The 113828-nt window shown below is 60.3% G+C and carries 105 protein-coding genes and 1 riboswitch (2 of these 106 running past the window's edge); of the genes, 45 read left to right on the forward strand and 60 right to left on the reverse strand.

The genetic code is table 11. The features are described from left to right. A protein-coding gene (locus ASF13_RS14580) for an aspartate/glutamate racemase family protein (protein WP_056237554.1) crosses the window boundary here: on the reverse strand, positions 1-368 show its 5' portion. Its footprint begins 304 nt before the window's first position; the window shows 368 of its 672 coding nt (coding positions 1-368); its start codon is at positions 366-368; the stop codon falls past the left edge of the window. A gap of 225 nt (positions 369-593) precedes the next feature. On the opposite strand from ASF13_RS14580, the gene ASF13_RS14585 reads away from it, so the two are divergent. Both ASF13_RS14585 and ASF13_RS14590 read left to right on the forward strand, forming a co-directional pair. Continuing rightward, entirely contained in the window at positions 594-1823 is a 1230-nt protein-coding gene (locus tag ASF13_RS14585) for an alpha-hydroxy acid oxidase (protein ID WP_056237555.1), read from the forward strand. 10 nt (positions 1824-1833) lie between these two features. Further along, the gene (locus ASF13_RS14590) at positions 1834-2535 is read left to right on the forward strand and encodes a substrate-binding domain-containing protein (RefSeq protein WP_056237558.1); all 702 of its coding nucleotides are present in this window, start codon (positions 1834-1836) and stop codon (positions 2533-2535) included. A 35-nt stretch (positions 2536-2570) separates the two neighbouring features. Here ASF13_RS14590 and ASF13_RS14595 read toward each other — a convergent pair whose 3' ends face one another. After that, positions 2571-3605 carry a LacI family DNA-binding transcriptional regulator gene (locus ASF13_RS14595; protein ID WP_056237560.1) on the reverse strand — a complete coding sequence of 345 codons (1035 nt, stop codon included), beginning with the start codon at positions 3603-3605 and terminating at the stop codon, positions 2571-2573. 237 nt (positions 3606-3842) lie between these two features. On the opposite strand from ASF13_RS14595, the gene ASF13_RS14600 reads away from it, so the two are divergent. The 7 genes from ASF13_RS14600 to ASF13_RS14630 all read left to right on the forward strand — a co-directional run bounded on the left by ASF13_RS14600 (position 3843) and on the right by ASF13_RS14630 (position 11446). Continuing rightward, the gene (locus tag ASF13_RS14600; protein ID WP_056237563.1) at positions 3843-5150 is read left to right on the forward strand and encodes an MFS transporter; all 1308 of its coding nucleotides are present in this window, start codon (positions 3843-3845) and stop codon (positions 5148-5150) included. Between the two features lie 20 nt (positions 5151-5170). Further along, positions 5171-5809, forward strand: coding sequence for an aldolase (locus ASF13_RS14605; RefSeq protein WP_056237565.1), 639 nt, complete (start codon positions 5171-5173; stop codon positions 5807-5809). A gap of 34 nt (positions 5810-5843) precedes the next feature. Further along, positions 5844-6986, forward strand: coding sequence for a beta-propeller fold lactonase family protein (locus tag ASF13_RS14610; protein ID WP_056237567.1), 1143 nt, complete (start codon positions 5844-5846; stop codon positions 6984-6986). A 57-nt stretch (positions 6987-7043) separates the two neighbouring features. Next, positions 7044-7778, forward strand: a complete 735-nt coding sequence (locus tag ASF13_RS14615; protein WP_072166384.1) for a hypothetical protein — start codon at positions 7044-7046, stop codon at positions 7776-7778. A 155-nt stretch (positions 7779-7933) separates the two neighbouring features. Beyond that, positions 7934-9289 (forward strand): cytochrome c, encoded by a 1356-nt coding sequence (locus ASF13_RS14620; protein ID WP_369814387.1) that lies wholly within the window; start codon positions 7934-7936, stop codon positions 9287-9289. Beyond that, positions 9273-9815 carry a sugar dehydrogenase complex small subunit gene (locus tag ASF13_RS14625; RefSeq protein ID WP_056237571.1) on the forward strand — a complete coding sequence of 181 codons (543 nt, stop codon included), beginning with the start codon at positions 9273-9275 and terminating at the stop codon, positions 9813-9815. Before ASF13_RS14620 ends, ASF13_RS14625 begins: the two co-directional genes overlap by 17 nt. Next, positions 9812-11446 (forward strand): GMC family oxidoreductase, encoded by a 1635-nt coding sequence (locus ASF13_RS14630; RefSeq protein WP_056237575.1) that lies wholly within the window; start codon positions 9812-9814, stop codon positions 11444-11446. Before ASF13_RS14625 ends, ASF13_RS14630 begins: the two co-directional genes overlap by 4 nt. Before the next feature lie 73 nt (positions 11447-11519). On the opposite strand, the gene ASF13_RS14635 is transcribed toward ASF13_RS14630, so the two are convergent. From ASF13_RS14635 to ASF13_RS14660, 6 genes are all read right to left on the reverse strand, one after another. Beyond that, positions 11520-12656: a porin gene (locus tag ASF13_RS14635; protein ID WP_056237578.1), complete on the reverse strand. Its 1137-nt coding sequence runs from the start codon at positions 12654-12656 to the stop codon at positions 11520-11522. A gap of 496 nt (positions 12657-13152) precedes the next feature. Further along, positions 13153-13914 carry an amino acid ABC transporter ATP-binding protein gene (locus ASF13_RS14640; protein WP_056237581.1) on the reverse strand — a complete coding sequence of 254 codons (762 nt, stop codon included), beginning with the start codon at positions 13912-13914 and terminating at the stop codon, positions 13153-13155. Next, entirely contained in the window at positions 13911-14816 is a 906-nt protein-coding gene (locus ASF13_RS14645; RefSeq protein WP_056237588.1) for an amino acid ABC transporter permease, read from the reverse strand. The genes ASF13_RS14640 and ASF13_RS14645 overlap by 4 nt, the downstream gene beginning before the upstream one ends. Further along, positions 14813-15709, reverse strand: coding sequence for an ABC transporter substrate-binding protein (locus tag ASF13_RS14650; protein ID WP_056237589.1), 897 nt, complete (start codon positions 15707-15709; stop codon positions 14813-14815). The genes ASF13_RS14645 and ASF13_RS14650 overlap by 4 nt, the downstream gene beginning before the upstream one ends. A gap of 3 nt (positions 15710-15712) precedes the next feature. Further along, on the reverse strand, positions 15713-17062 hold the full coding sequence (locus ASF13_RS14655) for an LLM class flavin-dependent oxidoreductase (protein ID WP_056237594.1): 1350 nt from the start codon (positions 17060-17062) through the stop codon (positions 15713-15715). A gap of 15 nt (positions 17063-17077) precedes the next feature. After that, positions 17078-18391 (reverse strand): MmgE/PrpD family protein, encoded by a 1314-nt coding sequence (locus ASF13_RS14660; RefSeq protein ID WP_056237596.1) that lies wholly within the window; start codon positions 18389-18391, stop codon positions 17078-17080. A gap of 242 nt (positions 18392-18633) precedes the next feature. On the opposite strand from ASF13_RS14660, the gene msrA reads away from it, so the two are divergent. After that, a complete protein-coding gene (gene msrA / locus ASF13_RS14665; RefSeq protein ID WP_056237599.1) occupies positions 18634-19170 on the forward strand; it encodes a peptide-methionine (S)-S-oxide reductase MsrA in 537 nt (178 codons plus the stop codon). Here msrA and ASF13_RS14670 read toward each other — a convergent pair. Next, a complete protein-coding gene (locus ASF13_RS14670) occupies positions 19167-20567 on the reverse strand; it encodes an MFS transporter (RefSeq protein ID WP_056237603.1) in 1401 nt (466 codons plus the stop codon). The genes msrA and ASF13_RS14670 overlap by 4 nt on opposite strands. A 197-nt stretch (positions 20568-20764) precedes the next feature. On the opposite strand from ASF13_RS14670, the gene ASF13_RS14675 reads away from it, so the two are divergent. Next, complete coding sequence (locus ASF13_RS14675; RefSeq protein ID WP_072166385.1) at positions 20765-21733, forward strand: LysR family transcriptional regulator; 969 nt, start codon at positions 20765-20767, stop codon at positions 21731-21733. Between the two features lie 33 nt (positions 21734-21766). Next, complete coding sequence (locus ASF13_RS14680; RefSeq protein WP_056237605.1) at positions 21767-22480, forward strand: SDR family oxidoreductase; 714 nt, start codon at positions 21767-21769, stop codon at positions 22478-22480. 559 nt (positions 22481-23039) lie between these two features. Here the strand turns inward: ASF13_RS14680 and ASF13_RS14685 are convergent. The 3 genes from ASF13_RS14685 to ASF13_RS14695 form a co-directional block, all read right to left on the reverse strand. After that, the gene (locus tag ASF13_RS14685; RefSeq protein WP_056237609.1) at positions 23040-23816 is read right to left on the reverse strand and encodes a GNAT family N-acetyltransferase; all 777 of its coding nucleotides are present in this window, start codon (positions 23814-23816) and stop codon (positions 23040-23042) included. A 267-nt stretch (positions 23817-24083) separates the two neighbouring features. Next, entirely contained in the window at positions 24084-25049 is a 966-nt protein-coding gene (locus tag ASF13_RS14690) for a ParB family protein (RefSeq protein ID WP_056237610.1), read from the reverse strand. 13 nt (positions 25050-25062) lie between these two features. Then, on the reverse strand, positions 25063-26262 hold the full coding sequence (locus tag ASF13_RS14695) for an AAA family ATPase (protein WP_056237615.1): 1200 nt from the start codon (positions 26260-26262) through the stop codon (positions 25063-25065). Positions 26263-27060: 798 nt separating this feature from the next. On the opposite strand from ASF13_RS14695, the gene ASF13_RS14700 reads away from it, so the two are divergent. From ASF13_RS14700 to ASF13_RS23625, 5 genes are all read left to right on the forward strand, one after another. Then, positions 27061-28092, forward strand: a complete 1032-nt coding sequence (locus tag ASF13_RS14700) for a replication initiation protein (RefSeq protein ID WP_056237616.1) — start codon at positions 27061-27063, stop codon at positions 28090-28092. 1553 nt (positions 28093-29645) lie between these two features. Then, positions 29646-30629, forward strand: coding sequence for an MDR family oxidoreductase (locus ASF13_RS14705; protein ID WP_056237618.1), 984 nt, complete (start codon positions 29646-29648; stop codon positions 30627-30629). Positions 30630-31133: 504 nt separating this feature from the next. Then, positions 31134-32198 carry a sugar ABC transporter substrate-binding protein gene (locus tag ASF13_RS14710; protein WP_056237624.1) on the forward strand — a complete coding sequence of 355 codons (1065 nt, stop codon included), beginning with the start codon at positions 31134-31136 and terminating at the stop codon, positions 32196-32198. Positions 32199-32207: 9 nt separating this feature from the next. After that, a complete protein-coding gene (locus tag ASF13_RS14715; RefSeq protein WP_056237629.1) occupies positions 32208-33452 on the forward strand; it encodes an LVIVD repeat-containing protein in 1245 nt (414 codons plus the stop codon). Between the two features lie 140 nt (positions 33453-33592). Continuing rightward, on the forward strand, positions 33593-33841 hold the full coding sequence (locus tag ASF13_RS23625; RefSeq protein ID WP_072166386.1) for a DUF1272 domain-containing protein: 249 nt from the start codon (positions 33593-33595) through the stop codon (positions 33839-33841). Between the two features lie 64 nt (positions 33842-33905). Here the strand turns inward: ASF13_RS23625 and ASF13_RS14720 are convergent, their stop codons facing one another. From ASF13_RS14720 to ASF13_RS14760, 9 genes are all read right to left on the reverse strand, one after another. Then, positions 33906-34751, reverse strand: a complete 846-nt coding sequence (locus tag ASF13_RS14720) for a VOC family protein (RefSeq protein WP_056237630.1) — start codon at positions 34749-34751, stop codon at positions 33906-33908. Between the two features lie 54 nt (positions 34752-34805). Further along, positions 34806-35909 (reverse strand): alkylhydroperoxidase domain protein, encoded by a 1104-nt coding sequence (locus tag ASF13_RS14725; RefSeq protein WP_056237633.1) that lies wholly within the window; start codon positions 35907-35909, stop codon positions 34806-34808. Further along, positions 35906-36937 carry a putative FMN-dependent luciferase-like monooxygenase gene (locus ASF13_RS14730; protein WP_056237634.1) on the reverse strand — a complete coding sequence of 344 codons (1032 nt, stop codon included), beginning with the start codon at positions 36935-36937 and terminating at the stop codon, positions 35906-35908. Before ASF13_RS14730 ends, ASF13_RS14725 begins: the two co-directional genes overlap by 4 nt. Then, positions 36934-38553, reverse strand: a complete 1620-nt coding sequence (locus ASF13_RS14735; protein WP_082502358.1) for an ABC transporter ATP-binding protein — start codon at positions 38551-38553, stop codon at positions 36934-36936. The genes ASF13_RS14730 and ASF13_RS14735 overlap by 4 nt, the downstream gene beginning before the upstream one ends. Further along, on the reverse strand, positions 38550-39404 hold the full coding sequence (locus tag ASF13_RS14740; protein ID WP_056237636.1) for an ABC transporter permease: 855 nt from the start codon (positions 39402-39404) through the stop codon (positions 38550-38552). The genes ASF13_RS14735 and ASF13_RS14740 overlap by 4 nt, the downstream gene beginning before the upstream one ends. Then, positions 39401-40345 carry an ABC transporter permease gene (locus ASF13_RS14745; protein WP_056237639.1) on the reverse strand — a complete coding sequence of 315 codons (945 nt, stop codon included), beginning with the start codon at positions 40343-40345 and terminating at the stop codon, positions 39401-39403. The genes ASF13_RS14740 and ASF13_RS14745 overlap by 4 nt, the downstream gene beginning before the upstream one ends. An 11-nt stretch (positions 40346-40356) precedes the next feature. Then, positions 40357-41985, reverse strand: coding sequence for a TIGR04028 family ABC transporter substrate-binding protein (locus tag ASF13_RS14750; protein WP_056237641.1), 1629 nt, complete (start codon positions 41983-41985; stop codon positions 40357-40359). 303 nt (positions 41986-42288) lie between these two features. After that, positions 42289-42693 (reverse strand): H-NS family nucleoid-associated regulatory protein, encoded by a 405-nt coding sequence (locus ASF13_RS14755; protein WP_056237642.1) that lies wholly within the window; start codon positions 42691-42693, stop codon positions 42289-42291. An 852-nt stretch (positions 42694-43545) separates the two neighbouring features. Then, positions 43546-44424: a DMT family transporter gene (locus tag ASF13_RS14760; protein ID WP_056237644.1), complete on the reverse strand. Its 879-nt coding sequence runs from the start codon at positions 44422-44424 to the stop codon at positions 43546-43548. A 132-nt stretch (positions 44425-44556) separates the two neighbouring features. Between ASF13_RS14760 and ASF13_RS14765 the strand changes: the two genes are divergently transcribed. From ASF13_RS14765 to ASF13_RS14780, 4 genes are all read left to right on the forward strand, one after another. Next, complete coding sequence (locus ASF13_RS14765) at positions 44557-45135, forward strand: helix-turn-helix domain-containing protein (protein ID WP_056237647.1); 579 nt, start codon at positions 44557-44559, stop codon at positions 45133-45135. A gap of 164 nt (positions 45136-45299) precedes the next feature. Continuing rightward, entirely contained in the window at positions 45300-46100 is an 801-nt protein-coding gene (locus ASF13_RS14770; protein WP_056237651.1) for a DUF1460 domain-containing protein, read from the forward strand. 239 nt (positions 46101-46339) lie between these two features. Beyond that, positions 46340-46918 carry a TetR/AcrR family transcriptional regulator gene (locus ASF13_RS14775; protein WP_056237654.1) on the forward strand — a complete coding sequence of 193 codons (579 nt, stop codon included), beginning with the start codon at positions 46340-46342 and terminating at the stop codon, positions 46916-46918. Continuing rightward, entirely contained in the window at positions 46915-47892 is a 978-nt protein-coding gene (locus ASF13_RS14780; protein ID WP_072166387.1) for a DMT family transporter, read from the forward strand. Before ASF13_RS14775 ends, ASF13_RS14780 begins: the two co-directional genes overlap by 4 nt. A 51-nt stretch (positions 47893-47943) precedes the next feature. On the opposite strand, the gene ASF13_RS14785 is transcribed toward ASF13_RS14780, so the two are convergent. The 7 genes from ASF13_RS14785 to ASF13_RS14815 all read right to left on the reverse strand — a co-directional run bounded on the left by ASF13_RS14785 (position 47944) and on the right by ASF13_RS14815 (position 56582). Continuing rightward, a complete protein-coding gene (locus ASF13_RS14785) occupies positions 47944-49284 on the reverse strand; it encodes an LLM class flavin-dependent oxidoreductase (protein WP_056237655.1) in 1341 nt (446 codons plus the stop codon). A 22-nt stretch (positions 49285-49306) separates the two neighbouring features. Further along, the gene (locus tag ASF13_RS14790; protein WP_056237656.1) at positions 49307-50902 is read right to left on the reverse strand and encodes an ABC transporter ATP-binding protein; all 1596 of its coding nucleotides are present in this window, start codon (positions 50900-50902) and stop codon (positions 49307-49309) included. Next, on the reverse strand, positions 50899-51735 hold the full coding sequence (locus tag ASF13_RS14795) for an ABC transporter permease (RefSeq protein WP_056237658.1): 837 nt from the start codon (positions 51733-51735) through the stop codon (positions 50899-50901). The genes ASF13_RS14790 and ASF13_RS14795 overlap by 4 nt, the downstream gene beginning before the upstream one ends. Positions 51736-51738: 3 nt before the next feature. Continuing rightward, on the reverse strand, positions 51739-52734 hold the full coding sequence (locus tag ASF13_RS14800) for an ABC transporter permease (protein ID WP_056237661.1): 996 nt from the start codon (positions 52732-52734) through the stop codon (positions 51739-51741). Positions 52735-52747: 13 nt separating this feature from the next. After that, on the reverse strand, positions 52748-54367 hold the full coding sequence (locus ASF13_RS14805; protein WP_156365599.1) for an ABC transporter substrate-binding protein: 1620 nt from the start codon (positions 54365-54367) through the stop codon (positions 52748-52750). Between the two features lie 31 nt (positions 54368-54398). Beyond that, positions 54399-54959 (reverse strand): GNAT family N-acetyltransferase, encoded by a 561-nt coding sequence (locus ASF13_RS14810; protein WP_056237663.1) that lies wholly within the window; start codon positions 54957-54959, stop codon positions 54399-54401. A gap of 225 nt (positions 54960-55184) precedes the next feature. Next, positions 55185-56582, reverse strand: coding sequence for a PLP-dependent aminotransferase family protein (locus ASF13_RS14815; protein WP_056237665.1), 1398 nt, complete (start codon positions 56580-56582; stop codon positions 55185-55187). A 162-nt stretch (positions 56583-56744) separates the two neighbouring features. Here ASF13_RS14815 and ASF13_RS14820 point away from each other — a divergent pair, with 162 nt between their 5' ends. Continuing rightward, the gene (locus tag ASF13_RS14820) at positions 56745-57629 is read left to right on the forward strand and encodes a DMT family transporter (protein WP_056237668.1); all 885 of its coding nucleotides are present in this window, start codon (positions 56745-56747) and stop codon (positions 57627-57629) included. Between the two features lie 54 nt (positions 57630-57683). Here ASF13_RS14820 and ASF13_RS14825 read toward each other — a convergent pair whose 3' ends face one another. Beyond that, the gene (locus tag ASF13_RS14825) at positions 57684-59708 is read right to left on the reverse strand and encodes a choline transporter (RefSeq protein ID WP_369814388.1); all 2025 of its coding nucleotides are present in this window, start codon (positions 59706-59708) and stop codon (positions 57684-57686) included. Between the two features lie 409 nt (positions 59709-60117). Here ASF13_RS14825 and zigA point away from each other — a divergent pair, with 409 nt between their 5' ends. The 6 genes from zigA to ASF13_RS14855 all read left to right on the forward strand — a co-directional run bounded on the left by zigA (position 60118) and on the right by ASF13_RS14855 (position 65642). Then, positions 60118-61335, forward strand: a complete 1218-nt coding sequence (gene zigA / locus ASF13_RS14830) for a zinc metallochaperone GTPase ZigA (protein WP_056237673.1) — start codon at positions 60118-60120, stop codon at positions 61333-61335. A 145-nt stretch (positions 61336-61480) separates the two neighbouring features. Beyond that, positions 61481-62218, forward strand: coding sequence for an HPP family protein (locus ASF13_RS14835; protein WP_056237678.1), 738 nt, complete (start codon positions 61481-61483; stop codon positions 62216-62218). A 145-nt stretch (positions 62219-62363) separates the two neighbouring features. After that, positions 62364-62483: riboswitch (TPP riboswitch) on the forward strand. A 142-nt stretch (positions 62484-62625) separates the two neighbouring features. Then, the gene (locus tag ASF13_RS14840; protein ID WP_056237679.1) at positions 62626-63558 is read left to right on the forward strand and encodes an FAD-dependent oxidoreductase; all 933 of its coding nucleotides are present in this window, start codon (positions 62626-62628) and stop codon (positions 63556-63558) included. Then, positions 63555-63752, forward strand: a complete 198-nt coding sequence (gene thiS, locus ASF13_RS14845) for a sulfur carrier protein ThiS (protein WP_056237681.1) — start codon at positions 63555-63557, stop codon at positions 63750-63752. Before ASF13_RS14840 ends, thiS begins: the two co-directional genes overlap by 4 nt. 3 nt (positions 63753-63755) lie before the next feature. Then, the gene (locus ASF13_RS14850) at positions 63756-64514 is read left to right on the forward strand and encodes a thiazole synthase (protein WP_056237684.1); all 759 of its coding nucleotides are present in this window, start codon (positions 63756-63758) and stop codon (positions 64512-64514) included. A gap of 156 nt (positions 64515-64670) precedes the next feature. Continuing rightward, positions 64671-65642: a HesA/MoeB/ThiF family protein gene (locus ASF13_RS14855; RefSeq protein ID WP_056237687.1), complete on the forward strand. Its 972-nt coding sequence runs from the start codon at positions 64671-64673 to the stop codon at positions 65640-65642. Between the two features lie 244 nt (positions 65643-65886). On the opposite strand, the gene fhuE is transcribed toward ASF13_RS14855, so the two are convergent. From fhuE to ASF13_RS14870, 3 genes are all read right to left on the reverse strand, one after another. Further along, entirely contained in the window at positions 65887-68067 is a 2181-nt protein-coding gene (gene fhuE, locus ASF13_RS14860) for a ferric-rhodotorulic acid/ferric-coprogen receptor FhuE (RefSeq protein ID WP_056237689.1), read from the reverse strand. 409 nt (positions 68068-68476) lie between these two features. Beyond that, complete coding sequence (locus ASF13_RS14865) at positions 68477-69226, reverse strand: SDR family oxidoreductase (protein WP_056238417.1); 750 nt, start codon at positions 69224-69226, stop codon at positions 68477-68479. Positions 69227-69251: 25 nt separating this feature from the next. Further along, entirely contained in the window at positions 69252-70214 is a 963-nt protein-coding gene (locus ASF13_RS14870; RefSeq protein WP_056237692.1) for an Rpn family recombination-promoting nuclease/putative transposase, read from the reverse strand. A gap of 348 nt (positions 70215-70562) precedes the next feature. Here ASF13_RS14870 and rbsK point away from each other — a divergent pair, with 348 nt between their 5' ends. Genes rbsK through ASF13_RS14885 form a run of 3 tightly spaced genes read left to right on the forward strand, consistent with a single transcriptional unit; the run spans position 70563 to position 73827 of the window. Further along, on the forward strand, positions 70563-71477 hold the full coding sequence (gene rbsK / locus ASF13_RS14875) for a ribokinase (RefSeq protein WP_056237694.1): 915 nt from the start codon (positions 70563-70565) through the stop codon (positions 71475-71477). 8 nt (positions 71478-71485) lie between these two features. Then, the gene (gene fucP / locus ASF13_RS14880; protein ID WP_056237695.1) at positions 71486-72811 is read left to right on the forward strand and encodes an L-fucose:H+ symporter permease; all 1326 of its coding nucleotides are present in this window, start codon (positions 71486-71488) and stop codon (positions 72809-72811) included. Continuing rightward, a complete protein-coding gene (locus ASF13_RS14885; protein ID WP_056237697.1) occupies positions 72808-73827 on the forward strand; it encodes an aldose 1-epimerase family protein in 1020 nt (339 codons plus the stop codon). Before fucP ends, ASF13_RS14885 begins: the two co-directional genes overlap by 4 nt. A 125-nt stretch (positions 73828-73952) precedes the next feature. Here ASF13_RS14885 and ASF13_RS14890 read toward each other — a convergent pair whose 3' ends face one another. After that, complete coding sequence (locus ASF13_RS14890) at positions 73953-74285, reverse strand: hypothetical protein (RefSeq protein ID WP_056237699.1); 333 nt, start codon at positions 74283-74285, stop codon at positions 73953-73955. Positions 74286-74545: 260 nt separating this feature from the next. Between ASF13_RS14890 and ASF13_RS14895 the strand changes: the two genes are divergently transcribed. The 4 genes from ASF13_RS14895 (at position 74546) to ASF13_RS14910 (ending at position 77184) form a co-directional block, all read left to right on the forward strand. Next, positions 74546-75160 (forward strand): TetR/AcrR family transcriptional regulator, encoded by a 615-nt coding sequence (locus ASF13_RS14895; protein WP_056238420.1) that lies wholly within the window; start codon positions 74546-74548, stop codon positions 75158-75160. A 113-nt stretch (positions 75161-75273) separates the two neighbouring features. Further along, entirely contained in the window at positions 75274-76479 is a 1206-nt protein-coding gene (locus ASF13_RS14900) for a diguanylate phosphodiesterase (RefSeq protein ID WP_056237701.1), read from the forward strand. A gap of 227 nt (positions 76480-76706) precedes the next feature. Beyond that, entirely contained in the window at positions 76707-76940 is a 234-nt protein-coding gene (locus tag ASF13_RS14905) for a YgdI/YgdR family lipoprotein (RefSeq protein ID WP_056237702.1), read from the forward strand. Positions 76941-76956: 16 nt separating this feature from the next. Beyond that, positions 76957-77184 (forward strand): YgdI/YgdR family lipoprotein, encoded by a 228-nt coding sequence (locus tag ASF13_RS14910; protein ID WP_056237705.1) that lies wholly within the window; start codon positions 76957-76959, stop codon positions 77182-77184. A 240-nt stretch (positions 77185-77424) separates the two neighbouring features. On the opposite strand, the gene ASF13_RS14915 is transcribed toward ASF13_RS14910, so the two are convergent. Beyond that, on the reverse strand, positions 77425-78837 hold the full coding sequence (locus tag ASF13_RS14915) for a porin family protein (protein WP_162237198.1): 1413 nt from the start codon (positions 78835-78837) through the stop codon (positions 77425-77427). Positions 78838-78891: 54 nt separating this feature from the next. After that, the gene (locus tag ASF13_RS14920; protein WP_056237709.1) at positions 78892-79632 is read right to left on the reverse strand and encodes a Slam-dependent surface lipoprotein; all 741 of its coding nucleotides are present in this window, start codon (positions 79630-79632) and stop codon (positions 78892-78894) included. 310 nt (positions 79633-79942) lie between these two features. Here ASF13_RS14920 and ASF13_RS14925 point away from each other — a divergent pair, with 310 nt between their 5' ends. Continuing rightward, positions 79943-80539: a cytochrome b gene (locus ASF13_RS14925; protein ID WP_072166388.1), complete on the forward strand. Its 597-nt coding sequence runs from the start codon at positions 79943-79945 to the stop codon at positions 80537-80539. Between the two features lie 14 nt (positions 80540-80553). On the opposite strand, the gene ASF13_RS14930 is transcribed toward ASF13_RS14925, so the two are convergent. Further along, a complete protein-coding gene (locus ASF13_RS14930; protein ID WP_056237712.1) occupies positions 80554-81354 on the reverse strand; it encodes a glucose 1-dehydrogenase in 801 nt (266 codons plus the stop codon). 472 nt (positions 81355-81826) lie between these two features. On the opposite strand from ASF13_RS14930, the gene ASF13_RS14935 reads away from it, so the two are divergent. Further along, entirely contained in the window at positions 81827-82441 is a 615-nt protein-coding gene (locus ASF13_RS14935; RefSeq protein WP_056237714.1) for a hypothetical protein, read from the forward strand. A gap of 246 nt (positions 82442-82687) precedes the next feature. Next, on the forward strand, positions 82688-83245 hold the full coding sequence (locus ASF13_RS14940) for a hypothetical protein (protein ID WP_233208890.1): 558 nt from the start codon (positions 82688-82690) through the stop codon (positions 83243-83245). Between the two features lie 192 nt (positions 83246-83437). Here the strand turns inward: ASF13_RS14940 and ASF13_RS14945 are convergent, their stop codons facing one another. Continuing rightward, positions 83438-84211, reverse strand: coding sequence for a 2OG-Fe(II) oxygenase family protein (locus ASF13_RS14945; protein WP_056237716.1), 774 nt, complete (start codon positions 84209-84211; stop codon positions 83438-83440). Positions 84212-84310: 99 nt separating this feature from the next. On the opposite strand from ASF13_RS14945, the gene ASF13_RS14950 reads away from it, so the two are divergent. Next, positions 84311-85219 carry a LysR substrate-binding domain-containing protein gene (locus tag ASF13_RS14950; protein ID WP_056237718.1) on the forward strand — a complete coding sequence of 303 codons (909 nt, stop codon included), beginning with the start codon at positions 84311-84313 and terminating at the stop codon, positions 85217-85219. 4 nt (positions 85220-85223) lie between these two features. Here the strand turns inward: ASF13_RS14950 and ASF13_RS14955 are convergent, their stop codons facing one another. Next, complete coding sequence (locus tag ASF13_RS14955) at positions 85224-85784, reverse strand: DMT family transporter (protein WP_056237722.1); 561 nt, start codon at positions 85782-85784, stop codon at positions 85224-85226. 93 nt (positions 85785-85877) lie between these two features. On the opposite strand from ASF13_RS14955, the gene ASF13_RS14960 reads away from it, so the two are divergent. Next, the gene (locus ASF13_RS14960) at positions 85878-86786 is read left to right on the forward strand and encodes a LysR family transcriptional regulator (protein WP_056238426.1); all 909 of its coding nucleotides are present in this window, start codon (positions 85878-85880) and stop codon (positions 86784-86786) included. Positions 86787-87006: 220 nt separating this feature from the next. On the opposite strand, the gene hpaC is transcribed toward ASF13_RS14960, so the two are convergent. From hpaC to ASF13_RS15010, 10 genes are all read right to left on the reverse strand, one after another. Beyond that, positions 87007-87525 carry a 4-hydroxyphenylacetate 3-monooxygenase, reductase component gene (gene hpaC, locus ASF13_RS14965; protein WP_056237724.1) on the reverse strand — a complete coding sequence of 173 codons (519 nt, stop codon included), beginning with the start codon at positions 87523-87525 and terminating at the stop codon, positions 87007-87009. A gap of 11 nt (positions 87526-87536) precedes the next feature. Continuing rightward, complete coding sequence (gene hpaB / locus ASF13_RS14970; RefSeq protein ID WP_056237726.1) at positions 87537-89099, reverse strand: 4-hydroxyphenylacetate 3-monooxygenase, oxygenase component; 1563 nt, start codon at positions 89097-89099, stop codon at positions 87537-87539. A gap of 152 nt (positions 89100-89251) precedes the next feature. Further along, positions 89252-90124 (reverse strand): 4-hydroxyphenylacetate catabolism regulatory protein HpaA, encoded by an 873-nt coding sequence (gene hpaA / locus ASF13_RS14975; RefSeq protein ID WP_056237729.1) that lies wholly within the window; start codon positions 90122-90124, stop codon positions 89252-89254. A 9-nt stretch (positions 90125-90133) separates the two neighbouring features. After that, a complete protein-coding gene (gene hpaX, locus ASF13_RS14980; protein WP_056237734.1) occupies positions 90134-91492 on the reverse strand; it encodes a 4-hydroxyphenylacetate permease in 1359 nt (452 codons plus the stop codon). Between the two features lie 17 nt (positions 91493-91509). Next, the gene (hpaI, locus tag ASF13_RS14985) at positions 91510-92310 is read right to left on the reverse strand and encodes a 4-hydroxy-2-oxoheptanedioate aldolase (RefSeq protein ID WP_056237736.1); all 801 of its coding nucleotides are present in this window, start codon (positions 92308-92310) and stop codon (positions 91510-91512) included. Between the two features lie 9 nt (positions 92311-92319). After that, the gene (gene hpaH / locus ASF13_RS14990) at positions 92320-93138 is read right to left on the reverse strand and encodes a 2-oxo-hept-4-ene-1,7-dioate hydratase (RefSeq protein WP_369814389.1); all 819 of its coding nucleotides are present in this window, start codon (positions 93136-93138) and stop codon (positions 92320-92322) included. Continuing rightward, positions 93134-93520 carry a 5-carboxymethyl-2-hydroxymuconate Delta-isomerase gene (locus ASF13_RS14995; protein ID WP_056237742.1) on the reverse strand — a complete coding sequence of 129 codons (387 nt, stop codon included), beginning with the start codon at positions 93518-93520 and terminating at the stop codon, positions 93134-93136. Before ASF13_RS14995 ends, hpaH begins: the two co-directional genes overlap by 5 nt. A 44-nt stretch (positions 93521-93564) precedes the next feature. Further along, positions 93565-94638: a 3,4-dihydroxyphenylacetate 2,3-dioxygenase gene (hpaD, locus tag ASF13_RS15000; protein ID WP_056237744.1), complete on the reverse strand. Its 1074-nt coding sequence runs from the start codon at positions 94636-94638 to the stop codon at positions 93565-93567. 117 nt (positions 94639-94755) lie between these two features. Further along, positions 94756-96210 carry a 5-carboxymethyl-2-hydroxymuconate semialdehyde dehydrogenase gene (gene hpaE / locus ASF13_RS15005; protein WP_056237748.1) on the reverse strand — a complete coding sequence of 485 codons (1455 nt, stop codon included), beginning with the start codon at positions 96208-96210 and terminating at the stop codon, positions 94756-94758. Further along, entirely contained in the window at positions 96207-97487 is a 1281-nt protein-coding gene (locus tag ASF13_RS15010; RefSeq protein ID WP_056237751.1) for a fumarylacetoacetate hydrolase family protein, read from the reverse strand. Before ASF13_RS15010 ends, hpaE begins: the two co-directional genes overlap by 4 nt. A 346-nt stretch (positions 97488-97833) precedes the next feature. Here ASF13_RS15010 and hpaR point away from each other — a divergent pair, with 346 nt between their 5' ends. Then, complete coding sequence (gene hpaR, locus ASF13_RS15015; RefSeq protein ID WP_056237753.1) at positions 97834-98286, forward strand: homoprotocatechuate degradation operon regulator HpaR; 453 nt, start codon at positions 97834-97836, stop codon at positions 98284-98286. 215 nt (positions 98287-98501) lie between these two features. Here hpaR and ASF13_RS24390 read toward each other — a convergent pair whose 3' ends face one another. Beyond that, positions 98502-98675: a hypothetical protein gene (locus ASF13_RS24390; protein ID WP_156365601.1), complete on the reverse strand. Its 174-nt coding sequence runs from the start codon at positions 98673-98675 to the stop codon at positions 98502-98504. Positions 98676-98804: 129 nt separating this feature from the next. On the opposite strand from ASF13_RS24390, the gene ASF13_RS15025 reads away from it, so the two are divergent. Both ASF13_RS15025 and ASF13_RS15030 read left to right on the forward strand, forming a co-directional pair. After that, positions 98805-99503 carry an alpha/beta fold hydrolase gene (locus tag ASF13_RS15025; protein WP_056237759.1) on the forward strand — a complete coding sequence of 233 codons (699 nt, stop codon included), beginning with the start codon at positions 98805-98807 and terminating at the stop codon, positions 99501-99503. An 89-nt stretch (positions 99504-99592) separates the two neighbouring features. Beyond that, the gene (locus ASF13_RS15030) at positions 99593-100015 is read left to right on the forward strand and encodes a hypothetical protein (RefSeq protein WP_056237763.1); all 423 of its coding nucleotides are present in this window, start codon (positions 99593-99595) and stop codon (positions 100013-100015) included. Positions 100016-100095: 80 nt separating this feature from the next. On the opposite strand, the gene ASF13_RS15035 is transcribed toward ASF13_RS15030, so the two are convergent. From ASF13_RS15035 to ASF13_RS15055, 5 genes are all read right to left on the reverse strand, one after another. Beyond that, on the reverse strand, positions 100096-100599 hold the full coding sequence (locus tag ASF13_RS15035; protein ID WP_056237766.1) for a thioredoxin family protein: 504 nt from the start codon (positions 100597-100599) through the stop codon (positions 100096-100098). Positions 100600-100921: 322 nt separating this feature from the next. Further along, positions 100922-102088, reverse strand: coding sequence for a dihydrodipicolinate synthase family protein (locus tag ASF13_RS15040; protein ID WP_056237767.1), 1167 nt, complete (start codon positions 102086-102088; stop codon positions 100922-100924). Positions 102089-102104: 16 nt separating this feature from the next. Then, on the reverse strand, positions 102105-103346 hold the full coding sequence (locus tag ASF13_RS15045; protein ID WP_056237771.1) for an MFS transporter: 1242 nt from the start codon (positions 103344-103346) through the stop codon (positions 102105-102107). 93 nt (positions 103347-103439) lie between these two features. Further along, on the reverse strand, positions 103440-104273 hold the full coding sequence (locus ASF13_RS15050) for a sugar phosphate isomerase/epimerase (protein WP_056237777.1): 834 nt from the start codon (positions 104271-104273) through the stop codon (positions 103440-103442). Between the two features lie 10 nt (positions 104274-104283). Continuing rightward, positions 104284-105435 carry a Gfo/Idh/MocA family protein gene (locus ASF13_RS15055; protein ID WP_056237779.1) on the reverse strand — a complete coding sequence of 384 codons (1152 nt, stop codon included), beginning with the start codon at positions 105433-105435 and terminating at the stop codon, positions 104284-104286. A gap of 270 nt (positions 105436-105705) precedes the next feature. On the opposite strand from ASF13_RS15055, the gene ASF13_RS15060 reads away from it, so the two are divergent. Together ASF13_RS15060 and ASF13_RS15065 are read left to right on the forward strand one after the other, a co-directional pair. Continuing rightward, the gene (locus tag ASF13_RS15060; RefSeq protein WP_072166389.1) at positions 105706-106341 is read left to right on the forward strand and encodes a TetR/AcrR family transcriptional regulator; all 636 of its coding nucleotides are present in this window, start codon (positions 105706-105708) and stop codon (positions 106339-106341) included. Between the two features lie 230 nt (positions 106342-106571). Then, a complete protein-coding gene (locus tag ASF13_RS15065) occupies positions 106572-107840 on the forward strand; it encodes a glycerate kinase (RefSeq protein WP_056237783.1) in 1269 nt (422 codons plus the stop codon). 235 nt (positions 107841-108075) lie between these two features. Here the strand turns inward: ASF13_RS15065 and ASF13_RS15070 are convergent, their stop codons facing one another. From ASF13_RS15070 to ASF13_RS15095, 6 genes are all read right to left on the reverse strand, one after another. Then, positions 108076-108927: an aldo/keto reductase gene (locus tag ASF13_RS15070; protein WP_056237786.1), complete on the reverse strand. Its 852-nt coding sequence runs from the start codon at positions 108925-108927 to the stop codon at positions 108076-108078. Between the two features lie 245 nt (positions 108928-109172). Continuing rightward, positions 109173-110237, reverse strand: a complete 1065-nt coding sequence (locus ASF13_RS15075) for an alpha/beta fold hydrolase (RefSeq protein WP_056237789.1) — start codon at positions 110235-110237, stop codon at positions 109173-109175. 245 nt (positions 110238-110482) lie between these two features. Then, on the reverse strand, positions 110483-111256 hold the full coding sequence (locus tag ASF13_RS15080; RefSeq protein ID WP_056237793.1) for a carboxymuconolactone decarboxylase family protein: 774 nt from the start codon (positions 111254-111256) through the stop codon (positions 110483-110485). Next, a complete protein-coding gene (locus tag ASF13_RS15085) occupies positions 111234-111713 on the reverse strand; it encodes a cupin domain-containing protein (protein WP_056237795.1) in 480 nt (159 codons plus the stop codon). Before ASF13_RS15085 ends, ASF13_RS15080 begins: the two co-directional genes overlap by 23 nt. Before the next feature lie 65 nt (positions 111714-111778). After that, positions 111779-113236 (reverse strand): heavy metal sensor histidine kinase, encoded by a 1458-nt coding sequence (locus tag ASF13_RS15090; RefSeq protein ID WP_056238430.1) that lies wholly within the window; start codon positions 113234-113236, stop codon positions 111779-111781. A gap of 15 nt (positions 113237-113251) precedes the next feature. Then, positions 113252-113828 carry the 3' portion of a heavy metal response regulator transcription factor gene (locus ASF13_RS15095; protein ID WP_056237798.1) on the reverse strand. It continues 104 nt past the right edge of the window, so only the last 577 of its 681 coding nucleotides appear in the window; its start codon lies off the right edge, out of view — the gene reads right to left on this strand; the stop codon is at positions 113252-113254.

The following is a 113828-nucleotide window of genomic DNA, read 5'->3' on the forward strand; positions in this document are numbered from 1 at the left end:
TCCACCGCCGGGCCGAAGGTGGCCAGCATGCCGATATTTTTGCCGCTGTTCAGCGCTTCGCGGAACATCGCCTCGTTGGGTTTAAGCACCGGGATCGGCAGTTCAGCGGCAAGCCGGTCAATGGCCGGGCCGAACGCCGAGCAGGTGACCAGGATAGCCGCCGCCTGCATATCGTGGGCGTATTCGCCCAGTCGGACAAAGCGGTCGGTGAGTTCAGCGGTCAGCCCGGGGGTTTTCGCACGGTCAATCGTCAGGCCGTCGTCCAGCAGGTTAACCAGTTCCGCTTCCGGCCACAGATCGGTAAAGGCACTGTGGATCGGTGCCATCGCCACCGGCGTGGCGTGCAGTAAAACAATTCGTGAAGTCATGTCAGTTTCCGTTCAGTCGGGTTCAGCATAATGTAAGGGCTTACAAATGTTTCTGTAAAGTGATGCTCGTCACATAAAATAGCGATACTTCTCACCGCACAGTGTTGAAATTTTATGCCACAGACAGCAATATTGAAAGCGCTTACAAAAATTCCCGCCAGCCGCCGACGACGTAACCCTTGTCGTGGCGCGTGGCAGCACCGCCAATGGAGTGTGAAACCTGTTATGACAACCTCAGTCAGCCCCTCATCGTTGACCGCCGCGGCTCCGGCCGTGACAACAGCCCCAGAGCCGGCAAAAAAAACGCCGCGTGCGTTCCGCGATCTGCTGTCGCTGGACGACTTTGAGCGCCATGCGCGCCGCCGGCTGCCGAATATGATCTATCAGTACGTCGCCGGCGGCGTGGAGAGCGGCCAGGGGATTGCCGGTAACTTTGACGCCTACCAGCGCTTTAAATTTATCCCGCGCATGTTCCGCGACGTCTCGGGCCGCAGCCAGGCCACCACGCTGTTCGGCCACACGTATCAGCATCCGTTCGGCGTGGCACCGCTGGGCGGCGCCTCCTTTGTCGCCTATCAGGCCGATATTGCGCTGGCTAAGGCCGCGCGGCAGATGAACGTGCCGATGATCCTCAGCGCCTCGTCGCTGGTCAGGCTGGAGGACGTGCACGCCGCCAATGCCGATGCGTGGTTCCAGGCCTATCTGGCCGGCGATCAGCCGCGCATTGACCGCCTGGTGGATCGCGTTGAAGCCGCCGGATACCAGACGCTGGTGGTTACCGGCGACACGCCAATGCTGGGCAACCGCGAGCACAACATCCGCAGCGGTTTCAGCATGCCGATTAAAATCACCCCGAAGGTGGCGTTTGAAAGCGCCATAAACCCGCGCTGGCTGCTGGGCACCGTCGCGCAAACCTTCCTGCGCCACGGCGCGCCGCACTTTGAAAACACCGACGCCGAGCGCGGCCCGCCGATGATGTCCGGCAAGGTGCGCAACACCAACGCCCGCGACAAGCTGTGCTGGAAAAACGTTGAGGCCATCCGCAAAAAATGGCGCGGCAATCTGGTGATTAAGGGGCTGATGTCGCCGGAGGATGCGTTTATCGCCCGCGACCTTGGTGCGGACGCGGTGATCCTCTCTAACCACGGCGGACGTCAGCTCGATCACACCATTCCGCCGCTGTATACGCTGGCGGAGATCGCCGCCAGCAAAGGCGCAATGAAGGTGATTATCGACAGCGGCATCCGCCGCGGCACCGACGTGATGAAGGCGATGGCGCTGGGGGCCGACTTTGTGTTTCTCGGCCGTCCGTTCCTCTACGCGAGCGTTATCGGCGGCCAGCGCTGCGTGGAGCATGCGATGCATATTCTTCGCGACGAGATCGACCGCGACCTGGCGCTGATCGGCGTGCGAACCCCGGCAGAGCTGGATGCCAGCTACCTGCGTAAACTGTAAGGAGGCGGAGATGAGCGCCCAAAGACCCGTTAAGCTGTTCAGCGTACTGGCGATCCGCGCCGCCTTTGACCGGCTGCTGCCGCTGTGGCAACAGCGCTGTCCGCAGGTGGAACTGCAGGTAGAGTGGGCCCCCACCACCCGCATTGAGCAGTGGATAGCCGATGGCCGGCGCGCCGACGCGGTGATTGTCACCACGGAAGCCATGGACCGGCTGGTGGAGCAGGCGGTGGTGGAGGCCGGCAGCCGCCGCGAACTGGTGGATTCAACCATCGGGGTGGCGACGCTGCCTGATGCCGCACAGCCGGACCTCAGCAGCGCGGCGGCGCTGAAGCAGAGCCTGCTCCAGGCCCGCTCGGTGGGCTATTCGCTCGGCGGTGCCAGCGGCATCTGGTTTAAAACGGTGCTGGAGCGGCTCGACATCACCCAGGCGGTGAACGCCCGCGCCAGCACTATCGACGAGGGATTTACCGCCCGGCTGCTGCTGGAGGGAAAAGCGGATCTGGCCGTGCAGCAAATCAGCGAGCTGCTCACCGTGCCGGGCATTAAAATCGCCGGGCCGCTACCGGATGAGCTACAAAAGGTGCTCTCATTCCCCGGCGCGCTGTTCCGCAACGCCGGCCGGCCCGCTGAAGCCGCCGCGCTGCTGGCGTTTCTGCGATCGGACGCAGCACGCGAGGTGTTTCAGGCCTGCGGCCTGACGCCACGAGCCTGATCGTACTGCGCGATGAAGCAGAGATAAGACAGGCCTCAGCGCGGCTGGCGCGGCGGTGAGCCGGTGCTACCGCGCACGATCAGCTCCGGCTTCAGCAGCGTCTGGCGCGGCGCGGGCTGGTCGTTCAGCGTCGCCAGCAGGTAGTCGGCGGCGAGCAGGCCTATCTGGTCCAGTTCCACCCGCATGGTGGTCAGCGGATGCTCCAGATGTTCCGCGTACTCGTAGTCGTTAAAGCCGGTGATCGAAATGTCGTTTGGAATGCGCAGGTAGCGTTCGGCCGCCGCGCGCATCGCGCCAAACGCCAGCAGATCGTTACCACAAATCACCGCCGTTGGCGGCACCGGGCCGTCCAGCAGCCGGAACATGGCCTGACGGGCGTCATTCATGGTAAAAGCGCTGTTGATCAGATTCTCCTCCGCCAGCATCAGCCCCGCCGCCGACAGCGCTTCGCGCGTGCCGGTAATACGATCGGAGACGCGGTCGTTCGACGGCGGGGTCCCCACAATCACCGCAAACTGCTTATGCCCCAGCCCCAGCAGATGGGACGTTATCTCAGCGGCGGCCTGCTCGTTGTCGTAGCCAATGCTCGGGTGGCCCGCGTCGACCGAGAAGGTCTGGATGCAGGGGATCCCCAGCTGGTTGATGCGCTCCCTCAGGCGCGGGTGGTGAGAATTCCCCACCAGCATCAGCGCATCGATGCCGTACTCGATCAGCTTGTTGACCTCTTTCAGCTCGGTATCCGGGTCGAAATCGGAGTTGGCCAGCAGCAGCGTGTAGCCAGACTGGTGGATCTTCTGCTGAAACGCCGCCAGCGGCCGCGAGAACGTTTCCGTCGCCAGCGTCGGCACCACCGCGCCAATGGTCATGCTGCGCCGGGAAGCCAGCGTGCGCGCCGCGCGGTTAATCACGTATCCCAGCTCCTCGCAGGCGCGTTCCACCGCCTGACGGCTGGCGGCTTTCACCGAGGTGCTGCCGTTAAGCACCCGGGAGACGGTGGCCGTTGAAACCCCGGCGTGGTGGGCAACGTCTTCCAGCGAGACCCGCGCGGGGGCGGGGAACTTGTCGGACATGTTGGAACTCCTGACTGAAATTAGTGACCTCGCCCACAAAATTTGCAGACAATCTGAGGTTCATTTTGAAAGCGCTTACTTTTGGCTTGACTGATTTTTGTAATCGCTTACTTTTAACGACATGTTATCAGACACCCGGAAAATTTCACCCGATGATAACAAAAAAAACCGGGACAACGGCTTCCCTGCGTTTCCACCTCAGCCGTGGAAAACACCGAGATAATAAAGGAATTCACCATGCGTAGATACCCACGAATCCGATGGCTGATGATCGCCTTCTGCTTTTTCGCTATCGCCATCAACTATATAGACCGTATTAACCTGGCCATCGCCGCGCCACATATTAAAGCCGACCTCGGGCTGGATGACACCAGCATGGGGCTGATCCTCGGTGCCTTTTTCTGGACCTATGCGCTGATGCAGATCCCCGCAGGGCGCATGATCGACCGCCTGGGCGCACGCGCCGGTCTGGCCATCGCGGTCGGCTGGTGGTCACTGTTTACGGTGTTCACCGCGTTTGGCCGCGGCTTCACGTCCATTTTCGCCTCGCGTTTAATGCTCGGCATCGGTGAGTCCGGCGGCTATCCCGGTTGCGCCAAGGTGGTCTACTCGTGGTTTGCCAAAAAAGAGCGCGGAACCGCCAGCGGCATCTTCGACGCCGGCCCGCGCGCGGGAAGCGCTATCGCCCTGCCGCTGGTGGCCTGGCTGATCAGCACCTGGGACTGGGAGACCTCCTTCGTGGTCACCGGCGCGCTGGGACTGATCTGGGTGGTTATCTGGCTGATGTTCTACCGCGAACCGGAGGAGATGAAGGGCCTCGACGAGCAGGAGCGCCAGAATCTGCTGGAGGACCGCAGCGTCAACGTGGTCGACAAAAGTGAGAAAGTCAGCATCCGCGCGCTGTTCCGCTACCGCACCGTCTGGGGGATGATGATCGGCTTCTTCTGCATGAACTTCGCCACCTACTTCTTCGTGACCTGGTTCCCGACCTACCTGACCATCGCCCACGGCTTCTCACTGAAAGAGCTGGGGACGCTGGGTGCGATCCCGGCGCTGATGGGTATCCCGGGCAGCCTGCTGGGCGGTATCTGTTCCGACTGGATGTACCGCAAAGGTTTCTCGCTGACCACCGCGCGCAAAACCTGCCTGATCGCCGGCATGCTGCTCTCTTCGGTGATCGCCTTTGCCGCCTTTACCACCAGCATTCCGCTGATCCTGACGCTGTTCTCACTGACCTACGCGGGCCTGGCCTTTACCGCCTCCAACATCTGGACCCTGCCTGCCGACGTTGCGCCCAGCTCCGGCTATGTCGGCACGCTGGGAGGGATCCAGAACTTTGCCGGCAACCTGGCGGGGATCGTTACCGCTTCGTTCACCGGCCTGATGCTGACCCTGAGCCACGGCTCCTTTGTCGTGCCGCTGCTGGTCGCAGGCGGTATCTGCCTGTTCGGCGCGTTTAACTTTATGTTCATCATGGGCAAGGTTGAACCGCTGGTGCTGAAAAACGCGGATCCTGACGCCAGACCTGCCGCAACCCATTCATAACTAACGAACCGAGAAACGCGATGAACAATGAACAACAGCTTCGTGAAGAGATCGTCTGGGCCGGTGCCAGCCTGTTCCGGCGCGGCTATACCGTCGGCACCGCCGGCAACATCAGCGCCCGGCTGGATGACGGCTGGCTGATTACGCCCACCGACGCCTGCCTCGGGCGTCTGGAGGCGGCGAAAATTGCCAAAGTCTCTGCCACAGGAGAGTGGCTCTCAGGCGACAAGCCGTCCAAGACGCTGCTGCTGCATCGCCAGGTGTATGACCGAAACCCTGAGGTGAACAGCGTGGTGCATACCCACTCCACCCATCTGGTGGGGCTGACGCTGCAGGGCGTCTGGCAGCAGAGCAGCATTCTGCCGCCGATCACCCCGTATCAGGTAATGAAGGTCGGCCGCATTCCGTTAATCGGCTATCGTCGTCCCGGCGCGGCGGACGTTGCGCACCAGGTTGCGCAGCTGGCCTGCGAAGTACGCGGCGTGATGCTGGAACGTCTTGGCCCGGTTGTCTGGGGCGGCAGCGTCGTCAGCGCCTGTGCGGCGCTGGAAGAGCTGGAAGAGACCGCCCGCCTGTGGCTGCAGGCGGCGGAAAAACCGCAGCCCCTGAGCGAGCAACAGGTTGCCGAGCTGTGTGAGACGTTCGCCACCCGCTGGTAGGCGGACTGCCGAACCCTGCCCACAAGGAGTCATAATGAAAAAAATGCTTACCGCGGCCGCGCTTCTGGCGCTGACCGCAGGCTGCGCCCAGGCGCAGAGCCGGGTTTACGTCTCCAACGACGTCAGCGGTACGGTGACCGGCTACCGGCTGGACACGTCACGCGGCACGCTGGAGCCCATTGGCACCTTTCCTGCCGGGAAAAAGGCGATGTCGTCGGTGGTCTCACCGGATCATAAAATGCTGTACGTTTCGGTACGCAGCCAGCCTTACCGCGTGGTCGCGTATCACATTGAGGCCGACGGCCAGCTGCAGAAGCGCAGCGAAACGCCGCTGCCGCAGAGCATGGCGTATCTCTCCACCGATCGTTCTGGCCGTTTCCTGCTGAGCGCGTCGTTCGGCGGCGATCTGGTCAGCATCAACGCCATTGACGGCCAGGGTAATGTGGTGGAGAAGCCGGTGCAGGTGGTGCATACCGGCAAGCGCGCCCACGCCGTGCAGGTTGACGCGCAGAACCGTTTCCTTTACGTGACGCAGCTCGGCACCGACCAGCTGCTGCAGTTCCGCTTTGATGCCGGCAGCGGCCGCGTCACCCCGCTCGATCCGCCGTTTATCAATATCCAGCATGAGGCGGCCACCGGCCCGCGCCATTTTGTCTTCGCCCCGGCGCGCGACGGCCACGGCCAGCGCAATATGTACATCCTCAACGAGATGGCGGGCAACATTACCCGCGTCACGCTGGATGACCAGGGCCGCGCCACCGCGCACGAAGACGTTTCGTCCGTCTCACCGGATGAAGACATGCAGCGCGGCGAGGCGCGGCCGCTGACCGGCGATGACGATTTGCCGCCGTCGGCGAAGCCGCGCATCTGGCAGGCCGATATCCACATCACGCCGGACGGCCGTTACCTCTACGCCACCGAGCGCACCAGCAGCACCCTGACCTCGTTCCGCGTCGATCCCACCGACGGCCATCTGACCCGACTCGCCAGTATTAAAACCGAAGCGCAGCCGCGCGGATTTGCCATCGACAACAGCGGCCGGTTTCTGATTGAGTCCGGCCAGAAGTCAGATCACATCTCCCTGTACCGCATCAACCCGGCAGACGGTGCGCTGACGCTGGCCGGCCGCTATCCGGGTGGCGACGGTGCCAACTGGGTGACGCTGGTTGAACCCTGAACGTTCCTCCCGCCCGGCAGCAGTCGCCGGGCTTTTCCCCTGCATTAAGGAGTTTTAATGAACCTCAAACCTCACGCCCTACTCTGCGCCCTGCTTGCCACCGGCCTGATGACCGGCAGCGTTAACGCCGCCACCGCAGAGAAAGCGGCGGTGACCGACGGCAAAGAGCAGGTAGTGGCGACCGATCTGGAGCCGCTGCACCACGTGATCCTGGAAAACCAGTACGTCACGGTAATGCGGGTGATGATCCGCCCGGGCCAGTCCACGCTGTTCCACGAGCAGCATCTTGACTACGTCAACACCCACGTTGACGGCAGCGTGGTGCATATCTCTTACCCGGATAAACCGGCCAAAGACCACTGGATGAAAAGCGGCGACGTGAAGTTTGGCCAGCACCAGGGCAAGTCGGACGAAGACAAGGTCACCAATACCGACACCACGCTGAACCACCAGGTTTCCTTTGAAATTAAGCAAAACGGCCCGCAGAACTTCGGCGACGCCAGCCGTCCGGCGGTAGCGCAGTTCCGCCAGGTACTGGATGAGAAGACCGTGCGCGGCTGGAAGGTTGGCCTGCAGCCGGGTGAAGTCGCGCCGGGCTACGTCCAGCACGGGCCGGGGGTGCGGGTGTTCTTTACCGAAGGCCGCCTGCTGCTGGCGGTGCCGGGTAAACCCAACCGCACGCGGGAGATTTGGGTACACCGCGGTGACGCCTTCCTGACCGAACCCGGCGAGGTGCAACTGACCAACGGTGGCGACACGCCGCTGCAGTTTAACGACTACGAACTGCTCTAACTCTTTTTTGCCCGCGCGCGGTGATGTGGCCACGCGTGGGAGTTTGCCGTACCGAAGTCCCTATAAAACTACAAAAGTTTTTTCATTTTACAGGAGCAAGTCAGGTGAGACGTCTTAGTCTTCCGCTGGCCGTCAGCCTGATCCTTTTCAGCGGGATGAGCACCGCTGAACCGGTTGATTCCGGGGATCGGGCGCTGATGGCCAGGGGACAATATCTCGCGACCGCCGCCGACTGCGGAGCCTGCCACACCTCGCCGCATCAGGGCGAGCCGATGGCCGGCGGTTATGCGATCGCTTCCCCGATGGGAAGCATATATGCCAGTAATATCACCCCCTCCCCCACCGCCGGTATCGGCGGCTACAGCGAAGCGGAGTTTGCCCGCGCGGTGCGTGAAGGGATCAATAAACAGGGTCAGCACCTTTATCCGGCGATGCCTTACCCCTCCTACGCGAAAATCAGCGATGAGGATATTCACGCCCTCTACGTCTGGTTTATGCACGGCGTCAGGCCGGTGGACGTTGCCGCACCGCAAACCCGCCTGCCGTTTCCCTTCAACCTGCGCGCGTCAATGGCGGTGTGGAACCTGATGTTTGCTGAAAACACGCGCTTTGTCCCCTCACCGACGGCGAGCGATGAGGTCAACCGGGGTGACTACCTGGTCAACGCGCTGGCCCACTGCGATACCTGCCATACGCCGCGTAACCTGCTTATGGGCCAGCAGAATGACCAGCCGCTCGCCGGCGGCAGCCTCGGCAGCTGGTACGCGCCCGATATCACCCCGGATGTGCATTCGGGGATCGGCGGCTGGAGCAAGGCCGAACTGGCGCAGTATCTGAAAACCGGCCACGTGAAGGGTAAAGCCCAGGCCGCAGGCCCGATGGCCGAGGCGGTTGAACACAGCCTGCAGCACCTGACGGACCCGGATATCAACGCCATCGTGGCCTATCTGCAGCAGGTGCCCGCCTCCGGCGGCGGCGCGGCGCGTTCCCGCGATGGTTTTGGCCAGCCCTCGTCCACAGAGCAGCAACGGCGCGGCGATAACAAGGCGGATGACGCCGGCTGGCAGATTTACAGCAGCACCTGCGCCGCCTGCCACCAGCCAGACGGCCAGGGCACCGCCCGTTATCCTTCGCTGTTCCACAATACCGCCACCGGCGCAGAACAGGCCGATAACCTGATTGCCACCATTCTGTTCGGCGTGCAGCGCAAGGTGCAGGACGAAGCGGTGGCAATGCCCGCCTTCGGCCCCGCAGCGGCGTGGACCGACCGCCTCAGCGACCGTCAGGTTGCCGACGTCAGCAACTATGTGCTGCAGCAGTACGGCAATCCCGCGCTGCACGTCACCGAACAACAGGTACAAACCGTGCGCGAAGGCGGTGAAACGCCGCTGCTGGTCAGGCTGACCCGGCCATGGGTACTGACCGCAGTGGTTATTGTTGCGGGTGCGATGGTCGCGGGCGGCCTTGCCCTCACACGCAGAAAACGGAGGCGTTATGGCACAAAAAAATAATTCAGGCGCGGGATTAAGCCGTCGCCGCCTGCTGCAGGGGATGGCGGTGCTGTCGCTCAGCGCCGCCTGCAGCGCTCTGTTCCCCGCGGAGATGGCCCGTGCCGCGGCCAGCGTCGTTCCGGTACAGCGCTTCAGCGAAGTGTCTGCTTTCCTGGTCAGCCGCCCGGTCGGGGCGATCCTCAGCCGCCGCTATCTGGAGGCGCTGACCCGCCACTACCCGGACTTTCCGGCGCAGCTCGACGCGCTGGCCACCGCGCTCGGCCAGCGTAGCGATACGCACGTAGATGCGTTTCTGCAGGATACCGCCGCCGGTACCCCGCTGCACAACACCGCCACGCTGATCGTCAGCGCCTGGTACACCGGGGTGGTTGGCGAAGGGGCCAAAACAGAGCTGATCGCTTACGCGGACGCGATGATGTACCTGCCCACGCAGGGCATTCTGGCGGTACCGACCTACGGCGGTGGGCCGGATTCATGGGGCGACAGGCCCGGGGTTTCAACGGCACAACAGGGAGCAACGGCATGAACCAGTATGATGCTGACGTGATTATTATCGGGTCCGGGGTGATGGGCGGCCTGATCGCCACGCAGCTGGCGAAAGCAGGCAAATCGGTGATCATCGTTGAGGCCGGGCCAAGGGTGAAACGCCAGGATATCGTGGAGCGGTTCCGCAGTTCGCCGTTCAAGATGTCGCTGACCAATATGAAGCTGCAGGGGGTGGGTTCGCCTTATCCCGACCTGCCGCACGTACCGTCCACCTACGGCAGCTACCTGCAGCAGACCGGCCCGGTCAAGTACCCGACCAAATATCTGCGCGTGGTCGGCGGCACCACCTGGCACTTTGGTTCGGCGCTGTGGCGGATGATCCCCAATGATTTCAGACTCCACAGCCTGTATGGCCGCGGCCGCGACTGGCCGATTGGCTATGACGAGCTGGAACCCTGGTACGGCGCGGCCGAGCATGAGCTGGGCGTTTCCGGCGTCGACGGTCAGGATGAGAGCGGCCAGGGCGGTAAAGCATGGCCGCCGCGTTCGACGCCGTTTCCGATGCCGGGCCTTGAGCCGAGCTATCTGTTTAAGCGCCTTTCCGTGCTGCTGGGTAAAGGCGGGTTTAACCCGGTGATGGAGCCTAACGGCCGCGCCACCCGGCCGTGGAAGCGCCGTCCGGTGTGCGGCGGCAACAATAACTGCAACCCGGTCTGCCCGATCGCCGCAAAATACGATGGCTCGATGCATATCGATGAGGCGGAAGAGCACGGCGCACGGCTGCTGGATAACTCGGTGGTCTGCCATATCGAAGCCGGTGACGACGGCGCGATCCGCGCTATCCACTATAAGAAGCCCGACGGCAGCCAGCACAGGCTGACGGCGAAATATTTCGTGCTGGCCGCTTACGGCATTGAGTCGCCCAAGCTGCTGCTGATGTCCACCTCAGAACGTTATCCCAACGGCATCGCCAACCGCTCCGATCAGGTTGGCCGCAATCTGATGGGCCATACCGGCATCAGCATGAACGTGATGATGAACGAGGACGTCTGGCCGGGCCAGGGCCCGACCGAGCTGCTGGTGTATCTGAACAACCGCGACGGCGCGTTTCGCAGGGATTTCCCCAGCTATAAGATCAAGGTGCGCAATACGGTGCCGACGGCGGACTATGCGGCCTCGCTGATCCAGAAAGGCGTGCTGGGATCGCAGCTGGACGCCGGGCTGAAAAAACTGTCGGCACGCTCGCTTAACTTCGCCATCGATTTTGAGACGCTGCCGCTGGCGGAAAACCGCGTGGTGCCGAGCAAAACCAAAAAGGATGCCATCGGCATTCCGCTGCCGGAGATTTACTACAGCGTGAACGATTACTGGCACGCGGGTAAGGAGCAGGGGCTGAAGGATTTTGCCGAATTTGCCCGGCTGCTGAACGCGGACGTGTCAAAGATTGATACCGGCTATCAGGATCGCCAGCATATTATGGGTACCACCATTATGGGTGACGATCCGCAGGATTCGGTGGTCAACCGGCACTGTCAGAGCCACGACCACCCTAACCTGTTTATCGCCGGCACCAGCGTGATGCCGTCCGCCTCCTGCATGAACCCGACGCTGACCGGTGCAGCGCTGAGCCTGCGGCTGGCGGATTATCTGCTGAATACGGTGAAGGTGTAAACGTAAGGCGGGGAGCCGGGGGTTACCCGGCCCCCTGCCTCAGGGTTGCGCATAAAAACCGCACGCCTTTCCGTCAGAAGTTGTAGTACCACGTCATCCAGGTTGAGTTGGGCTCGTTACTGCCACGCGCCGAGAGCGTCTGTTCCAGCGTCACCGAGACACCGTGACCAAAGTCAATGTTGGTTCCGAGATAGGTATGGGTTGCGTGGTACGGGTTTGAGCTGCCCAGCTGCAGGCTGTCTTCAGCCACGTAGGGTTGAATGCTGTTCAGGAAGGGTTTACCCAGCCTGAAGGTATAGCCGACATAGCCCTCCAGCCCGTAGCCCGAACCGGCAAAGTAGTGTGAGAGGTTTTTGCCACGCGTATCCGGCACAAAATCTTTGTAGTAGCTGGCGGTACCCACAATGTACCAGTTATCCGGCTGCCAGGTGGCCGCAAGGCCGGATAGCTGCTGCCGGTAGCTCTTCTTCTCTGAACGCCCCCGGTTCTCCATCACCGCATCGGTGTAACTGTAAGCCGCACTGAGCATCAGCGTTTTCGTGGCGCTGTAATCAAAGCCAAAACCGCCGCCGCGACGCCGCCGGTAGGTGTTACCGTCCGCCGTATGCAAACCGTCCTCAGGCAGCAGGTAATTGGCATAGAGCGTTACCGGCCCAAAGGTATTGGTGTACATAAAGCTGCGTTTAGGGCGGTTGGCACCGTCGTAGTCGCCGCTGATGCCGTTAGCGGTGCCGCCCGCCAGGCCGTCGTTGTCCCACATATCACTCTTCATCCCCACCACCGAGTAGTAAATGCCAAACTGGTGGCCCCAGGTCAGCGTACCGAAGCGTTCATCCTTAAAACCGCCGTAGAATTTACGCTGCCATTCGCGCTTGCTGCTCTCGTCATAGTGACCGCCCCAGCTGAGCACGTGAGGCAGATCCACGCCCCACTCGTAGTGGACTATCGCGGAGGTCTGTGGGGTCAGCGCGTAATCACCACCAAAGCGAAAGCGCGTGCCGCCATCATGTCCGCGCCGATACCAGCCGGGTTCCACCCCCGCATTAGAGATCCACTCGGGGCGGATGCTGCCGCCAACGGTCAGGCTGAGGGGGGCCAGCAGCAGATTGCTGTCGGGGTTTTTATCTAAAACGGTAATTTCAGCACGCACGCCTGCAGAAAAAATTAACGACAGTGCTGAGATAGCAGTACAGAATTTAATTCCACGCATTGTTATCACTCCCTGTAAATTATTATCCAGACGCGTAACAGGCCGTCTGTCGGATCCCGGCGTAAACCGCGCGTCACCCTCATCAGGCGATGAGAATGAGAAATAACGCAGGGTAAAACCAGAGAATTGATAAGAAACAATATGATGCTCAAACTCTGCCCTCGATGAACCGGGGTTAAATTTGAGCCATCATCAACTAATCGTAATTAATCCATTTATTACGAAATTAACGCGGAGAATTTTATCGTCCCTGCCCTTAATTAGTATTCAGCCGGCAGAAATTGAATAAAAGCAGAAACAGGACGGACAGATAAGAGGTGATTGACGTTATTTAGCGTCAGCTCACAAAATTAATGTTGCGGCGAGAAGAAAAACGACGGCTATTTAGCTGGCTTACAAATTCGTATTCAAAATGACGGCAGATCGTCTGCGCCCGGGTTCGGAGAAACGCACAGCGATGATACGGCGGCCTTCCCTGGCGACCGTGAGGTGAAAGTTAAAGCACGCTGGCAAGAAACTCGCGGAAGCGCGGATGCTGCGGGGCATCCAGCAGGGTGCGGGCGTTGCCGCTCTCCACCACCTTACCGTCATCCATAAACACGATATTGTCCGCCACTTCGCGGGCAAAGCCGATCTCATGGGTGACCACCACCATGGTGATCCCGGAGTGGGCCAGCTGCTTCATCACCTGCAGCACTTCGCCCACCAGTTCCGGATCCAGCGCCGAGGTCGGCTCATCAAACAGCATCACCTCCGGCTCCATCGCCAGCGCGCGGGCAATCGCCACCCGCTGCTGCTGGCCGCCGGACAGCTCGCGCGGCCAGGCCATCGCGCGGTGCGCCAGACCGACCTGCTCAAGCAGTTTCAGCGCGCGTGACTCCACCAGCGGCCGCTTCTGGCGACGAATGCGCAGCGGCGCATCCATCACGTTCTGCAGCACGGTGCGGTGCGGAAACAGGTTGAACTGCTGGAACACCATGCCAATGCTCTGGCGCTGCAGGGCCACCTGATGTTCAGGCAGCTCGACCAGCTGCTGACCTTTGCGGCGATAGCCGATCAGCGTCTCCCCGACGTGGATGGTGCCCGCGTCGAGTTTTTCCAGATGATTGATACAGCGCAGCAGGGTGGATTTCCCCGAGCCGGAGGGCCCAAGGATCACCGTTACCGAACCGGCGGCAATGTCCATATCGATGCCGTGCAGCACCGTTTTACCGGAAAACTGTTTGCGAATGCCGCGCAGACGGATGGGCTGACTCATAAACGTTCCTCCTGGGTACCCGGCGAACGTTTAAACCAGCGGCGCGCCTTAGCGGGCGCGTTGCCGCGGCTGTACCACTGCTCAACATAGTACTGCCCTACCGAGAGCACCGAGGTCATCAGCAGATACCAGGCGGTGGCCACCAGCAGCAGCGGGATCACCTCATAGGTACGCTGATAGATGATCTGCGCCGAGTAAAGGACGTCCTGCAGCGCGATTACCGAGACCACGGCGGTGGTTTTCAGCTGTCCGATCACCTCATTACCCGCCGGTGGCAGAATAGTGCGCATCGCCTGCGGCAGCACGGTCTGACGGAAAATCTGCCCCGGACGGTAGCCCAGCGCCTTCGCCGCTTCCAGCTGGCCGGGGTTGACGCTCTGGATACCGGCACGAATAATTTCTGCCGCATAGGCCGACTGGTGCATCACCAGGGCTATCACCGCCGCGCTGAACGGGCTGATAATCTCATTGGTGGTGGCACTCCACACTTCCCCCAGCCCGGGAAGGCTGAGCGACAGCTTAGGATAAAGCGCGGCAATGTTGTACCACAGGAACAGCTGCACCAGCATCGGCACCGCGCGGAAAAACCAGGTATACGCCCAGCTGACGCCGACCAGCACCGGGTTCGCCGACAGGCGCATCAGCGCCAGCAGCGTGCCGCCGGCAAAGCCAAACAGCACCGAAATCAGCGTCAGCCTGATGGTCATCACCACCCCGGCGAGAATCGAATCCGCCGTCAGGTTCTCGGCCACCACGTCCCACTCAAACCGTGGGTTGCTGACCACCGACGAGGCCATCAGCGCCACCAGCAGCAGCACGATCAGGGCGCTGAACCAGCGCCCGTAGTGACGATGTCCAACGATCGGCAGCCCGGCGGTGTTGTCGTCAGGCCGCAGACTCATTTAGCAATCTCTTCGTTAAGACCGGCGGATTTCACCGCGCCAAAGCCGATTTCCCACTTGTCGAGGATCTGCTGATAAGTGCCGTCCTTGATCAGCGAGTTCAGCGCCGCCTGAACTGGTTTTTCCAGCGGTGAGCCTTTTGGCAGGGCAATCGAGACGATGGTGTCTTCAATGGTGATCTCACCGGCCAGCGCCAGCGCTTTCACCTGGCTGGCCTGGTAGCGCAGGCCTTCGTACGGGCCAAAGAACATCGGCACGCGGCCGCTGATCACCGCCTGCACGCCCGCCGGGCGGTCAGGGAAGATCGGGATGTTAATCGCCGCTTTCCCGTCAGCGACGCAGGCGTCGCTGGCCTGCTGCAGGCGGGTCACCTGAGAGGTGCCGGCACCCGCGCCCACGGTCTGACCACAGAGTTCAGTAAAGGTGTTAAACGGCCCGAGGCCGGCGTCCTTGCGTGAAACCAGCGCCAGTTTTGAGGCATTGTAGTAGCCGACAAAATCGACCTGCTGCAGGCGTTTCTTGTTGGCGTCAATGTTGGAAGCCGCCACGTCATAGCGGCCGGACTTCAGGCCCGGAATAATATTGTCAAAGCCGCCGGTATCGCGCCAGCGCACCGGAATACCCAGACGATCGGCCACCGCGCTGACGATATCAATTTCACGGCCCGCCAGCGTTTTATTATCCGCCTGATAGAAGGTGGTCGGCGGCGTGTTCGGGTTAGTCCCCGCCACGATATAGCCTTTTTTAAGGATATCAGCAGGCAGCGTGGCGTGCAGGGCTGCATCCGCTTTGGGCTTAACGCTGCTGCTGAAGGCCACGTCCTGGTCTGCGGCAAGCGCGGAGGTCACCGGGATCAGTGCCAGTACGGCAACGGTCAGGGCTTGATATTTCATTGCTTATTCCTTCTCAGTCGCCAGTGCGGGCACGGCGGCAAAATTGGTTTCCACGGACGGCAGGCCGAGGTTCTCACGCAGGGTCGCGTACTGGTATTCGGTGCGGAACAGGCCGCGGCGCTGCAGCTCAGGTACCACCAGCTCGACAAACAGCTCCAGCTGGTTTGGCAGCACGGCAGGCATGATGTTGAAGCCATCTGCGCCTTCCTGCTCCAGCCACTGCTGGAAGTCATCGGCGATGTCAGACGCGGTGCCGACGATCACCCGGTGACCGCGGGAACCGGCCGCAACGGCCGCCAGCTGACGCAGGGTCAGGTTTTCACGGGCGGCGAGGTCGGTTAACAGCTTGACGCGGCTCTGGCCGCCTTCGGTGCCGCCGATTTCCGGCACCGGACCGTCCAGCGGGTAAGCGGTCATATCGACGCCAAAGCGGGCAGAGAGCTGCTCAATGCCGTTATCGATATCCACCAGTTCATTGAGCTGGTTCCAGGTTTCCTGCGCCTCTTCCCGCGTGCGGCCAACGATCGGCATCACGCCCGGCAGGATCAGCAGATGGTCCGGGTGGCGGCCGGCGTCACGCACGAACTGCTTCTGGCTGCGGTAGAAGGCCTGGCCCTCTTCCAGCGAGGCGGCGGCGGTGAACACCACTTCCGCCGTCTCTGCGGCCAGCTTCTGCCCGGCAGGGGAAGAGCCGGCTTCGATAATCACCGGGCGGCCCTGCGGCGAACGGGCAATATTCAGCGGGCCCTGCACCTGGAAGTACTTCCCGGTGTGGTTAGCCGCGTGGATCTTCTCTTCGTCGGAGTAACGGCCGGTGGCTTTTTCACGCACGATAGCGCCCTCTTCCCAGCCGTTCCACAGCTTGAAGGTGACGTCGAGGAACTCACGCGCCATATCATAGCGCTCGGCGTGATTCGGCAGGTCGGCGCGGCTGAAGTTGCGCGCGGCGTCGGTGGAGAACGAGGTCACCACGTTCCAGGCACCGCGGCCACGGCTGATATGATCGACCGACGACAGCGCGCGCGCCAGGTGGAACGGCTGGTCGAAGGTGGTAGACGCGGTCGCCGCCAGGCCGATATGGCGGGTCTGTACCGCCAGCGCGGAGAGCAGCGTCAGCGGCTCCAGGCGGGACATGGTGGACGGCAGACGATGCACGCTGGTGGCCAGCGCATCGCCGACGAAGAACATATCGAATTTACCCTCTTCGCCCTTTCTGGCGATCCAGGTAAACCAGTCAACGTCGGTCGGCGAGCCTTGCGCACCTTCCGCGCGCCAGCCGCCAACGTGGTGGCCGAGCGCCTGAACAAACAGGCCAAGACGCAGCTGGCGGGGTGCTGGTTTTTGCACAGACATGGGAGATCCTTTTAATTATTTGCTAAGCAGTGAAATAAGGCGCTGCAGCGCCGCGTCGTCGGCGAGGCGGGCGTCTTCGAAGATGCGTTCCGCCAGCGAGGCGGGCAGTGCGCGAAGCTGGGTGTGCAGCTTTGCCTGTACGTTGGTGGGCAGCGCAGCGGTTTCACGACGGGTGACGCAGTGGCTCAGCCGCTGGCCGTTGCGCAGCAGCAGCGTGACGCGGTGGAAGCGCAGATCGGGATCCAGTTCGTCCGCCGGCGCGGTGCGGTCGGGATGGCGGCTGACGCGCGCGGCCAGCGCGGCAATATGCGGTTTAACCGGCTGTTCGGTGTAATTTTCCAGCGCCACGCTGCCGTTGATCAGCGCGTCGGCGATCACGTACTCCAGGCTGAAGCGCGCCTCAACGCCGTTACGCGGCGCGATGATGTTCGGTGCGGTATCGGCTCCGGGCGGGAAGCTGACCTCGATATGGTCGATCGCGCCGATATCCGGCCCGTCAGGCGTGAGCAGCTGCTCACGCAGTACAAACGCGGCCTCGGCGGCGCTGTGCGTGCCGCCACAGGTAGGGTAACGTTTGAACTCCAGTCCGGGCGAGACGATGCGCCAGGGCGCGCCCCAGCCTTCCAGCAGCTGCTGCGGCTGTTCGGCACCAAAGCCCAGCGCCTGCAGGAAGCTTTCGACCACGCCATCGGCCTGGCCGGCAAAGCCCGCCTGGGCCAGCAGCGCGCTGCCGACGGCGCTCCGCGCGGCCAGCCCGGCGTGCAACGGCTTGGCCGCGGAGCCAAACTGGCTGCGCAGGCCGGAGGCCTGGGTGGCGGCCAGCCCGAGGGCAATCTGCGTCTGGCTGAGGGTAAGGTTCAGCAAACGACAGGCGGCACCTGTCGCGGCAACGGTACCCAGCGTGGCGGTGCTGTGGAAGCCCGCGCTGTAGTGGCGGGTGCCGATCGCTTTGCCCAGCCGGCCGGCCAGCTCAACGCCGACGATATAGGCGTCAAGGAACGCCTGTACGCCCACCGCGGGCGCTTTATGGCTCAGCGCCATCAGCGCGGAGAGCACCACCGTGGTAGGATGGCCGCGGAACGTTGCGTGGTAATCGTCAAAATCCAGCGCGTGGCTGAGATAGCCAAACTGCAGCGCCAGGTTCTCCGTGGAGTGCTGAGAGGGATAGACGTGGATCACCGGTTCCAGCCCGCTGTCATGCACGCTGCCGTACAGCACCGGCACCATGCTGGCCAGCAGATCGGTAACGCCGTCGCGGGCGTGGTGGCGCTCCTGTTCTCCAGGCTGGCGGGTATGCAGGAGTTCGGCAAGTTGTGCGGTAAGCGACATAACTGGAAAGCACCTTTATTAACAAGGTATTGACATAAATCAAAAGATTATAAATTATCACCATTCTGTTTCCTTCACTGCCGGACAGCCAATAACCAACGGTTATAGCTCATAGCAAAATAATCTAAGCGCCCCCGTTTTATAAATTCCCGTTGTTTCCGGTTGACCACGCCTTGTAAATGGCTGACGCTGTTCCCATATCAGGCACGACCACAAAGACGTTTTGACAGGAGTGACCAACGATGGCGACAGAATACGCAACGATTGCCGGCGGCTGTTTCTGGTGTACGGAAGCGGTGTTTAAGCAGATTAACGGCGTTGAATCCATTGAGAGCGGCTACATCGGCGGCCATACGGCCAACCCCACCTATCGTGAGGTGTGCGGCGGCGATACCGGCCACGCTGAAGCTATCCGCATTGGCTTTGACCCCGGCGTGATTGGCTATGGCGACCTGCTGGATATCAGCTTTGCCACTCACGATCCGACCCAGCTGAACCGTCAGGGCAACGACGTCGGCACCCAGTATCGTTCTGCGCTGTTCCCGGCCACGCCGGCACAGGCGTCAGAGGCGAAGGCGGCGATCGCCCGCGCGCAGGCCGACCACCAGGATCCGGTGGTGACCACCGTCGAGCCGGATGCGACCTGGTACCCGGCGGAAGAGTATCATCAGAACTACTGGGCCGGCGAAGGCCAGGAGAATCGTTACTGCCTGGCGGTGATCCCGCCGAAGCTGCAGAAACTGCGCAAGCGTTTTGCCGCCAGGACCATCGACGGCTAACCTGTGCTCTGGCCTGCCGCGTCCGTTCTCTCTGCCCGGACGCGGCGAGCCGAGCTCAGCGCCGTAAGCGCGCCTGCCAGCGCCAGCGCCGCCAGCAGCCACATCACCCACCGGTATCCTGCCCCTTGCCCCCCGGCCCGATAGATCTGCGTTGCCACCGACAGCCCCACTACCCCACCCAGGTTATGCAGCGTCCACGACAGCCCGATGCCCTGCGCATGAAGCGCTGACGGCATGGCGCCAAGCGCAGCGGCGACCGAGGGCCCGAGAATCGCCCCCCAGCCCACGCCCATCAGCGCAAACGCCGCGATGGTCAGCACCAGCGGTTGCCCGACGATGAAAAGACTTTGCAGCAGCGCCGAGGCGGCCAGCATAACAAACCCCAGCGTCAGAACCGGCCAGGGTCCGAAGCGGTCGCCGTAATGACCGGCCAGGGGGGAAACAATCGCCATCACCAGCGTCACCGGCAGTAACATCAGGCCCAGCCGTGCATCGCTCAGCCGGTAGATTTCCAGCAGCCTGAAGGGCATCAGCAGAAACGCGGCGCAGTAAAAGATCGCCAGCAGCACCGACAGCAGGCAGGCACGGCGAAACAGGCGGTTGCGGAACAGGCCGAAGGCGATCAGCGGTTGCGGCGTACGCTTCTCAATCCTGACCAGCGTAATGCCGGCCACGGTACCGATGACCATCAGCGCTGCCGTGGCCCAGGTCACAGCACCTCCCGGTGACAGCGTCACGCTTGCCAGCAGAACGGGGACCAGCGTGGCCACCAGCCACAGCCATCCGCGAAGATCGACGCTGCCGGCGTTCTCAGGACGCCTGGTGTTCACCACGCCCGCGCAACAGCTGTAGCTCAGCAGCAGCAGCGGGACGTTAATTAAAAACACGCTGCGCCAGCCGCTGAGGCTGACCAGCACGCCGCCGGCAACCGGGCCAAGCGTCAGCCCCAGGCCGTTGACCGCGAACAGCATCCCCAGCGCGCGCCCCCGTTTTGCCTCAGGGATAATCTCAATCAGGATCGCCGCACTCAGGGTATACAGTACCGCGCAGCCTGCCCCCTGTAACAGCCGGAACAGGTTCAGGGCAGCCGGCCCCGTCGTCAGCCCCGCCCCGAGTGAGGTCACGGCAAACAGCAGCATCCCGGCATAAAGCAGGCGGCCGCGGCCATACACTTCACCGAGCCTCGCGCTTAACACCATGCAGCAGCAGAGCGACATAACAAAAAGCGTCATCACCCAGTGCAGTTCATCCACGTTGCTGTTGAACTGACGCCCGATGGCGGGCAGGGCGGTATTCACGATGGTAAAATCGAGGCAGCCGAGAAAGCTAGCGAGGCAGATGCCCGCCTGCAGTCGGATTAGCGCGACGCGCGGCAGCGCCGTGGAGGGTGTGGACATACTCAAACCTCTGTAGAAAGTAAAGTATCAGAGTGACATAACGCGCGGCGACGATTGCCGCCATTTCATCGACGGACTGGCGAACGGAGTTCGCCTCTCTGGCACAACCCGCTCCACACGCGTTAAGGTAGAGCCCACTACAACGCTACAGCGCCCACGGCGAACCAGGTCAGTTATGGCCTGGCTAAGGATTTCATATGATCAACACTGACCGCCTTAACGGCATCCGGGCGTTTGTTCAGGCAGCGCAGGCCGGTGGTTTCAGCCTCGCGGCAGAACAGCTGGGGCTGTCACGGTCGACGGTCGGCAAGGCAGTCGCCCGGCTGGAGGCACGTCTGCAGGTGACGCTTTTTCTGCGCACCACGCGCACGCTGTCGCTGACCAGCGAAGGACGACAGTTTTATCAGGACTGTGTGCAGATCCTGGCGAACCTGGATGCGGCAGAGAATCGTCTGACCACTCAGGCGCAGCAGCCCAGCGGTCGGCTACGCGTGGCGGCACCGCCGCTGTTTGGCGAAAAATGGGTGATGCCGCAGCTGCTGCCGCTGACCCGGCGCTGGCCGGGGCTGGCGTTAGAGATGCTGTTCTCGGTTAAGCGAATTGACCTTGCCTCGGGGGGAACCGACCTGGCGATTCGCATTGGCGATCCGGGTCACCACAACGATCTTACCGCGCGGCTGCTTGGCCAGCAGCGGTTAGTGCTCTGCGCTTCCGCTGACTACTTCTGCCGGCTGTCCCAGCCTGCCACCCTCGGCGATCTCAGGGCGCATGCTCAGCTCGGCCTGCTGGAACGGGGCAGGAGCCAGCCGTGGCTGCTCCGCAGCGGCGATGAGGATATCCACTGGCAGCCCGCTGACCGGCTGCGTTTCAGCAGTATGAGTGCGGTCTGTTCCGCCGCGCTTGCCGGTTATGGCATCGCCCAGCTGCCACGCTGGCTGGTCGGCGACGATCTTGCCAGCGGCCGTCTGGTCGAAGTGCTAGCGGAGTCTGCCGGAGAGGGCCTGCCGGTTTATGCCGTCTGGCTGAAAACAGCCGCGATGCCACAACGCCTGCGCGTTGCGATTGATACTCTGATGGCGGCGCTGTCTGATACGGGATTTCGGGTATATCCACCTTCCGGTAATCCTAATCACAATAAGTCTGTCGCCTGCCGGAACGGTGAATGATAGCGTCTGCTGCATCAACATGGAGACTATTGCATGACACAACAACTTCATCGCCCGGTGGCGATTGTCACCGGCGGCACCAGCGGTATCGGCCGCGCGGTGGTTACCGACCTGGCCACCGACCATCAGGTTTATGCGCTGGGCCGATCGCCACAGGCGCTGGCAGAGCTGGAGTCCGTTGCCGGCGTCATTCCGGTTCAGCTGGACCTGATCGATAACGCCGCGCTGCGGCAGTTTATCAGCCAGTTCAGCGCCATTGACGTGCTGGTACACTCTGCGGCGGTTTCCGAACGGCTGAGCCTCGAGCAGGCTACGCCGGAGCAGTGGCAAAGCCAGTTTGCCATTAACGTGTTTGCACCGGCAGAGCTGACGCGTCTTGCGTTGCCCGCCCTTCGCCAGCAGCGCGGGCAGGTGGTGTTTATCAACTCCGGCTCCGGCACGCTGGCGCTGGCCGGGCACACGGTCTACTCCGCCAGTAAATTTGCGCTCAGCGCGCTGGCACACTCGCTGCGTACCGAGGAGAGCGGGCACGGCGTGCGCGTCGCCACCGTGGCACCAGGGCCGACGGATACCCCAATGAATCGCAAAAGCCGTGAACGTGCGGGTGACTTTACCGACATCGATCCGCTGGCGTACAGCACACCCGGGTCGGTCGCTGCCGCCGTTCGCCTGGTGGTCAACGCCACCGAGGATACACAGATTACCGATATTGCGGTAAGACCGCGTCGGGATGTTGCCCGCCGCTGAACAGGAGGACAAATGGTCAACTCAGAACACCGGTGTCGCTCATTAAGGCACCTTCTGCGCTGCTGTTACTGGAACGAACTGTGCGCGTAGTCGTTTCCTAAGCCAGCCGGTCATATTTCCTGTCCTGCCTCTTACTTTTCAGGCAGGGGATATCGCCGGCTGGTTTACTTCTCACTCAACGCTTGCATCACGCTCTCTTCTGTTTTTTTGTACTCTCACCCTCTTCCCATCCGCTAAGCCCTTGCCACAGAACGATGCTGATTCCATGGAGATTTCACGGTGAAATCCCTCTGGCATTCATATCAAAGTCATTATATTTCAACAAGCTAACAATAAAATTCAACTGGAGAACTCAAGGAGTTTCACAGGGGTGTTTCATGTCCACTCGCCTGTGGCACGGGCTTATCCCTAAACGCCTGCGGGGGAACGTTGCAGGGCTAAGGGCATGCATTATCCGTAATAAAAGATGCCTTCCTCATTCGTCAGGCTGGCCTCTTTACAGCGTATAAGTACTTCCACCCTACAGCGGAAATGACGCTTTCACGCTCATCAGGTACGGTCATTCACGCTGAAAAGCGACACTGCTGCCGAGTAGCGTAAATCCGAGTCTCTTATAGATGGAAACACCTGCCTCTGAGGCCTCAAGGAAACACGTCTCAACGTTCTGAGATCTGGCGTATTCCAGTGCATGGCGAATAAGAGCGCTGGCGTAGCCTCTTCCCTGCAACGTGCTCCGGGTCCCGACGTCATCTAAACGTGCAACCCCGCTTTGCATGGATAACGTCAGCGAACAGACTGCCCGGTCTGCGACAAAAAGAGAAAAATGGCGCAGCTGCCGGCCGGCCTCAACAGCATGCTGATGTCTTATCCGATACTGCAGCATGACTCTGTCATCCGTTTCGAACGCACTTGTCAGCGGTGCTCCCCAGTCCTCGAGACGGTAATCCGTAGCACAGATGTGATAATCATCGCTGCGTGGCTTTTGCGTCGTTAACGTCTTCATCGTCAGCTGCATCGGTGAAGATTTCCAGGCGACGCTCAGACCCAGCTCTCTGAGCGAATGCCCGATCCTGTCAGGATCATTATCGGGCAGCACCACGGAGAACGGCACACCTGCAGCATCAAATAACCGCATGCCTTCTTTGATGATGGATTCTGTTTCAGCATCCCGCTGCTTCACAATCAGCAGATTCAGGCTGCCAGCGTCAACGCCAGTGAGATAAGCCGATGCCGTATTACCCAGAGAGTAAGTTTGCTGACTGACCGAGGAGAAGAAATAGTCTTCCATACTGTGGTAAAGCGTCATCCGCGAAACCTGGCCTGATACATTCATCATCGATGGTCCTGAAAAATTTTGTCGAAGTAACACCCGGTTTATTCCGGGTTATCTGATGATATCAGTGTACCCGAATCTCTTCGTGTGGATCGGGTCTTTGGGTCAGGGCACAGGGTATATCCTATTACGCATGTTGACGGTCGCCAGGGGGCAGGATGAAACTCAGCATCGGCAGGAGTGAAATAGTGGAGATTTCATCGTGAAATCCCCACGTAAAAGCACTTTATTTCATGCAGTTAGCGACAAAAATCGCCGGGAGAGGAGAACTTATTTCAGATGCCTGGCCAGCACGTTTGCAATCGCGCCATCGATAGCATCCTGCAGTTCGGCGGGCAGCCGGTTGAACTCATAGCTGAACGCGCGTCCGCGACTCTTTTTACGCGCATAGCGGTTTTTGTCCGGAAACTGCCACAGCGGCGTGGTGACGACCTTCTCTCCGGCTACCGGCTGGACAATCAGCGCGGCCTCTTTGCGAACTTCAGCGACGATTTTGTTTTTTATCTCATCTTCTGCCAGCGTTGCCTGATCGCGAATGGCAGACACGGACTCGCTGATGCTGTCCGTCAGGTGGGATAAGGCAATCTGTTTCTCCTGCAGCAGCTCCTGCGCGGTCAACAGCGTCCTGTAGTCGCCGTAGGTCAGCTCGGACTGAACCGGGAACAGCGCCAGCAGCTCTGCTGACACGCTGGCGGCCTGCAGCGCACGGGTGACTTTCGCCTGAGACATATTCTCATCTTCGGCAATATCCTTCTGCGAAAGGCCGCTGTCGCGCAGCGCCATCAGGCGCAGGCCAATCTCGCGGATGTTATGTTCGCGGGCGGTCTGAATTTCCTGGGCCAGCGTGCGGGCTTCCGCAGCGCTGACCGCAGAGTCGGTCACCAGAACATCAAGACCTGCACCGGTCAGCAGCGCGGCGGCGCGGCGTCGTGAACCGTCAAGCACTTCAATTCTGCCGTCTGCCCGGCGGACGCCGATCGCCGGGAAGAACTGCTGCAGGCTCAGGGTGCGGGTAATATCTTTCAGCGACTCCGGCGTCAAACCCGCCTGATCGCGACCGTTGTTCTCCTGCACGACGTAGGTCTGTGACGCCACCTCGTCAGCACTCAGGGTAACGCGGCTGAATATCGCCTTCTTGCCTGAAGAGAGCGTAAAGACCTGTTTGAACGGTTCAGAGGCCGCTTCACTGTTCAGTACTGGCGCATTAAAGGTGCGTCCGATAGTGGTTCTTTTCATGGGTACCGGTGCCTCAGTTAATACGGATAAATTCGATACGGTCAAAAACCGCTTTGGCAAAATCTTCTGCCGCGGCGCGTGCGTTCTTCAATGCCTCACTGCTGCCAACGTAGGTCGACGGATTCGCTGAGATCACCGTGTCGAAGGATTCACCACAGCGCTCAAAGCCATCCAGACGGGGCAGGGCGGCGTCCAGCATATCGCCGCCGAAAATCTCCTTGGCCAGGCTGTGACAGACTTTGTGATCGGGCTTATTCGACAGCTTGGACATAAAGCCGATATTGCCCAGCAGGCGGCAGTGGCAGCCCGATGACTCGATGATGCTGATCAGCTCAGGTAAACGGGTCAGATACTTAAGCGTTGAGTGGAAGTCGACCTGCGCGGGTGGAACCGGCGTCATCAGCAGATCGGCTGCGGCAATGGCGTTCTTAAGAAAGGCATCCAGATGCGGGCCGCTGTCGACAAAAATAAAGTCGTAATCTGACTTCAGTTTATCAATGATATTTTCACGCAGTACGGCGTGAGGATTCTGGCCCGGCAGATGTTCACTGCACAGCACCTCCCAGCCTGATGCGATGAAGGCATCATCAATTGACGCGGGTAATACATCAACGCCGGGCACCACCGATGAGACGATAAACTCTTCCAGCAACTCTTCACGCGTCACGTTCTGTAGCATTGCCTGCGCCGATGTGGTTTCCACCATACCCACAGCTCTTGTGTGGTTAAGGAACATCGTAGCGGATGACTGGGGATCGAGGTCGATCACCAGTATGCGCAGATCTTCAAACAGCAGGTGAGGGTGCGCGCGCATGGCGTGCGCCAGAGAGACGGTGGAGACCGTTTTAGATACGCCCCCCTTCAGATTACCGACAAACACGGTCAGGGCTTCATCATGGCGATCGCGATACTTAGGAACGCCGCGGTGATGGTAGATATCAACGATGTTCTGGATGGTCATCGCATATTTGGAGGACGATCCGGCGGCGCGTTTATCAAAGGCGTAACCGTTCTCTTCCATTTCGCTGACCGCGTAATCAACATTGGCACGGGTCAGTTTAGGCAACTTAGCGAGCGCCGCTTTGGCATAAACCTGAAAGTACTCGTTTTCACGCAGCTCTTCCTTCTGTGCCTGAATGTGCTCGGTCAGTGACGTGAGCATCTTTCCTGCGCGCTGGGCAATCTTGTCAGTCTGATGCGGATCGCTATTCATCATTGACTCCATTTATGTAGCATATCATCTTAAAATCAATAATCCTGCATATCAGTAATAATTGCAACATGATTTTGTTCATAAATAGTGCACTGAGCCGGATAAAGATGACGTTATCAGGTTTGCATCGCGCTGATGACCGACGGGTGCTGTCGATACGATGTCTGAAATATCCTCAGGGATTTATCCCCGTTATTCACCGATCAGATCCAATTATTTGATCCCAGAGAGATCCCGATAAGATCCTAAAGAGATCCCCGCACCCTCTCAGGCCTTGTCACGCCTGGTCTGGAGGCCTGTTACTATCCACTAAAGAGAGTAAGCCAACCGCTGTAAAGAGTAATATAACCGCTGTAGAGAGCACTGATAACCACGCTGGTGAGTGCTGTTTAACCACTGTAGTGAGCGGGCGGGGTATTGCTCTGTGATTAACTTTTCCGGGGTGAAATGCCGGCCAGACCGGATCTGTCGGGGATGTTCAGCGTGCAGACACGATCCTGAGATAAGTTATTCAGAGATATCCCCATTTTTAGTGGATCGGATAACCGTTTTTATTCACCGATACGATCCAATAACAGATCCTTTTAAGTTCCTGAAAGACCCATAAAGATCCCCGATCGCCGCAAGCCCCGTGCTGCCTGCCCTCAGAGGGGATCGTTAACCACTGTGAAGAGTAAATTAACCACTGAGGAGAGCAGATTAACCGCTGTAGTGAGTAGCCTATCCGCTATAGTGAGTGCTACTATCCACTGTATTCAGTAACGGCGACGCGTGCTTGTGAGTTAAGGGAAACCTGGAATGACAAAAAAAGAACCTGAAAACAAGATGATAGCTGAAGCTTTCAGTGAGACAGACAAAAGAACGGGTGAGGTTGTTACCCTGACGCCAAACAGCAATAACACCGTTCAGCCGGTGGCACTGATGCGGTTGGGGTTGTTCGTTCCTACCCTGAAATCCACGGCGCGCGGCAGAAAAAATCAGATGGCGACGATGGACGTCACCGATGAGCTGAAACAGCTGTCGATCGTGAAGTCAGAAGGCTATGAGAATATCAAGATCACCGGCGCCCGCCTGGATATGGATAACGACTTCAAAACCTGGGTGGGGATCATTCATGCCTTCGCCCGCTACAAGGTGCTGGGAGACAGCGTAACGCTGCCTTTCGTCGATTTTGCCAAACTCTGTGGGTTCCCCTCAGTGAGGTCCTCTGCGAAGCTCAGGAGCCGTCTGGACGCGTCTCTGACCCGTATCGCCACCAACACCATCGCCTTCAGCAGCAAAGAAGGGGAGTATTACATCACGCACCTGGTGCAGTCGGCTAAATACAGCACCAAATCCGACACGGTGACCCTGCAGGCCGACCCCAAAATCTTCGAACTCTATCAGTTCGATAAAAAGGTGTTACTGCAGCTGAGAGCGATTAACGAACTGTCCCGTAAGGAGTCGGCGCAGGCGCTGTACACCTTCATTGAAAGCCTGCCGCCTTCACCTGCGCCGATCTCGATGTCACGGCTGCGCGCGCGGCTTAATCTGACCTCGCGAACCATCACCCAGAACGCCACCGTCAGAAAGGCGATGGAGCAGCTGCGTGAGATTGGCTATCTTGATTACACTGAGATAAAGCGTGGGCGCTCGGTCTACTTCATTATCCACTACCGGCGGCCCAAGCTGAAGCCGGCGGATATTCCGCTCAGCCTGCCGGATCTGCCGGGTGACGACTTTGATGAAGGGCTGGATGCCATCGAGCCGGAGCCGGAGGGAGAGCTGGTGCTGCTTTCGCGTGAAGAGCAGGAACTGCTGGAGAAGATCCGCAGCGGAAAGATGAAGTAACCACTGTAGTGAGCAGCAACAGGCTTAGTATCCGCTGTAGTGAGCACATTTGTTTATCTTTTATCCTGTCAGATAGCGTTAAGCGCGATATTAACCACTGTAGTAAGCAGTATCTCTCTACAGTGGTTGTATGTATCTTCCTGTTGTTCTCCGTCTGCATTCTTCACTCGCTTATTGCAGCACCACTGTTCAGGTGCTGTCATCGTTCCCCTCATGTCAGTCCCGTTAACACCCCCTGTCATAACCAGCAGTAACCACTGTAGTCAGTTCTTTCTCACTACAGTGGATAGCGGCTTGCCAGAAAAACGAGGGACGTAACGGGCGGCATTCACTTCTGCGCGGAAGGGGAAGGGCATCGTCCTCAGGCCGGTCCGGCCTGCCTGCCACGGGCAACCGCTGCAGGGAGAGAAGTGCAGCCTGCTATGGCTGGCCATGGATACTGCTCTGCTGAATGGCGCGGCTACCGTTAACCACTGTGGTCAGAGAAATTCGCAAAATATCCACTACAGAGAGCTTCCGGCGAATTATTTCGTAAAATATCCACTGTAGAGGGTAACCCCCCATCAGCGATTTTTCGCTGAGTAAGGTCAGAACCCTGGTAACCACTAACCTGCAACACCCTGATATACAATATGTTAGCATTCACTAACTCTATGGTTGTCAGTGAAGATCTCGCGTTTGCCGAAGGTCTGATGTAAGCGGATTGTCTCTCCACAGTGGATATTTTCTTACTCCAGTGGATAGGGCTGCTGAGCCAGAAAACCTGTCCGGAGAGAGAGTTGGCTGATGCAACGTCAGTGATTTCTTACTACAGTGGTTACCAGGCGGACAGCTAACGAGGGGGTTCTCACTACAGTGGATAGCCGGATTGAATATTCTGACCGTTCTGACCACAGTGGATGACCGATCGGTAACAGAGCAACTCTTCTCACAACAGTGGATTTCCGCTGCTTAATTCCACAATATACGCTCACTACAGTGGATAGTGACCGGGTCACATGGGCAGCTGTTCTCATCCGGGAGGATCACCACCGTCTGAAACCTCAGCATTTACTCATTACAGTGGATGTTTATGGCTGAAAACAGTAAGCAGAATCTCACTACAGTGGATAAGGGTAAATCCTGTGTCTGATGACCCCTCTACAGTGGATGTTATCCCCTTCAAATCACATTTACACTCTTCATAGTGGATAGTTGTCTGTTGAAATGCGATCGGCATCTCACCTTAGTGGATGTTATCCACAAACGGCAGTGGCTTCCCTGAGAAGATATGAATGATTCGCCTCAGTAGCTGGCGATTGCCTTCTCACGCCAGTTACTCACTACAGTGGATAGTCTCCGGATCCTCACCACAGTGGTTATTGGTTCCGTTTACTCCCTGTAGTGGATATTGAAGATAACCGCTCCGTGCTGGTGCTGCGTTAAGCCTTGTCAGGGCATTGGTACTGCTTCTACACTACGACGCCTGACGCCCGCTGTTCTCTGGCGGGCGAGCGTTCGTTGATGCCGCAGGCTGGTAAACGGACGGCCTGCTGCTCTGATAAGGAGATTCTGTGTTCAAAGCCATTCTGATACGCCACGATAACGACCATTACAGTGCGGAGCTGACCGACGTCTGCGCTGCCGATCTGCCTGCCGGCGAGGTGACCGTTCAGGTTGATTACTCCTCCATTAATTACAAAGATGCCATGGCGATTACCGGGCGCGGCCCGATCGTGCGCAGTTTTCCGATGGTGCCGGGTATTGACCTCGCGGGGAACGTGCTGGCCAGCAGCAACCCGGCTTACCGGGCCGGGGATAAGGTGCTGCTGACCGGCTGGGGCGTCGGGGAGCGTCACTGGGGGGGCCTGGCGCAGCAGGCGCGGGTCAAAAGTGAATGGCTGACGCCGATCCCTGAGGGCGCTGACAGCCACCAGGTGATGGCGATCGGCACGGCGGGCTTTACCGCCATGCTCTGCGTTGACGCCCTGCTGGGGCACGGCGTGAAGCCTGCTGACGGCCCGGTGCTGGTCACCGGGGCCAGCGGCGGCGTCGGCAGCTGCGCCGTAGCCATTCTGTCCGGCCTGGGTTATCAGGTCAGCGCCTCAACCGGCCGGCCGGAGCGCAGCGGTGCGCTGCTGCAGGCGCTGGGCGCCGCAGAACTGGTCGATCGCGAAACGCTGAGCCAGCCGGGTAAACCGTTGCAGAAAGAGCGCTGGGCCGCCGTCATCGACACCGTGGGAAGCCACACGCTGATGAACGCCTGCGCCACCACCCGTTACGCCGGCATCGTAGCCGCCTGCGGCATGGCGCAGGGGCTGGATTTCCCGGCCAGCGTCGCGCCGTTTATTTTGCGCGGCATCACGCTGCGCGGTATCGACAGCGTGATGGTTCCTGCCGGTTTACGTGCGGCAATCTGGCAAAAGGCCTCTCAGCACCTGACGCGCGACGTGCTGGAAAAGCTGACGAAAACGGTGCCGCTGGACAAGGCCGTTGCGGCGGCCAGCCGCCTGCTGGACGGGCAGAGCCACGGGCGAATAGTGGTGGACTGTCGTTAAAGGGGGGGAGTTTCACTCTGCTGCGCCTGACGTAAACGGGCAGGCTGTATTCAGGCCCGGGGTTCAGCTGCCCGGTTGCTCCACCCTCTTAAATGCCGCGCGTAGCGTATCAGGCGTGACCGCGGTCGGCAGCGCATGAACCGACTCCTGCAGGCGCAGGGTGTGGGCGATTACCGCAACAATCTGCTCTGCGTTGTTAATATCCGCCGCCAGCGCGGCCAGGAGGCCGGCAGCCGGAAACGCTTACAGGCGGCGATCGGCTGGCGGTCTCTTTCTGCGACAGCAGCACGCACTGCAACAGCATACCCCAGGCCACTCTGGTGCCGTGCAGAGAGTCCGCGCTTTGCGTCAGCTACGTCCTCCCGGACTAATGCTTTTTTTTGAGTTACATATTCCTTTTACTTCTTTGTCAGTGGGTTAGCGGCTGTGAAAAAGTGTCCGGATGGCTCAGGCCACCCGTTTACGCACCGTGCGTTTTTCACCGTCAATACAGGGATCACTGCAATGAAATCATTCGTATCGTTACTGGCGCTGCTGGTTGCCAGCGCATTACCCGTGCACGCCGCCACGCCGGCGCCGGTCCCGCAGGCCATCGCCAGCCATGATGGCCCGGTGCGCATCGCGGTGATCCGCAACCTCGGCTCTGACGATAACACCACCCAGTTTGTGCAGGGCGCGGTGCAGCAGGCGAAAGCGCTGGGCTTTAAGGTCAGCACCTTTTTATCCAACGGTGACGACGCGCGTTTCCAGGATTTTGTTAACCAGGCTATCAGCCAGAAGTATGACGGCATTATTCTCTCGCAGGGACGTGCGCCTTACTCCACCGCGCTGGTGAAGAAGATCGCGGACAGCGGCATCGCCGTATCGGTATTTGATACCGCCGTCGACGGTGAGGTGGCCGGTGCTACGGTCACGCAACAGGACGATGCCTCCCTGACCGAACTCTCCTTCGGTCAGCTGATTAAGGATCACAACGGTAAGGCCAGTATCATCAGGCTGTGGGTGGCCGGTTTCCCGCCGATGGAGCGTCGTCAGGCAGCCTACCAGCAGCTGCTGAAGGCGAATCCCGGCATTCATGAGCTGGAATCGGTGGGTGCCGTCTCCTCTGACGTGCAGGGCGATACCGCCAACAAGGTCGGCGCGCTGCTGGCGAAATATCCAAAAGGTAAGATCGACGCCATCTGGGGTACCTGGGATGCGTTCACTCAGGGCGCGGTAAAAGCGCTGAAGGAGAACGGGCGCAACGAAATCAAACTCTACAGCATCGACGTCTCTAACCAGGATCTGCAGCTGATGCGTGAGGCGGGCAGCCCGTGGAAAGTGACCGCGGCGGTGGATCCGAAGCTGATTGGCGCAACCAACGTCCGCCTGATCGCGCTGAAGCTGGCGGGAGAAGCCACCCCGGCCAGCTACGAATTTAAAGCCACGGTGATCCCGCAGGCGCTGCTGGTCAGCCAGCCGGGGCCGGTTAACGTTGCCGGGCTGAGCAAGGTGATCCCGGGCTGGGGTCAGACCGGTGACTTTATTGCGCCGTGGTTTGCGACGCTGGAAGCGAAGGCGAAGAAGTAAGGAGCGGCGATGACGAACTTCTTACCAAAGGCGGACTACAGCCGCAACATGCGGCTGATCGGCCACAGCGATCAGGGTGGACGCCCTGACGGCGTGCAGGTGATGGTACACCGCGGCTACGCCTATATCGGCCATATGGTGTCGCAGGGTTTCTCAATCGTTGACGTGCGTGATGCGAAAAATCCGCGCAGCGCGGGCTACGTAGCCGCGCCGCCCGGCACCTGGAACGTGCATCTGCAGGCGCACGACGACCTGCTGCTGGTGATCAACGCCCGCGATCTGTTCGCGGACGTGCGCTTCGCCGATGAGAAAGTCTATTACACCCGTTCGGTGGGGGAGACGGTCAGCGACGTACAGGATCGCGGCTGGAGCGCAGGGCTGCGCATCTTTGATATCTCCTCGCCGGAAAAGCCGCGTGAAATCAGCTTCCTGCCGCTTAACGGTATCGGTATTCACCGCATCTGGTACGTCGGCGGGCGCTGGGCCTACGTCTCGGCGCTGCTGGACGGCTTCAGCGACTACATTTTCCTGACCATCGACCTGGCCAATCCGCAGAAGCCGGAAGTGGCGGGGCGCTGGTGGCTGCCGGGAATGAATACGGCGGCCGGTGAACAGCCGGGCTGGCCGGAGGGCAGGCGCTATGCGCTGCATCATGCCATCATCAGCGGCGACGTGGCGTACGGCAGCTGGCGCGACGGCGGCCTGACGCTGCTCGACGTCAGCGATCGCAGCAATCCGACGCTGCTCAGCCACCGCAACTGGAGCCCGCCTTTTGGCGGCGGCACCCACACCGCGCTGCCGCTGCCGGACCGCGACCTGCTGGTGGTGCTGGATGAGGCGGTGCTGGACAGTCAGGAGGACGGCGAAAAGCATATCTGGCTGTTCGATATCCGCGATAAAACCAGCCCGGTCAGCATCTCCACCTTCCCGCAGCCGGATGAAGTAGACTATGTCGCAAAAGGCGCGCACTTCGGCCCGCACAACCTGCATGAAAACCGGCCGGGCAGTTTTATCAGCTCAACGCTGATCTTCGCCACCTGGCAGAACGCCGGGGTGCGCGCCTATGACATCAGCAACCCCTATCGTCCGGTGGAGACGGGCGCGCTGGTGCCGGCAGCGCCGCAGAAGATGATGGATACCCGCCCGGGCAGGCCGCAGATTATCCAGTCCTGCGACGTGTTTGTTGATGCGCAGGGGATTATCTACAGCACCGACTACAACGGCGGGCTGTCGGTGATTGAGTACCTCGGCTGACTGGCGGGCGGCCATCGCTTCACGGCTGGTGTACGCGCGGCGGGCTTGTCCGTTTTCGGTCTCATCATGTCCCGAACCTGCCTTTTTTTCGCGTCCGGCCCGATCTAAGGTGAATGACCATTGCCTGAAGGATAAACACCGTGCTGACACTGCGCCCCAACTGCGAATGCTGTGATCGTGATTTGCCAGCGGAATCGACGCTGGCGGTAATCTGTTCGTTTGAATGTACTTTCTGCCGGGACTGTGCGGAGCAACGCCTGGACGGCCACTGCCCGAACTGCGGCGGTGAACTGGTGCGGCGTCCGATCCGCCCGGCGGTGAAGCTGGCTACTTTCCCCGCTTCGACGGTGCGGGTAAACAAAGAGCATGCCGCCTGTGGACAGGCGTAGCATAAAAAACGCCGGAGCGGCGGCCCGGCGTTAATGGCGGTTGCGTCCGATATCAGCGGGCCGTTCAGACCGGGCTGAAGCGCAGCGCCAGCTGCCCGCCGGACCCTGCGCTGACATGCACACCGCGCTCATCTTCGCTGAACGGAATGTCCCCCTGAGCTAAACTGTCATGCACCTGCGCCAGCGAACGGGTGCGGAACCCCAGGGCGATCATGCGCGTCGAACCGTCATAATCCGCCGGTAACGCACCCCACTCAGCGCTGGCCCGATCGCTGCTCAGGAAGCGCACGACAGCATCGCCTGCGCCAATCTGCCGCTCCCCGCTGTCCAGCACGTCCACCTGCTGCTCACCAAACAGCTGACCATACACCGCCGCTGCTTCGGCCGGGTCACGGCTGGCGATGACAAATTCGCTGATGTGCGTCACGCCATTCGGGTGCACCTGCCACGCCGGCTGCCAGACCGCGTCCGGGGTCAGATGCTGGCAGAAGAAGCTGCGCCCGTTCGGCACTTTTTCCGCCTGCAGCGCCACGGTGCGAAAGCGTGCTTCCTGCAGCGAACCGTCCGGCAGCGTCACCGGGCGGAAGAAGCTGGCGGCGGCATCGCCCGCCAGTTCACGCTGCTGCAGGTGGCGGTAAACCGCATCGGCGTCCTGCGTTTTCCACACCAGCCCGGAAAGGCCGGGGGGCGACTGCCACAGCGCTTTGCGCAGGTGGCCGCGGCCGGGTTCGAACCCCAGCAGTTCAAGGTAATTATTGTGAAAAATGGCCAGATGGTTGCTGGAACCCAGCGAATGGTGGCCACGTTCGGTTAGCTGAAAGCCCAGGCGGCGATAGCGTTCGGCAGCCCCATCCAGCTGCTTACCCACGTTGATCACCACGTGATCCAGTTCAGGAATCAGTTCAGACATTACAGACTCTCCGGTGACGGGCAGGGCGTTGCGCCTGCCCGCAAAAGTGGCACGTCAGGCGGCCGGGATAAAGGGTTCGCCCAGCGTCAGCATCAGGCGGTTGGCCCAGGCAAAAAAGGCGGTGCTCTGCACCAGATCCACCAGCTCCAGTTCGCTCAGCCCCAGCTCGCGCAGTACGGTCAACTGTTGCACGGAAGCGGTCGGCGGCGTGGCGGACAGTGAGGCGGAAAACGCGATGATCGCCTGCCAGCGCGGCTGCTGGTCAACGGCCAACGGCTGGCCGGGGGCGGTGGCGATCAGCCGATCGATATCCTCTGGCTGCTTTGACAGCTGCCCAGCTTTGCGCGCATGCACCGAGGCGCAGAACACGCAGCCGTTGACCTTACTGGCCACGGTGGCCGCCAGCTCGCGCTCTTTGCGCGGCAGCCCGCCGGCGGTAAAGAAGATCCCCTTATCGGCCAGCGTGCGCTGCTCCAGCAGCGGCAGGTTGCGCCCGAGCAGGCGGAAGTAGTCGGAATCAGTGTGGCCAAATCTGGCCAGCGTTGCCTGTTCGTCCGCGTTGAACTCCGCCAGCGGTTTTGCCGGGATCCACGGCTCCCAGCCCAGCTCGTCGCGGGTGAAGGCCGGCGGGGCGTTCTTACCGCTCAGCGTCAGTGGTTCGGTACGCCACCCGGCGGCCACCGCCGGTTCAGCGCTGGCGGCGGCGCCGTTCTCGCCGGCCAGCAGACGATAACCGCGCAGCAGGCGGCTCTGGTAGCTGACGAACGCCACCAGCTGCGACAGGGTGACGATCGCGTCCAGGCTCAGGCCGCCGTCAGCCAGCGCATGCAGATGGGCCGGATCGGCGGCGGCCGGTTTAAAGGTCAGCAGTTCGGCGTGGTCGCGCAGCGGCTGCAGCCCGGCGTCAGGCTGACGCCCGTTCAGTTCGGCGGCATAGTGTGCGGCCAGCCGCTCTTCACCGTGCCAGCTGGCGACCTGCTGCGCCAGCGCCAGGCGTGAGGTCAGCGGCAGGCCGTGAGCGGCGGAGGGGCTGAACAGCACCTCGTAGCTGCCCTGGGTATTTTCGGTGGCGGCGTCGCGGGTCAGGCGGGCCTCGGCCAGCGCACTGCCGGGGGCAATATCGGCCAGCTGCTCTAACAGATCGGTACTACGGGTCATACGCGCTCCTTGTGGGTCACTCTGGATACGGGCTTACGCCAGCCGAGCGCCGGGGCAACCTCGCTGGCCAGCAGTTCAATGGAGGTGAGGATCTGTTCATGCGGCGGATCGATGGAGTGTACCTGGAATGACACATCGGTCACCCGTGCCAGGCTGCTGTCCTGCCGCAGCGAGGCCTCTACCTGTTCCGGCGTGCCGAGATGGACATCGAACGCGGCGATATAGTCATCAAGGGTGTCGCCCGCCACCTGATGGCCAGCGCGGCGATGATGCTCCGCCTGCGCGGTCAGCCCCGGCAGCGCCAGCCGCCGGGCCTCTGCGCCATCACGGCTGACAAAGGCGGTGCGTGAGGCGAGGATGCGCGGCTCCACCCCCGCAGGCAGGGCGGCGAGGTATGCGTCAATGATCGGGTTCTGGATCGCATCCAGCGCCAGGCGCGGCTGTCCGGGCGGGCGGGGCTGAGTGCGCGAGAGCATCAGCCCGTGGCCGGCGGCACCGGCGCGCGCCGCGCCCGCCACCGAGAAGGTGGCCTGCCACAGGCGATCGGCCAGCTGCGGGGCAGCAGGGTAGAGCCGGTTCTGTTCATGGCCGAGGGCGTCGCCACGCCATGCCTGTAACAGCGTCTCCAGGTTGGCAGAAAACGCCTCTGTACGCCGATCAAAAGTCAGACCAAACGGCAGAAACGAGTCCGGCGTGCCGCCGGAACCCAGCCCCAGCTCCAGCCGGTGGTCACTCAGCAGGTCCAGTACCGCCGCATCTTCCGCGACGCGCAGCGCATTCTCCATCGGCAGGGTGATGATCGCGGTGCCGAGGCGGATGCGTGAGGTCTGCGCGGCGACGCTGGCGAGGAACAGCAGCGGCGAGGGCAGGCCGCCTTCGGCCTCGTGAAAATGGTGCTGGGCAACCCAGGCGGTATCAAACCCCAGCCGCTCCGCGTGCAGGATCTGCAGGGTGGCGAGGCGGTAACGTTCCTGCGCGCTGGTTTGGTCCAGCAGGCGGGTAAAGAATCCAAGACGTTTGGCTGTCATGCGGTGTCCTTAGCGCGTGTCAGGGTGGGAATGGCGGCGATCAGCTCGCGGGTATAGTCGCTGACGGGATTGCTGAAAACATCGCCGGTGTTACCGTAATCGATCTGCTGCCCGGCGCGCAGCACCGAGACGCTGTGCGCCAGCTGACGCACGGTGGCCAGATCGTGAGAAATAAACAGATAGGTCAGCCCGAGGTCCTGTTGCAGCTGCCGCAGCAGAGCGAGGATCTGCGCCTGAATGGTGACGTCCAGCGCCGAGGTGGCCTCATCCAGCACCAGGATCTGTGGGCGCAGCACCAGCGCGCGGGCAATTGCCACCCGCTGACGCTGGCCGCCGGAGAGCTCGTGCGGTTTACGTTCCAGCAGCGGCAGCGGCAGCGCCACCCGGATGGCGGCCTCCTCCACGCGCTGACGGCGTTCGTCGCGGCTCAGGGGCTCAAAGTTCAGTAAGGGTTCTTCAATCACCCGGAACAGCGTCTGTGACGGATCGAGTGAGGCAAACGGGTTCTGATAGACCAGCTGAATTTTGCGGCGCAGCTGCCGCAGCGCTTCGCCCTTCAGCTGCGTGGCATCAATGCCGTCGATAGTCACCCGGCCGCTGTCTGCCTGCTGAAAGCCGAGCAGAATACGTGCCAGCGTGGTTTTGCCGGAACCGGACTCGCCGACCAGCGCGTGGGTGGTGCCGCGCGCGACGCTGAAGGAGACGTTATTCAGCGCCTGGAAACCTTCGCCGCCACCGAGAGAGAAGTGCCTGCTGACGCCCGCAATCTCAATCGCCGGCTGGGAAAAGTGCGCCGCAGGCGGCGGCGGAATAGCGGCAGAGAGCGCGGGCGCATCGGCAAACAGCTGGCGGGTGTAAGGATGCTGCGGCCGCCGCAGGATATCGTCGGTCAGCCCCTGTTCCTGCACTTCTCCCTGACGAAACACCAGGATGCGATCGGCGCGCGCGGCGGCCACCGCCAGGTCGTGGGTGACAAACAGCACGGCGGTACCTGACTCGCGGCGCAGCTCGTCAATCAGGTCGAGAATGCGTTTCTGCACCGTCACGTCCAGCGCGCTGGTCGGCTCATCGGCGATAATCAGCGCCGGTTTCAGTGCAATGGCGATGGCGATCAGCACCCGCTGTTTCATGCCGCCCGACAGCTGGTGCGGATACTGCCCGGCCCGCCGCTCCGGGTGCGACAGCCCGACGCGGGTCAGCAGGGCCACCACGCGCTGCTGACGCTCCTGACGCGACAGCCGCTGGTGCAGCTGCAGCACTTCCTCAACCTGCTGGCCAATGGTTTTCACCGGGTTCAGCGAACTGCCGGGATCCTGCGGGATCAGGCTGACCACCGCGCCGCGCACGCCGTCCAGCCGCTTCTGCGACCAGCCGCCGATCTCCGCGCCGTTGAGCCAGATTTCGCCGGACTCTCGCTCGCCATTCCCGGCCAGCAGGCCAATTATCGCCTGGGCGGTGGTGGTTTTGCCGGAGCCGGACTCGCCGACCAGCGCCACCACCTCGCCACGATTCACCCGGAACGAGACGTTATGCACCACGCGCTTGCGTTGCCCGCCGCTGCGGTAGGCGATGCTGAGGTTGTCCACCTGCAGCACCGGATGGATGGATTCACTCACCGGCGACCTCCTGAAAAGTGATGACTGATGCGGTTGGTGGCCAGCACCACCAGCACCACGACGACGCCGGGGAAGGTGGTCAGCCACCAGGCGGTGGAAATATAGTTGCGCCCTTCGGCAATCAGCAGGCCCCACTCCGGGGTCGGCGGTGGGGTGCCGTAGCCGAGGAAGCTCAGGGTGGAGATGGCAAGGATCGCGCTGCCAAACTGCAGGGCCGAGAAGGCCAGCACCGGCGTCAGCGAGTTAGGCAGAATGTGCCGCCACAGCACCGAGAAAAAGGTGCCGCCGCTGCCGTAAGCCGCTTCAACGTACTCCGCGTGGCGCACGCGTACCACCTCCGAACGTGCCAGGCGGGCAAAATTCGCCACCGAGGTGATGCCCACGGCGATGGCGGCGTTAACCGTGCCAAAGCCCAGCAGAATAATTATGCTCAGCGACAGCAGCAGGCCGGGTATCGCCAGCAGCACGTCCACGATGCGCATCACCACGCTCTCGCTGCGCCCGCCGAGCGCGCCAGCCACCACGCCGAGCAGCGTGCCCACGGTCAGCCCCAGCGCCACGGCTACCAGCGCGCCGCTCAGCGAATGTGATGCGCCCCAGACGATGCGCGCATAGAGGTCACGTCCCAGCTGGTCGGTACCGAGCCAGTGGCCTGCCTGCGGGGCCAGCCGCTGCGCGCCCGGCGTGCCCTCGGTCGGGCTCCACGCGGTAAACCAGCCCGGGGCCACCGCCCACAGGATCGCCAGCGCCAGCACCGCCCACGCCAGCAGCAGGCCCGGCTTCAGCTGACCGGGAAAGAGCGCCCGCACGCCGCGCACGGACTTGAGGCTGTTGTCTGCGATCAGACTCATGATGTTGCCCTCTGGTAATGCCGGATGCGCGGATCGAGCAGCGGTGAGACCACGTCGACCAGCAGATTAATCGCCACAAAGCCGGTAGCGGAGATCATCACCACCGCCTGCAGCACCGCCACATCCTGATTATTGACCGCCTGCTGGGTCAGCTGGCCGAGTCCGCTTAAGCCAAACACCGTTTCAGTAATCAGCGCGCCGGCGATCAGCTCGCCGAGCAGCAGCCCGGCAATGGTCAGCACCGGCAGCAGGGCATTGCGCGCCACGTGGTGCCACAACACCCGGCGCTGGCTTGCGCCTTTGGCACGCGCCACCGCGACAAACGGCTGGGTCTGCACCTGGTCGATGCTGCGGATCAGAATTTGTGCCAGCGGCGCTGAAATCGGTATCGCGAGGGTAAGCACCGGCAGGATCAGGCCGGCGATCTCTCCCGGATTAATCACCGGGATCCAGCGCAGCTGGAAGGAAAACACCTGAATCAGGGCGATACCCAGCCAGAAGGTGGGTATCGAGATAAACAGCGCGGGCAGCGACTGCAGCGCGTTACGCCACCAGCGCAGCCCGGTAAGGCTGGAGACAAAGGCGATGGTCACGGCAAGCAGGGCCGCCAGCAGAAAGCCGGGCAGCGCCAGGCGCAGCGTGGCCGGGAAATTCTCAGCCAGCAGCTCGCTGACCGGGACCCCCGCCTGCACCGAGAAGCCAAAATCCCCGTGCAGCATGCTGCCGAGCGTGTGCAGATACTGCTGCCACAGCGGCGTGGTCGTCCCGTAGGCCTGGCGCATCTCTTCGATCTGCGCCGGGCTGAGGCCGAGGTCCGGGTTCTGAAACTTAATCAGCACCGCATCGCCCGGCAGCACCTGCAGCAGGAAGAACGACACGGTAAACGCCGCCCACAAAACCAGCAGGGCCTGGCCCAGCCTGCGCGTGAAATAGCCTGTCATCATTACCTGCCTTACTGTTTATCCAGCCACACGCCGTAGAAGCTCGGGCGGCCTACGGCCTCAAAGCTCAGCCCTTTCAGCCACGGCGCGCTGGCGAACACCTGCGGCTCTTCGAAGATCGGGATGTTATAGGCGTTATCGATAAGGTAGCGCTGCGTGTCGCCGGTCAGCGCGAGCCGTTTCTGCGGATCGGTTTCCGCGGCAATGCCTTCCAGCAGCGCGTTCAGCCTGTCATCACGGAAGTTTTTCACCAGGCTGCTGGAACCGCCTTTCTGCAGCAGCGCATCGCGGTTGGTCGGGTAGAACTGGCTTTTCACCACGTCCGGGTCGGCGCGGCCGACTTCGGTGACGTTAACCGGGGTTTTCAGCGGATCGAGGCTGTCGACGGTTTTGCTGCCGGCATCGCCGGCCTTCACCGCCAGCGCCACGCCGACCTGCTTCCACTGCTGCGCCACCAGCTGCAGAACCTCTTTGTTCTGCGGCTGCGGCAGGGATTCGTACACCGTCAGCGCCAGTTTCTGGCCGTCTTTCTGGCGGATGCCGTCGCTGCCCGCCTTCCAGCCTGCTTCGTCCAGTAATTTATTTGCCAGCGCCGGATCAAACTTCAGCCTGTCGCTGAGATCAACGTAGCCTGCCGCCGAGGCGGCCAGCACCGAGGTGGCGACCGGGTAGTTAGGCGAGAACAGCGTATCGACGATCTGACGGCTGTTGGTGGCGTGCAGCAGCGCCTGGCGCACTTTCAGTTCAGACACCAGCGGGTTATCCGGGCGGAAACTCAGGCTGTCATTGATGCCGCGGGTTGGTGCGGCGTAGATCGGGAAGTTCTGCTGCTGTGCCTGCTTCTCATCATAAGCCTGCACCTGACGGATCGCCCCGGCCTGGCCGGCCAGCAACGCGCCGATGCGCACGCTGTCTTCCGGCGTCACGATAATTTTGATCGCGTCGAGGTTAGCACGGCCCTGCTGAGCGCCATTTTTCGGACCCCAGTTATAATCTTTGCGCACGCTGAGATCGACTTCACGTCCGAGCTTTTCGCCGGTGACCACAAACGGGCCGGAACCGATAATATGACGCGCATCGCCCAGCGCTTCAAAATTACGCGCAAGGGTGCTGAGAGAAACCAGACCGGAGCCTATCGTGGCTGTCCCCTGCAGAAAGCCCGGGGAGGATTTCTTAAAGTAGAATTTCACCGTCAGCGGATCGACCACTTCGCTGCGTTCATAGTTATTGATCACTTCTGATACCGGGAGGCGCTGCGCTTTATTTCCCAGACCATAGGTATCAAAGTTTTTCGCCACCGCACTGGCATCCAGCGGCGTGCCGTCGGAGAAGGTCACGCCCGGACGAATTTTAAAGGTATATTCCGTTTTCTCCGCGTTGCTGCTCCAGCTTTCAGCAATCCAGGGTTCCACCTGCAGCGTTTCGGGATTTTGCCAGGTCAGCTTATCGGTAATTTGATTAAGAATACCGCCGTTAGGATAAAACCCACCGGCAGGGGGGTAAAGATTGGTGTGTGCCTGTTGCTCTAAATAGATCAGCGTACCGCCCTGCACCGGCTTATCTGCCGCATGGGCGATAACAGAACCGGTTAAAAGTGCCAAAGCCCCGGCAAGTGCCTGAAGGCGAAACGTGTTGCGCATAAGGAATTCCTTTATTGTCAGTTTGATGTGCCTGCTGGCAACCAATATCAGGCCTGACAACGGTCAAGGTGAAGCAAGGAATTCTTCTGGCTATTTGCGTTTTGCGCATAAGGCTGTGAAGGAGAAAGCTGAAAACAGAGCGTGTGACAGGGGAGGGTTAAAAAGGCAGGGCACAGATACCGCAGCAGAGGTGTCGATCGGACGGCAGTAGAGGGTAAATCTCAGGGACAACTGACGTGGAAAACTGAATGACGAGGGGAGTGGCAGGAAAAAAAACGGCCACCTGACGGGTGGCCGGTTTTGTTACTTGATCAGGAAATCTTCAAGTTTTTTGCCTGCGTCCAGCGCCTGCTTAATTACCGCCGGGGTACGGCCCTGGCCGGTCCAGGATTTGGATTCGCCGTTTTCGTCAGTATATTCATACTTAGCCGGACGCGGTGCACGCTTGGCACGGGTCTTGGTAGTGGTATTATCTGCAGCGGTCAGTTCGCTCAGGTCGATACCATCTTCCAGCAGCATCTGGCGGTATTTTGCCAGTTTCTGTTCTTTTTCTTTAATCTCAGAGGCGATAGCGGCATCTGCTTCACGTCTTTCGTTCACTACCGCTTCCAGTTTCTCCAGCATCTCTTCCAGCTCAGCTAAAGAAATTTCACGAGCCTGCGCACGCAGGGTGCGAATGTTATTTAATACTTTCAGCGTTTCGCTCATAACGGAATCCGTAACCTGTAAGGTGGTTTAAATTTAGTCAACATAGGTACCAGTGACAAGTGTACATTCAAATGAATGAGGAAAAAACAGTAATTTAAAAAAATGTTCAATTAAAGGTGAGGTTGTGCACATAAGTCAGTGAAGATGCAATCGGGGATGTAGCTATATTTACATCGAATGGGATGAATCTTAACACTATACTTCGAGGCCTTACGTGGCTTGTTGAAACTTTACACGGAAAGATGGGGTAAAACGCGTTGAATTACGTTAGCGAAGAATAACTGACTATCCTGCTGTTAATGATTGATTTTCTTCAGAGTATGCCACCTGTTCTTAGCGCAAAAAAAGCTGACTTTTTTTGCGGGTGTTACGCTGTCACCCGTGTAGCCTTATGGCAGGTGTGAAATAAACCGTCACCATCCCGTGTAAACCAGAAATCCCGCTATTCGTTCTCATTTTTGCGCATTCAATCTGATGATGCAGGCGTCTCTTAGCTGCTCAGCCCGCGAAGGTCGGCAGGGAGGAAAGTTAACCCAGGTTATTATTCCCGGTATCTGCGGGTCAGGTGAGCAGTCAGGTAACGGTCATTCTGGTTTGTCGGGGGGGGACGGTTTCGGACTATTCTGCTGACCGGATATAAAACGGCTTCAGTCGCTATATCCACTTTTTAGCCAGCGGATTGCCGGTAAAAAGATATCATCAGCGCGCGAACAGAGTCAGTTTACGTTAAGCCGGTATGAAATCCCGTTACGACATTAACTAGTTACAACATACTTTTAACTTTTTAATGCTCCGCCAACAACAGCGTGCCTGCCTGCAATATTAGGGTCAGACAGGCTCTGTTCATGCGGGTTACGCTCTCCTGCTCGCGTTATTTCTTAACCGGTAGCTGGCCGCAGTGGCAATAAGGATGATGAGTGCGCCGCAGAACTGCCCTAACGTAAGGCGGTGGGCAAAGACCAGCCAGTCTACAACGATAGTGACCACCGGATAAATAAATGAGAGCGCGGCCACCAGGCTGCCGCTAAGTTTACCGATCCCCGCATAAAGCAAGGTCGACATCAGCGCAGTATGTACCACACCCAGTATTAACAGCAGCGACCATGCCTTAACCGGGTTTTCTGCCTCTATCGGTGTCATAAAAGGCAGTAACAGCAGCGTCCCGGTAATCAGCTGGATGAGGACCAGCTTTTGGGGGGAGATCTGCTTTACGCTACGGGCCACAATCGCAACCAGCGAGTAACAGAACGCGGCACCCAGCGCCAGCAGCACCCCGGAGAGATAATGCTCCCCGCCTGACCGGACGGGCTGCCCTCCGCTGACGATCAGTACGACACCCGCGAACGCCACCCCCAGCCACAAAGCCGCCTGCCGGGAGATTTTTTCGCGAAACAACAGCGCACTCAGCGCAGTCAGCATAAAAGGCTGAGTGTGGTAGGTCACGGTTGCGACACTGACCGAAGCTGACGCGTACGCTGTAAATAGTAACACCCAGTTTAAAACCAGTGCGATACCGCCAGCGACAACCAGCAGCCACTGATGCAGGGTTATTCTCACTTGCCACGATCCGGGCAGGGTAAAACAGACCAGCGCCATCGCCACTGCGCCAAACAGGCAGCGGTAAAAAACGGCGGTTAACGCATCCTGCCCGGAAGCGATTACCAGCCAGCCGGTGGTACCGGCGACCAGCATTGCCGCGGTCATTTGCAGTGTTCCCGTGGTTGAGACCATTTCTTGACTCCTTATCAGGTCCGTAGAGGTATTCAGGTGTGGATTAACAGGTTAAATTGAACGAGCGGACATTATAATGAACGCATAAGAGGCGTTCGTCAAAAAGAACATTTGTACGATATGGAGAACACTATGAGTGATTTAACCCCGCCTGAATCTGCGGCAGGCTCACCCATACTGCTGCTGGCACAGGCGCTGCGCCGTGAACGGGAGCGGCTGGCGGTCAGCGTGACCGAGCTGGCAAAACGCGCGGGCATTGCCAAATCCACGCTTTCACAGCTGGAGAACGGCATTGGCAATCCGGGACTGGAAACCCTGTGGGCGCTGGCGATGGCGCTGAACGTGCCGGTCAGCCGCCTGATCGCCCAGCCGCGACAGCCGGTGCAGGTGATACGCGTCGGGGAGGGCACGCCGCTGGTCTCCGGCCAGGCAAACTATCTGGCCACGCTGCTGGCTACCTGCCCACCGGGGGCACAGCGTGATATTTATCGCCTGCAGGTGCAGCCGGGTGAACCGAAGATTTCTGCCGCGCATCAGCCCGGCACGCTGGAGCATGTGATCCTCAGCAGTGGCCGGGCGAGGGTGGGGCCGCTGGAGGGCTGGGTGGAACTGACCGCCGGTGATTACATCAGCTACCCGGCTGATGAACCGCACCTGTTTGAGGCGCTGGAGGAGAACACCACGGCGGTGATGCTGATTGAACAGGGATAAGGACCACGCGGCTGCGCACTGCAAAATATCGCACAACCAGTTATTTGTCAGATATGTTGTCGCATCCATCAACGGGCGTTAAATGAACGGCTATCACATTCTCTCTTCCACGGTTAAGCGGGTAAAAAACCCCCAGGATTTAACCCGGTTAACAAGGAGAGAAAATGAAAAAAACGGCTGTTTTACTGCTGTCGCTGGGCCTGACAGCGGTGGTTTCATGCCGGTCAGCGCAGCCCGCGTTTCAGACCGAGATGGACAGCGCTACCGCGCAGAAGGTGAACACCCTGCTGCGTACGGTGACGATCCCCGGACGGAACAAAAGCCACGGCGAACGGGTGCGCGACCTGTCGGCGGCCTTTCTCGGTACGCCGTATCAGGCCGACACGCTGAAGGGCTCTGCGTTAACCCCGGAAGTGCTGGTGGCAAATTTTAACGGCGTCGACTGCTATACGCTGATTGATTACGTCGAGGCACTGACGCGCGCAACCAGCGCGGATAACTTCCTGACCCGGCTCATCCGCGTGCGCTACGTCAACGATAAGGTCAGCTACCTGAGCAGAAAACATTTCTTCACCGACTGGTATGCCATCAGCCCGCACAACGCTGAGGATATCACCCGCAGCCTGAGTCCTGCGGCGATCGCGGTTGAAAAGACGCTGAACCGCAAAGCCGACGGCGGTGAATACATTGCCGGGCTGGGCAGCGTGCCGCGGACGATCGCCTACCTTCCCGGTAACGCCATCAGCCAGCAGGTCCTCGATAAGCTGCACACCGGCGATTACGTTGGCGTTTATTCTCCGCTGGCCGGTCTGGACGTCTCCCACACCGGGATCGTGATCAAACGGGATGGCCAGGTGTGGTACCGCAACGCCTCATCGCTGTCGCGTAATATGCGGGTGGTCGATACGCCATTTCTGGAATATATGGCGAAAAAGCCCGGCATCGTGGTGCTGCGGGTGAATTAGCCGCGGCATTATCTGCCCGCTGCCCGCTGGCGATCCACTTAACAACGGTATTGCGGCGTACGTGCAGCGGGCACAGGGTGGCAGGTTTAACCCGGCAGCAGCCATCACCCTGCAGAGAATTCTGTAAATAACAGGTGAGGTACCTGCCATTCAGTCATTCGTGGTCAGCCTCAGGTTGATTTACGCTGACAAGTAGGTAGACTGGTCTACCTACTTTTTACTGCAACAAGAAGGCGACAATGACCCCCGACCGCGAAAGCGCCCACGATAAGCTGCTCCGCGCCGCGCAGGTGCTGTTTTACGCCCATGGCATCAGCAGTACCGGCATTGATGCCATTATTAAGCGCGCAGGCGTGGCAAAGAAGAGCCTCTACAATAACTTCAGCTCCAAGGATGCGCTGATCGCCGCCTATCTGCAGGTGCGCCATCAGGAGTGGCTGGACTTCTATCAGCGGCGGGTGGCACAGGCGGCCACGCCGCGCGAGAAGGTGATCGCGGTATTTGCTGCCTACGGCGATCATGCCGAATTCGCCTATGAGCACGGCTTTCGCGGCTGCGGCCTGCTGAATGCCGCCGCCGAATTCCCGGCGGATTCCGCGGGGCGACGTGAAGTGCGCAAGCATAAAGAGCAGGTTGAAGCGATCCTGGTTACTCACCTTGCAGAACTGGCTAATCCGCAGGGCAGGGATATTGCGCTGCTGGCGAGGCATTTTTCCTTCCTGCTGGAGGGCAGCATTTGCCGCGCCGGGCTGGAGGGCAACAGCGCCTGTATCACTCAGGCCTGTGCGATGGCGCAGCAGTTAATGGAGGCACTGTGAGCAACACGGCAGAACAGCAAACCTCCACCACTACAGACGCCCGATCCGCGCAGCAAACCCTCGGCACGTTCGGCGTTCTGATTGCCGCCATTCTGTGGGGAACCACCGGTACGGCCGCGACCTTTGCGCCGGAGGTCAGTCCGCTCGCCGTCGGCGCGGTGGCGATGGGCTTCGGCGGTTTACTGCAGTGCCTGATTGCCCTGCGGCCGGTGGTGGCGCAGCGGCGTAAAATTCTGGCCCAGCGCCGTTATCTGCCGATCGGTGCGCTGGCCGTGGCGATCTACCCGCTGGCGTTTTATGCCTCGATGAACCTGGCCGGGGTAGCGGTGGGCACGGTGATTTCCATCGGCTCTGCGCCGCTGTTATCGGCACTGCTTGAGTACTTTTTTGACCGGCAGCGCTTAAGCCGCCGCTGGATGTGCGGTGCCGCCGTGGGCGTGGCCGGAATGGTGCTGCTGACGCTGGCGGAGAGCGGCCATGCCAGCGCCGGCGCAGAACGCCCACACGCGCTGGCCGGTATTCTGCTGGGGCTGGTGGCCGGCTTAACCTATGCGCTCTACTCCTGGTCGGCCCGGCAGATGATGCAGAAGGGGGTCAGCGGCCCGGCCGCGATGGGATCGACCTTTGGCGCAGGTGGCCTGCTGCTGATGCCGGTGCTGCTGCTGACCGGAGCACCGCTGCTGCAGTCGTGGAGCAATGCTGCGGTGGGGATCTATATGGCGCTGGTGCCGATGTTTATCGGCTATCTCTGCTACGGCTATGGCTTAGCCCGCATCCGCGCCAGTACCGCCACCACCATCACCCTGCTGGAACCGGTGGTGGCCGCGCTGCTGGCCGTCACGCTGGTGGGCGAGACGCTGCCGGCCAGCGGCTGGGCCGGGATGGCGCTGATTGTGATCTGCCTGGCGATTATTACGCTGCCTGCGGGACTGTTTTCGGGGCGGCGCGTGCGGCCTGATCGTGAACCGGTCTGAATAAGCGGGTCAGCCCGGAGCTGACCCGCTTATTCTTCCGGCCGGAACCCGTTACACCGCTGCCCCCTCTTCCCGCCGCGCCGCAAACTGGTTTTCCGGTTCGCGAAGCCCCAGCTGTTCGCGCAGGGTGTTGCCTTCGTACTCGCGGCGATAGAGGCCGCGCGCCTGCAGGATCGGGATTACCTGGTCAACGAAGTCGTCAAACGCCGTCGGCGTGCCGCCGCGAACGATAAAGCCGTCCGCCGAGCCGCCGGTAAACCAGGCTTCCAGCCCGTCGGCCACCTGTCCGGCGGTTCCGGAAAAGGTCGGGCGCGGGGTGGCCTCTTCCAGCGCCACCTGGCGCAGGGTCAGGCCGCGCGCCTGCGCGTTGCGTTTGATGGTGTCGGTGGTGCTGCGGAAGCTGTTCTGGCCGAGATCGCCGATATCCGGGAAGGGCGCGTCCGCATCGTACTGACTGAAGTCATGATGCTCAAAGTAGCGGCCAAGGTACTCCAGCGCCTTTTCCAGTGATACCAGCTGCGCGGTCTGCTGGTAGCGCTCTTCTGCCTGCGCTTCGCTGTCGCCGATAATCACGCTGATCCCCTGGAAGACGCGGATATCATCGGCGTCACGGCCGTTGGCCACCAGCTGGCGGCGCACGTCTTCACGGAAAGCGCGTGCCAGTTCCGGCGTTTCCTGGCGGGTGTAGATGGCGTCGGCGGTTTCAGCGGCAAACGCCTTGCCGGACTCCGACGCGCCGGCCTGGAAGATCACCGGGCGCCCCTGCGGAGAACGGCCGACGTTAAGCGGTCCCTGCACCGAGAAGTAGTGGCCTTTATGGTTCAGCGTATGCAGCTTGTCGGCGGCGAAGAACTCGCCGCTCTCTTTGTTGCGCACGAAGGCGTCCGCCTCCCACGAGTCCCAGAGGCCTTTGGTCACCTGCAGATACTCGCTGGCGATGCGGTAGCGCTCGCTGTGCTCCGGGTGGCGATCGCGTGAGAAGTTTTTAGCCGAGCCTTCCAGCGGTGAGGTGACGACGTTCCAGCCCGCGCGGCCGCCGCTCAGCTGATCGAGGCTGGCAAACTGACGCGCCACGGTAAACGGCTCGCTGTAGGAGGTGGAGAGGGTGGCCACCAGGCCGATTTTCTCCGTCACCAGCGCCAGCGCGGACAGCAGCGTGATCGGCTCAAAGCGGTTGAGGAAGTGCGGGATCGACCTGGCGTTGATATACAGGCCGTCGGCGACAAACAGGAAATCGAATTTCGCCGCTTCGGCCTGTTTTGCCAGCGCTGTGACGAACTCAACGTTGATGCTGGCGTCGCTGACCGCATCCGGGTGACGCCAGGCGGACATATTGCCCGACGGGCCCTGTATAATTGCGCCGAGGCGCAGCTGTGTTTGGGTCTGACTCATGGCTGGTTTCCTTACGGGTTATTCAGGCAGCGCGGCCCGGCAGCGCCGGCAGCGCATCAAGAAGCTGTCGCGTCCACGGATGGCGCGGGTGGTTAAATACCTGGTTCACGTCGCCGCTCTCCACCACGCGCCCCTCCTTCATCACCAGCAGCTGGTCGGAGAGGTGGTGGATCACGCCGAGATCGTGCGAAATAAACAGCAGGGCGGTGCGGTGCTCCGCCTGCATATCGGCCAGCAGGTCGAGGATCTGCGCCTGCACCGACACGTCCAGCGCGCTGACCGGTTCATCGGCCACCAGCAGCGCCGGGTTGGGCGCAAAGGCGCGGGCAATCGCCACGCGCTGGCGCTGGCCGCCGGAGAGTTCACGCGGGTAGCGCTGCAGCAGCGACCGGCTGAGCCGCACTTCGTCAAGCAGCTGCAGCACCCGTTTACGCCGCTCCGCGCCGAAGATCTGCACCGCATCCAGGCTTTCGCCGATGATGCGCTCCACGTTGTAACGCGGATCGAACGAGCTCAGCGGATCCTGGGCAATCAGCTGCAGCTGCTGGCGGCGGCTGCGGCGCAGCGCTTCCGGCTGATGGTCCCAGCGCTGGCCGGCAATAACGATCTCGCCGCGCTGCGGTTCGCTCAGGCCGAGCAGCAGGCGGGCCAGCGAACTTTTGCCGGAGCCGGACTCACCGACCACCCCCAGCGTTTCCCCGGCGCGCAGCGTGAAGGAGACGTTATTGACCACGTGGCGGTCGCCGTAATACTTATGGACGCCGTTGACCGCCACCACGATCTCTCCGGCCGGGGCGCGTTCGGGCAGCGCCTCCGGCTGCGGTGACGCCAGACGAAAACCGCGCGTCTCCGGGCGGGGGATAGCCTGCAGCAGGCGGCGGCTCCACGCGTGCTGCGGGGTACGCAGCACCTCACGGGTGGCACCGCTCTCCACCACTTCGCCGTCGCGCATCACCAGCACCCGGTCGGCCAGCTCGGCCACCACCGCCAGGTCATGGCTGATCAGCAGCAGCGCCTGGCCGTTATCGCGGCGCTGCTGCAGCAGCGACAGGATCTGTTTCTGCACCGTCATATCCAGCGCGGTGGTCGGTTCGTCGGCAATCAGCAGCGCCGGCTGCCCGGCCAGCGCGCAGGCGATCAGCACCCGCTGGCGCAGGCCGCCGGAGAGCTGATGCGGGTAAACCGCCAGACGCTGCTCTGCGTCGGCAATGCCCGCCTGCTGCAGCAGCTGAATGCTGCGCAGCACGATATCGCGGGCGGGCAGCGGCTGGCTGGCCAGCAGGGCGTCGGCCAGCTGCTGGCCGACGGTACGCAGCGGATCGAGAGAAACCAGCGCGTCCTGCAGCACGTAGCCAATCTGCTTACCCCGTACCTGCCGCCACTGGCGCTCGCTGTTACCCAGCGCGGGCTGGCCGAGAATATCGAAACGGTCGGCGCTGATGATTGCGCCTTTGGCCTGCAGCCCCAGCAGCGCGCGGGCGGTGACGGTTTTACCGGAGCCGGACTCGCCGACCAGCGCCACCGATTCCCCCGGCTGAATGGTCAGATTCAGCCCGTTAACCACCGTCTGTTCGCCAAAGCGGATGGCCAGGTTATGAATATCTACCGCAGCGGTCATGGTTTTTTTCCTTCAAAACGGGCCTGCCAGTAGCGGCCAACGGTATTCACTGCTACCACGGTCAGGGTAATGGCAACGCCCGGCCAGACGCCGGTCCACCAGGCGTTACGCAGATAGTTACGGCCTTCCGCCAGCATCAGCCCCCACTCTGCCGTCGGCGGCTGCGGGCCCATGCCGAGGAAGCTCAGCCCGGCGGTGCCGATGATCGCCGTACCCAGACCGAGGGTGGCCAGCGCCGGCACCTGCGCCACCGCGTGCGGCAGCACGTGACGCAGCACCAGCTGCCAGCGCGGCAGACCAAAGGTGCGCGCCTGTTCCACGTAGCCGGACTGCGCCACCAGGAACGTCTGCGCGCGCACCACGCGGGCAAAGCGCGGCACCGAAGCAACGCCCAGCGCAATAATCAGGTTAACGGTGCCGGGGCCGGTAAAGGCGATCAGCATCAGCGCCAGCAGCAGGTCCGGGAAGGCGGAGATGACGTCGACCGTGCGGCCAGTCACCTCATCCACCACGCCGCGCGCCAGCCCGGCCAGCAGGCCCAGCAGCGTACCCGCCACCACCGCCAGCGCGATCGCCGCTACCGAAATCAGCAGCGAGTAGCGGCTGCCGTAGATCACCCGGCTCAGCAGATCGCGGCCCAGCTGATCGGTGCCCAGCCAGTGTTGCCAGGAAGGGGACAGCATGGCGTTGAGCGGGTCGGCCTGCAGCGGATCGAAAGGTGCCAGCCAGCCGGGAAACAGGGCGGCCAGCGCCAGCAGCACCAGGAATAACAGGGCGGCCAGCAGGCCGTAAGGCAGGCTGCGCGCAAGGCGCAGCGTTAAGATTTCAGACATGATTCACTCCCTGCCCGGCTGGTGACGCAGGCGCGGGTCGAGCAGCAGGGCGAGGATATCGACCAGCGTGCTCATTACCACGTAGATCAGCGCCGACAAAATGGCGACGGCCAGCACCACCGGCAGATCCTTGCTCAGCACCGCGTCCACCGTCACCTTGCCGAGGCCGGGACGGCTGAACACCGTTTCGGTGATCACCGCACCACTCAGCAGGCCGCCGACCAGCCAGCCGGTCAGCGTCACCGCCGGCAGCGCCGCATGGCGCAGCGCGTGGCGCAGGCGCACGGTGCTGCCCTTAATGCCCCAGGCGCGCAGCGTCAGCGAAAACGGCTGATCCAGCGCCTCCTCCAGCCCGCGCCGCAGCACCTGTGACACCACCGCCCCCTGCGCCAGCCCCAGCGCCAGCGCCGGCAGCACCAGCGCGGCAGCGTTGCGGTCGCCGGCCACCGGGAACCAGCGCAGGGTAAAGCTGAACACGAACAGCAGCACAATTCCCAGCCAGAATGAGGGCGTGGAGGCCAGCAGCAGTTCAATGCCGTTGGCAACGCGACGACCCCAGCGACGGTGCGCGGTACTCACCGCCAGCAGCACGGCAAACGCCACGCTGACCAGCAGTGCGGCGGCGGTCAGCTTCAGGGTTGGCACCAGCTGCGAGGCCATCAGCTGGCCGACGTCGACATTGAGCATATAAGAGCGGCCAAAATCGCCGTGCAGCACGCGCCACAGGTAGCTGAGGTACTGCTGCCACAGGGGCTGATCCAGCCCCCATTCGGCGCGGATCGCCGCTTCAATTTCCGGGGTGCGGATCTGTTCACCGATCAGCAGGCTGACAATATCGCCCGGTGCCAGCCAGACGCCGATAAAGGACAGCGTCACCGCTGCCCACAGCACCATCACGCCGCCGACCAGACGCCCGGTCGCCCGCCACAGCAGGGAGGAGGGCGCCTTCAGGCGCAGGGCCGAAGGGCTTTTGATCAGGGGAGTGGTTTCGCTGCTCATGATGACTCCGTTATCAGTGTTTGCTCAGCCAGACGCCCCAGGCGTTTTCCGGCAGCTGCTTAAAGGCACGGAAACCGACGCCGTGGACATATTTCGCCGAGGCGATCTGGTCTTCCGGCTCATACAACGGTACCGCCACGGCCTGGTCCAGAATCACGAACTGCTGCAACTGCGCGTAGGACTCGCGTTTTTTCGCCTCGTCCAGGGTGGTGGAGGCAGCTTTCAGCAGCGGCAGGATCTCCGGTGCCGAGGTGCGGCTGTAGTTGATGGCCCCGCCCGCTTTCACCGGCAGGTAGTGGTTTTCAATGTCGATGCCGTCGGTAGGCGTGTTGGAGTTGGCAATCGAACCAAACTGGCCGCTGTTACGCAGCTCGACGTAGGTGCCGGAATCGACGTAACGGATGTTCAGATCCACGCCGAGACGCTGGCGGGCCTGCGCCTGCAGCGCCTGCAGCAGCACGCCGCGCTGGTCACGGACGGTCGCCTGTGCCTGGACGATATCGATGGTCAGGCGTTTACCCTCTCTGGTGCGGAAGCCATCGGCATCACGCTGAGTCCAGCCTGCTTCATCCAGCAGTTTATTGCCCAGCGTCGGATTGTTGCCGTATTTGCCTTCCAGCCCTTTGTCATAAAGCGGATCGATCGGTGAGGTGATGCCCCAGGTACGGGTGCGTTCGCCGCGATAGATCGATTTCAGCATGCCGTCGATATCCAGCCCCTGCAGCAGGGCCTGGCGCACCTTCTGCTCGCGGGTCGGGCCATATTCCACGTTAAGGAACAGCGAGTAAGGGGTGCCGGTGTTCAGCGCATGCCGGTAGTCGAAGTCCGGGTTATCTTTGAATTCACCGGCGTCATTACCGGAGATCCCCTCAATCAGATCCACCTGGCCGGAGAGCAGGGCACCGGTACGTACGGAAGATTCCGGCAGGAAGCGGTAAGTTACGCCATCGAGATACGCCGGGCCCTGGCGGCCGGCGTTGGCCGGTGCCCAGTTGTAGTCCGGGTTTTTCTTAAAGACGATCTGCTGGCCTTTTTCATAGCGCTGCAGAATAAACGGACCGGTACCGGCCACCTCAGCACCACCGGCTTTTACCGTTGGTGACTCCCAGGATTTCGGGGAAATCAGCTTCAGCCCGGCGGCGAACGACAGGAACGGCGTATAAACCTCTTTCAGGTTCAGCACCACGTGCTGCTCATCCGGGGTTTCCACGCTGGCCAGATGGCTGCCCAGCGCGTACAGGCTGGTACCCGCCGCGTAGGCCGGATCCTGAATGCGGCGGAAGTTTTCCGCCACCGCTGCCGCATTAAACGGCACGCCGTCGGTGAACTTCACCCCTTTACGCAGGGTGAAGGTGATGCGTTTCCCCTCGTCTTCCACCTTGTAGCTTTCGGCCAGCCAGGGTACGTAACTGCCGTCGGCGTTACGCGCCAGCAGCGACTCATAGGCGGCGCGCAGGATCAGCTCGGCTTTATCCTGGCCGTTCAGCTGCGGATTCAGCGGGCTGGGTTCAACTTCAACACCCCAGGTCAGGGTACCGCCGGTTTGCGGTTTTTCTGCGGCAAAAGCCGCGGAGACGGAAAGGGCCAGCAGTGAAAAGGTGGCCATCATGGCCACGTTATTATTTACGCGCATAGTTTTCCCGGAATAATGTTTAAGAAGCCAGTCAGGCGGTCAGTTTGTTATCAGTAAAATCGTGCAGGGTTTCTTTATTTTTAGCCTGCTCATAACGCTGCTGGTCGAGTACGCGGGTTAAATAAACCAGCTCCACGCCCAGCGGATTTATTGCCCGGTGGAACGGCTGATAGCCGCGACGCAGATAAAGCTGCGACAGCCACGGATGTTTAATCGCGGTTGCCAGATACACCGCCGGTGCCTTCAGCGTGTCGCGCAGAAAACTCTCCTCCACGTAACGGATAATGCGGCTGCCGTAGCCCCTGCCTTTAAAGTCCGGATCGACGGCAAACCAGTGCAGGAACGGCCAGGGCGCCACCTGCTTCTTATCCGGCGTCCACGGGAATCGGGCGGTCAGCGTCGCTACCAGCTGGCCGTCGCTTTCCAGTACAAAGGTCGATTCGCTGGCGATGACCGCCCGCACGTCTTCAACGCTGGAACGGGTAATGGTGAAATGTATTCCCTGCGGAATTAACGGCGCGTAGGCTCGCTGTAATAGAGCATGCAGAAATTCCGCCTCTTCAGGCTGGGCTAAACGAATACGCTCGGTCATAACGTGCCACCTTAACGGGTGTGAGAATGGCGTGATTATTAGCTGGCTGTTACGACACTGTGAACGATGAATATCTGATAAGGATACGCGGTTAAAAGCTTAATCCGTGGTTTAGCGCGGTAATGACCCCGGACGTTCACGGGGTCCGCGCGCGGTCATATGCCGCTGGCAGAGATAAAGCGTGGCCGATCCGCCCGCGCGGGTAAAAAAGCACTGCCCGTGGGCTCAGAGGTGATTGCCGGCAGCCAGCTCCCGCATCGCCTGCTCCAGTACCTGGAATACCCGCGGATCGCTGAGGTGCGCCACGTTAAAGCGCAGGAAATTTCCGGCGCTCTGCGAGACGCTGAACACGTTGCCCGGCGCGAGGATCACGTTCTCCTCACGGCAGCGGCGGGCCAGCGCGGTGGAGTCGATACCGGCGGGCAGCCGGCACCAGAGATAAAAACCGCCGCGTGGGATCAGCCACGGCGTCAGACCGCTCCGGGTCAGCCTCGCCACCGCCTCGCGCTGCGCCCGCGCCAGCCGGCGGGTGACGTCATCGAGGTGTTTGCGGTAGCTGCCGCCCGCCAGCACGCTGGCCAGCAGTTCGGTGGTCAGCGGACTGGGGCCACCGAAATTGCAGGCAATCTGCAGATCCACCAGCCCGTCGATCCACGGCTGGCGGGCGGCGATATAGCCGCAGCGCACCGAGGCGGAAAGCGTCTTGGAGAAGCTGCCCATGCGGATCACCCGCTCCAGCCCGTCCGGTATCGCCAGCCGCGCCGACATCTCCGGCTCAAAATCAGCGAAAATATCATCTTCCACGATGATCAGATCCTGGGCTTCGGCCGCGCGCAGCATCCGCCAGGCGGTCTGCGGCGACAGGCTGGCGCCGGTCGGGTTGTGCAGCGCCGAGTTGGTGATATACAGACGCGGCCGTTCCGCGGCGAGAACCTGCTCAAAGGCGGTGATATCCGGCCCGGTCGGGGTCCAGGGGACGCCGGCGATCTTCACCTGATGGATCCGCAGCTGGGTCTGAAAATTAAAGTAGCAGGGGTCATCAACCAGCACGGTATCCCCCGGCCGCAGCAGAAAGCGGCAGATCAGATCCAGCGCCTGGCTGCCGGAGCCGGTCAGCATAATCTGTTGCAGCGGCACGTTCAGCCCGTCGCGGGCAAAACGGTTTTGCAGCCACTGGCGCAGGGCCTGTGCACCTCGGGTGCCGCCGTAGTCCACCAGCAGGCTGGCGTCCGACCGCGCCAGCTGGCGCAGCCCTTTACGCAGCGCTTCGGCGGGCATCCAGTCTTCAGGCAACCAGCCGCAGCCGGGCTTGAGCACCTCTTCTCCGGCATCCAGCGACTGGCGCGACACCCAGAACGGGTCGATCTCCGGCGGCAGCCGGGTGGCGCTCTCCACCAGGCTGCGGGGAGCCTGCTGACTGCTGCTGACGTAAAACCCCGCCCCCCGGCGTGAGCGGATCAGTCCGGCCGCCGCCAGCCGTTCATAGGCTTCCACTACCGTGGAGGGGGAAACCTGCATCAGGGCGGCATAGCGGCGGATCGACGGCAGCCGCTCACCGGCGGCCAGCGCACCGCTGCTGATTTTACGGCGAATATCGTCGGTCAGGCTTTCGGTTCGGGTCATTGACGGGGGTTCCTTGACTGTGAACACTGAACTGTATGGCTGGCGTTAGCCATACAGTTCGGGAGAATTGTACTGCATTGTATCTTCGTCTTGTCCGTCACGCATCCTACTATCGTTCGAGACTAAAGCCGTTAAGAGCGGGAAACTATGCACAGAGGAACCATGCAGCAAACAACGGAACAGACGCAGCAACGCACGACGGCAGGCTGGTGGAGCGGGCTGGCAGGCGTGATTATTTTCAGCGGTTCGCTGCCCGCCACCCGGGTGGCGGTGATGGATTTTTCGCCGTGGTTTTTAACCTCGGCGCGGGCGGTCATTGCTGCCGTGCTCGGTGGGGGGCTGCTGTGGCTGCTGCGACAGCGCCTGCCGGCCCGTGCCGATCTGCTGCCGCTGCTGATCGTTGCCGCCGGGGTGGTGGCCGGTTTCCCGCTGCTGACCGCCATGGCGCTGCAGCACATCAGCGCCGGGCACTCGCTGGTATTTATCGGCCTGCTGCCGCTGTCCACGGCGCTGTTTGGCGTGCTGCGCGGCGGTGAGCGGCCTAAGCGCGCTTTCTGGCTGTTTTCGCTGCTGGGCGGCGGCACCGTGGCCGGGTTTGCGATCGGCAGCGGGCAGGGCGGCGCGATCGGCGGCGATCTGCTGATGATCGCGGCGGTGCTGGTGTGTGGGCTGGGCTACGCGGAAGGGGCCGGACTGTCGCGGCGGCTGGGGGGCTGGCAGGTGATCTGCTGGGCGCTGCTGCTGTCGCTGCCGCTGATGGCCGCGATCGGCATCGCCAACTGGCCCGTCAGCCTGGCCGCCGTTGGCGCACCGGCGTGGTTTGGCCTGGGCTACGTGTCGCTGTTCAGTATGCTGATCGGCTTCTTTTTCTGGTATCGCGGGCTGGCGCTGGGCGGCATTGCCGGGGTGGGGCAGCTGCAGCTGCTGCAGCCGTTCTTCGGTCTGCTGCTGACCGCGCTGCTGCTTCATGAACCGCTGGCGCTGAGTATGCTGGTCTGCTCCGCGCTGGTGATCCTCAGCGTGGCCGGAGCGAAGCGCTTTGCCTGATCATAAAAAAACCAGGCCCGGAGGCCTGGTTGATGGTCTGGCGTTACTGCAGGATCAGCTCTCCGGGAACGGCATGGTGCTGCCCGGCGCCTCGCGGTGGATGTGCAGGAAGGTCAGATGACGCTCGTACTGGTCGAGGATGTCGTTAATGATCTGCTCGCGCGTATAGTCCATCAGGTCGTTGCCCTGGGTGCCCTCCAGCAGGAAGGTCTCCAGGCGGAAGTAGTCCGACTTGCCGCGGCGGGCGCGATAGGTGAACGCCGGCACCGAGTAACGCTGCGGCCAGATCTGGTAGATGAAGCTCTGCTCATCGCCGAGGCTGACCGTCAGCTCCAGATGATTCAGGCGCTCATCTTCCTGCGGCGGCAGTTCGCTGACCTGCACCTGGGCGCCGCGGCGCTCCAGCTCACGCCCTACCTCTTCCATTGCCGGGCGGCACACTTCATCCAGCATCTTTTTGGTGTGCGTAGAACCCGGATAGTTCATCACGCGGGAAATACGCTGCTTCCAGTTGAGGCGATCGTCGCGTGATACCGGCACCGGCGGCATATTCACCGTGGTGCTGGCGCGGCGGTGATCTTCCACCCGCAGCGATTTATACAGCCCGGCCATCACAAAGAAGATCACAAAGCTGAACGGCAGGCCCATGATCACCGTGGTTTTTTGCAGCGCGCTGACGCCGTTGACCATCAGCATTCCCATGGTCAGCAGGCCGATCGCCACCGACCAGAAGATGCGCAGCCAGTTGGGGGCGTCATTGTTAATGTCGCTGAGGCGGGCGGTGAAGTTGCCCAGCACCAGCGAGCCGGAGTCGGCCGAGGTGACGTAAAACAGCAGGCCGGTAATGGTGGCGACCGAGGCGCTGAAGGTAAAGCCAGGGTACTGCGCCAGCAGGCTGTAGAAGCCGCGTTCCGGGTGCGCCATCGTCTCCTGGGCGAAGGCCAGGTTGCCATGAATAATTTCGTTCAGCGCGCTGTTGCCGAAGATCGACAGCCACAGCAGGGTGAAGATAAACGGAATGGTCAGCGTGCCCAGCACAAACTGGCGGATGGTGCGGCCGCGTGAGATACGGGCGAGGAACAGGCCGACAAACGGCGACCAGGCAACCCACCACGCCCAGAAGAACAGCGTCCAGTTGTTCATCCACTCGGTCTGCGGGTCAAAGGCGAAGCTGTTCAGCGTCATCCCCATAAAGCGATTGATATAGTCCCCGACGTTCAGCACCAGCGCGTTAAGCAGGAAGCCGGTATCGCCGACGAACAGTACAAACAGGATCAGGCCAAAGGCCAGCAGCACGTTGAGTTCCGACAGGAAACGGATGCCCTTATTAACGCCAGAGGTGACGGAAATGGTCGCCATCACCACCGACAGCACGATCAGCGCGCTCTGCGCGGTCAGCCCCTCCGGGATATCAAACAGTACGTTGAGACCGTAGTTCAGCTGCACCACGCCGATGCCGAGGGTGGTGGCGATGCCGAAGATGGTGCCGATCACCGCGGCGATGTCCACGGTGTGGCCGATCGGGCCGTTAATGCGTTTACCGAAGATCGGATAGAGCGCCGAACGGATGGTCAGCGGCAGCCCGTAGCGGTAGCTGAAGTAACCGAGCGCGATGCCCATCAGCGCATACATCGACCAGCCGGTCAGCCCGTAGTGGAACAGCGTCCACACCATCGCCTGGCGTGCGGCCTCATGGGTTTGCCCCGCGCCCTCCGGTGGCATCATATACTGGGTGACCGGCTCGGCCACCGAAAAGAACATCAGGTCGATGCCGATGCCGGCGGCGAACAGCATCGCCGACCAGCTCATCAGGCTGAACTCCGGCTTCGACTGCTCCGGCCCGAGCTTAATCGAACCGAAGCGCGAGCAGGCCATAAACACCACAAACACGATGTAGAGGGTGGCCGCCAGCAGGTAGTACCAGCCGAAGGTGTTGGATACCCAGTCGAGCGCGTGATTGATCAGGTTGTCGGAAAAATCGGTAAACAGGATGGTGGTCAGTGAGAACAGCAGGATCAGCGCGGCGGAGGTATAGAACACCACCGGGTTGATACGGTCCTGCTGAGCTTTCTCTGGCATGTCAATATCTGGCATAAGGTCTCCGCAAAATGAGAACGAATAACTGACCTGACGTTTGCTCTGCGAAGCGTGCATTAGCGCATACTGGGTGACTTCCGCCGACTATCCGCTAATTACACTTGACGAGGCATCAGGTGAGGTCGCTATGTGATGGAAATAGCGTAGTTAATTTTTCAGTAATTTCACCCCGGTAACATTTTTTCTGTTAAAAACTGTCCCCGATCATAGTTTTTATTGATTGAGCATTCAATTAAAAATAATTTCAGCGTCGCCGGGCGGTGAAAATTGCACCTGATGTCCACAGAAAAGAAAAGGTGACAACCATAATTGTTATGTTATAACATAACAATTATGGCGAGGGGCAGCGTGCCGCCTCGCTAATGCCAGTCTGTTACGCTGTGAGGAACTGATGAACGCTGAATACTTAACCCCTCTGCCACGCGATGCGCGCCTGCCGGTCACCGTGCTGTCCGGTTTTCTCGGTGCCGGGAAAACCACCCTGCTTAACCATATCCTGCACAACCGCGAAGGCCGCCGGGTGGCGGTGATCGTTAACGATATGTCGGAGGTGAACATTGACGCGGCGCTGGTGCGCGACGGCGGAGCCGACCTGTCGCGCACCGACGAGAAGCTGGTCGAGATGAGCAACGGCTGTATCTGCTGCACCCTGCGTGAGGATCTGCTGCTCGAAGTCAGCCGGCTGGCGCGGGAAGGGCGCTTTGACCAGCTGGTGATTGAGTCCACCGGCATCTCCGAGCCGCTGCCGGTGGCGGAAACCTTCACCTTCGAAGAGGAAAATGGAGAGAGCCTGTCGGCGGTGGCCCGGCTGGATACCCTGGTGACGGTGGTCGACGGCTACAACTTCCTGCGCGACTACCGGTCGCGCGACAGCCTGCAGCAGCGCGGGGAGTCGCTGGGCGAACAGGATCGGCGTTCGGTGGTGGACCTGCTGATCGACCAGATCGAGTTCTGCGACGTGCTGGTGCTGAACAAAACCGACCTGATTGACGAACAGCAGCGCGGCCAGCTGGTGGCGATCCTGCGCAGCCTTAACCCGCGCGCGCGCATTGAAGTGGCGCGTTTTGGGCAGATAGCGCTGGAGAAAGTGCTGAATACCGGCCTGTTTGACTTTGACGCCGCCGCCGAAGCGCCGGGCTGGCTGCAGGAGTTGCGCGGCAGCCACGTGCCGGAAACCGAGGAGTACGGCATCAGCCACTTTGTCTGGCGCGCGCGCCGGCCGTTCCATCCGCAGCGCTTCTGGGAATTTTTCAGCGGCGAGCTGCCGGGTATCGTGCGCTCAAAAGGCTTTTTCTGGCTGGCTTCACGCCCCGATTTTGCCGGTAACTGGTCACAGGCGGGCGGCGTCTCGCATCAGGGGCTGGCCGGCCGCTGGTGGGCGGCGGTACCGCCTGAACGCTGGCCTGAGGATGAGGATCTGCGACTGTCGATTATGCAAAACTGGCAGGAGGGCAGCGGCGACGCGCGCCAGGAGCTGGTGTTTATCGGTATGCAGATGGATGAGGCGGCGCTGCGGCGTCAGCTCGACGCCGCGCTGCTGACCGATAAGGAGATGGCGCTGGGGCCGCAGGGCTGGCAGTTCTTCAGCGACCCGGTGCCGGCGTGGTAACCGAATTCTCACGGCGGGCGTTCGGCACCTCGCCAGTCTCTGTTCCCGCTGCGCTTCTGACGATGGCGGGTTGTTTCAGCGCGGAGGATCGGCGAGAATCAGCGCGCTAAACAATAAGAATTTCCTATGACCGGACGCCTGCAAAATGAATCGCTCCTCCACGCTGCCTGCGCAGCTACGCCTTTTCCTTGGCCGCTTCTGGCCACACCCGCTGGCCGTGGCCCGCAAACAGATGCTCCTCGCCAGCCTCGGCGCAGGTATCGGCCTGGCGATCACCAGCCTGTTCAGCCACTGGCTGCTCGGCGAAGTGAACCTGTGGTTTGTCGCCCCCATGGGCGCGTCCGCGGTGCTGCTGTTTGGCGTGCCGAACAGCCCGCTGGCGCAGCCGTGGTCGGTGGTGGGCGGTAACGTGCTCTGCGCGCTGGTTGGCGTGACCGTCGGCCAGTGGATCGCCATGCCGGCACTGGCCTGCGGCGTGGCCGCCGCGCTGGCGATCGTCCTGATGTTTAAGCTGCGTTGCCTGCATCCGCCGGGCGGCGCGGTGGCGCTGACCGCGGTGATCGGCGGGCCGGCGATCCATCAGCTGGGCTACGGTTATGTCCTTACCCCGATCCTGCTCAACTCGCTGTCGCTGGCGCTGCTGGCGATTGTATTTAACAACCTGGCCGGCCGCCGTTATCCGCATCCGCTGGCGGCCAGCGAGGCGAAACCCGCGCCGGTGGTGGTGAACGTCTCCATTACCCGCGCCGATCTGCACGAAGCGCTGCTGGCCGGCGAGCTGCTGGACATCGATGAGGATGATCTGCAGGAGGTGCTGCAGCACGCGGAGCAGATTGCCCGGCGTCGGCAACAGCAGTCTGGCCCGGAACGCCGCGCGGCGTAAGGCGCATGAACGTGCTACTGCGGTCCGCCGCCCGGAACAGCCATCGCGGCTGAGCATATCGATCGGCCGGTAACGTTTCAGGCCGTATCCGCGGCAGCAAAATCTGACATCGTGCTTGACGGCGCGGCAGCAGATAAAATACAAATAGAACCGTCAGGGGAGTCTCGCCAGAGAGACTGAGAGGCTGGTAGCGATTATCGCGGCCCGGCGACCCTTAGAACCTGACCCAGTTGATACTGGCGTAGGAAGACGCGTTGCTTTGCCCCGCAGAGCAACCTGATGCGCTGGTCAACTTCGCCTGCCCGCGCGTACTCTCCCTGCCTTATCACGGGTCCTCTTTTAAACGAGGCCAACGTGAATTCTTCTGTAATTTATCCTGCATCTGTTCCTTTACGGACGCCTGCGCCATGAGCCGCTGGTCGGTTATCGGCGACGGCGTCAGCGGGCTGTGCGTCGCCACCGCGCTGGCCGAACGCGGCCAGTCGGTTGAGGTGATCGTCGATGAGTCCCGGCGTCCGGCGTCGCACTGGGCCGGCGGCATGCTCGCGCCCTGGTGCGAGGGCGAAAGCGCCCCCGATGAGGTGACCGAACTCGGCCAGCGCTCGGCCCCCTGGTGGGCGGCGCGCGTCGACGGCGTGCAGCATCAGGGCACGCTGGTGGTGGCCCCGCCGCGCGACGCGCCGGATCTGAACCGCTTTGCCCGCGTCACCCACGCGCATCAGTGGGTCGATCCCGGCGAACTGGAACCCCATCTTCAGGGGCGGTTTGCCCGCGGTCTGTTCTTCGCCGGTGAGGCGCACCTTAATCCGCGTGACGCCATGAACCAGCTGCGCGACAGGCTGCAGCGGTCCGGCGTGGCGTTTCACAGCGGCGGCCCCACCGGCCGGGTGATCGACTGCCGCGGCATTCACGCCGCCGACGCGTTAGCAGGCCTGCGCGGCGTGCGCGGTGAAATGCTGATCCTGCAGACGCAGGAGCTGCAGCTGTCGCGCCCGGTGCGCCTGCTGCACCCGCGTTTTCCCTGCTATCTGGTCCCGCGCGCCAGCGGCCATTTTATGCTCGGTGCCACCATGGTAGAGAGCGATGACGCCAGTCCGATCAGCGCCCGCGCGATGATGGAGCTGCTCAGCGCCGCCTGGGCTATCCACCCGGCGCTGGCCGAGGCGCGGATTATCGAAAGCGGCACCGGCCTGCGCCCGTCATGGCCGGATAACGTTCCCGCCATTCGTCACCTTAACGGCCGCTGGTACGTCAACGGCATGTATCGCCACGGTTTTCTGCTCGCGCCGGTAATGGCGGAGAAACTGATGCAACACCTTACCCAGGACAACCTGTTATGAAAATTCAACTCAACGGACAGCGGATCGACACCGCCGCCACCACGCTGGCCGCGCTGCTGGCGGAGCAGCAGATCGACGCCAGTTGCGTGGCCAGCGCCCTTAACGGCCAGTTTATCCCGCGCGCGCAGTATGCTCAGCAGATCCTGCACGAGGGCTGCGAGCTGGAAGTCCTGTCACCGATGCAGGGGGGCTGAAGCATGTTTTACGACTTTACACCGCGGTCACGTTTCCTGCTCGGCACCGCCGGGTATCCTTCGCCGGCGATACTGACCCAGGCGGTCGCCGCCTCCGGCTGCGAAATTATCACCGTCAGCCTGCGCCGCGAAGGCAGCCAGGGCGGCGCGTTCCGCGAGATCCTGCAGCAGATGAACATGCGGGTGCTGCCCAATACCGCCGGCTGCCATACGGTGAAAGAGGCGGTGACCACCGCGCAGATGGCGCGGGAAGTCTTCGGCACCTCGTGGATCAAGCTGGAGGTGATTGGCAACGCCGATACGCTGCAGCCTGACCCGTTTGCGCTGGTCGAAGCCGCGCGCATCCTCTGCGCCGAAGGCTTTCAGGTGTTTCCCTACACCACTGAGGATCTGATCGTCGGTGAAAAACTGCTGGAAGCCGGCTGCCGGCTGCTGATGCCGTGGGGCGCGCCGATCGGCTCCGGCCAGGGGCTGCGCAATATCGACGGGCTGCGCGCAATGCGCGCATGGTTCCCGGATACGCCGCTGATTATTGATGCCGGCATCGGTGCGCCGAGCCAGGCCGCGCAGGCGATGGAGCTGGGCTTCGACGGTATTCTGCTGAATACGGCGGTGGCGAAGGCGCAGGATCCGGTGAAGATGGCGGCCGCTTTTGGTGCGGCGATCCGCGCCGGCCAGGACGCGCATCAGGCGGGGCTGGTTGAGCGGCGCGATATGGCCGCCGCCTCGACGCCGGTGTTCGGGCTGGCGCAGTTCAGCTGAGTGGCACTACCGGTTCAGCGCGGCGTGCGGCCATGGCGGCACCGTTCAAGGCTGGCATGACGGCTGAGCAGCGATGCGCAGAGCCGTGCGCGCGTAACCGCGGCAATCGGTAAGCAGCGCCGCCACAGGGCGGCGATTAATCGGGGATCGGGACATATGAGTCGTTATCAACGGCAGTCGATGCTGCCGGAAGTGGGCGAGGCCGGGCAGCAGAAGCTGGCGCAGGCGCGGGTGCTGGTGGTCGGTGCCGGCGGGCTGGGCAGCACGCTGCTGCCGCTGCTGGCCGGGGCCGGGGTGGGTTATCTTCGGCTCTACGACGGCGACGTGGTGGAAGAGCATAATCTGCACCGGCAGACGCTGTTTACGCTGCAGGATATCGGCCAGCCGAAAGCGCTGCGGACGGGTGATGCGCTGCGGGCGCGTAATCCCGACTGTGAGGTTGATGTCCGACTGCAGGCGCTGAGCGCCAGCGGCGTTGAAGCGGCGCTGCACGGCATCGATCTGGTCGTCGACGCGGCAGATAACTTTGCCATCACCTATCAGCTGTCGGACGCCTGCCAGCCGCGCGGCATTCCGCTGGTCAGCGCGTCGGTTCTCGGCCGCCAGGGATACGTGGGCGGCTTCTGCGGCGGCGCACCCAGCTATCGCGCGCTGTTTCCGCAGCTGCCGAAAGCGGCGGGCAACTGCAACACCGCCGGGGTGATGGGCCCGGCGGTCGCCACCCTCGGCGCGCTGCAGGCGCAGATGGCGCTGAGCGTGTTGCTCGGCCTGCAGCCTTCGCCGCTCGGCTGCCTGCTCAACTGCGATTTTGTGCAGTGGCACTTTCGCCGCTTCCGCTTCGATGGTGCTGAAGAACCGGCTGCGACGGCGGTGCCGTTTATCGACCGCCAGCTGCTGGAGGCAACGGATTGCATCGTTGAGCTGCGCGGTCATGAAGAGGCGCCTCAGAGCATTGCGGCAGAGGAGGAAGTGGTGCGGCTGTTGCCGCCGCAGCTGGCCGCCTGGCAGCCGCCCGGCGATCGACGTATCGTGCTGGTGTGCGCCAGCGGCATCCGCGCCGCGCAGGCCGCGATGCAGCTGGAGCAGCGCGGGTTTACCCGGCTGGCGATTATCGCCGCGAACCGCTGAGCAGAGCGGATCCCGTCACAGACACCGCATAGTAAGTACTGAGAGGTGAGCGTGGGTCTTTATAACAGATGGAGAGAGAAAGACGGCCTGCGCTGCCTTTAAGGTTATCGGGTGATCTGGCGTTTTTTCAGGAGAATGAACAGATCAGGGGGGATGCGCAAAGTGCGGCATCTGCTTCCGCCGCTCAGTGCGTCTCATCGCGACATGGCAGGTTTCCCCCGGGGAAAACCGGGGGAACAACGTGTCAGAACTTGTAGCTCAGGCTGACCGAGACGTTACGCGGTTCGCCGTACACCGCATAGTCGCTGGTGTAGGCGTAATATTCGCGATCGAACAGGTTGTCGACGTTAGCCTGCACGCCCAGCTGCTTCGTCACCTGAAAGCGGGCAAACAGGTTCGCCAGCGGGTAGCTGCCCTGGAACACCCGCTGGGTGTCGCCGGAAGGCCCCGTGGCGTCCTGGTAGGTGCGATCCTGCCAGTAAACCCCGCCGCCGACGGTCAGCTGCGACAGCATCGGCAGGTTGTAGCTGCTGAACAGTTTAAAGGTGGTCTGCGGGGCAAAGGCGTTGGGGCGCGCGCCGCTGGCGTCTTTTGCCACGTAACGCGCCGCGCCAAAGGTCATCTGCAGGTTGTCGGTCAGCGCGCCGTTCAGTTCGAACTCCGCGCCCTTGCTCACCACGCCTTTTGCGGCGTAATACGCCTGCTCGCTGGAATCTCCCACCGTCTTATCGCCATCGGCCTGTGCCAGATTGTCCTGCTCAATGCGGAACACGGAAAGGGTGGCGGTCAGGCGACCGTCCAGCCACGCCGACTTCAGACCAGTTTCATAGTTTTTGCCGGTGGCCGGTGCCAGGTAGTTGCTGCCCGCGGTGCGCGAGGTCTGCGGCTGGAAAATTGAGGTGTAGCTGGCGTAAGCCGACCACGACTCGTTGAGGTCGTAAACCAGCCCGCCGTACGGCGTCAGGTTGTTCTTGCGCATTGCGGCGGTGGTGCCGTTGGCGCTGTACTGCGTGTAGCGCGCGCCGAGGATTAGCGCCAGCGGATCGGCCAGCGAGAAGCGCGCGGCGGTATAAGCTGATTTCTGGCGGATCACATCATCAGAGGTGACCGACCAGTCGCCCCACGCCGGTTCAGCCACGTTGCCATCCCAGCCGTCGCCGAAGGCCGCCACATCCTCTGCATTAGATGCGCTGTAATAGACGTTGCTCTGGCGGCTGTAGCTGACGCCGGTCAGCAGCTGATGCTGGCGGCCCAGCAGCTCAAACGGCCCGCTGGCAAAGCTGTCCACCGAGTCCAGCCTGCGTTTTCCCTTATCCAGGCTGCCGTAGCCGGACATCCCTTCTCCGCTGGTGATATCCGGGAAGCCGGAGCTGTAGAGCAGCCTGCTGTCGAAGGTGGTTTCGCTGTGGGTGCCGTTAACGCGCAGGGCCCAGCCGTTGCTGAAGTCGTGGCTGGCGGAGGCCAGCAGCTTGCGCGACTCAAGGTAGTAGTGGGTCCAGTCGGCGGCGGAGTTAGTGCTGCGATCGTAACGGGTGCGCGAACCGTCGCTGTACCAGGTCGGCAGCCCGCCCCAGGTGGGACTGGCGGTGCTGCTGTCTGAATAGTCATAGCCCAGCGAGAGGGTGGTGCTGTCACCCACGTCGGCGTCGACAACGGCGTAGAGGAACTTTTTGCTCTTGTGGTAGCGATCCAGCCAGCTGTCCTGGTCCTGATAGCCGGTGACCACCCGGCCGCGCACGCTGCCCGCCTCATTCAGCGGGCCGGAGAGATCGGCCACGTAGCGCTGTCTGTTCCAGCTGCCGTAGCTGGCGGATAACGCACCGGTAAAGGTTTTGCTGTCGGCGCGCCTGCGTACCATATTGACCGACGCGCCCGGGTTACCGGCACCGGTCATCAGCCCGGTCGCACCGCGCACCACCTCAATGCGCTCGAAGGTGGCGGTATCGCCGGCGGCATCGCCGAAGTTCCACTCGTCGCTGACCGAGGTGGGAATATCGTCAAAGGTGTAGTTATTGATGTAGAAGCCACGGGAGAAGTAGCTGACGCGCTCGCTGTCGATAATGTACTGCGAAACGCCGGTGGTGTTATTCAGCACGTCGCCGATGGTATCCAGCTGCTGATCCTGCATGCGTTGTTGTGTTGTCACGCTGACCGACTGCGGCACGTCGCGCGGCGTCAGCAGCATTCTGGTGCCGGCGCGGGTGGTTTTTACGCTGTAGTCCTGCTGCTCCTGCCCGACGTCTGCCGCGCCAGCGCTGCTGGCGTTGACCACCATTTCCGCGTCAGCGGAGGGCGCGAGGCTCGTGTCGGCTGCGTAAGCGGGCGTCAGCGACGCCGAAACCGCCAGCGCCAGTAAGGAAACACTAAAGGGGCGGACGATGGCGAGCGAAGGCGCAACAGCGCCGGTTTCCCTGCAATAAGGCATGTTTTTTTCCGTCAGGAAGCGACTTTGGTTAGCCGTGCCGGGTCTTTTTTTATTGTTGCGGTTGCCGTTGTTTCAGCACTGCAAAGCGCCACCAGGGCATAAAGCAAGATAAGCACGAAATGAGAATATAAATAATAATTATTTAGTTTTATAGCGTCATGAAGGAATTTAACAGGAAATGTAAGTAAATGTAAATATGTTGGTTGTCAGAGGGTTAGAGAGGGTTTTAGCCATATTTTTATCTGGGTGTAATCTTAATGATTCAAAAAGGCGTTGATAACGGCGTGGCAGGGGATGTGGCTAACGGGGGAGGTTAACCGGGGCTGGCCGGTTTCAATGCGTGACAGTTACCCGGCCCGCAGATCGGGATGTTACTGTGGCCGAAGCTGACGCCACCTGCCGGGCGGTGTTACCTGCCGCCCGCCAGATCGAGAAAACTCCCGGTGACGTAGGACGCCTTTTCTGACAACAGCCAGGCTATCGCCTGCGCCACCTCTTCCGGCTGGCCGCCGCGCTGCATCGGCAGGCTGGCCTTGACCCGATCAACCCGGCCCGGTTCGCCGCCGTCGGCGTGCATATCGGTATAGATAAAACCGGGCCGTACCGCATTAACGCGGATGCCCTGGGCCGCCACTTCTACCGCCAGGCCGGTGGTCAGCGTATCGATGGCACCTTTTGATGCCGCATAATCAACATATTCATGGGGAGAGCCGAGCCGCGAGGCGGCAGAGGAGACGTTGACGATCGCGCCACCCCGGCCGCCGTGGCGCAGCGCCATTCGTTTAACCGCTTCGCGGGCGCAGAGAAAACTGCCGGTGACGTTGGTGGCGAGCACGGCGTTGATCCGTTGCGCGGTCAGCTGCTCGAGGGTCGCCTGCGGCTTCATCATCGCGGCGTTATTGACCAGCCCGGTCAGTGGCCCCAGCTCGCGATCGATCTGCTGAAACAGCGCTACCACCCGATCCTCCTGCGCGATATCCACCTGCACGGCGATGGCGGTGCCACCGCCGGCACGGATCTGCGCGACGACCTCCTGCGCAGCCTCGTGATTTGACTGATAGCCAATGCAGATATGATGTCCCTCCGCCGCCAGCTGTAGCGCGGTGGCGCGGCCAATACCGCGCGATCCCCCGGTAATTAAGGTGATTTTAGATTGCATCATTCTGGCCCTCAGTCAACCCGGTCTACACGTTCAGTGACAACACATACTCTTTTCTGAACCCGGTTACGCTCATCACTTTTTCTACCGATAAACCGCTGCGAAGTAAAGAAATGGCAACTTCCTTTAACGCTTCGAAATGACCTTCTTCGCGACCTTTTTCACGCCCCTCTTCACGACCTTCTTCACGACCTTCTTCACGACCTGCTTTGAAACCCTTTTCATGGCCGATTGCTTCCAGTTGTTCTGCAATAGTCATCAGTTGCTCCTTGTGTCTGGGTAAGTGTTCTGCCAGTCGGCGTACAAAGGCTGCCGCATCATCGGCGCTTCCCGCCTGCAGAATGTAGTGGGTTAGCGATAAGAACAGCGCTTCGTCAGTACTTTCATCACGTAGCGCGTCAATCAGAGTATCCAGTTTTTCTGACAAGTTTTGTTTCCGAATATGCTTTTGGATCAACATCAGTGCAGAAAGTGGGCCATGTTGTAGCATTTCTTCATCCGGAATCACGGTGACGTCAACCAGTGGAAAAATGCCGTTGTAAAGCTCTGACGCCAGCGCGGGGTCATCAAACTCCTCAGCCCATTCGAGCGGGCCGGGGTAGGGCGACTCGCGACCGTTGTAATAGAGCACCGGCACCACCAGAGGCAGCGTTCGGTGACCAGTATCCAGATGTTTCTTCATTGCGGCGATGGCATAACGCATCATTCTGAACGCCATCAGGCGGTCGGGTGAGCTCTGATGCTCGATCAGCACATAAATGTAGCCTTCGCCGTTGCTGGTGCGCAGGCTATAGAGAATGTCGCAAAAGTACAGGCTGAGTTCGTCCGCAATAAACGAGTCTGGCTCCCGACGGAGCGTGCTGAGATCGCAGTTTTCCAGCAACGCCGGCGGTAAATAGTGTTGAATAAAATCCCGGGCGATTTCAGGCCGTGAAAGGAACTGCCGAAAGATGGCGTCATGGGGTGAAGTGGTCCGTTTATGTCTCATCAAAGGCTCCTTTTTTTTAGTGTCTATGTGGAGTCTATTGGAGTTATATGGAAATAAATATCCGTAAAAAGTCCATTATGGCTTGATACCTTCGTTATTGAGCACGTCATGACAGATACCGGTATAAGTCAACCCTGCCGACTATCCTCGGTCTCCCGGCAGTTTTCGTATGATCCCTACAGAATGAGATGTTGTTAGAATTCTCACATTTCACTTTCTCTGCACTCAGACTATTTCTCTAATTCACTGGTTTATCAGTGGCGATCTCTGTCACAAATCTCACATCTCATCGTTGTCGTTGTGATTTTAATAACATTTAATGGGAAAAATTTCGCACGGAGAGAAATGATGTCTGTCGCTGTTATCGGTTCCAATATGGTCGATCTGATCACCTACACTAATACCCTGCCAAAAGCCGGGGAAACGCTGGAAGCGCCCGATTTTGCGCTGGGCTGCGGCGGCAAGGGCGCTAACCAGGCGGTGGCCGCCGCGAAGCTGGGCGCGGAGGTGATGATGGTCAGTAAGGTGGGGGAGGATCTGTTTGCCGCCAACACGGTTGCCAACCTGCAGCGCTACGGCATCAACACGGCGCACGTGACCGTTGCCGCCGGCACCTCCAGCGGCGTGGCGCCGATATTCGTTGACGATCGCTCACAGAACCGCATTCTGATTATCAAAGGTGCTAACGCCCGGCTGGCCCCGGCGGATATTGACGCGGCGGCTGAGCAACTCAAACGTTGCCGGTTAATCGTCCTGCAGCTGGAGATCCCGCTGGCCACCGTCTATTACGCCATCGATTTCGCCCGCCGGCACGGCATTCAAATTATCCTCAACCCGGCCCCGGCCGTCGCCGGGCTGGATATCGATTACGCCTGCCAGTGCGACTTCTTTATGCCGAATGAGACCGAGCTGGAGATCCTCACCGGCCTGCCGGTTGAAACGGAAGAACAGGTGCTGCACGCCGGACAGACGCTGCTGGCGCGCGGGCTGAAAAACCTGATTATCACCCTCGGCGGCCGCGGTTCGGTGTGGATGCACGGCGACAGGGTGCACCGCGAAGCGCCGGTGCCGGTGCAGGCCGTCGACACCAGCGGCGCGGGCGATGCCTTTATCGGCTGCTTTGCTCACGGGCTGATGCAGCACGGCGACGTGGCGCAGGCGATGCGGTCAGCCTCCGCTTACGCCGCCCTCAGCGTCACCGGTCGCGGAACCCAGTCTTCGTATCCTGATGCCACGACCTTTCATCGCTTCCTTAACGCCTGAGGTTTACCATGCACACGAACATTGTCCAGCAGCCCGACGGTTATCTGAATAAGACGCCGCTGTTGCAGTTTATCCTGCTGTCGTGCCTGTTTCCGCTGTGGGGCTGCGCGGCCAGCCTGAATGATATTCTTATTACCCAGTTTAAAAGCGTGTTCGAACTCAGCGACTTTGCCAGCGCGCTGGTGCAGAGCGCCTTCTACGGCGGCTACTTCCTGATCGCCATCCCGGCCTCGCTGGTGATCCGCAGCAGCAGCTATAAAATCGCCATCCTGATCGGGCTGGCGCTGTATATCGCTGGCTGCGTGATGTTCTACCCGGCCTCGCATATGGCGACCTACACCATGTTCCTGGCGGCGATTTTTGCTATCGCCATCGGCCTGAGTTTTCTGGAAACGGCGGCCAATACCTACAGCTCGATGATTGGTCACCGCGATCACGCCACGCTGCGCCTTAACATCAGCCAGACCTTCTACCCGGTCGGCGCGCTGATGGGCATCGTGCTGGGCAAGTATCTGGTGTTTCAGGAGGGCGACAGCCTGGAGAGCCAGATGGCCGGCATGAACCCGGAACAGCTGCACCAGTTCCGCCTGAGCATGCTGGAGCACACGCTGGAGCCGTATAAGTACCTGGTGATGGTACTGGTGGTGGTGATGGTGCTGTTCCTGCTGACCCGCTACCCGCACTGCAAACCGCAGAGCGTTAACAACAAACGCCCGGGGCTGGGTGAAACCTTCCGCTACCTGGCGAAAAACCGCCACTTTAAACGCGGCATCGTGGCCCAGTTCCTCTACGTGGGGATGCAGGTGGCGGTCTGGTCGTTCACCATTCGCCTGGCGCTGACGCTGGGGGCAGAGAACGAACGTCACGCCTCGAACTACATGATCTACAGCTTTATCGGCTTCTTTATCGGTAAGTTCGTCGCGAACTTCCTGATGACCCGCTTCCGGGCGGAGAAGGTGCTGATCGCCTATTCGATAGCGGGCGTGGCCACGCTGCTCTACGTGATGCTGGTGCCTAACTTTACCGCGGTCTATGCGGCGGTGCTGGTCAGCGTGCTGTTCGGACCCTGCTGGGCGACCATTTACGCCGGTACGCTGGCAACGGTGGACAATAAGTATACCGAAGTGGCCGGGGCCTTTATCGTGATGGCGATCGTCGGCGCCGCCGTGATCCCTGCGGTACAGGGGCTGGTGTCGGATTCTCTCGGCTCGATGCAGCTGGCGTTTGGCGTGTCGCTGCTGTGCTTCGCCTGGGTCGGGGCCTTCTTCTACGGCGAGCTGCGTCATAAAAAGCCGGGTGCTGCCGCCGTTAACGCCGTGGAGGCCACACGATGAAAACGATTCTGCCTTTACACGCTGCCCTGTTCGCTGAAACACCGCGGGTGCTGCTGAGTAACGACGCGTTCAGCGTTGAGCTGTTCCGTTATCCGTCCGGTATTGAAGCGGTGAAGCTTATTAACTGCCGCGGTACGGTAACCGTGCTGCCGTTTTACGGTCAGATGGTCTGGGACGCCAGCTTCGACGGGCACACCCTGACCATGGGCAGCGGCTTTAAGCAGCCGCTGCCGGGTAAAGATATCGTCGACACCTACGGCTGTTTCGCCTTCCACTCCGGGCTGCTGGCCAACGGCTGCCCGTCTCCGCAGGACAGCCACCCGCTGCATGGAGAGATGGCCTGCGCGCGGATGGACAGCGCCTGGATTGAGCTGGAAGAGGGGGCGCTGACGCTGCGCGGTGAAGTCGAGTATATCAAGGGCTTCGGGCACCGCTACCGTGCGGAGCCGGCGGTGACGCTGCTGGCCGGGCGGCCACGGCTGCGCATGACCATGGCGGTGACCAACCTCTCCGGCAACCCGATGCCGCTGCAGTACATGTGCCACATGAACTACGCCTGGGTGGCCGGGGGCCACTTCAGCCAGAGCATCCCGGAGGGCGCATTCCGGCTCCGAACCTCGGTGCCTGCGCACGTGCGCCCGACGCCGCAGTGGCAGGCGTATACCCGCCAGCTGGCTGAGAAGCCCGAGGGGTTCGACGGGCTGCACCGGCCGGAGATGTGTGACCCGGAGATCGTCTTTTTCGCCGACGACCTGCCGCAGTACGGTGAACAGGTGACTTTCAGCCTGATCTCGCCGCAGGGCTACGGGTTCTCTACCACCTTCGACACCGCGCAGTTCAGCCACGCCACCCGCTGGCTGCTGCACAATGCCGATCAGCAGGTGGCGGCATTCGTGTTGCCCGCCACCTGCCGGCCGGAAGGCTACCTGGCGGCAGAACGCGCCGGAACGCTGCTGACGCTGGCGCCCGGAGAATCCCGGCAGTTTGAGGTGGAGACCGGGTTAACCGAGGCGTAAATCCGCTACCGCCGGCGGGCTGACAGCTGCGTCAGCCGCCGGCATTTTCTGACGCTAACCGGCAGTGCAGTGGGACAGGGCACACCTTCACACCGCAAGGCATGAACGGATAACCTCAGAGGAAGTTACAATCCTGCCTGCATCCGCCGACGGCAGGTTTCCGCATCCAGATTCGCCGCCCGCTGCTCGTCGGGCGTCAGGGTCTGCCAGACGCCAGCGACTTTTTTACCGAGGTCGGGAATATATTCGGTTCTGTGCAGCGCGTAATCGGCATTACCGTCTTCTATCACCCGCTGCATATCCTGAACAAACTGACGACTGTCATCGTGAGAAATCGTGCAAAAAACGGCGGCGTACCAGGCTTTATCTTCAGCAGAGTGGTGCGGAATTAACCACCAGCCCAGCAGGGCGCAACATAGCAGAGCCGGTATAACAATACGAAAATTAAACAATGACATAATTAAACCTGAATTAAAAAAAGAGTCGCCGGCCTGAATAAATAAGGTTCATCAGCGGGCTGATGATGTTTAATTCTACAACAGCAGCGATGCGGCAGCACTATATCATAGTGAGAATAGCGGGAAAAAATAATGATAGCCGGCACCGTCCCGTAATTAGGTGACGGTCGCCCACGCCGCACCGCCGGTAAAATCTGGCTGAATCTCCAGCACAAGTACGTTATCATCGCCACATTAAACGACATAAAAGAGCCGCGATGATGAATACACCGCAGAAACCGCCAGCCAGCAGAGATCGGGGGCGCCCGCGGGAGTTTGACACCGATCTTGCGCTGGACAGCGCGATGCTGGTTTTTCGTCAGAAGGGCTATCACGCCGCATCCATTGCCGATCTCAGCGAGGCAATGGGGTTAACGGCAGGCAGCATTTATAAGGCGTTTAAAGACAAGCGCACGCTGTTTCAGACCGTATTCGAACGCTATATTTATCATCGCGGTAAAGATCTGCGTGGTCGGCTGGACCGCTATACCAGTGGCCGGGAAAAACTGGCCGAACTGCTGCAGTTCTATCTGGACTCGGCGCGGGAAGTTGAAGGGCGTCGCGGCTGCCTGGTGGTGGGCAGCGCGGTCGGGCTGCAGGTGTTTGACGATGAGCTGGCCGGGCAGATTCGCCAGGCCGTATTACGCAACAAAAGCTTCCTCACTTCGCTGATCCGTCTTGGACAGGAGGATGGCTCGATCGCCGCGGAAATCGCCGCCGGGACGGCCGCCGGGCTGATTCTGTGCATGATTTTTGGTATGCGGGTGGTGGGAAAAATTGAAGACAACCCGGACGAGTCAGACACCATCCAGATGGCATTAAAAATACTGAACTGAGAAACAAACCACGCGCTGCGTCAGGCTGAAAAGCGGGGGCTGAATTAGATTTTTCGCTGTATAATGTGTTGTGCATCGGGCGTCCGTTGCGTCACGTACAATGGAAAGTAACTATGCTAACGACCCTTATCTACCGAAGCGATCTGCATCATGACTTGTCCGCCGATTCATTAAAAAAATTGATTGAACGTGCGCGCAGTAATAATGAAAGTGTGTCGGTTACCGGGATATTGTTATTCGACGGGCGGACGTTTTTCCAGATTCTGGAAGGCCCGCGCGAGTCGGTCAACGCCACTTATCATCGGATCTGCCGCGACGACCGTCATAATAATTTCACCCTGCTGCTGCGTGATTACGCGCCTCAGCGCCGCTTCGGTCTGACCGGGATGGAGATCTACGATCTGAGAAACGCCGACCGGGCTGACGTTTTTAGCGCCATTCTGCCGCAGCGCAGTTTTACTTCGTCGCAGACCTATGAAGACCGGCCGATACGTTTTCTGCGCTCTTTTCTGGAAGATAAAAACAGAAGCAGCTACGTCAGAGTGGCACCGGTCAGCAAGGATGATTTTTATCAGCAGGCCATTCCGCTGCATGATGAGCGGAATATCTGCCCCGCCAGCCGGCGCTGGACGTTTGCTTTCCAGCCGATCGTCGACACCGTCGAAAAAAAGGTCATCGCGTTTGAAGCGCTAATCAGAAGCCCGTCGGGCGGCTCGCCGCAGGATCTGTTCAGCAGCATGGCCAAAGATGAATTATACGAAGTAGATTTACTCTCCAAAGAATCGGCGTTTATTCGCGCAAAACAGATCGGTCTGGTAAACCGCAAGGTCTCGGTGAATCTGTTGCCTGGTTCGCTGGTCAGCCTGCCCGATGGTGTCGATCGCCTGCTGGCGCTGGTCGCCGCCGCGGGACTGGTGCCGGAACAGGTGGTGGTTGAAGTGACGGAGGATGAGATCATCTCCAACTTCACCGAGTTTCAGGTGGCGATTGATAAGCTGAAAGCGGCGGGGATCAGCCTGGCGATCGATGACTTTGGTGCCGGCTTTGCCGGCCTGTCGCTGCTGTCGCAGTTCCAGCCGGACAAGCTGAAAATCGATAGAAAAATTATCACCGGCATCCACCGTAGCGGCGCGAGGCAGGCGATCGTGCAGGCGATCCTTAACTGCTGTGCGTCGCTGGAGATCACCGTAATTGTGGAAGGTGTGGAACAGGTGGAAGAGTGGGCCTGGCTGCAGGCGGCAGGCGCGCGTTACTTCCAGGGGTTCCTGTTTGCCCGGCCGGCACTGAGCGGTGAAATGATTGTTCACTGGCCCGGCTAAGCCATACTCCTGTCACCTGAGCGAGGCGTCATCCACGACGCCCCGTCGCAGCGTTGTTTCTCAAAGCACCCGCAACTCAACGCCTTTTTCCTCGCACTGTGAATACCGTTTTCCCGCATCATTCGCACTCTATCCAGATGCGCAAATATGCTGTTTTCCAGCAGAATGAAAAAATTAGTCTATGCTTTACAGGTCAGTTAAGATTTATTCCACTACAGGGAGTCATTATGAAGTCCAGAATAGCTACTGCGGTATTCCTTACGTCACTATCGCTGATAGCGTTGACGGGATGTTCATCTAATCAGTCGATCAGGACCACCGACGGCCGCACCATCGTCACCGACGGAAAGCCACAGATTGATAATGAAACCGGGCTGGTTTCCTATAAAGATGCCCAGAGCGGAAAAACCGAGCAAATTAACCGCGATCGGATTTCAAATATGAGTGAACTTGATAACTGAGTGAAGGAGAGGGGCAATGAATAAAACTGTGATGACTATTGCTGCGGCCATCGTGGCCTGCACGGCGTTAAGCGGCTGTACCCGTACCAGTTATGCTATCCATACCAACGACGGGCGCACCATCGTCAGCGACGGCAAACCGACCAAATCGGAAACCGGGCTGTTAGGTTACAAAGACGCCAACGGCGTCAAGCAGCAGATTAACCAGTCTGATGTGAAAGAAGTGTCGGAAATTCCACACTGAGAAGAATAAGCCGCCGGAAGGCGGCTTTATTAACTGGCCGTCTGGCTGACGATTTTATCCATGCTGCGCTGCCCTCAGGTTTCGCTTACACCCCGCTGGTACTGGCTTAAGCTGACCGGCTGCAGTTAAGTTAAAGTACGGGCTATCCTCCTCTCAACGAGATCTGAGACGACAGGCAGACCGTCTTCATGACGGATAAGCGTTAATTGTTTTGTTTTCAGATAATATTGTTGCTCGCGTTTAAAATTGCTTATCCACTGACAGCGTAATGCTGTGCTGGCGATAGCTGTAAAAATCGATATTGCTGTTAACCCGCTTCTCACTGAAGTTCAGCTTTGGCATCAGCCCGAGGAAATGCAGGTCGCGATGCCAGACGGCAAGGTGGTAAAACTGTTCGTCATCGCGGCGGCGCACGGTGAAGATATCGCTGTCCGCCTCATAGTTGCGTTGTGAAAATGCGCCCAGTGCAGAAAACGAGATCTTCCACGGCAAATCAACCTGTACCGCCGCCCGCACGCCGGCGCGGTGATTGCTTTCACTCGCTGTGCTGGTTTGCTGCTCGAGGAGATCCACGCCGCCGGACAGCGCAACGCGCGGGTTCAGCGCATGGGAAAGCGTGGTTGAAGCATAGCGCGTATAGCCGCGCAGAAAATCATAGTCCTGATTGTCGTAGCCCATCTTCTGATATTCCAGTGCCTGGCTGACCTGCCATTTGGGCGATATCAGATAGCTGTATTCCAGCCGGACTCCGGGGCCGGAAGAGTAGGCGTCCGTTCCGTACCAGCGTTTCTCAAAAAACGGCAGCGCGGCGAACTGCTGGCGGAAGTTGCGCCACAGATATCCCGCATAAATCCGGCTGGTAATATCGTCGTAATCATGGTTATTCCAGTAGTCTTTACCGTAGACGGTGCCCAGAAAGCGCAGGCTGTGCTGATCGTAGAGAGGTAAATCCTTTTGCAGTGCCGCGCTGAACGACACGCCTTCTCCACGCTGGGGGAAACTGTCTTTATTACGGATAAATTCCCGGTTACCAATGCGAATAGTGTCTCCGGACGAAGCGTTATTCACGTTGCTGTCGTTCAGATAGCTCAGGTTAATACTGCCGCTCAGCGAACCCTTTTTCTGCATCCGCTCCAGATACTGAGCGATGATGTGCTGAACGTTATCCGGTGGACTGGTCTGCAGCACCCGGCGGAAGTGATACTGCGCAACATCCACCTGATTATTTTCATACAGGGTGCGCGCCAGTTCCAGACGCACGGCGGCCAGCTCGGGATGTTCACTCAGGATGGCCCGGTAGCGTGCAATAGCCAGCGCGTGGTGGCCTTCGCTGCGCGCCAGCCCGGCACCGGCGAACAGCACCAGGGTCGCATCGGGATGCGGCGTGGCGGCATACACCGGCAATATTTCACGCACGACTGCCCATCTGCCCTGGGTGACGGCGCCGTCGAGCAGGGCTTTCGCCAGTTCAGGACGGGCAACAAGATCCCGGTTGGTGATGTGCTGCGTATCAGCGCGATGGCTTTCTGCGGGTTGCTTAGAGAGGCGATCTAAATGGCTGGCAGCAGGGAGGTAGCGGGTTTCCGGCGGAGCGGCGAAAACGCAGCTGCACGGCCACAGCAGCAGAGATGCCACTAAAACGGGAACTTTCATCACGGGGATCACCATCACTGGAAAACCGGCCAGACGGGCTGGCCGGAAAGCGCGTTACTGTTTTGTGGCACCGAAGGCGGTGTTTTTGCTGGTGTCAGTAAACTGTGCCACGCCGGCCAGTTCTTCTGCTGCGGGGCCCATAAAGTGGCCGATAAAGGTGCCTTTTTCTCCCCCGGACTGTGCATCACCGCTGAAACCGCCGTTGGAAATTTTGCCCTGCATCGCCACCTCACTGCCGAAGTTATCCGCTTCCACTGGGGTAAGCGTACCGCTGATGGTTTTGCTGGCGAAATCGACGTTGAAGCTGGCATCACCGCGTTCGGTTCCGCGCAGCGCGGTACCGGTATAGCTCGCTGAACCCTGCGTCGGCACGCTGGCGGTCGCGGTGGCTTCACCGGTGTAGAAGACCTCATGCTTATCAGTATCGTAGTTCGTCCATGTACCAAAGGTGGTGTAGCTCATACTGCCGCAACACCAGGAGGTAGAGGTGACTCGCGTATTGTCGGCACGGACTAAAATTTCATTACGAACGCCGCTAACGAACACGCCGCCGCCGCGCATCACATATTCACGACCATCCGGCGTCGTGTAGGTGTAACCGTCCAGTTTGCCGCCGCTGGCATAACTCGTCGCCGGGGTCGTTGGCAGAGCGGGTGTGGTACTGGTGTTATCATCGGTCTGAACCGGTGAGGTTGTTACCGGCGGTTCGCTGTCGCCGCCACCGCCGCCGCCGCCACCACCGCATGCGGTTAGCGCAATCACTGACAGTAACAGGGTCGATTTAATGTTAAGCATGAAAAAATCCCTCTTAATGAAAAACGTATCTTTTCCTAATAATTTGACGCTATAAGTTACACAAAATTTCGGTTTTTTTACTCAACTTATGCCTGAATTGAGGGTTTATAGGAATTTTCTTATCACTACCGGTAAGCAATCAGCGTTATTACCTTTGCGCTCTCAGGCGGGTTTATCTTATCGTTGACGTCTGTTCGTCCGCCCGGTAGCCCTGTGAATACAGGCTTAACCGCTGACGTTGATGGTATTCCATACGCATGGAATGACGTGGTGTAATTTCGCAATAAGCCAAATCAGAAGGGGAGAGGGAATGACGGTGAAAACCCTGGAGCGGCGCTCCGGTGGCAGGGGGATGGATACGCCCGCACGCTACGGTCTGGTCAGCCGCGTGCTGCACTGGGGGATGGCTTATCTGCTGCTCTGGCAGTTTGTGATGGTGTTCAGCTGGCGGGCCTTTGGCGACTCCGCTGTCGTTGACTGGCTGGTGCGGATGGGGCCCAGTCACGGCACGGTCGGTCTGCTGACGCTTGCCTTCGTTGTCGTGCGGGCCGCCTGGGTTCTCGTCAACCGCCGCCGCCGCCCGCCCCGCGTATCCGGATGGCCGGGTGCCGTCGGCCAGGCCGTTCACGTGGCGTTCTACCTCCTGATGCTGGCGATCCCCGCGATTGCCCTGCTGCGCGCCTACGGGAACGGAGAGGGCTGGAGCCCCTGGGGCATTGCGCTGATCCCGAAAACCGGCGTCGAAGTCAGCTGGATGGTGGCGCCGGCCAACGCGCTGCACAGCCCGCTGTCATGGCTGCTCTGCGGCCTGATCGCCGTACATATCCTTGCCGCGTTGTACCATCGCCTGATCCTGCGCGATGGTGTTCTGGGGAGAATGGCGGGGTTACGTAAGGCGCAGAAGTAACCGAGGGCAAGGGGCTAACCATTGCCGCGAAACTCCGGATAGAGCGTCATGCCGCCATCGACAAACAGCGTGGTGCCGTGCACGTAGTCGGAGAGGTCGCTGGCCAGCCACAGCACCGCGTTAGCGATATCCTGCGGTTCACCGATGCGGCCGTAGGGGATCAGCTTTAACAACGCCTTCGCCGCGTCGCCCTGGGTGGCATCGACGTTGATCGCGGTGGCGATCGCGCCGGGGGCGACGGCGTTGACCCGGATACGCTCTTCACCGATCTCCTGCGCCAGGCTGCGCATCAGCAGGTCGATGCCGCCTTTGGAGGCCGCGTAGTTCACGTGGCCCGCCCACGGGATCAGCTGGTGCACCGAACTCATATGAATGATTTTTCCGCGAGCCCGCCCGGCGGACGGGCGTTCGCCCTGCTGACGGAACTGGCGCACCGCCGCCCGCGCGCAGAGAAACTGCCCGGTCAGGTTGACGTCAATCACCGTATTCCACTGCTCCAGCGTCATCTCAGCGATGGCGGCGTCGCGCTGCAGGCCAGAGTTGGCTACCAGGATATCCAGCCCGCCAAACCGATCCACGGTCTGCTGAAACAGGCGCTCCACGTCGGATTCCTTCGCCACGTCGCCGGCAAGGGCAATTGCCTGGCCGCCGTTAGCCGTAATCTGCTGCGCCAGCTGCACGGCCGGCTCCGCGTTTCGGTTATAGTTGATCGCCACCGCGGCCCCGGCGGCGGCCAGCGTCCCGGCGCAGCCGTAGCCGATGCCGGAGCTGGCACCGGTGATTAATGCCACCTGGCCGTTAAGTGAAAGTTGCATAAGCGTGCCTCCTGACAATGGGTGTCCACCAGTAAATTAATGTAGAACACCCGGTGAGGGTTGCCAGCATCATCGGGCTCCTGGCGCGCTAACGTATTGAATGTCCGCTATGCGGTTATGCTTTTTTACAGTTTTGGATACACTGCGATGGAGTAAACGCAATCAGGTATATTTTCATTTAGGGAATTTCATATCTGAAATATCCCTTTATTGCGGATATCTGGCATTGTCATGGTTATTTCACCGCTGTACTGATACATCAGGAGCCGCAGTTTCCGGTTATCTGTACGCACCTGAAACATCCCACTGCGTTTTTAACACGCCCTTGACATATAATGGTCTGCTGAATATAAATATGAGCCCGACGACGACACATGAACATGCACTGAAAGGGATGATAGTGTTAGCATAATAACTCAGAGATCACCTCTGTGCAGCAATAATTCAGTTAACTAACTATAACGGTACGTAAATGAAAAGAAATCTGTTTGTCCTGCTGCCTGCAACATTTATAGCCCTGCCTTTTTTGCTTAATCCGGCCAGTGCTGCCCATCCTGTTCACCCGGTAGACGTAAGATCTTTCGACGTGGCAGGCGTGAAGAGTGGTATGAGCGTTGAAGAAGCGCGAAGCGCAATGCAGAAGAACTTCGGGGTCTCAGCCGATAAAATTGTCGCTTCTGACTCAATGGATTATCAGACACCGACGGTGATCACGGGCAGCAAGCAAGTGATGTATCTTGTCTACGAAAACGACGGCACCAGAATGCAGGTAAGTTTTCAGCCACGCGTTCCTTATAATAAGATAAATCCTATGGCAGCGGATTTAATTAGCTATGAAATACCCTGGGCAAATGAAAATCAGGAAGCAATGAAAAAAGCTGCTCTCGCAAAATATGGTCCGGTCTCAATAAGCAGCATGTATCCATTATGGTGTGAAAAACCGATCCCCGGGACGGGTATGGGGTGCGAATCAGGTTCTGCCCAGCTGGAGCAAAGCAGCACAAAAATCACCCTGACCGATCCGGCCTGGCAAAATGCCGTTATCAAATACATGGATGAGAAAAAAACCACAAAGCCACAGTTTTGATTTTCCTCCTCGCTCAGCATGGGCTTTCCCTGCAGCAGGGGGAGTCCACGTGCTGGACAGATCCTGACGGGAGTTATATTAGGAAATGTCTTAAAAACTAAGTTAATCAATTCAGGCTGAATGAAATGTCAGGCGTTAACACAGTATTCTTCACTCTGTTGAACAGGTCTTTCACTGTATTACGACAGGGGCGTCATTTTATTATCGCATCCACTGAAAATTAACTATAAATATGAGAGTTACTGAATGGGCTTAAATAATATCTCAAAAATCGCAACCGCACTCAGTTTTGCAGTGGCGATTGGCTGCACTATAAACGTAGCTTCAGCTGCCAACGTTGACGCAACTGAAAAATCAGCCGCCAGTAGTGAAACTGTCTCCTTGCTTGACGGAAAGCAGCTGTTCAGCCTGCAAGGCTATGTGGTTCAGCCTGTTCCCGGCGGCGCGCCTGGCAACATGTATGTCAACAAACAGGCTAAGCGCGTGCTGATCGTCAATGAAGATGAAAAACCGCTGATTGCCCGTGGTGGCAGTGACAAAGATTTTCTGGATGGCATGAAGTCCATCAAAGATAAGCAGAAGGAATCTTCTCCCTCTTACACCGTGCTGAGTGAAAAAACGGAGAACGTCAAGGGGCTTGAGGTTTACCACGTTGAAGCGACCAGCAATATGGGGGGTAACGAAGTGCAGCAGGCCACCCTGATTGCCGTTGCCGGGAAAAAATTCTCTGTTATCCAGATCATTTCAAATTACCGGGATAAGGCCGGGCATGTTGCTGCGGTGAATAATATTCTGGGAAAATAAGCTGAAAGCCCTGGCTGGTGAGTGACGTTCATCAGTCAGGGTGAATTCTCTACTCTCTTCTTTAACCCTGTAACCGCATCCTCAGCGTTGACCTGCGCACCGCTGCCGGGGCGTCTGATGCTGTTTCCACTATGGAGTTGTGTTACAGCCTGCCGCACGCGGTAAATCTTTCTGCACGCCGGGTCCCTGATTTCACACTCTTCCGTAAAATGTCATACGCGCTGTCTCTGATAATGCAATGCCGGGCTGAGTATTGTAGGCCAGAACTGCCAGCATCCGCGTGATCTCCCCTTCAGTCGGGGTCACGCGGTGCAGGGAATTACGACCACGAAATAGCACCAGGTCACCTGCATCAATCGCCAGTGCTTCAACAGGCCTACGTTCATCCAGAACAGCCTCGACACCCGCGAAGTTCATCTCTCCGCTATCGGCATCACGCAGGTCTTTCACGTACTGAAACACCCCGCCCGCCAGCGGTTTCTGTACCAGCAAGGTGATGGCAAAAGAGGAATTGTCGAAGTGCCAGCCCAGTTCCTGGCCGTGAGGCGCGTAGTGCAGATTAACGGAGGAAAGGGGGTCAACGTAGGGGTAAAGCGCCTCTTCGCCCAGTACATAGCACAGGAAACTTTTGAACAGCTCATCATTATAAAGTTGGCGCAACGGCGACTCAGCAGGGATTATATCATCGGTGATACATCCTTTGGTGCTGACCACATCACGGTTGCGTGGGTGTTCAGGGCTGAACGCCTCATCAGGTTTCATCAGATAAACGTTATGTTTGCTGAGGGTGTGATAAGCCAGATGGCGTTGCGCATTGCCTTCTTCGATGATTGCCTGTAAGGCCGTGGGTTGCAAAAACTGACGCAGCACCAGCGCGCCAGAATGGTTCAATTGTTCACGACAGCGTTGACGCCAGTCGTGATCGACCAGCGGATGCAGATCCAGACGAATAAGAGAGCCAGACATAGCAACAATTCTCATGGTTAACAGGTGTGATGTTACTTTAACCGTCACCTGTTAAGCAGCGTAACGATAAATACTTAATACCCTGTTAAGGAAGAATTAATGCCTGCTCAATCGTCAAGATTACCAAAAATCAGCGTCATCCAGTCATTTAAAGTGGCCTCCGAACTGGGCAGCCTGGCGAAAGCGGCCGCACAGCTGGCGTTAACCCCGGCAGCGGTCAGTCAGCAGATTCGCCAGCTGGAGGAGCAACTGGGGAGTACCCTGTTTTTACGCACACAAAATGGCGTAATGCTGACTGAAACCGGTAAGGAATATCTGCGTTATGTCACTGAAGCCTTTGATATTTTGCATCTCGGTCAGCAAAACATCCACAAGGCGGCCAGTGTACCCAGATTGACGGTGTATGCCTTACCGGCGCTGGCGTCGAAATGGTTGTTACCTCAGCTGGCTGGCTGGCGCGCCCGTTGCCCGAATATCGATCTGTCGTTACACGGTACCCACGCTCAGGTCGATTTCGCCGCAATGCCAGCGGATTTTGTTATCTGTTTTGGTGAAGATCGTTATCCGCAACTGGATAAGCAGTGGCTGTTCCATGATGAGGTGCTGCCGGTCGCCAGCCCGGCCTTATTACAGCGTTTTTCATATGAAGACATCCTCAGTCATGCACCTTTGATCCACCTCGACTGGGGTAACGAAGGACGTTTCCTGCCTGACTGGCGTAGCTGGTTTCAGGCCAGAGGCATGGATGAGCCGCCGTCACAACCCGCATTCAGCTTCAATCTCACCTCGCTGGCGATTGATGCCGCAGTGCTCGGTTCCGGGCTGCTTCTGGGGCAGCGACGCCTGATTGGAGGGGAACTGGCGCGTGGCGAGCTGGTGGTGATTGATAATCTTTCCCTGCCGCTCAGCAAACCGTATTTTCTTGCCTGGCCGCAACGTACTTTGAGCCAGCCAGGCGGTGAAGCCATGATTCACTGGCTACGTGAGTCAGGTGCGGATTGCCGGTAGCGGGTCAGTCAGAAGAGGGCGGCCTGGCAGAATTTTCAGTGAATGTCTTCGGCAGCGTGCGCTGGTCTGCCACCGGCGCGCTGCGGCCGGCACTACTCAGCCCGCCGTAGTGAATACAGAACGCGCCAGCCAGTATCAGGGCGACGCCGGCCACGCGGACCAGGTTGATCGGCCGCTGCGTCAGGTTCATCAGGCCAAAATGGTCCACCAGTACCGCGGCGATCATCTGACCGGCCACCACCAGCACGAGGAAGCTGCCCGCACCGAGCTTTGGCGCAAACGCGGTGGCGCTGACCACGTAGAGCGCGCCGAACAGGCCGCCGATCCAGATCCACCAGGGGGCCTGCAGCGCGGTGGCGACGCGCGGGGCGGGCACTTTAAACAGCCAGAGCAGCGGCAGCAGCACCAGTGCGCTGACGGCCAGCGAGACCAGCGCCCCCCACAAAGGATGCCCCAGCGCTTTACCGACGGCGGCGTTGCTGCTGGCCTGAAAAGGCAGCAGCGCACCGGCCAGCAGGGCGATGGTGACGGGCAGGAAGGTGAGAAACAGGGTTTTACTGAGCATGGCAACCTCATCAGGAAAGGACGTGATGGGGCGATTGTGGATTATCAGTTATAGTTATAGAAATCGTTTATCTGCATCATGGGTATGCATCATATGGATGAACTGCGCAGAATAGATCTGAACCTGCTGCTGACGCTGCACGCGCTGCTGACGGAAAAACACGTCACCCGCGCCGCCGTCAGGCTGCACAGAAGCCAGCCGGCGGTCAGCCACGCGCTGGCGCAGCTGCGGACGCATTTTAACGACCCGCTGCTGGTTCGTCAGGCGGGGCGGATGGCGCTGACCGCGCGGGCACAGAGCCTGTTACCGACGCTGAACAGTGCGCTGGCGGAGCTGAACGACCTGCTGGGCGCGGCGGAGTTTGATCCGGCTACGCTGCGGCGCACCTTCCGGGTGGCGATGTCGGACTATGCGGCACGCATCGTGCTGCCTGAGCTGGTACGTCACCTGAGAAAAACGGCACCGGGCGTTAATCTTGCCATCAGCCAGGCGAGCCGGGAACTGATGCTGGCGCAGCTGGCGGAGGGCGAGCTGGATCTGGCGCTGGGAGTGTTCCCGGATGCGGAGGACGCTATTCAGCAGCAGGCGCTGTTTGGCGAGCACTTTATCTGCATGGCGGACCGCGACACGCTGCCCGCAGGCAGGGCGCTCACGCTGGATGAGTGGCTCGGCAGACCGCACGTGATGCTGGCGATGAAGCCGGACGCGCGGGATGAGATCGAACGGGTGCTGGCAGCGAAAGGGCTGCAGCGGCGTATCTGCATGGCGCTGCCGCACTGGAGCGCTGCCGTCAATCTGCTCCCCGGCACCGACCTGGTGCTGACCGTGGCCAGCCGTTCGGTCAGCGCGCAACGCTATCCGTCGTCGCTGTGTCACTTTACGCCGCCGCTGGCGCTGCCGGAATTCACCTACCACCAGGCCTGGCACGGCAGAAAGGAGCGAGACCCGGCGCATCGGTGGCTGCGCAACGCGTTGCGCGCGTGCTGTTCCGCGATGAACTGACCGGTGAGCCTCTTCCGGCATTAAGCTGAAAGAGGCTGCCATGCAACGGTCTGGCCGTTGGCATCTGATGGCGGCATCAACCGATGCGTGAATACAGCGGCCCGATGTTCTGCCCGGACTGTTTCTGATGGCTGCGCAGAGGCCTGAAGCGTCCTCAGCGGGTGATCCGCTTTGCCAGGATAACGCGGTAACCGCTAACGGCAGTTTTTTCTGTGAAAAGTTACACGGTCACCAGTTTCTGCTGGTACGGCGTGGCGTGGAACTGGCGTTTAAAGTAGATCAGCCCGCTGCCCTGCGTCGCCAGCGCGATATGTCTGACCTCCAGCAGATAGACCCGATGGGTGCCGATGGTATTAATTTGCTGAATCTCACCCTCCAGGCTGGCCAGCGCCCGTTGCAGCACCGGCTGCTGCAGTTCACCCTCGCGCCAGCCCTCCAGCCCGAAGCGCTGCTCCATACTCAGTTCGGTCATGCCGGCAAAGTGGCGCGCCATCTCCTCCTGCTGGTGGTTCAGCACGTTGACGCACATCCGCCCATTGCCGGTAAAGACCGGGTTCATCGCGCTGCGGCTGTTGATGCACACCAGCAGCGTTGGCGGCGTGTCGGTCACCGAACAGACGGCGGTGGCGGTAATGCCACAGCGCCCGGCGCTGCCCTGGGTCGTCACAATATTGACCGCCGCCGGTAAGCTGGCCATCGCCTCACGAAAATTCAGGCGGTGCTGTTCTTCACTGTACATAAAAACCCCCCTTATTTCAGTAAACGGTCAAGCTGGCTGATGTCGTGGTTGTTGTGCAGGTGCGGCACCGTCCAGCCGTGGCGGTCATAGTCGGCCAGGCAGCGGTCAACCATCGCCATCATGCCCTTCATGCTGCCCGAGCCCTGCGCGTGGCGCAGGCACTGCAGGCGCACCTCATCCTGACTGCCGGCATAGTTAATTTCATACAGCTCGTGGCGGCCGCCAAACTCGCTGCCCATCGCGTCCCACATCAGCTTGAGGATCTTGATACGCTGTTCGTGGTCCATACCGTTGGAACCGCGCACGTACTGCGCCAGATAGCGGTCGATCTCCGGGTTGTTCAGGTCACGCACGCTGGAAGGCAGGTAGATCAGCCCGCTGGCAACGTTGCTCTCAATGATGTTTTTGATTTTGCTGTAGGCCATGGGTGCCATCACCCGGTAGGTCTGCATCGCCTGCATATCCGGCAGCCAGGCACCGTTTTTCCACGGCTGTGCTTCTGCGGCCATCGCATCGCTGAGCGACCAGAACAGGTTGCGCCACGCCACCACTTCGCCCAGCGCCGCCTGCACGCCGCGAAACTCAATGACGCCGGTACATTCGAGGCTTTTCTGCAGCAGCGCGGTGATGAAATCAAGCTTCACCGCCAGCCGCACGCAGGCCTGCATCGGATAGAGGCGGGCAAAACCGGCCTCGATGCTCCAGCGGCGGCAGCGGTCAAAGTCGCGGTAGACCAGCACGTTCTCCCACGGGATCAGCACGTTATCCATCACCAGAATCGCGTCGTTTTCATCAAAGCGGCTGGAGAGCGGATAGTCGAACGGCGATCCGGTCGCGCCGGCCACCAGTTCAAAGGAGGCGCGGGAGATCAGCTTAACGCCGTCGGCATCCATCGGCGCGATAAACATCAGCGCAAAGCTGGGATCGTCGCCCATCACCTGCGCCGAGCCGAAGCCGATAAAGTTGTAGTGGGTCAGCGCCGAGTTGGTGGCCACCACCTTGGCGCCGCTGACGATAATGCCGGCGTCGGTCTCCTTCTGCACCTGCACGTAGACGTCTTTCACCTCGTCCGCCGGCTTGTGGCGATCGATCGGCGGGTTAACGATGGCGTGGTTAAAGTAGAGGCCGGCTTCCTGAATGCGCTGATACCAGCGGCGCGCGTTGTCGGCGTACTCGCCGTAGAACTCCGGGTTGGCGCCCAGCGAACAGCAGAACGCCGCCTTGTAGTCCGGCGAGCGGCCCATCCAGCCGTAGCTGAGCCGCGACCAGTCGGCGATCGCATCGCGCTGCTGGCGGATCTCCTGCGCCGAGCGGGCAAAGCGGAAGGTGCGGTGGGTGTAGCCGCCGTTGCCGGTATCGGTCTGCCAGCACAGCCGGTCGATGCTCTCCGGCGCGTGCAGCGCGTCGTACAGCTGCGCCACGGAAGCGGCGGCGTTGCGAAACGCCGGATGGGTGGTGACGTCTTTGACCCGTTCACCGTAGATAAAGATTTCACGGCCGTCCTGCAGGCTGTTAAGGAACTCGGCGCCGGTAAACGGGCGGTTGCTGGCGGAGCGGTGGGCTTCAGGTTGCATGGTTCTGCCTCATTATAGTGACGACGTCGCCTCGGCGAGCGTCCGGTTTGTTATCTGAGTGATTTTTTCTGTTAACCGATTTAAGCGCTGCAAGGCGGCGTGCGGAAGAGACGTTTCAGGCGATTGCGGGTACTTTTCACCGGCTCCGGCGCTTACCGGTTGCGGAACTCGCTCGGCGAGCAGCCCGCCATACGATGAAAAAAACGGGCGAAATAGGCCGGATCTTTGTAGCCCAGCGCCCAGGCGATCTGGTGCACGCTGTCGCTGCTGTAGCGCAGCAGGCGTTTAGCCTCGCGCAGCACCCGCTCGAAGATCAGCCGTTTCGGCGACTGGTTGGCAAAGCGCCGGCACAGCCCGGTGAGCCGCGATTCGCTGACGCCCAGCTCACGGGCGTAGTCCGGCACCGCCAGATGCTGACGATAATGCTGGTCGATCATACGGTTAAAGCGCTGAAACTGACGCATCTCGCCGCGCACGCCGCAGGGGCCGTGCTCCCACGGCGGCGCTTCGCGCAGCAGCAGGGTAAACAGCGCCTGCGCCAGCGCGTTAAGTGCCAGCTCGCGCCCGGCCGCCGCGCCGCTGAACTCTGCCGCGATCAGCGGCCAGTAGTGATCCAGCGCGGCCAGCGTCAGGGGTGAGGCGGCCAGCGACAGGCAGACGCCCGCGCGGTTGATGGTGTCCGCCTGACCCGGCCACAGCTTTTCCGCCAGCGACCACACCAGCTCCTGGCGCACCGTTAAGACGTGCCCATCGCTGTCCGCTTCGGTAATAAACGCGTGCGGCACCGATGGCGGCGTCAGGATAAACAGCGGCGCGCAGACGTCGTAGAGATGGTCATCCAGCTGCAGGGTGATCTTACCGGTGGCGAGATAGTGCAGCTGGAAATAGCGATCGTGCCAGTGCGCGTGCATATCGCGGCCGAAGAAGTGCGCCAGCCGGGCGAAGGTTTCATAGTGCACTTCGGCATCGGCGTAGCCTGAGTCATACGCTTTGCTGATATCGATATTGTCACCGCCAGCGCTCATCGCTCCTCCTTAGCGCAACGGATGCGACCGCGCGGCCAGCGGCGTCGGTTGCCGGCCTTCCCCGTTCATCGGAATGCGGCTCAGTACCACTGCGCCCAGCACCAGCAGCCCGGCCACCAGCCACAGCCCGGCGTTGAAGCTGCCGGTGGCGTCGTGCAGAATACCCATCGCCAGCGGGCTGACCGCCGAGCCGATGTTGCCCACCGCGTTGATCGCCGCCAGCGCCAGCGCCCGGGCCTGAAAGCTGATAACGCGGTCCGGGGTGGTCCAGAACATCACCATCGCGGTAAAGGAGCCGGAGGAGGCGATGATAATGCCCAGCAGCTGTACCAGCGGATGGGCGGTGGCGGAGGCCAGCAGCCAGCCTGCGGCCGCAAACAGGTAAGGGATCAGCGTATGGCGCTTGCGCTCCTGGCGGCGGTCAGAGCGGCGGCTCCACAGGATCATCGCCACAATGGTTACCAGCTGCGGAATGGCGGCCAGCATGCCAATCACGATATTGCTGCTGCCGGCGTTAACACTTTTAAGGATCTGCGGCGTCCAGATGTTGATCGCACTTAAGGTGTTGGCAAGGCAGAAGTAGGCCAGCGTGTAAAGCAGCACCAGCGGCGTCAGCACCTCGCGCCACGGCGGTCTGGCCTCGCCAGCGTCGGCGGGCGGCGCGGTGCGTTCGCGCTCAAGCAGTGCGATCAGCAGCCGTTTCTCCTCCGGCCGCAGCCAGCGCGCCTGCTGCGGCCGATCGTCAAGGAAGAACCAGGTGACAACGCCCAGCAGCACCGAGGGTGCGCCCTCCAGCAGAAACAGCCACTGCCAGCCTTTCAGGTTCCACAGGCCGTCCAGCGCCAGAATATAGCCGGACAGCAGCGAACCGAACATCATGGTCACCGGCATGGCGATCATAAACAGCGCGTTGGCGCGGGCGCGGTATTTTGCCGGGAACCACCAGGTAAGATAGACGAGGATCCCCGGCAGGAAGCCGGCTTCGGCGATGCCCACCAGCATGCGCAGCAGATACAGCGACGTGGCATCAGTGGCAAACAGGGTGCAGGTGGAGGCGATGCCCCACAGCACCATAATTCCGGCGATCCAGCGCCGCGCGCCGACAATCCCCAGCATCAGATTACCGGGAATGCCGCACAGCACATAGGTGACGTAGAACAGCGCGGCGGCCAGGCCGAACAGGGTGGAGCTGAGCCCGAGATCCTTGCCCATGGTCAGACCGGCAAAGCCGATATTGATCCGGTCAAGGAAGGAGAAAACAAACAGCACAAACAGAAAGGCGATCAGGCGGCGGAACAGTTTTTTCATCAGCCGCCGTTCGGTGGCGGCCGGACCGTTCTGCTGAGGGTGGTCAGGGGTCACGGACATGTTTTCTCCTCAGGGGATCAGTAAACCGTCGGTTCTGCGGCGGCGCTGCCGCCCGTCGGGGAAATAAAGCGTGCCGCCAGCGCTTCGGCGCCGCGGGCCAGCAGGGTGGTATCGACGCCGACCGCCACAAACAGCGCCCCCAGGTCAAGATAGTGTTGCGCCAGCTTTTTATTGGCCATCAGGATGCCCGGGGCTTTGCCTGCCGCGCGGATCGCGGTAATGCAGCGCGCGATCGCCGCCTGCACCTCGGGATGGCCGGGATTACCGGCAAAGCCCATATCGGCGCTGAGATCGGCCGGGCCGATAAACACGCCGTCGACGCCTTCCACCGCCAGAATCGCCGCCAGGTTATCCACCGCCTCGCGCGTTTCGATCTGCACCAGCAGGCAGATCTGATCGTTGGCGCGGAGCAGATAGTCAGGCTCGCGGTTCCAGCGCGAGGCGCGGGCCAGCGCGCTGCCGACGCCGCGGATGCCCTGCGGCGGGTAGCGACAGGCGCGTACCGCCTGCTGCGCCTGGGCGGCGTTCTGTACCATCGGCACCAGCAGCGTCTGCGCCCCGGTATCCAGCAGTTGTTTAACGATCACCGGGTCATTCACCGGTGGCCGCACCACCGGATGACTGGGGTAGGGGGCGATCGCCTGCAGCTGGCAAAGGATCGAGCGCACGTCGTTGGGCGCGTGCTCGCCGTCAATCAGCAGCCAGTGAAAACCGGCCCCGGCCAGCAGCTCGGCGCTGTAGCTGTTTGCCAGCCCCAGCCACAGCCCGATCTGCGGCTGTTTATCGGCAAGCGCCTGCTTAAATGCGTTATGTGGCATGGTGCCTCCTCAGACAAACCGGCAGCTGATGGCCCCCATCGGGCCGTAATCGACGTGGAAGGTGTCGCCCTGGCGCACCGCGACCGGACGGGTGAAGGAGCCGCCGAGGACCACCTGGCCGGCCTCCAGCTGTACGTCGTGCGCGGCCAGCTTACTGGCCAGCCAGGCGACGCCGTTGGCCGGGTGATTCAGCACCGCGGCGGCGACCCCGGACTCCTCAATCACCCCGTTGCGGTAGAGCAGCGCTGAGATCCAGCGCAGGTCCAGCGCGTCGGGTTTGATCGGCCGCCCGCCCATCACCACCCCGGCGCTGGCGGCGTTGTCGGCGATGGTGTCGAACACCCTGCGCGGCCGCTGGGTTTCCGGGTCGATGCCGTGGCAGCGCGCGTCGATAATCTCCAGCGCCGGAATGATGTAACCGGTGGCGTTATACACATCGAACAGCGTGCAGCCGGGGCCGCGCAGCGGTTTTGCCAGCACAAAGGCCAGTTCAACTTCGAGCCTGGGGACGATAAAGCGCTCGACAGGAATGTCGCTGCCGTCGGCGAAAAACATATCGTCGAGCAGCGCGCCGTAGTCCGGCTCGTCAATCTGCGAGCTGGTCTGCATAGCCCGTGAGGTCAGGCCGATTTTATGGCCCTTCAGCGTGCGGCCTTCGGCGATCTTTGTCGCCACCGATGCGCGCTGGATGGCGTAAGCATCTTCAATACTGATATCAGGATGGCGCAGTGACAGCTGTCGAACCTGTTCCCGGCTCTGCTCTGCCTGGCGCAGTTCGCGTGCCAGCTGCTGGCGGACTTGTGGGGTTAACATAACGGGCTCCTTAATCCTTGCGGAACAGTGCGTGAACGTTGTTCTGTTTAAAGTTGAGCACTTCGGGCAGTTCCTCCACCGCCAGCGACAGCGCCAGGTAACGTTCGGCCATCAGCGGGGCAAAATGCGTTTTAATCAGGGCAAACAGGTCGTTCATCACCGGCTGCAGCTGGTCCGGCGTGCGGCCATGGCCGATTTTCAGCGTCATATGCACAAAGGCGTATTCGTGCCGGCCGTCCGCCATCTGCCAGGTGTCGATCCAGTGGGCGCGGCTGCGGATGCCGCCCAGCGGAAACAGGCCGCTGCCGGCCAGCAGCAGGCTGACCTGCGCAAACAGCGCCGGCAGCTGCGCCTGCTGGCGGATATTGTCGGTACATTCGGTAATAAAATGCGGCATAACGGGCTCCGGATGAGGCGCTGGCCGGTGCCAGCGCCTGCTGATTACAGGGTATTGCCGAGCTTAAAGCCCTGATCGGTGTCGCCCTTGCGGGTGTAAGAGAAACCGTCGGCACCGATGGTCACCGCCATCTCGCTGGGATCGCTGCGCTCCACCACCGGCTGCGGCGTGCCGTCCAGCCTCAGCACCCGCGAGCCTTCGCTGTACCAGCTCGGCACCACCGGGTTGCCCCACCAGTCGCGGCGCTGGTTGTCGTGCACGTCCCAGCTCACCAGCGGGTTATCCGGGTCGCCGGTGTAGTAGTCCTGGGTGTAGATCTCAATGCGGTGCCCGTCCGGGTCGCGGATGTAGAGGTAGAAGGCGTTGGAGACGCCGTGCCGGCCTGGGCCGCGTTCGATGGCGTCGGACCGGCGCAGCGCGCCGAGCTTGTCGCAGATCGCCAGGATATTGTGCTTTTCGTGGGTGGCGAAGGCGATATGGTGCATGCGCGGCCCGGCACCGCCGGTCATCGCGGTGTCGTGCACCGTGGATTTACGCCGCACCCAGGCAGCGTAGACCACGCCGCTGGCATCGCGGATATCTTCGGTGACGCGAAAGCCCAGCCCCTGGATATACGCCACCGCCAGCGGCACGTCCGGGGTGATCTGGTTGAAGTGATCAAGGCGCACCAGAGACCCGGGGGTATACAGCTCGTAGCGCCAGGCCAGCCGCTCCACGTGCTGAACCTCACAGAAGAATTCGTACGGGAAACCGAGCGGGTCCTCCACGCGCACCGCGTCGCCGATGCCCCTGACGAAGCCGTTGGCGCGGCGCTCGGTTTTACAGCCCAGCGCCTGGAAATACGCTTCGGCGCGGTCGACGTCCTGCGGGCTGCGCACCCGGTACGCAAAGGCGGCCACCGCCGCCACCGGCCCTTCGCGCAGCACCAGGTTGTGGTGAATAAACTCCTCCATTGTGCGCAGATAGAGGGTTGTATCATCTTCGGCGGTGACGTGCAGGCCGAGAATATCGACGTAAAACTCGCGGGATTTTTTCAGGTCGGTGACCTGCATTTCCATATAGGCGCAGCGCAGAATATCCGGCGGCGGCAGGGTGGTGGTCAGCGTTGTTGTGGTCATAGTCGGCTCTCTTCTGGATCGGGCCGCCCGGTCAGGGGCGGCAGTGATGCGTGACGTGGTCTGTTTCAGGGGGCAGCGACTGCCCGGCGGGCACCGGCGCGTTGCCGCTGGCAAACGTCAGACGCCCCATTTCGGGATGGGGTGATTGCCCATCGAGATGCAGACGTTTTTCATCTCGGCGAACACCTCGAAGCTGTACTCACCGCCTTCGCGGCCGGTGCCGGAGGCTTTAACGCCGCCGAACGGCTGGCGCAGGTCGCGGACGTTCTGGGTGTTGACGAACACCATCCCGGCTTCAATATGGTGGGCGAGGCGCAGTACCTTGCCGATGTCCCGGGTCCAGATGTAGGAGGCCAGGCCGTACTCCACGTCGTTGGCCAGCCGCAGGCCTTCAGCCTCGTCTTTGAACGGCAGCAGGCAGGCCACCGGACCGAAGATCTCCTCCTGCGCCACGCGCATGCGGTTATCCACGTCGGCCAGTACGGTAGGGCGCAGAAAGTTGCCATGGGATAACCCGGCCGGGCGGTCCGGGCCACCGGCCACCAGTTTTGCGCCTTCATCAATGCCGAGGCGGATATAGCCGGTGACCTTTTCCCAGTGCTGCTGCGTGATCATCGAACCCACCTGGGTTTGCGGATCGGTCGGGTCGCCGACGCGCAGGCGGTTGGCGCGCTCCGCAAAACGCTTAACAAACTCGGGGTAGATGCTCTGCTGGATAAAGATGCGCGAGCCGGCGGTGCAGCGCTCGCCGTTCAGCGAAAAGATGGTGAACAGCGCGGCGTCCAGCGCGCGCTCGATGTCGGCGTCCTCGAAGATCAGCACCGGCGATTTGCCGCCCAGCTCCATTGAATACTTCTTCAGCCCGGCGCTCTGCATAATCCTGCGCCCGGTGACGGTGCCGCCGGTGAAGGAGATGGCGCGCACGTCGTGGTGGCGCACCAGCGCATCACCGGCGGTGGCCCCGTAACCCTGCACCACGTTCAGCACTCCGGCGGGGATGCCGGCCTCCAGCGCCAGCTCGCCCAGCCGGTCGGCGGTGAGCGGCGACAGTTCGGACATCTTCAGCACCGCGGTGTTACCCAGCGCCAGGCAGGGGGCGGTTTTCCAGGTGGCGGTCATAAAGGGCACGTTCCACGGCGATACCAGCGCGCAGACGCCGACCGGCTGCACCAGCGTGTAGTTGAGCATCTGGTCGTCGACCGGGTAGCTGCGGCCGTTCATCTGCTGGCAGATCCCGGCAAAAAATTCGAAGTTGTGCGAGGCGCGCGGGATCAGCACGTTTTTTGTCTGGTGGATCGGCAGGCCGGTATCGGCGGTTTCCAGCGCGGCAATCTCCGGCACGTTTTCATCGATCAGCTCGCCAAGCCGGCGCATCAGACGCGCACGCTCCTTCATCGGCGTATTGGCCCATTTCGGGAAGGCCCGCTTCGCCGCGTCTACCGCCTGGTGAATCTCCCGCTCGCCGCCGGAGGCGACCTCGGCCAGCACCTCGCCGGTGGCCGGGTTGCTGGTGGTGAAGTACTCCGCGCTGGCCACGCGTTTGCCGTCGATCCAGTGGTCTATCCTGTTCATTGCAGGCTCTCCTCAAACTGTTGTTCGCTGACGATATGATTAACCAGGCGGCCGACGCCTTCGATCTCCACCACCACCTCATCGCCGGGCCGCACGTCGGCCAGCCCTTTCGGCGTGCCGGTAGCGATCATATCCCCCGGCTGCAGGGTCATAATTTCGCTGAGGTACGCCACCAGAAACGGCACGTCGAACACCATGTCGCGGGTGTTGCCCGACTGCCGCAGCTCGCCGTTAACCCAGGTCTTCAGCCACAGATTCTGCGCGTCGGGTACGTCGCGGCGCGGCACCAGGCCGGCGTGCAGCGGGGTCAGCGTGTCGCGGCTTTTCACCCGCAGGTTGGGGCGGTAGTAGTTTTCCAGGTAGTCGCGGATCGCGTAGTCGTTGCACAGCGTGTAGCCCTGTACGTACTCCAGCGCCCGCTCGCGGCTGACGTTGCGCGCGGTTTTACCGATCACCACCACCAGTTCGGCCTCGTAGTGCATATAGTCGACGTTGTCCGGGCGCACGCTGACGGCGTTATCACCGGTGATGCTGTTCGGCGCTTTGATAAACACCAGCGGCTCCGCGGGCGGCGTAAAATCCAGCTCGCTGGCGTGATCGGCGTAGTTGAGGCCGAGGGCGAAGAAGGTCGGGTGGCCGTCCGGCTGGGTCGTGGCGTCGGCCGTGCGGGTAAAGGTGTTACGCAGCGGCGGCAGGCCGGCGGCCTTAATCACCACTTCGTCCCCGTCGTTGACGGCCACGCGCTGCTGCGGGGTGCCGAGCAGGATCAGGTCGCCCGGCTGCAGCGTCACAAAATCGCTTAATGCGGCGATCAGCGCTGCGGCCCCGCGCTGCAGCTCAGACGTGGACCAGCACTGCACCACCACGCCGTTGATCTCGGTAATGATGTCCAGCGCGCTGGCGTCGGCCAGCGGCACGGTTTCGCCCAGCGGACAGAAGCCGTCGCGGCACTTGGCCGCGATCGCCGGCCGGTAAAAACTCTCTTCCGCCAGGCTGACCTCGTTAGCCAGCGCATACCCGCTGATACAGCCTGCGGCCTGCGCCACCGTGACCTTACGCGCCGTTTTCCCGATCGCCACCGCCAGCGTACCGCCGCTGAAGGTGGGCAGCCCGGCAAGGCTTATGGCATCGCCGCTGCGGCGGTGGGTATTACGCGGCTTGATAAACCACACCGGTGACTGCGGCGGTTGCTGATAAGGCGGCTGGCGGAAGCGGTCGGCCCACGCGTCGATTTGTGAGTGATGGTTGAGGGCAACGGAAAAAACGGATCGTTTCATCATTATTCCTTGTGCTGGGGTAACGCCTTTGCCACTTCGTTAATATGTTAATGATCGGTTATAAGATCGTTTGCGTTCAGCGGGTCAATATCGTGGAAACGGGGATCAACAACGTTGCCGGGGGTGCTGTAAAGCCGTGAAAGGCCTTTTCAGATGGGATTACGGGTGGTATTGCGCACTAATTGTTAATTTTTTGTTATTTCAATTGTGATGGGCGTCATTTTGTTAATATGTTAACGATATGGTTTTTTTTTGGGCGCGTTTGTTCACAAAAATCCGGGCGGTCAGCGCCGTCAGGCCGTATACTCCCGGTAGAGCCAATCCCCCACCGCAGAGCGCGACCGAGATGACCGATTCCCTGACCATTGCTTTACTTCAGGCACGCGAGACGGCGATGGGCTATTTTCGCCCGATCCTCAACCGTCATAACCTGACCGAGCAGCAGTGGCGGATTATTCGCATCCTCGCTGAACACCGGTCGCTGGACTTTCACGCGCTGGCGCAGCAGGCCTGCGTGCTGCGCCCGAGCCTGACCGGCATCCTCACCCGCCTGGAGCGGGATGGCCTGGTACTGCGCCTGAAACCGCTGAACGATCAGCGTAAACTGTTCGCTTCGCTGACCCCGGCGGGGCAGACGCTCTATCAGCAGGCCTGTCATGAGGTTGACGCCGGTTACCGGCGGATTGAGCAGCAGTTTGGCCCGCAAAAAATGCAGCAGCTCAGGCAGTTGCTGCAGGAGTTTAATGCTCTGAACGGCGGGGAAGGGACGCAGGAGGACGATCGGGAACTGACGGGTTGAGCGGGTTGTGTGGCCTGGGGCAGCTATCGCGCGTGCCTCTCAGCCTCAAAAAAACAGACCCTGACGGGCCTGCCTGATAACGTTGTGCTTACCATGCTTACCATGCTTACCATGCTTACCATGCTTACCATGCTTACCATGCTTACCATGCTTACCATGCTTACCATGCTTACCATGCTTACCATGTCGGACATGGGGCACGTGTCAGCGGCGGGTTAGCCTTTATGCTGCATCACGCCAACGATTTCCGCGACGGTCTCCGCCAGCCGTTCGCCGCGCCTGTAGCTTTGCAACGCCTTATCACCGCCCGCGACGACCGACTGTGGGCGTTCAATAAATCTGCCCATTGGCGTGAAGTTCTCGTCCATCACCGCCACAAATTGTTCCAATTGATAATTGATATGTGTTTATTCGTCTGGTGAATAAATTGAACGCCACCGATGATAAACAGGCGGAGGTTGACGCGGGGGATGCCACGTTGCAGTCTTGATATTAATTCCAGCCTGAGGACCGCTCAAATGCAACAAGAGCAGCTGCCTGTCGTACTTATCCCGGGATTTATGCTCGACGAGACGCTGTGGGATGAGTTTATCAGCGTCTATCCGGACAGCCGTCGTTTTATCAGGGCAAGCCTGAGCCAGGGTCAGACCATAGCGGAAATGGCTGGCCATATTGCCGGTGGACTTCCGGAGCGCTTTGTTCTTGCTGGCTTTTCGTTAGGTGGCTATGTAGCACGGGCAGTCGCCGAGGCATTTCCCCAGCGCACAGCAGGCATGATCCTGATTGCCACCTCCCTGCGCGAGGATTCACCTGAACAGCGCGCGCGGCTTGAAGCCGCTTCCCGTGTCGCACTTTCCGGAGACTTTAAGGGCATCAGCCCCGGCGCGGTCAAAAGGTCCCTCCACCCTTCCCGTCACGGTGATGCCGCGTTAATTCAGAAAGTTCGTGAGATGGGAAAACGACTCGGCGCGGAGGTGTTCAGAACACAGTCCGGACTGGAGCGTAACGGCATCACCCTCAGGCCGGTTTCCATCCCGGTGATGGTGGTCGCAGCAGGTCAGGATCAGCTCCGGTCCGATGAGGAGGCGGCGGAACTCGCGGACCGCTTCGGGTGTAAGGTTCAGGTTATCGACGAAAGTGGTCACCTGATCCCATTGGAAAAACCCCGGGAGCTTGCACGGTCTGTTTATACCTGGCTGCAAACGTCAGGGCTGTAGCCGTAATGGTTTCAGAGCATTTCGCAGGCCGGCAGGATTTTTTCACGTAGCCAGAGAGGCGGCACATTCCGGGTAACCCCGGCGAGACGATGCGCTGTTTGCAGATCTTCGTGCGCCCGGCCGAAAGCGGGCTGGTGCCGCAGGTGCAGTTTCACGACGTCGGCACGCCTTACAGTGAAAATAGCTGGAGAACCCTTGCCGACCCCGATCACGCACCGTTAATTTTCCGCTCTCAGACCTGGCTGCAGGATACCCGGCTGGAAAAAGATCATACGCTGATGCTGCCACCGGTTCCGGTCAGCAGCGCTGTACGGCTGCTGTATCTGTTTGCGGGCAGCGCGCAGATCGGCGATATCACTCTCGGGGCGGGTGAAAGCGTGATTATTGAGGATCAGACCCGCCACCCGATCATCGCCCGGGAAAGCAGTGACCTGGTTCTTTTCACCACCGATCCGGCGGCAAACGTTTTTCGCGGTGGCATGTTCAGCGGCAATGTGCGTTCACATCTGTAAAAGGGCGTTCTCCGTCGGTTACCGGCGCAGAACGCCGGTGAGGTCATAGCTTATGCCGGCCGCGCGGCCGACGGCCCGTATCAGGCGTTCTGCCGCATGATCCCGACAATCTCACCGACCGTCTCCGCCAGCCGTTCACCGCGCTTGTAACTCTGCAGCGCTTCGTCACCGCCCGTCACCACCGACTGTGGGCGTTCGATAAAGCTGCCCAGCGGTGCGAACTCTTCATCCAGCACCGCCACAAACGGGATCTTCACCCGCTCAACGCCAAAGGCGTCTTTAAACGGCGCATCGGCCTGCGCCCGGTTAAGAATGCCAAGCTGTGCGTCGGGATAGCGCTGGGTTAAGGCCCGGATCGCGGGCAGGTTGCGCTGGCAGTCCGGGCACCACATTTCGGCGGCCACCAGCAGGGTGAAGCGGCCCTTCAGCGCGGCAATTTGTGCTTCAAGTTCAGGGCTGAGAAAATCCGCTTGCTGAGTTTTGTCCTGATCGCGGCGTAGCGCGGCGATCTCTTCCGCCGAGCCCTGGCTGACAAACTCAGCGTAATCAACGCTGTATCCGAATAAGGTTTTAAAATCTGCCACGCGGTTGCTCCTGTTTTGATTGCGGATCGTCCGATCTGCCGTTAAGTGTATCATGCCTGAATCACCGGCCTTACAGAGTCAGGCTCTTAATTCTGCCCTGAGGGGGATGGTTTTAAGAGAGAAAAAGAGTCTGGATAGGATGAAAAATTCCGCTCGCCGGCTGCCGGATACGCCAGAAATTACGTTGTGCTAGCCGATTACTCAAGGGCTTACGATGAAGTGCAAGGGGAACTGTCGTCGGGGATTAAATATGTACCAGCAGAATAACGCCCCCACGAGGATATCCGCGCGGGGGAAATAATAAGCGCTTCTGTCGAGCCGGCTAAATCCCATTCACCCGACCAAACAGCGTCATCCTCTCTGCCGCCCGTTCCGGGTTATCCAGCAGCCCGGCCGCATCGGCAAGGCGGAACAGCTCGCAGTAGTGGCCGAGGCTGCGCGCGCTCTGCGAACCGGCCAGCATTGAGAAGTGGTCCTGATGGCCGTTCAGCCAGGCGAGAAACACGATGCCGGATTTATAGAACTGGGTCGGGCTGGTGAAGATATGACGCGCCAGCGGCACGGTCGGGGCGAAAATCCGTTCGTAAGTCTGGCGATCGCCCGCCGCCAGCGCGTGCAGCGCCGCCGCCGCCGCCGGGGCGATGGCGTCGAAAATACCCAGCAGCGCGTGGGAGTAGCCCTGCTCGTCGCCGGCGATCAGCTCGGGGTAGTTGAAGTCGTCGCCGGTGTACATTTTCACCGTCGGCGGCAGCTGGCGGCGCATCTCCACCTCGCGATCCTTATCCAGCAGCGAAATCTTAATGCCGTCGACCTTCGCCGGGTTGGCGCGGATCGCCGCCAGGCACACCTCCATCGCGCTGTGGATGTTGTCGCTGCCCCAGTAGCCGCGCAGCGCCGGGTCAAACATATCCCCCAGCCAGTGCAGCACTACCGGTTCGCGCACCTGGCGCAGCAGGGTATCGTAGACCCGCAGATAGTCGTCCGGGCCTTGGGCAATCGCCGCCAGCGCCCGGCTGGCCATCAGAATAATGCGGCCGCCGCAGGCCTCAATCGCCGCGATCTGCTGCTCGTAGGCGGCGATCACGTCATCAACGGTCAGCCCGCTGAAGCGGGTCAGGTGGTCGGTGCCGGCCCCGCTGGCCACCACCGCGCCGGGAAAGGCTTTTGCCTGTTCGACGCTGCGCTGGATCAGTTCCAGGCTGGCCGGCCAGTCGAGGCCCATGCCGCGCTGGGCGGTGTCCATTGCTTCGGCAATGCCGAAGCCGTGGGCGAACAGATGGCGGCGATAGGCGAGGGTGGCGTCCCAGTCAATCGCCATATCGCGGCTGGGGTGCTGCATACGCCGCACGTCGGCCACCACGTGGGCGGCGGCAAACGCCTGGCGGTTAAAACGCGGCTGTGCGGGCGCTGACCAGCGCCGTTCGCCCTGAATCTGATAGTCGCTGACCCGGCCCTGCGCATCCAGTAAACGTAGGTGATTGCTCTTCATTATTGATTCCTTGTGATTAGTGTTTAGCCAGATGGCCGCGCGGTAGCGCGTCAGCGGCGGCGGTAGCGGACCCAACCGGCAGCTTGCGCACGCCGAACAGCACCACGCTGCTGCACAGGATCACTCCGGCGGCGGCCAGCCACACCGGCTGCAGCGTATAGGTCTGCGCGTAGTAGCCGGCGACTATCGGCGAGATCCCGCCGGCCGCCATGCCCATATTCATCACAAAGCCGATCGCCGACCCGCGCAGCGACGGCGGCACCAGTTCGGCGGTCACCGACAGTACGATTGGCGTGACAGGGTAACCGAGGAAGCCCAGCAGCATCACCAGCACCACCACCAGCGGTACCGACGGCGTCAGGGCCATGGCGGCCATCAGCACGCCGCTGGCGGCGGTGATCGCCATCAGGATATTGCGGCGGCGAACAAAGTCGCCTTTGTCGCAGTAGCGGCCAAGCAGGAAACCGCCCAGCGCGCCGGTCAGGCCGAGCAGGCTGGCGATGGTGCCCGCCATGCCGATCGACAGGTTTTTTACCTGCATCAGGTAGCTTGGCGCCCACAGCAGCACGATCCACCAGCCGGCCAGCAGCACAAAGTAGTAGGCGGCCATCAGCAGCACCGGCGCATGGCGGAACAGGGTGCGCAGCGGCACTTTTTCCGCCGCCTGACGGGCCAGCAGATCGGCCGGTTTACGGTCGTTTTTCACCAGCACCGCATACAGCAGCGCGACCAGTATTCCCAGGCCACCGGCAACATAAAACACCACCCGCCAGCCAAACATTGGCCCGAGCACTGCCCCCATCCAGGTGCCGAGAAAACCGCCGATCGGGTAGCCCATCCAGTAGAGCGACATCACCGTGGTGCGCTGCTTCTCGCTGGTGACGTTGGCCACCTCCAGCGAGGCGGCGGGCCAGAAGATGCCTTCACCGATGCCGGTCATCACCCGGTAGAAGATCAGGCTGGTCAGGCTGCCCGCCACGCCGGTAAACACCGTGGCCAGCGAGAACATCATCAGACCGAGGATCAGCACCGGCTTACCGCTGAGCTTGTCGGCGATGACCCCGGAGATAAACAGAAAGACGATAAAACCAAAGAAGAACGACGACAGCAGAATGCCGCTCTCCGCTTTGCCAAGGCCAAATTCACCGGCGATCAGGCCGATGGCCGACGACACCGTCATGCGGTCGACCGAGTACATCATGTAGCCCAGCCCGCACAGCACGGTAACCAGGATCATCTTGCGGGTATCTGTATTCATATCTTCCTCGACAAGTCTGCGGACCGACGAAAACAGCTGAGTTCAGCTCTGTCAGATACGAAAAAGGGACTGCACGCCTGCGCAAGCGGGCGCTCAGCCGTGTTCGAGATGACGGGCCTTGCAGGTACGCAACACCTCGTCCGGATCCTGCTGCCACCAGTTCAGCCGGGAAAAAATCTCCACCTCATGGAAACCCTGATAGCCTTCGGCTTCCACCTGCTGGCGCAGGCCGCGAATATCAATCACGCCGTCGCCCATCATGCCGCGATCGGACAGCATATCCTGCGTGGGGTTGAGCCAGTCGCAGATATGGAAGGCCAGCAGGCGTTTCTGCCCGGCGCGTCTGATCTCGCGGGCAAAGCCGGCATCCCACCAGGTGTGATAGACGTCGACGGCGATGCCGAGCCCGTCGTCACCCAGCCGGTCGCACAGGTCGTTGGCCTGCTGCAGGCTGTTGACGCAGGCGCGGTCGGCGGCGTACATCGGGTGCAGCGGCTCAATCGCCAGCGGCATGCCGCGCGGCCGCGCATAGTCGAGCAGCGCGGCCAGCCCGTCCTCCACCTGCTGATGCGCGCCGTTGAGATCCTTCGATCCTTCCGGCAGCCCGCCGACCACCAGCACCAGGCAGGCGGCGTTCAGCGCCAGCGCTTCATCCACCGCGCGATGGTTATCGTCCATTTTTTGCTGGTGCTGCTCGCGGCTGCTGGCAGGAAACATCCCGCCACGGCAGTAGCCGGTGACGGTCAGATCGTGTTCGCGCAGCAGCCGCGCGGTGGGCTGTAATCCCAGCTGGCTGACCTGATCGCGCCACGGTGAGATGCCGCGGATCTCATGGCGGGCGCAGCCTTCAATAATCTGCTGCAGGTTCCACTGCTGGCGCACGGTGGCGGTATTCAGCGACAGCTGTTCGGGTTTTGGCGTTTGCATATTCCTCTCCTCAGCGCTCCAGCGACGGCACGTCAACCCAGCGGCGCTCTTTCCAGCTCTGCAGCGCCAGGTCAACCAGCTGCAGCCCCTTGGCCCCTTCCAGCAGGCCCCAGCGGTAGTCGCCTTCGCCCCAGACGTGGCGCAGGAACAGCTCCCACTGCACCTTGAAGGCGTTGTCGTAGTGCTGCGTGTCAGGCACTTCGGCCCAGTCGTCAAAGAAGTTGTGCGTCTGGCGCTGGTCCGGGTTCCACACCGGTTTGGGGGTGTTGACGCGGCTCTGGGTGACGCAGTCGGTCAGCCCGGCCACCGCAGAGCCGTTGACCCCGTCCACCTGGAAGGTCACCAGGTCATCGCGGCGCACGCGCACGCACCACGAACTGTTAATCTGCACGATCGCGCCGTTATGCAGTTCGAAGGTGGCGTAAACCGCGTCGTCGGCGGTGGCCGGGTAAGGCTGCTGCTGCTCGTCCCAGCGCTGTGGGATATGGGTGGCGCCGAGGCAGCTCAGGCTTTTGATCTCGCCAAACAGGTTGTCGATCACGTAGCGCCAGTGGCAGATCATATCGAGGATGATGCCGCCGCCGTCTTCGCTGCGGTAGTTCCACGACGGCCGCTGGGTCGGCTGCAGGTCGCCTTCGAACACCCAGTAGCCAAACTCGCCGCGCACCGACAGCACCTTACCGAAGAAGCCTGATTCGTTAAGCAGTTTCAGCTTCTGCAGCCCCGGCAGCCACAGCTTGTCCTGCACCACGCCGTGACAGACGCCTTTTTCGCGGGCGAAGTGATACAGGCTCAGCGCCTCATCCAGCCCCATCGCCACCGGTTTCTCGCTGTAGACGTGCTTGCCTTTGCTGATGGCCTTCTTCAGCAGCCCCGGACGCGCCTGGGTGGTGGCTGCATCAAAGAAAATAGTGTCCGACGGATTATCCAGCGCCTCGTCAATGCTGGTGCCCCAGCGGCTGATGCCGTACTCCTGCGCCAGCGCGGCGATCTTCTCCGCGTTGCGGCCGATCAGGATCGGGTCCGGCATCAGGCGATCGCCGTTGGCCAGCAGCACGCCGCCCTGTGCACGTATCGCCACAATCGAACGGATCAGATGCTGGTTCTTACCCATACGTCCGGTAACGCCGTGCATAATGATGCCAACGGGAATCTGAGCCATTACTTTCACCTCGCGATATGTTTAGTGTGCCGGGGCCGCTGTGACCGACCGCGGAATTTCAGAGAATCAACAGGGACAACCGGGCTGAAAGGGCAGATACTGATTTCAACTAACCGGTTGATGAAATCACTATAGGTCGATAATTCACCGCCTGGGGTGATCGGATTCACATAACCAACTAGTTAGTTGAAAATTATTATTATCCGTTTTCATCGTCAGTTCTGACGCTATACTTGCGAAAAAGTACGCGAACCCGGAGGGGGAACAGCTGTGGCTAACAGGATGGTTAAGGATAAGAACGATGTGGCAGACAAGCAGAGCCGCATCCTGCAGGCGGCGCGTGCTGAATTCGCCGAGAAGGGCTTTGACGGTGCCCGCGTGGACAGTATTGCCGAACGGGCGCAGGCCAATAAGCAGCTGATCTACTACTACTTCGTTAACAAAGACCAGCTCTTTACCCGGGTACTGGAAGAAGCCTACCGCGATAAACGCCAGCAGGAAGCGGCGCTGGATCTCGACCGTTTTCCGGCGAATGAGGCGATTCTGCAGCTGGTGGATTTCACCTGGCACTACTATCTGAAGAACCCCGAGTTTATCCGCCTGCTCAACAGCGAAAACCAGCTGAAGGCCCGCCATCTGCAGGGGCTGGACAGCCCGGTGGAGCTGAACAGAAGCTGGATCGACATCACTCAGGGGCTGCTGGAGCGCGGCTGGCGCGAAAACAACGTGCGCAGGAATATCGCTGCCATGCAGCTGAATATCACGATTTCTGCGCTGGGTTTCTTTTATCTGATTAACCAGTCCACGCTGTCGATTATCTACCAGACCGATCTGGGTGAGCAGTCCGCGCTGGATGAACATCTGCGGGTGATGAAAGAGTGTGTTGCAGCGTGGATCAGGCCGTGATGTGCGTTTGCCACAGCTGATGCTGTGGCGGCCTGGCCCCATTTCCGGGCTGTCCGCCGGTGTGGACACCCGCTGCGAAATACCCGACCCGAATACGATGCAATGCACATGCTGGCCCGGGCGTTGTGACAGTGTCACTGACACAGGCGGTGAAGACCGCTGAGCCTCGCTGTGGGCCGTAGACTGACCAGACCGTCTCCGGCGGTCTTCTGACGATTAACAGGTGAAGCATGAATAACTCGTTTTCCCCACGCGCGCTGCTACAGCAGATGTTCCTGGCAGCGATTGAATCCGCTCAGCCGCAGCATACCATCCCGCAGTTTCTTCCCGCCGATCGCACTGGCCGCCTGGTGGTTCTGGGTGCGGGCAAAGCCTCTGCGGCGATGGCGCGGGCGGTAGAGGATCACTGGCTGGGCGAACTCAGCGGGCTGGTGGTCACGCGTTACGGCTACAGCGTGCCCTGCCGCGCGGTAGAGATAGTGGAGGCGGCGCATCCGGTGCCGGATGAAGCGGGGTTGCAGGCAGCTGAGCGTATACTGGCACTGGCGCAGGGGCTGGGCGAGCAGGACACCGTGCTGTGCCTGATCTCCGGCGGCGGCTCGTCGCTGCTGCCGCTGCCGCTGGAGGGCATAGCCCTGGCGGACAAACAGCAGATCAACCGCGACCTGCTGCGCTCCGGTGCCACCATCAGCGAGATGAACCTGGTGCGCCGTCATCTCTCCGCCATCAAGGGCGGGCGGCTGGCCGCGGCCTGTTACCCGGCGAAGGTGATTACCCTGCTGATCTCCGACGTGCCGGGCGACGATCCGGCCGATATCGCCTCCGGTCCGACGGTGGGCGATGCCAGCAGCTGCGCTGATGTGCTCGCCATCCTTGAACGCTACCAAATCAGCGTACCGGCTGCCGCCCGCCGCCGGCTGGAGAGTGGGGAAGCTGAAAGCATCAAACCGGGCGATGCGCGGCTGGCGAGGAATGAGGTGCATCTGATTTCCACGCCGCAAATGGCGCTGGAGGCAGCGGCGAAAATCGCAGCGGAGCAGGGTATCACGGCACATATCCTCAGCGACCGAATTGAGGGCGAGGCGCGCGACGTGGGTAAGGTAATGGCGGCTGTCGCCCTGCAGGTGGCCAGCCACGGTCAGCCGTTCAGCAAGCCCTGCCTGCTGCTCTCCGGCGGTGAAACCACCGTCACCGTGCGCGGCAGCGGTCGCGGCGGGCGCAACGTCGAGTTTCTGCTGTCGCTGGGGCTGGCGCTGGACGGCGCAGAGCGGGTCTGGGCGCTGGCCGGCGATACCGACGGGGTGGACGGGCAGGAGGAGATTGCCGGCGCTTTTCTGGCACCGGACACGCTGCAGCGTGCCCGTTACCAGGGCATCGCACCGCGCGCGGCGCTGGACAACAACGACGGCCACGGCTTTTTCGGCGCGCTGGGGGATGCGGTGATCACCGGGCCGACGCTGACCAACGTTAATGATTTTCGCTGCGTGCTGATCCTTTAAGCCCTGTATTTTTTGAACCGCTGAAGCATAATCTGCCCGACCGTATGTGCCGGCTGCCGTGAAATTCGCGGCGGCGGCCTGTTCTCAGTGGCTTATGGCGCGTTGTTGGGGGGCCGCCTGGAAAACGGAAACAGAATAACGGGTCCTTTGCAACCGAGTCCCAGAGTGGACACCTCTAGCCCTGATTTACCTGAAAAACGTTTTTGTATTGAATGAACGCCTCTTTTATCGCAGCTTAAACATCAAGTTTGCGGCCTGTCAGCCATTCCACCATCGCCGGGTCACGGTGTGAGAAAAAGGCGCTGGTTGCGGTGTCGAGGGCAGCAATCTGCAGCATATCCTCAGAACTGAGTCTAAAATCGAGAATGTCAATGTTCTCTTCCATGCGCTCTTTCCGCACCGTTTTCGCGAGTGAAACGATGCCCCGCTGGAAGATCCAGCGCAGTACCACCTGGCCCACACTTTTGCCGTACTTCTGACCAATTGCCGCTAATACGGGATGCTGGAAGAGACCATTTTTACCTTCAGAAAACGGTGCCCAGGCTTCCGGCTGAATGCCACGGCTTTGATTCCATGGAACCGCATGCAACTGCTGGTTGAAGGGGTTAACTTCAATCTGGTTTACCGCAGGAGCCACTTTGTTGAAGGCGATAAGGTCCGCCAGTCGGTCAGGATGGAAGTTGCTGACGCCAATGGCGCGAATTTTGCCTGCCTGCTGCAGCTCTTCCATAGCACGCCAGGCCCCATGGACATCGCCGTAAGGCTGGTGAATCAGATACAGATCAACGTAATCAAGTTGCAGCCGATTCAGGGAGCGTTCGAATTGTGCTTTAGCGCCCTCATAATTTGTATCCTGCAGCCATAGCTTGGTCGTTACAAAGAGTTCGCTACGTGCGATACCGGTCTGTTTCAGTGCGTTCCCGACCTGAGTTTCATTCTGGTAGGACGCTGCGGTATCGATCAGGCGGTATCCTGTATCGATAGCATCAGTCACGGCTCTTTCGCATTCGGCGGCATCCGTCATCTGGAAGACACCAAAGCCCAGAAGGGGCATTTCTATACCGTTGTTCAGTTTTACAGTTTGCATGGCGTTATCCTTCAGCTGTTGTGTAGGAGAAGCATAACGCAAAGTTATTTATTCTATTATAGGGGGTAGTTAACTAGGGTTTATTAGATGTATTCATTAATCTTTGCAGGGCTGACGGTCTGCTTTGTGCGCAAAGTAAACCGCCATATTCAACACCTTTTTCCGGCAGGATTAGGCCACTTTATTTTTATAAAGATGATGTTTGTATTGAGCCTGCAATAATGAAGGCTCAATACTGGTTCTTCCTATTGCAGGTCTTTTTCCTTCAGGAATTTACTCACCAAATCGGCAATCTGCACATTATTGAGGTCAGAGAACGGAAAGTGGGTATTCCCTCTGATTCCCACTTCAGGCAGATGCGTCACCGTCACATCCCCGCCATGCTTGTTCACCACATCACGCCACTCGCGAGCCATCGCCAGTCTTACGCGCCAGCTGTCCTGCGCGGGCATGGCGACAGGTTTATCCGGTATGTTATCGCCGTAAATAACCAGAATCGGGATTTTGGTCAGTGCCATAAACTGCTCCATCGGAACAGGCTCACCCTTCAGCGTGTCGAACGCGCCTGGCATAGGGGCAGGAAGTTCTTTTTCCGGGAAGACAAAGCTGCTGCCAGGCTCAAAGGCGACAATGGCTTTGACCTTGTCGTTTTTCATCGCCGTGTACCAGCCTGGTCCGCCACCCTGAGAGTGGGTGAAGAGGATCGCCGGGCCGGATTTATCCACTACGGCGGACATTGCATCAGAGATAACATTGATATCAAACGGCCCGGTATTCGGGGTCATCTGACGGAAATACTGGTTCAGCGCTTCTTTGTCGTGAGAGAACTGAACACCTTTAAAATACTCTGGCCACACGCCAACGCGGAACTGGTTGAACCACATCTGTTCATCCGGTTTAGGCGTAACCGTACCTTCTACAGTAGTGCGCCCGGCGCTGCCCCGGCGTGGCTGATCGACAAGATAGGTTGAGAACCCGCGACGCAGGAATATGTTCTGGAAACCTTCGCGACCATCCGGGGTGCTTTCCCAGGTACGGGAGAACTGACCTGCGCCGTGCAGCATGACGATAGGGTATTTATGCGGATTCTCCGGGATTTGGTAGAACACAGACGCATGATCGCCATGGTAGGTTTGGCCAGCAGAGTTCAGCGGCTTTTTCGCGTCAAATGTTCCTGGTGCGGTGATGATAGTGCCACCCGCAGAAAAGCTTCCCTGTTCCTGAATGACCAGCGGCTCGGCATATACCGACTGAGCCATCAGGCCACCCGCCATTACGCAGATGGCCAGCGTTTTTAAGATTGTCTTCAAGATTACATCCTCTGTTATGTTTGCTGTTCAATCATATCTGAGCTGTCAGCGTTAATTATTGAGCACCCCTGATTGCCCTTATCTGGCAGACTCATGAATGCGGACGATTAACTACGTATCGTTTCTAACCAACTGTTTACCTTTTCTGTAGTTCTTCGCTCCTGGTCGCATTCAGGGACCAGCAGTTTTTCCCGGCGCGCAGTTGGGTCGAGTCCGGCAAGGATGTCGTCGCTGTCTCCTTTACCTTAGCCACCGTGAGTATTGTTTGCGAGCGCCTGTTGCAGTGCCTTTTCAGCTCGCGTTGCTGCATCACTTTCGCCATGTTCACGCAGAACCTGTGCCAGCTGGCGCAGCTGCGCTGCCGTCAGGCCGACACGCATGCTGGCTCGCGTATGCGATAACAGCTGGGCTTCAACCCCAGGTGTTGCCGCTAATGCGCCAACCGTTGCCAGCTCGCGGCTTTGCCAGTCGAGGTTATCGCGAGCGAAAATGTCGCCGAACAGATGCGTTTGCAGGAACTGATTAATGACCGGGGCAAAATCAAACAGAGGTCCCTGGACGGGAGCGCCTGAGATTTTCGTCTGGTTTGCGGTGCCGACACGACGAAGCTCATCCCCGACAGGGATTGGGGCGATCGGTTCTTTTCCCTCAACATCCTTGATGCCACGTTGTTTACGTGCACTGGCCACCTTCATGAGTTCATTAAGTGCGTTCAGGCTACGAGGGAAGCCCGTATAGGCATAGAGCTGGACGAGAATCTCTTTGGTTTCATTTATGGTGAGCCCTGCATCAAGCCCCTGATTCAGTGCTGCATTCAGCTTATCCATCTGACTGCTGGCCATCGATGCCGCAATCAACGGGATGGCCTGCTGGCGAACCGACAGCGTATCGGAAACGGTTTGTTCGTGGTTCATTTCTGAGGCTCCTTTATTGGCGGGCGCAGCATTTGCCGAGAGACTAAAACCAAACGTCAGCAGTACCGCTGCCGTTAATGCCTTAATGAGCGTGATATTGTTCATCTGTCACTAACTCCTTCCAGTTAACGCTTTTACCATCCACAATCCCGGTTATCGCCAGATGCGTCATCGCGCTGCCGGGTGCTGCTCCGTGCCAGTGTTTGACGCCCGCCGGGCAAGAGACAACGTCACCCGCGCGGATGACCTGCACCGGCTGGCCTTCCTGTTGGGTGAGTCCAACACCAGAGGTCACAATCAGCCGCTGACCTGCCGGATGCGTATGCCAGGCGGAACGAGCGCCGGGTTCAAAGGTGACATAAGCGCCGGAAACGCTAATTTCGTTATCAGGCTTGAAGAGAGGATCAACCCGGACGCGACCGGTAAAGTTCTCTGCTGGCCCATACACCGCGTTCTGACTTCCTGCGGGTGCGATATGGACAACGGGATTTTGCTCCGCAGCCCAGGATGAAAAGGTGAAGAAGGGCAGTAACAGCCCGAGGTAACGTAAATGTCCGATCATGCAAAGCGTCCTTATCATTGAAGAGGCGGATTGCCTGCGATGATTTTATCGAGAGGGTAATGACGTCAGGCTGACGCCTTCCTGACAATTCTGTCAGTTATCCCGGGTCCCGGCTCAGCGCCGGATTGAGCATTGTCCGCCGCTTTATCCGCTTGTATCGCAAAGGTGAGGCCAAATGTATTGATGCCACCTTCACTACGCGCAAAGACGTCCCCCCTGTGCATAATGGCGACGGCACGCACGATCGACAGGCCCAGCCCATGATGGGTATCACTCCTGGCTCGGGAGGTGTCAACGCGATAGAACCGCTCGAAAAGCCGGTGTAAGTGCTCTGGTGCTATCGAATCGCCCGGGTTTGAAACTTCAACACAAGCCTGATGACCTTTTTCGCTTAACTGCACCGTAACCGTACTTTTGGTCGGTGAATGTCTTGCGCTATTTTCCAGTAAATTAGCCAGTGAGCGGTGGAACAGTCGTCGGTCGATGTGCGCGGTGACGTCGCCCTCCACTTGCAGAGAAAGCTGTTTTTCAGCAAAAGAGGGTTCAACGTACTCCGCTGTTTTCAGGGTTTCTTCCCGCAGGGACACCTGCGTAAGCTGGGAAGCATGTTCACCCGCGTGAGCATGAGACAGGAACAGCATGTCGTTAACGATCGATGTCATACGTTCAAGCTCCTCAAGATTTGAACCCAGTAACTCTTCCAGTTCATCCTGCGAGCGTCGGCGCGAGAGACCCAGTTGCGTCTGGCCGATAAGGTTTGTCAGCGGTGTACGGAGTTCATGCGCAACATCGGCGTTAAAGCTTTCGAGCTGTCGCCAGGCGATTTCCTGACGCGCTAACACGCCGTTAAAGGATGACGCCAGTTGCTGCAGTTCTTCGGGCAAAGCGCGAGTATTCAGGCGCTGGCCATGGTCACCCGGTGCGAGTTGCCGGGCCTGTTTACTGAGAGCCCCAACGGGACGAAGACCGATCCTTGAGATGATGTATCCCAGTAAGGCGACAATCACGATGCCCAGTGCGACAATAATCAACAGTGTACGAGTGAACGCATCGAGTGTGCCCATGTACGGCGTGGAGTCGATGGCAACCACATAGCGAAGCTCAGGCCTTTCTCCGTTCGCGGGGATGGTTTTCACTAACAGGAACAGTGAGCATGTGCCTTCCGATGCGCCGGGCACTTTATTAAAACCCTCCTGTAAAGAAGACCACTGAACACCAACCGGTGGTGTTCCCCCCATGCTGAAGCGCGGGTTATCGCTCACTATCCAGTAGCGAACGCGCTCACCTTCAGAATTGGTTAACACAGTGAATTTATTGGCCAGCAAAGACCAGCCGTCAGCCGAGGTTCGTGCGGTGATCCACGGACTCATTAATGATTCCCGGAACAACAGTTCGTTGTGCATCTGCTTTTGCAAAGAGTCATGCAAGGAGCTTCTGAGCAGGATACCGATAACGGATACAATCAACAGCGCGGATAAGGCAAACATCAGCGCCAGGTGAACGGAGATGGAACGCTCAGGCATGCTTATCCCCTTCATTTATTCGGACCGTACTTCGAGGACATAGCCCATGCCACGAACGGTATGTAGCAGTTTGATATCGAACGGGGCATCCACTTTGGCTCGAAGTCGTTTAATGGCGACTTCAACCACGTTGGCATCGCTGTCAAAATTCATGTCCCATATCTGCTCAGCAATCATCATCTTTGACAGGATCTCCCCCTGATGTCGGGCCAGAAGGCTCAGCAGGGAAAACTCTTTCGCGGTCAGCTCCAGTCGCGTTCCGGTGCGAAATACCCGGCGAGCCAGTAAATCGAGATGCAGATCGTGAATTTGCAGCTGGGTGATATCTGCGCCATCCGTAGCGCGGCGACGCACCAGTGCCTGAATACGTGCCACCAGTTCAATAAGCGAAAAGGGCTTTGGCAGATAATCATCTGCGCCAAGACGAAGACCTTTAACGCGCTCATCGACCGAACCCCGTGCCGAGAGCATCAGCACCGGCGTCTGTTTGGCTGCTCGCACACCCTCAAGTACCCGGTAGCCATCCATCCCCGGCAACATCACATCAAGGATTATCGCGTCGTAGTCGAACTCCAGCGCGTAATGAAGACCT

The sequence above is a fragment of the Erwinia sp. Leaf53 genome, from assembly GCF_001422605.1.
Taxonomy (GTDB): domain Bacteria; phylum Pseudomonadota; class Gammaproteobacteria; order Enterobacterales; family Enterobacteriaceae; genus Erwinia.

Coding starts and splice junctions, on each gene's coding strand:
- ASF13_RS14720 (WP_056237630.1), bottom strand. CDS start 34,751: ATGTCTGAACTGATTCCTGAACTGGATCACGTGGTGATCAACGTGGGT.
- ASF13_RS14750 (WP_056237641.1), bottom strand. CDS start 41,985: ATGCGCAACACGTTTCGCCTTCAGGCACTTGCCGGGGCTTTGGCACTT.
- hpaR (WP_056237753.1), top strand. CDS start 97,834: ATGACCGATTCCCTGACCATTGCTTTACTTCAGGCACGCGAGACGGCG.
- ASF13_RS14765 (WP_056237647.1), top strand. CDS start 44,557: ATGAGTGATTTAACCCCGCCTGAATCTGCGGCAGGCTCACCCATACTG.
- ASF13_RS14930 (WP_056237712.1), bottom strand. CDS start 81,354: ATGCAACTTTCACTTAACGGCCAGGTGGCATTAATCACCGGTGCCAGC.
- ASF13_RS14615 (WP_072166384.1), top strand. CDS start 7,044: ATGAACCTCAAACCTCACGCCCTACTCTGCGCCCTGCTTGCCACCGGC.
- ASF13_RS14755 (WP_056237642.1), bottom strand. CDS start 42,693: ATGAGCGAAACGCTGAAAGTATTAAATAACATTCGCACCCTGCGTGCG.
- ASF13_RS14795 (WP_056237658.1), bottom strand. CDS start 51,735: ATGTCTGAAATCTTAACGCTGCGCCTTGCGCGCAGCCTGCCTTACGGC.
- ASF13_RS15065 (WP_056237783.1), top strand. CDS start 106,572: ATGAATAACTCGTTTTCCCCACGCGCGCTGCTACAGCAGATGTTCCTG.
- ASF13_RS14915 (WP_162237198.1), bottom strand. CDS start 78,837: ATGAAAGTTCCCGTTTTAGTGGCATCTCTGCTGCTGTGGCCGTGCAGC.
- ASF13_RS14595 (WP_056237560.1), bottom strand. CDS start 3,605: ATGTCCGACAAGTTCCCCGCCCCCGCGCGGGTCTCGCTGGAAGACGTT.
- ASF13_RS14585 (WP_056237555.1), top strand. CDS start 594: ATGACAACCTCAGTCAGCCCCTCATCGTTGACCGCCGCGGCTCCGGCC.
- ASF13_RS14770 (WP_056237651.1), top strand. CDS start 45,300: ATGAAAAAAACGGCTGTTTTACTGCTGTCGCTGGGCCTGACAGCGGTG.
- ASF13_RS14785 (WP_056237655.1), bottom strand. CDS start 49,284: ATGAGTCAGACCCAAACACAGCTGCGCCTCGGCGCAATTATACAGGGC.
- ASF13_RS15055 (WP_056237779.1), bottom strand. CDS start 105,435: ATGGCTCAGATTCCCGTTGGCATCATTATGCACGGCGTTACCGGACGT.
- ASF13_RS14900 (WP_056237701.1), top strand. CDS start 75,274: ATGCTAACGACCCTTATCTACCGAAGCGATCTGCATCATGACTTGTCC.
- ASF13_RS14715 (WP_056237629.1), top strand. CDS start 32,208: ATGACGAACTTCTTACCAAAGGCGGACTACAGCCGCAACATGCGGCTG.
- ASF13_RS15045 (WP_056237771.1), bottom strand. CDS start 103,346: ATGAATACAGATACCCGCAAGATGATCCTGGTTACCGTGCTGTGCGGG.
- ASF13_RS14895 (WP_056238420.1), top strand. CDS start 74,546: ATGAATACACCGCAGAAACCGCCAGCCAGCAGAGATCGGGGGCGCCCG.
- thiS (WP_056237681.1), top strand. CDS start 63,555: ATGAAAATTCAACTCAACGGACAGCGGATCGACACCGCCGCCACCACG.
- ASF13_RS14835 (WP_056237678.1), top strand. CDS start 61,481: ATGAATCGCTCCTCCACGCTGCCTGCGCAGCTACGCCTTTTCCTTGGC.
- ASF13_RS14960 (WP_056238426.1), top strand. CDS start 85,878: ATGGATGAACTGCGCAGAATAGATCTGAACCTGCTGCTGACGCTGCAC.
- ASF13_RS15090 (WP_056238430.1), bottom strand. CDS start 113,236: ATGCCTGAGCGTTCCATCTCCGTTCACCTGGCGCTGATGTTTGCCTTA.
- ASF13_RS15050 (WP_056237777.1), bottom strand. CDS start 104,273: ATGCAAACGCCAAAACCCGAACAGCTGTCGCTGAATACCGCCACCGTG.
- ASF13_RS14655 (WP_056237594.1), bottom strand. CDS start 17,062: ATGTCTGTGCAAAAACCAGCACCCCGCCAGCTGCGTCTTGGCCTGTTT.
- ASF13_RS14630 (WP_056237575.1), top strand. CDS start 9,812: ATGAACCAGTATGATGCTGACGTGATTATTATCGGGTCCGGGGTGATG.
- ASF13_RS14645 (WP_056237588.1), bottom strand. CDS start 14,816: ATGAGTCTGCGGCCTGACGACAACACCGCCGGGCTGCCGATCGTTGGA.
- hpaE (WP_056237748.1), bottom strand. CDS start 96,210: ATGAACAGGATAGACCACTGGATCGACGGCAAACGCGTGGCCAGCGCG.
- ASF13_RS14855 (WP_056237687.1), top strand. CDS start 64,671: ATGAGTCGTTATCAACGGCAGTCGATGCTGCCGGAAGTGGGCGAGGCC.
- ASF13_RS14840 (WP_056237679.1), top strand. CDS start 62,626: ATGAGCCGCTGGTCGGTTATCGGCGACGGCGTCAGCGGGCTGTGCGTC.
- ASF13_RS15085 (WP_056237795.1), bottom strand. CDS start 111,713: ATGATCGGACATTTACGTTACCTCGGGCTGTTACTGCCCTTCTTCACC.
- hpaX (WP_056237734.1), bottom strand. CDS start 91,492: ATGTCCGTGACCCCTGACCACCCTCAGCAGAACGGTCCGGCCGCCACC.
- ASF13_RS14925 (WP_072166388.1), top strand. CDS start 79,943: ATGACGGTGAAAACCCTGGAGCGGCGCTCCGGTGGCAGGGGGATGGAT.
- hpaA (WP_056237729.1), bottom strand. CDS start 90,124: ATGAGCGCTGGCGGTGACAATATCGATATCAGCAAAGCGTATGACTCA.
- ASF13_RS14940 (WP_233208890.1), top strand. CDS start 82,688: ATGGGCTTAAATAATATCTCAAAAATCGCAACCGCACTCAGTTTTGCA.
- ASF13_RS14610 (WP_056237567.1), top strand. CDS start 5,844: ATGAAAAAAATGCTTACCGCGGCCGCGCTTCTGGCGCTGACCGCAGGC.
- ASF13_RS14660 (WP_056237596.1), bottom strand. CDS start 18,391: ATGTCGCTTACCGCACAACTTGCCGAACTCCTGCATACCCGCCAGCCT.
- ASF13_RS14620 (WP_369814387.1), top strand. CDS start 7,934: ATGAGCACCGCTGAACCGGTTGATTCCGGGGATCGGGCGCTGATGGCC.
- ASF13_RS14950 (WP_056237718.1), top strand. CDS start 84,311: ATGCCTGCTCAATCGTCAAGATTACCAAAAATCAGCGTCATCCAGTCA.
- ASF13_RS14725 (WP_056237633.1), bottom strand. CDS start 35,909: ATGACCCGTAGTACCGATCTGTTAGAGCAGCTGGCCGATATTGCCCCC.
- ASF13_RS14800 (WP_056237661.1), bottom strand. CDS start 52,734: ATGAGCAGCGAAACCACTCCCCTGATCAAAAGCCCTTCGGCCCTGCGC.
- ASF13_RS15030 (WP_056237763.1), top strand. CDS start 99,593: ATGCGCTGTTTGCAGATCTTCGTGCGCCCGGCCGAAAGCGGGCTGGTG.
- ASF13_RS14730 (WP_056237634.1), bottom strand. CDS start 36,937: ATGACAGCCAAACGTCTTGGATTCTTTACCCGCCTGCTGGACCAAACC.
- fhuE (WP_056237689.1), bottom strand. CDS start 68,067: ATGCCTTATTGCAGGGAAACCGGCGCTGTTGCGCCTTCGCTCGCCATC.
- ASF13_RS14625 (WP_056237571.1), top strand. CDS start 9,273: ATGGCACAAAAAAATAATTCAGGCGCGGGATTAAGCCGTCGCCGCCTG.
- fucP (WP_056237695.1), top strand. CDS start 71,486: ATGCACACGAACATTGTCCAGCAGCCCGACGGTTATCTGAATAAGACG.
- ASF13_RS14885 (WP_056237697.1), top strand. CDS start 72,808: ATGAAAACGATTCTGCCTTTACACGCTGCCCTGTTCGCTGAAACACCG.
- ASF13_RS14635 (WP_056237578.1), bottom strand. CDS start 12,656: ATGCGTGGAATTAAATTCTGTACTGCTATCTCAGCACTGTCGTTAATT.
- ASF13_RS14945 (WP_056237716.1), bottom strand. CDS start 84,211: ATGTCTGGCTCTCTTATTCGTCTGGATCTGCATCCGCTGGTCGATCAC.
- ASF13_RS14905 (WP_056237702.1), top strand. CDS start 76,707: ATGAAGTCCAGAATAGCTACTGCGGTATTCCTTACGTCACTATCGCTG.
- ASF13_RS14685 (WP_056237609.1), bottom strand. CDS start 23,816: ATGATGAATGTATCAGGCCAGGTTTCGCGGATGACGCTTTACCACAGT.
- rbsK (WP_056237694.1), top strand. CDS start 70,563: ATGTCTGTCGCTGTTATCGGTTCCAATATGGTCGATCTGATCACCTAC.
- ASF13_RS14745 (WP_056237639.1), bottom strand. CDS start 40,345: ATGACAGGCTATTTCACGCGCAGGCTGGGCCAGGCCCTGCTGGTTTTG.
- ASF13_RS15040 (WP_056237767.1), bottom strand. CDS start 102,088: ATGAAGAGCAATCACCTACGTTTACTGGATGCGCAGGGCCGGGTCAGC.
- hpaC (WP_056237724.1), bottom strand. CDS start 87,525: ATGTACAGTGAAGAACAGCACCGCCTGAATTTTCGTGAGGCGATGGCC.
- ASF13_RS14935 (WP_056237714.1), top strand. CDS start 81,827: ATGAAAAGAAATCTGTTTGTCCTGCTGCCTGCAACATTTATAGCCCTG.
- ASF13_RS14820 (WP_056237668.1), top strand. CDS start 56,745: ATGCAGCAAACAACGGAACAGACGCAGCAACGCACGACGGCAGGCTGG.
- ASF13_RS14650 (WP_056237589.1), bottom strand. CDS start 15,709: ATGAAATATCAAGCCCTGACCGTTGCCGTACTGGCACTGATCCCGGTG.
- ASF13_RS14710 (WP_056237624.1), top strand. CDS start 31,134: ATGAAATCATTCGTATCGTTACTGGCGCTGCTGGTTGCCAGCGCATTA.
- ASF13_RS14825 (WP_369814388.1), bottom strand. CDS start 59,708: ATGCCAGAGAAAGCTCAGCAGGACCGTATCAACCCGGTGGTGTTCTAT.
- ASF13_RS14605 (WP_056237565.1), top strand. CDS start 5,171: ATGAACAATGAACAACAGCTTCGTGAAGAGATCGTCTGGGCCGGTGCC.
- ASF13_RS14700 (WP_056237616.1), top strand. CDS start 27,061: ATGACAAAAAAAGAACCTGAAAACAAGATGATAGCTGAAGCTTTCAGT.
- ASF13_RS14910 (WP_056237705.1), top strand. CDS start 76,957: ATGAATAAAACTGTGATGACTATTGCTGCGGCCATCGTGGCCTGCACG.
- ASF13_RS14680 (WP_056237605.1), top strand. CDS start 21,767: ATGACACAACAACTTCATCGCCCGGTGGCGATTGTCACCGGCGGCACC.
- ASF13_RS14815 (WP_056237665.1), bottom strand. CDS start 56,582: ATGACCCGAACCGAAAGCCTGACCGACGATATTCGCCGTAAAATCAGC.
- ASF13_RS14670 (WP_056237603.1), bottom strand. CDS start 20,567: ATGTCCACACCCTCCACGGCGCTGCCGCGCGTCGCGCTAATCCGACTG.
- ASF13_RS14590 (WP_056237558.1), top strand. CDS start 1,834: ATGAGCGCCCAAAGACCCGTTAAGCTGTTCAGCGTACTGGCGATCCGC.
- ASF13_RS14850 (WP_056237684.1), top strand. CDS start 63,756: ATGTTTTACGACTTTACACCGCGGTCACGTTTCCTGCTCGGCACCGCC.
- zigA (WP_056237673.1), top strand. CDS start 60,118: ATGAACGCTGAATACTTAACCCCTCTGCCACGCGATGCGCGCCTGCCG.
- ASF13_RS15010 (WP_056237751.1), bottom strand. CDS start 97,487: ATGAAACGATCCGTTTTTTCCGTTGCCCTCAACCATCACTCACAAATC.
- hpaB (WP_056237726.1), bottom strand. CDS start 89,099: ATGCAACCTGAAGCCCACCGCTCCGCCAGCAACCGCCCGTTTACCGGC.
- ASF13_RS14760 (WP_056237644.1), bottom strand. CDS start 44,424: ATGGTCTCAACCACGGGAACACTGCAAATGACCGCGGCAATGCTGGTC.
- ASF13_RS14740 (WP_056237636.1), bottom strand. CDS start 39,404: ATGAGTCTGATCGCAGACAACAGCCTCAAGTCCGTGCGCGGCGTGCGG.
- ASF13_RS14640 (WP_056237581.1), bottom strand. CDS start 13,914: ATGAGTCAGCCCATCCGTCTGCGCGGCATTCGCAAACAGTTTTCCGGT.
- ASF13_RS14920 (WP_056237709.1), bottom strand. CDS start 79,632: ATGCTTAACATTAAATCGACCCTGTTACTGTCAGTGATTGCGCTAACC.
- ASF13_RS14865 (WP_056238417.1), bottom strand. CDS start 69,226: ATGCAATCTAAAATCACCTTAATTACCGGGGGATCGCGCGGTATTGGC.
- ASF13_RS14790 (WP_056237656.1), bottom strand. CDS start 50,902: ATGACCGCTGCGGTAGATATTCATAACCTGGCCATCCGCTTTGGCGAA.
- ASF13_RS14805 (WP_156365599.1), bottom strand. CDS start 54,367: ATGCGCGTAAATAATAACGTGGCCATGATGGCCACCTTTTCACTGCTG.
- ASF13_RS15025 (WP_056237759.1), top strand. CDS start 98,805: ATGCAACAAGAGCAGCTGCCTGTCGTACTTATCCCGGGATTTATGCTC.
- ASF13_RS14775 (WP_056237654.1), top strand. CDS start 46,340: ATGACCCCCGACCGCGAAAGCGCCCACGATAAGCTGCTCCGCGCCGCG.
- ASF13_RS15070 (WP_056237786.1), bottom strand. CDS start 108,927: ATGCAAACTGTAAAACTGAACAACGGTATAGAAATGCCCCTTCTGGGC.
- ASF13_RS14810 (WP_056237663.1), bottom strand. CDS start 54,959: ATGACCGAGCGTATTCGTTTAGCCCAGCCTGAAGAGGCGGAATTTCTG.
- ASF13_RS14675 (WP_072166385.1), top strand. CDS start 20,765: ATGATCAACACTGACCGCCTTAACGGCATCCGGGCGTTTGTTCAGGCA.
- msrA (WP_056237599.1), top strand. CDS start 18,634: ATGGCGACAGAATACGCAACGATTGCCGGCGGCTGTTTCTGGTGTACG.
- ASF13_RS14890 (WP_056237699.1), bottom strand. CDS start 74,285: ATGTCATTGTTTAATTTTCGTATTGTTATACCGGCTCTGCTATGTTGC.
- ASF13_RS14600 (WP_056237563.1), top strand. CDS start 3,843: ATGCGTAGATACCCACGAATCCGATGGCTGATGATCGCCTTCTGCTTT.
- ASF13_RS15080 (WP_056237793.1), bottom strand. CDS start 111,256: ATGAACAATATCACGCTCATTAAGGCATTAACGGCAGCGGTACTGCTG.
- ASF13_RS14995 (WP_056237742.1), bottom strand. CDS start 93,520: ATGCCGCATTTTATTACCGAATGTACCGACAATATCCGCCAGCAGGCG.
- ASF13_RS14695 (WP_056237615.1), bottom strand. CDS start 26,262: ATGAATAGCGATCCGCATCAGACTGACAAGATTGCCCAGCGCGCAGGA.
- hpaI (WP_056237736.1), bottom strand. CDS start 92,310: ATGCCACATAACGCATTTAAGCAGGCGCTTGCCGATAAACAGCCGCAG.
- ASF13_RS14955 (WP_056237722.1), bottom strand. CDS start 85,784: ATGCTCAGTAAAACCCTGTTTCTCACCTTCCTGCCCGTCACCATCGCC.
- ASF13_RS14690 (WP_056237610.1), bottom strand. CDS start 25,049: ATGAAAAGAACCACTATCGGACGCACCTTTAATGCGCCAGTACTGAAC.
- hpaD (WP_056237744.1), bottom strand. CDS start 94,638: ATGACCACAACAACGCTGACCACCACCCTGCCGCCGCCGGATATTCTG.
- ASF13_RS14870 (WP_056237692.1), bottom strand. CDS start 70,214: ATGAGACATAAACGGACCACTTCACCCCATGACGCCATCTTTCGGCAG.